Annotated in this window: 94 protein-coding genes and 1 pseudogene (2 of these 95 cut by a window edge); 65 read left to right on the top strand and 30 right to left on the bottom strand. The window is 59.6% G+C overall.

The genetic code is table 11. The features are described 5' to 3' along the window. The 7 genes in view from ACR0AC_RS11580 to ACR0AC_RS11550 are tightly spaced (at most 14 nt apart) and all read left to right on the top strand, a layout consistent with a single transcriptional unit that may run on beyond the window. Positions 1–1,081: the 3' portion of a 4Fe-4S binding protein gene (locus ACR0AC_RS11580; RefSeq protein WP_480873615.1), read on the top strand. 1,043 nt of this gene lie to the left of the window's left edge; the window shows 1,081 of its 2,124 coding nt (coding positions 1,044–2,124); its start codon lies beyond the left edge, outside the window; it ends in the stop codon at positions 1,079–1,081. Between the two features lie 14 nt (positions 1,082–1,095). Further along, positions 1,096–3,003, top strand: coding sequence for a TAT-dependent nitrous-oxide reductase (gene nosZ / locus ACR0AC_RS11575; protein WP_480873493.1), 1,908 nt, complete (start codon positions 1,096–1,098; stop codon positions 3,001–3,003). A 1-nt stretch (position 3,004) separates the two neighbouring features. Next, a complete protein-coding gene (locus ACR0AC_RS11570) occupies positions 3,005–4,261 on the top strand; it encodes a nitrous oxide reductase family maturation protein NosD (protein ID WP_480873491.1) in 1,257 nt (418 codons plus the stop codon). Beyond that, positions 4,251–5,144, top strand: a complete 894-nt coding sequence (locus tag ACR0AC_RS11565) for an ABC transporter ATP-binding protein (RefSeq protein WP_480873489.1) — start codon at positions 4,251–4,253, stop codon at positions 5,142–5,144. The genes ACR0AC_RS11570 and ACR0AC_RS11565 overlap by 11 nt, the downstream gene beginning before the upstream one ends. Continuing rightward, entirely contained in the window at positions 5,141–5,962 is an 822-nt protein-coding gene (locus ACR0AC_RS11560) for an ABC transporter permease (RefSeq protein ID WP_480873487.1), read from the top strand. The genes ACR0AC_RS11565 and ACR0AC_RS11560 overlap by 4 nt, the downstream gene beginning before the upstream one ends. After that, positions 5,959–6,474, top strand: coding sequence for a nitrous oxide reductase accessory protein NosL (locus tag ACR0AC_RS11555; RefSeq protein WP_480873485.1), 516 nt, complete (start codon positions 5,959–5,961; stop codon positions 6,472–6,474). The genes ACR0AC_RS11560 and ACR0AC_RS11555 overlap by 4 nt, the downstream gene beginning before the upstream one ends. Continuing rightward, positions 6,471–7,373 carry an FAD:protein FMN transferase gene (locus tag ACR0AC_RS11550; protein WP_480873484.1) on the top strand — a complete coding sequence of 301 codons (903 nt, stop codon included), beginning with the start codon at positions 6,471–6,473 and terminating at the stop codon, positions 7,371–7,373. Before ACR0AC_RS11555 ends, ACR0AC_RS11550 begins: the two co-directional genes overlap by 4 nt. A gap of 85 nt (positions 7,374–7,458) precedes the next feature. Here the strand turns inward: ACR0AC_RS11550 and ACR0AC_RS11545 are convergent, their stop codons facing one another. Beyond that, a complete protein-coding gene (locus tag ACR0AC_RS11545; protein ID WP_480873482.1) occupies positions 7,459–8,106 on the bottom strand; it encodes a class I SAM-dependent methyltransferase in 648 nt (215 codons plus the stop codon). Between the two features lie 85 nt (positions 8,107–8,191). On the opposite strand from ACR0AC_RS11545, the gene ACR0AC_RS11540 reads away from it, so the two are divergent. Next, a complete protein-coding gene (locus ACR0AC_RS11540) occupies positions 8,192–9,109 on the top strand; it encodes a LysR family transcriptional regulator (protein WP_480873480.1) in 918 nt (305 codons plus the stop codon). A 59-nt stretch (positions 9,110–9,168) separates the two neighbouring features. On the opposite strand, the gene ACR0AC_RS11535 is transcribed toward ACR0AC_RS11540, so the two are convergent. Continuing rightward, entirely contained in the window at positions 9,169–9,924 is a 756-nt protein-coding gene (locus ACR0AC_RS11535) for a sulfotransferase family protein (RefSeq protein WP_480873478.1), read from the bottom strand. A 361-nt stretch (positions 9,925–10,285) separates the two neighbouring features. On the opposite strand from ACR0AC_RS11535, the gene ACR0AC_RS11530 reads away from it, so the two are divergent. Further along, positions 10,286–11,362 (top strand): sulfotransferase family protein, encoded by a 1,077-nt coding sequence (locus ACR0AC_RS11530; protein WP_480873476.1) that lies wholly within the window; start codon positions 10,286–10,288, stop codon positions 11,360–11,362. A gap of 54 nt (positions 11,363–11,416) precedes the next feature. Here the strand turns inward: ACR0AC_RS11530 and ACR0AC_RS11525 are convergent, their stop codons facing one another. Further along, positions 11,417–12,469, bottom strand: coding sequence for a phytanoyl-CoA dioxygenase family protein (locus ACR0AC_RS11525; RefSeq protein ID WP_480873474.1), 1,053 nt, complete (start codon positions 12,467–12,469; stop codon positions 11,417–11,419). Positions 12,470–12,599: 130 nt separating this feature from the next. On the opposite strand from ACR0AC_RS11525, the gene ACR0AC_RS11520 reads away from it, so the two are divergent. From ACR0AC_RS11520 to ACR0AC_RS11510, 3 genes are all read left to right on the top strand, one after another. After that, on the top strand, positions 12,600–15,419 hold the full coding sequence (locus tag ACR0AC_RS11520) for a glycosyltransferase (protein WP_480873472.1): 2,820 nt from the start codon (positions 12,600–12,602) through the stop codon (positions 15,417–15,419). 169 nt (positions 15,420–15,588) lie between these two features. Beyond that, positions 15,589–15,876, top strand: a complete 288-nt coding sequence (locus ACR0AC_RS11515) for a hypothetical protein (RefSeq protein WP_170622490.1) — start codon at positions 15,589–15,591, stop codon at positions 15,874–15,876. Then, complete coding sequence (locus ACR0AC_RS11510) at positions 15,866–16,999, top strand: rhamnan synthesis F family protein (RefSeq protein WP_480873470.1); 1,134 nt, start codon at positions 15,866–15,868, stop codon at positions 16,997–16,999. Before ACR0AC_RS11515 ends, ACR0AC_RS11510 begins: the two co-directional genes overlap by 11 nt. Positions 17,000–17,055: 56 nt before the next feature. On the opposite strand, the gene ACR0AC_RS11505 is transcribed toward ACR0AC_RS11510, so the two are convergent. Then, a complete protein-coding gene (locus ACR0AC_RS11505; RefSeq protein WP_170622492.1) occupies positions 17,056–17,307 on the bottom strand; it encodes an LbetaH domain-containing protein in 252 nt (83 codons plus the stop codon). 692 nt (positions 17,308–17,999) lie between these two features. Here ACR0AC_RS11505 and ACR0AC_RS11500 point away from each other — a divergent pair. Both ACR0AC_RS11500 and ACR0AC_RS11495 read left to right on the top strand, forming a co-directional pair. After that, positions 18,000–19,121: a glycosyltransferase domain-containing protein gene (locus tag ACR0AC_RS11500; protein WP_480873468.1), complete on the top strand. Its 1,122-nt coding sequence runs from the start codon at positions 18,000–18,002 to the stop codon at positions 19,119–19,121. Beyond that, positions 19,118–20,020 (top strand): glycosyltransferase family 2 protein, encoded by a 903-nt coding sequence (locus ACR0AC_RS11495; RefSeq protein ID WP_170630687.1) that lies wholly within the window; start codon positions 19,118–19,120, stop codon positions 20,018–20,020. Before ACR0AC_RS11500 ends, ACR0AC_RS11495 begins: the two co-directional genes overlap by 4 nt. 56 nt (positions 20,021–20,076) lie before the next feature. Here ACR0AC_RS11495 and rfbA read toward each other — a convergent pair whose 3' ends face one another. The 6 genes from rfbA to ehuD all read right to left on the bottom strand — a co-directional run bounded on the left by rfbA (position 20,077) and on the right by ehuD (position 25,081). Beyond that, the gene (rfbA, locus tag ACR0AC_RS11490) at positions 20,077–20,943 is read right to left on the bottom strand and encodes a glucose-1-phosphate thymidylyltransferase RfbA (protein WP_480873465.1); all 867 of its coding nucleotides are present in this window, start codon (positions 20,941–20,943) and stop codon (positions 20,077–20,079) included. A 3-nt stretch (positions 20,944–20,946) separates the two neighbouring features. Then, positions 20,947–21,825 carry a dTDP-4-dehydrorhamnose reductase gene (gene rfbD, locus ACR0AC_RS11485; RefSeq protein ID WP_480873463.1) on the bottom strand — a complete coding sequence of 293 codons (879 nt, stop codon included), beginning with the start codon at positions 21,823–21,825 and terminating at the stop codon, positions 20,947–20,949. Further along, entirely contained in the window at positions 21,822–22,862 is a 1,041-nt protein-coding gene (rfbB, locus tag ACR0AC_RS11480; RefSeq protein ID WP_480873462.1) for a dTDP-glucose 4,6-dehydratase, read from the bottom strand. Before rfbB ends, rfbD begins: the two co-directional genes overlap by 4 nt. Beyond that, positions 22,859–23,428, bottom strand: a complete 570-nt coding sequence (gene rfbC, locus ACR0AC_RS11475) for a dTDP-4-dehydrorhamnose 3,5-epimerase (protein WP_480873460.1) — start codon at positions 23,426–23,428, stop codon at positions 22,859–22,861. The genes rfbB and rfbC overlap by 4 nt, the downstream gene beginning before the upstream one ends. A 202-nt stretch (positions 23,429–23,630) precedes the next feature. Then, positions 23,631–24,449: an ectoine/hydroxyectoine ABC transporter ATP-binding protein EhuA gene (ehuA, locus tag ACR0AC_RS11470; RefSeq protein ID WP_480873458.1), complete on the bottom strand. Its 819-nt coding sequence runs from the start codon at positions 24,447–24,449 to the stop codon at positions 23,631–23,633. A 71-nt stretch (positions 24,450–24,520) separates the two neighbouring features. Further along, positions 24,521–25,081, bottom strand: a complete 561-nt coding sequence (gene ehuD, locus ACR0AC_RS11465) for an ectoine/hydroxyectoine ABC transporter permease subunit EhuD (RefSeq protein WP_480873456.1) — start codon at positions 25,079–25,081, stop codon at positions 24,521–24,523. Between the two features lie 98 nt (positions 25,082–25,179). Between ehuD and ACR0AC_RS11460 the strand changes: the two genes are divergently transcribed. The 3 genes from ACR0AC_RS11460 (at position 25,180) to ACR0AC_RS11450 (ending at position 28,362) form a co-directional block, all read left to right on the top strand. Continuing rightward, positions 25,180–25,572, top strand: a complete 393-nt coding sequence (locus ACR0AC_RS11460) for a hypothetical protein (RefSeq protein ID WP_170622499.1) — start codon at positions 25,180–25,182, stop codon at positions 25,570–25,572. 404 nt (positions 25,573–25,976) lie between these two features. Further along, the gene (locus ACR0AC_RS11455; protein WP_480873454.1) at positions 25,977–27,158 is read left to right on the top strand and encodes an adenylate/guanylate cyclase domain-containing protein; all 1,182 of its coding nucleotides are present in this window, start codon (positions 25,977–25,979) and stop codon (positions 27,156–27,158) included. A 118-nt stretch (positions 27,159–27,276) separates the two neighbouring features. Next, positions 27,277–28,362, top strand: coding sequence for a hypothetical protein (locus ACR0AC_RS11450; RefSeq protein ID WP_480873452.1), 1,086 nt, complete (start codon positions 27,277–27,279; stop codon positions 28,360–28,362). 102 nt (positions 28,363–28,464) lie between these two features. On the opposite strand, the gene ACR0AC_RS11445 is transcribed toward ACR0AC_RS11450, so the two are convergent. Beyond that, entirely contained in the window at positions 28,465–30,468 is a 2,004-nt protein-coding gene (locus ACR0AC_RS11445) for a DEAD/DEAH box helicase (protein WP_480873451.1), read from the bottom strand. Positions 30,469–31,090: 622 nt separating this feature from the next. Here ACR0AC_RS11445 and ACR0AC_RS11440 point away from each other — a divergent pair. After that, positions 31,091–31,441, top strand: a complete 351-nt coding sequence (locus ACR0AC_RS11440) for a DDE-type integrase/transposase/recombinase (protein WP_480873449.1) — start codon at positions 31,091–31,093, stop codon at positions 31,439–31,441. A gap of 113 nt (positions 31,442–31,554) precedes the next feature. Here the strand turns inward: ACR0AC_RS11440 and ACR0AC_RS11435 are convergent, their stop codons facing one another. Continuing rightward, on the bottom strand, positions 31,555–32,238 hold the full coding sequence (locus tag ACR0AC_RS11435; protein ID WP_170622504.1) for a DnaA N-terminal domain-containing protein: 684 nt from the start codon (positions 32,236–32,238) through the stop codon (positions 31,555–31,557). Positions 32,239–32,706: 468 nt separating this feature from the next. On the opposite strand from ACR0AC_RS11435, the gene ACR0AC_RS11430 reads away from it, so the two are divergent. Then, complete coding sequence (locus ACR0AC_RS11430) at positions 32,707–34,014, top strand: AAA family ATPase (protein WP_170622505.1); 1,308 nt, start codon at positions 32,707–32,709, stop codon at positions 34,012–34,014. Further along, positions 34,011–35,117: a ParB N-terminal domain-containing protein gene (locus ACR0AC_RS11425; protein WP_480707849.1), complete on the top strand. Its 1,107-nt coding sequence runs from the start codon at positions 34,011–34,013 to the stop codon at positions 35,115–35,117. Before ACR0AC_RS11430 ends, ACR0AC_RS11425 begins: the two co-directional genes overlap by 4 nt. 65 nt (positions 35,118–35,182) lie before the next feature. Here the strand turns inward: ACR0AC_RS11425 and ACR0AC_RS11420 are convergent, their stop codons facing one another. The 3 genes from ACR0AC_RS11420 to ACR0AC_RS11410 all read right to left on the bottom strand — a co-directional run bounded on the left by ACR0AC_RS11420 (position 35,183) and on the right by ACR0AC_RS11410 (position 38,741). Then, positions 35,183–36,238 (bottom strand): tyrosine-type recombinase/integrase, encoded by a 1,056-nt coding sequence (locus tag ACR0AC_RS11420; RefSeq protein ID WP_480873447.1) that lies wholly within the window; start codon positions 36,236–36,238, stop codon positions 35,183–35,185. A gap of 317 nt (positions 36,239–36,555) precedes the next feature. Next, positions 36,556–38,007, bottom strand: coding sequence for a sensor histidine kinase (locus ACR0AC_RS11415; protein WP_170622507.1), 1,452 nt, complete (start codon positions 38,005–38,007; stop codon positions 36,556–36,558). After that, a complete protein-coding gene (locus tag ACR0AC_RS11410; protein WP_170630660.1) occupies positions 38,004–38,741 on the bottom strand; it encodes a response regulator transcription factor in 738 nt (245 codons plus the stop codon). The genes ACR0AC_RS11415 and ACR0AC_RS11410 overlap by 4 nt, the downstream gene beginning before the upstream one ends. 219 nt (positions 38,742–38,960) lie before the next feature. Here ACR0AC_RS11410 and ACR0AC_RS11405 point away from each other — a divergent pair, with 219 nt between their 5' ends. From ACR0AC_RS11405 to ACR0AC_RS11380, 6 genes are all read left to right on the top strand, one after another. Then, positions 38,961–40,205 (top strand): ABC transporter substrate-binding protein, encoded by a 1,245-nt coding sequence (locus tag ACR0AC_RS11405; RefSeq protein ID WP_480873444.1) that lies wholly within the window; start codon positions 38,961–38,963, stop codon positions 40,203–40,205. Between the two features lie 58 nt (positions 40,206–40,263). After that, a complete protein-coding gene (locus tag ACR0AC_RS11400) occupies positions 40,264–41,136 on the top strand; it encodes a carbohydrate ABC transporter permease (RefSeq protein ID WP_170622510.1) in 873 nt (290 codons plus the stop codon). Then, positions 41,129–42,028 (top strand): carbohydrate ABC transporter permease, encoded by a 900-nt coding sequence (locus ACR0AC_RS11395; RefSeq protein ID WP_480873442.1) that lies wholly within the window; start codon positions 41,129–41,131, stop codon positions 42,026–42,028. The genes ACR0AC_RS11400 and ACR0AC_RS11395 overlap by 8 nt, the downstream gene beginning before the upstream one ends. A 5-nt stretch (positions 42,029–42,033) precedes the next feature. After that, positions 42,034–43,131 (top strand): ABC transporter ATP-binding protein, encoded by a 1,098-nt coding sequence (locus ACR0AC_RS11390; protein ID WP_480873440.1) that lies wholly within the window; start codon positions 42,034–42,036, stop codon positions 43,129–43,131. Between the two features lie 4 nt (positions 43,132–43,135). Further along, on the top strand, positions 43,136–44,053 hold the full coding sequence (locus tag ACR0AC_RS11385; protein ID WP_480873439.1) for a glucokinase: 918 nt from the start codon (positions 43,136–43,138) through the stop codon (positions 44,051–44,053). A gap of 145 nt (positions 44,054–44,198) precedes the next feature. After that, complete coding sequence (locus ACR0AC_RS11380) at positions 44,199–46,226, top strand: adenylate/guanylate cyclase domain-containing protein (protein WP_480873437.1); 2,028 nt, start codon at positions 44,199–44,201, stop codon at positions 46,224–46,226. 2 nt (positions 46,227–46,228) lie between these two features. On the opposite strand, the gene ACR0AC_RS11375 is transcribed toward ACR0AC_RS11380, so the two are convergent. From ACR0AC_RS11375 to ACR0AC_RS11355, 5 genes are read right to left on the bottom strand one after another with little or no spacing between them, the layout of a single operon-like run. After that, a complete protein-coding gene (locus ACR0AC_RS11375) occupies positions 46,229–47,581 on the bottom strand; it encodes a DUF4384 domain-containing protein (protein ID WP_480873436.1) in 1,353 nt (450 codons plus the stop codon). Then, the gene (locus ACR0AC_RS11370) at positions 47,578–47,988 is read right to left on the bottom strand and encodes an ExbD/TolR family protein (protein ID WP_480873434.1); all 411 of its coding nucleotides are present in this window, start codon (positions 47,986–47,988) and stop codon (positions 47,578–47,580) included. Before ACR0AC_RS11370 ends, ACR0AC_RS11375 begins: the two co-directional genes overlap by 4 nt. Next, positions 47,985–48,419, bottom strand: a complete 435-nt coding sequence (locus ACR0AC_RS11365) for an ExbD/TolR family protein (protein ID WP_480873432.1) — start codon at positions 48,417–48,419, stop codon at positions 47,985–47,987. Before ACR0AC_RS11365 ends, ACR0AC_RS11370 begins: the two co-directional genes overlap by 4 nt. Positions 48,420–48,429: 10 nt before the next feature. Beyond that, positions 48,430–49,050 carry a MotA/TolQ/ExbB proton channel family protein gene (locus ACR0AC_RS11360; RefSeq protein ID WP_480873430.1) on the bottom strand — a complete coding sequence of 207 codons (621 nt, stop codon included), beginning with the start codon at positions 49,048–49,050 and terminating at the stop codon, positions 48,430–48,432. A 3-nt stretch (positions 49,051–49,053) separates the two neighbouring features. Next, complete coding sequence (locus tag ACR0AC_RS11355) at positions 49,054–49,470, bottom strand: hypothetical protein (protein WP_480873429.1); 417 nt, start codon at positions 49,468–49,470, stop codon at positions 49,054–49,056. A gap of 360 nt (positions 49,471–49,830) precedes the next feature. Between ACR0AC_RS11355 and tssA the strand changes: the two genes are divergently transcribed. The 22 genes and pseudogenes from tssA (at position 49,831) to ACR0AC_RS11245 (ending at position 79,692) form a co-directional block, all read left to right on the top strand. Continuing rightward, entirely contained in the window at positions 49,831–50,868 is a 1,038-nt protein-coding gene (gene tssA, locus ACR0AC_RS11350; protein ID WP_480873427.1) for a type VI secretion system protein TssA, read from the top strand. Positions 50,869–50,935: 67 nt separating this feature from the next. Then, positions 50,936–51,451 carry a type VI secretion system contractile sheath small subunit gene (tssB, locus tag ACR0AC_RS11345; RefSeq protein WP_039526464.1) on the top strand — a complete coding sequence of 172 codons (516 nt, stop codon included), beginning with the start codon at positions 50,936–50,938 and terminating at the stop codon, positions 51,449–51,451. Positions 51,452–51,454: 3 nt separating this feature from the next. After that, positions 51,455–52,951, top strand: coding sequence for a type VI secretion system contractile sheath large subunit (tssC, locus tag ACR0AC_RS11340; RefSeq protein WP_170622521.1), 1,497 nt, complete (start codon positions 51,455–51,457; stop codon positions 52,949–52,951). Positions 52,952–53,043: 92 nt separating this feature from the next. Then, complete coding sequence (locus ACR0AC_RS11335) at positions 53,044–53,541, top strand: Hcp family type VI secretion system effector (protein WP_170622522.1); 498 nt, start codon at positions 53,044–53,046, stop codon at positions 53,539–53,541. A gap of 82 nt (positions 53,542–53,623) precedes the next feature. Beyond that, entirely contained in the window at positions 53,624–54,445 is an 822-nt protein-coding gene (locus ACR0AC_RS11330; protein WP_170622523.1) for a type VI secretion system accessory protein TagJ, read from the top strand. Next, on the top strand, positions 54,438–54,932 hold the full coding sequence (gene tssE, locus ACR0AC_RS11325; protein WP_170622524.1) for a type VI secretion system baseplate subunit TssE: 495 nt from the start codon (positions 54,438–54,440) through the stop codon (positions 54,930–54,932). Before ACR0AC_RS11330 ends, tssE begins: the two co-directional genes overlap by 8 nt. A 5-nt stretch (positions 54,933–54,937) precedes the next feature. Next, positions 54,938–56,815 (top strand): type VI secretion system baseplate subunit TssF, encoded by a 1,878-nt coding sequence (gene tssF / locus ACR0AC_RS11320; protein ID WP_480707860.1) that lies wholly within the window; start codon positions 54,938–54,940, stop codon positions 56,813–56,815. Next, positions 56,779–57,849, top strand: a complete 1,071-nt coding sequence (gene tssG, locus ACR0AC_RS11315) for a type VI secretion system baseplate subunit TssG (protein ID WP_480873423.1) — start codon at positions 56,779–56,781, stop codon at positions 57,847–57,849. The genes tssF and tssG overlap by 37 nt, the downstream gene beginning before the upstream one ends. A 2-nt stretch (positions 57,850–57,851) precedes the next feature. Continuing rightward, complete coding sequence (gene tssH / locus ACR0AC_RS11310; RefSeq protein ID WP_480873421.1) at positions 57,852–60,569, top strand: type VI secretion system ATPase TssH; 2,718 nt, start codon at positions 57,852–57,854, stop codon at positions 60,567–60,569. Positions 60,570–60,630: 61 nt separating this feature from the next. Next, a complete protein-coding gene (locus ACR0AC_RS11305) occupies positions 60,631–61,848 on the top strand; it encodes a hypothetical protein (protein ID WP_480873419.1) in 1,218 nt (405 codons plus the stop codon). Positions 61,849–61,906: 58 nt separating this feature from the next. Then, a complete protein-coding gene (locus ACR0AC_RS11300) occupies positions 61,907–62,764 on the top strand; it encodes an ion transporter (protein WP_170622529.1) in 858 nt (285 codons plus the stop codon). Continuing rightward, positions 62,757–63,257: pseudogene (gene tssB, locus ACR0AC_RS11295) on the top strand (type VI secretion system contractile sheath small subunit); the annotation flags it as partial. The gene ACR0AC_RS11300 and the pseudogene tssB (ACR0AC_RS11295), both read left to right, overlap by 8 nt. A gap of 1,161 nt (positions 63,258–64,418) precedes the next feature. Further along, positions 64,419–67,208: a type VI secretion system contractile sheath domain-containing protein gene (locus tag ACR0AC_RS11290; RefSeq protein ID WP_480873613.1), complete on the top strand. Its 2,790-nt coding sequence runs from the start codon at positions 64,419–64,421 to the stop codon at positions 67,206–67,208. 34 nt (positions 67,209–67,242) lie between these two features. Then, positions 67,243–69,375 (top strand): type VI secretion system Vgr family protein, encoded by a 2,133-nt coding sequence (locus ACR0AC_RS11285; protein ID WP_480873417.1) that lies wholly within the window; start codon positions 67,243–67,245, stop codon positions 69,373–69,375. Between the two features lie 13 nt (positions 69,376–69,388). Then, positions 69,389–70,000 (top strand): DUF6931 family protein, encoded by a 612-nt coding sequence (locus tag ACR0AC_RS11280; protein WP_170622532.1) that lies wholly within the window; start codon positions 69,389–69,391, stop codon positions 69,998–70,000. Between the two features lie 2 nt (positions 70,001–70,002). Continuing rightward, complete coding sequence (locus ACR0AC_RS11275) at positions 70,003–70,311, top strand: PAAR domain-containing protein (RefSeq protein ID WP_170622533.1); 309 nt, start codon at positions 70,003–70,005, stop codon at positions 70,309–70,311. Between the two features lie 10 nt (positions 70,312–70,321). Further along, positions 70,322–71,788 carry a type VI secretion system-associated FHA domain protein TagH gene (gene tagH / locus ACR0AC_RS11270; RefSeq protein WP_170622534.1) on the top strand — a complete coding sequence of 489 codons (1,467 nt, stop codon included), beginning with the start codon at positions 70,322–70,324 and terminating at the stop codon, positions 71,786–71,788. A 39-nt stretch (positions 71,789–71,827) separates the two neighbouring features. Then, on the top strand, positions 71,828–73,168 hold the full coding sequence (tssK, locus tag ACR0AC_RS11265; RefSeq protein ID WP_170630620.1) for a type VI secretion system baseplate subunit TssK: 1,341 nt from the start codon (positions 71,828–71,830) through the stop codon (positions 73,166–73,168). Between the two features lie 98 nt (positions 73,169–73,266). Beyond that, complete coding sequence (gene icmH / locus ACR0AC_RS11260) at positions 73,267–74,715, top strand: type IVB secretion system protein IcmH/DotU (RefSeq protein ID WP_170622536.1); 1,449 nt, start codon at positions 73,267–73,269, stop codon at positions 74,713–74,715. After that, positions 74,715–78,287: a type VI secretion system membrane subunit TssM gene (gene tssM / locus ACR0AC_RS11255; RefSeq protein WP_480584211.1), complete on the top strand. Its 3,573-nt coding sequence runs from the start codon at positions 74,715–74,717 to the stop codon at positions 78,285–78,287. Before icmH ends, tssM begins: the two co-directional genes overlap by 1 nt. Then, positions 78,287–78,973 (top strand): type VI secretion system-associated protein TagF, encoded by a 687-nt coding sequence (gene tagF, locus ACR0AC_RS11250; RefSeq protein WP_480873414.1) that lies wholly within the window; start codon positions 78,287–78,289, stop codon positions 78,971–78,973. The genes tssM and tagF overlap by 1 nt, the downstream gene beginning before the upstream one ends. Next, positions 78,970–79,692, top strand: a complete 723-nt coding sequence (locus ACR0AC_RS11245) for a PP2C family protein-serine/threonine phosphatase (RefSeq protein WP_480873412.1) — start codon at positions 78,970–78,972, stop codon at positions 79,690–79,692. The genes tagF and ACR0AC_RS11245 overlap by 4 nt, the downstream gene beginning before the upstream one ends. On the opposite strand, the gene ACR0AC_RS11240 is transcribed toward ACR0AC_RS11245, so the two are convergent. From ACR0AC_RS11240 to ACR0AC_RS11230, 3 genes are read right to left on the bottom strand one after another with little or no spacing between them, the layout of a single operon-like run. Beyond that, a complete protein-coding gene (locus ACR0AC_RS11240) occupies positions 79,689–80,924 on the bottom strand; it encodes a hypothetical protein (RefSeq protein WP_170622540.1) in 1,236 nt (411 codons plus the stop codon). The two genes, ACR0AC_RS11245 and ACR0AC_RS11240, sit on opposite strands and share 4 nt — an antisense overlap. A gap of 8 nt (positions 80,925–80,932) precedes the next feature. Continuing rightward, positions 80,933–83,140, bottom strand: coding sequence for a protein kinase domain-containing protein (locus ACR0AC_RS11235; protein WP_480873410.1), 2,208 nt, complete (start codon positions 83,138–83,140; stop codon positions 80,933–80,935). A 36-nt stretch (positions 83,141–83,176) separates the two neighbouring features. Beyond that, positions 83,177–83,752 (bottom strand): OmpA family protein, encoded by a 576-nt coding sequence (locus tag ACR0AC_RS11230; RefSeq protein ID WP_170622542.1) that lies wholly within the window; start codon positions 83,750–83,752, stop codon positions 83,177–83,179. 166 nt (positions 83,753–83,918) lie between these two features. Here ACR0AC_RS11230 and ACR0AC_RS11225 point away from each other — a divergent pair, with 166 nt between their 5' ends. From ACR0AC_RS11225 to ACR0AC_RS11210, 4 genes are all read left to right on the top strand, one after another. Beyond that, positions 83,919–84,758 carry a M15 family metallopeptidase gene (locus tag ACR0AC_RS11225; protein WP_480873408.1) on the top strand — a complete coding sequence of 280 codons (840 nt, stop codon included), beginning with the start codon at positions 83,919–83,921 and terminating at the stop codon, positions 84,756–84,758. A 203-nt stretch (positions 84,759–84,961) separates the two neighbouring features. After that, the gene (locus ACR0AC_RS11220) at positions 84,962–86,677 is read left to right on the top strand and encodes a ShlB/FhaC/HecB family hemolysin secretion/activation protein (RefSeq protein WP_480873406.1); all 1,716 of its coding nucleotides are present in this window, start codon (positions 84,962–84,964) and stop codon (positions 86,675–86,677) included. A 13-nt stretch (positions 86,678–86,690) separates the two neighbouring features. Then, a complete protein-coding gene (locus tag ACR0AC_RS11215) occupies positions 86,691–90,197 on the top strand; it encodes a two-partner secretion domain-containing protein (RefSeq protein WP_480873404.1) in 3,507 nt (1,168 codons plus the stop codon). Between the two features lie 19 nt (positions 90,198–90,216). Continuing rightward, positions 90,217–92,148 (top strand): caspase family protein, encoded by a 1,932-nt coding sequence (locus ACR0AC_RS11210; RefSeq protein ID WP_480584197.1) that lies wholly within the window; start codon positions 90,217–90,219, stop codon positions 92,146–92,148. A 28-nt stretch (positions 92,149–92,176) separates the two neighbouring features. On the opposite strand, the gene ACR0AC_RS11205 is transcribed toward ACR0AC_RS11210, so the two are convergent. After that, positions 92,177–93,232, bottom strand: coding sequence for an OmpA family protein (locus ACR0AC_RS11205; RefSeq protein ID WP_170630601.1), 1,056 nt, complete (start codon positions 93,230–93,232; stop codon positions 92,177–92,179). Between the two features lie 151 nt (positions 93,233–93,383). Between ACR0AC_RS11205 and ACR0AC_RS11200 the strand changes: the two genes are divergently transcribed. Next, the gene (locus tag ACR0AC_RS11200; protein ID WP_480873402.1) at positions 93,384–94,868 is read left to right on the top strand and encodes a caspase family protein; all 1,485 of its coding nucleotides are present in this window, start codon (positions 93,384–93,386) and stop codon (positions 94,866–94,868) included. 277 nt (positions 94,869–95,145) lie between these two features. Here ACR0AC_RS11200 and ACR0AC_RS11195 read toward each other — a convergent pair whose 3' ends face one another. Continuing rightward, positions 95,146–96,288 (bottom strand): mandelate racemase/muconate lactonizing enzyme family protein, encoded by a 1,143-nt coding sequence (locus tag ACR0AC_RS11195; RefSeq protein ID WP_480873400.1) that lies wholly within the window; start codon positions 96,286–96,288, stop codon positions 95,146–95,148. 154 nt (positions 96,289–96,442) lie between these two features. On the opposite strand from ACR0AC_RS11195, the gene ACR0AC_RS11190 reads away from it, so the two are divergent. After that, positions 96,443–97,807, top strand: coding sequence for an FAD-dependent oxidoreductase (locus ACR0AC_RS11190; RefSeq protein ID WP_480873398.1), 1,365 nt, complete (start codon positions 96,443–96,445; stop codon positions 97,805–97,807). A gap of 91 nt (positions 97,808–97,898) precedes the next feature. On the opposite strand, the gene ACR0AC_RS11185 is transcribed toward ACR0AC_RS11190, so the two are convergent. Then, positions 97,899–98,546, bottom strand: a complete 648-nt coding sequence (locus ACR0AC_RS11185; protein ID WP_480873396.1) for a GntR family transcriptional regulator — start codon at positions 98,544–98,546, stop codon at positions 97,899–97,901. An 89-nt stretch (positions 98,547–98,635) separates the two neighbouring features. Beyond that, positions 98,636–99,517, bottom strand: a complete 882-nt coding sequence (locus ACR0AC_RS11180; RefSeq protein ID WP_480873394.1) for a LysR family transcriptional regulator — start codon at positions 99,515–99,517, stop codon at positions 98,636–98,638. A gap of 106 nt (positions 99,518–99,623) precedes the next feature. Here ACR0AC_RS11180 and ACR0AC_RS11175 point away from each other — a divergent pair, with 106 nt between their 5' ends. The 6 genes from ACR0AC_RS11175 to ACR0AC_RS11150 all read left to right on the top strand — a co-directional run bounded on the left by ACR0AC_RS11175 (position 99,624) and on the right by ACR0AC_RS11150 (position 105,630). Then, positions 99,624–100,379, top strand: a complete 756-nt coding sequence (locus ACR0AC_RS11175; RefSeq protein ID WP_480873392.1) for a class II aldolase and adducin N-terminal domain-containing protein — start codon at positions 99,624–99,626, stop codon at positions 100,377–100,379. Positions 100,380–100,383: 4 nt separating this feature from the next. Continuing rightward, complete coding sequence (locus ACR0AC_RS11170) at positions 100,384–101,412, top strand: fatty acid desaturase (RefSeq protein ID WP_480873391.1); 1,029 nt, start codon at positions 100,384–100,386, stop codon at positions 101,410–101,412. Next, positions 101,413–102,261 (top strand): 3-methyl-2-oxobutanoate hydroxymethyltransferase, encoded by an 849-nt coding sequence (locus ACR0AC_RS11165; protein WP_480873390.1) that lies wholly within the window; start codon positions 101,413–101,415, stop codon positions 102,259–102,261. It abuts the gene before it with no gap. Beyond that, positions 102,258–103,559 (top strand): M24 family metallopeptidase, encoded by a 1,302-nt coding sequence (locus ACR0AC_RS11160; protein WP_480873388.1) that lies wholly within the window; start codon positions 102,258–102,260, stop codon positions 103,557–103,559. The genes ACR0AC_RS11165 and ACR0AC_RS11160 overlap by 4 nt, the downstream gene beginning before the upstream one ends. 4 nt (positions 103,560–103,563) lie before the next feature. Continuing rightward, positions 103,564–103,875: a non-heme iron oxygenase ferredoxin subunit gene (locus ACR0AC_RS11155; RefSeq protein WP_170622557.1), complete on the top strand. Its 312-nt coding sequence runs from the start codon at positions 103,564–103,566 to the stop codon at positions 103,873–103,875. An 84-nt stretch (positions 103,876–103,959) separates the two neighbouring features. Continuing rightward, positions 103,960–105,630, top strand: a complete 1,671-nt coding sequence (locus tag ACR0AC_RS11150) for a BCCT family transporter (RefSeq protein ID WP_480873386.1) — start codon at positions 103,960–103,962, stop codon at positions 105,628–105,630. A 123-nt stretch (positions 105,631–105,753) separates the two neighbouring features. Here ACR0AC_RS11150 and ACR0AC_RS11145 read toward each other — a convergent pair whose 3' ends face one another. After that, entirely contained in the window at positions 105,754–106,626 is an 873-nt protein-coding gene (locus ACR0AC_RS11145; RefSeq protein ID WP_480873384.1) for a LysR substrate-binding domain-containing protein, read from the bottom strand. Between the two features lie 100 nt (positions 106,627–106,726). Here ACR0AC_RS11145 and ACR0AC_RS11140 point away from each other — a divergent pair, with 100 nt between their 5' ends. The 3 genes from ACR0AC_RS11140 to ACR0AC_RS11130 all read left to right on the top strand — a co-directional run bounded on the left by ACR0AC_RS11140 (position 106,727) and on the right by ACR0AC_RS11130 (position 110,501). Next, positions 106,727–108,283: a trimethylamine methyltransferase family protein gene (locus ACR0AC_RS11140; protein WP_480873382.1), complete on the top strand. Its 1,557-nt coding sequence runs from the start codon at positions 106,727–106,729 to the stop codon at positions 108,281–108,283. A gap of 12 nt (positions 108,284–108,295) precedes the next feature. Beyond that, the gene (locus tag ACR0AC_RS11135) at positions 108,296–109,387 is read left to right on the top strand and encodes an aminomethyl transferase family protein (RefSeq protein ID WP_480873380.1); all 1,092 of its coding nucleotides are present in this window, start codon (positions 108,296–108,298) and stop codon (positions 109,385–109,387) included. A 109-nt stretch (positions 109,388–109,496) separates the two neighbouring features. After that, complete coding sequence (locus ACR0AC_RS11130) at positions 109,497–110,501, top strand: carbohydrate kinase family protein (RefSeq protein ID WP_480873378.1); 1,005 nt, start codon at positions 109,497–109,499, stop codon at positions 110,499–110,501. A gap of 37 nt (positions 110,502–110,538) precedes the next feature. Here ACR0AC_RS11130 and ACR0AC_RS11125 read toward each other — a convergent pair whose 3' ends face one another. Then, positions 110,539–111,720, bottom strand: coding sequence for an aromatic ring-hydroxylating oxygenase subunit alpha (locus ACR0AC_RS11125; RefSeq protein ID WP_480873376.1), 1,182 nt, complete (start codon positions 111,718–111,720; stop codon positions 110,539–110,541). Between the two features lie 59 nt (positions 111,721–111,779). On the opposite strand from ACR0AC_RS11125, the gene ACR0AC_RS11120 reads away from it, so the two are divergent. Together ACR0AC_RS11120 and ACR0AC_RS11115 are read left to right on the top strand one after the other, a co-directional pair. Then, complete coding sequence (locus tag ACR0AC_RS11120; RefSeq protein ID WP_480873374.1) at positions 111,780–112,403, top strand: cupin domain-containing protein; 624 nt, start codon at positions 111,780–111,782, stop codon at positions 112,401–112,403. Between the two features lie 3 nt (positions 112,404–112,406). Next, complete coding sequence (locus tag ACR0AC_RS11115) at positions 112,407–114,803, top strand: FAD-dependent oxidoreductase (RefSeq protein WP_480873372.1); 2,397 nt, start codon at positions 112,407–112,409, stop codon at positions 114,801–114,803. Between the two features lie 288 nt (positions 114,804–115,091). Here ACR0AC_RS11115 and ACR0AC_RS11110 read toward each other — a convergent pair whose 3' ends face one another. Further along, positions 115,092–115,343, bottom strand: the 3' portion of a protein-coding gene (locus ACR0AC_RS11110) for an MmgE/PrpD family protein (protein WP_480873370.1). It continues 1,092 nt past the right edge of the window; 252 of the gene's 1,344 nt are visible here — the last part of the coding sequence; its start codon lies beyond the right edge, outside the window; the stop codon is at positions 115,092–115,094.

Raw genomic sequence — 115,343 nt, 5'->3', positions numbered from 1 at the left:
CGCGGTTGAAAAGACCTTTCTGACCTTCGATCTGGGCTACAAACTGCCGGAACAGTATCTGCTGCCGGTCGCCACCCCTGTCGTGGTCGATGACGCCACCGGCGAGGCTGCCGCCAAAGCCGCCCTGTGGCAGCGTATCTGGAAGGACCGCACGGTCGAAATCGCGGTTCTGGGCGTCATGCTGCTGGTGCTGACGGCCACCTTCTTCTTCCAGTTCCACGCGACCATGAATGCACGGGTCTTCTACTGGTTCCGCATCGGATACCTGACTATGACCCTGTTCTTCATCGGCTGGTACGCCAATGCACAGCTGAGCGTGGTCAACCTGATGGCGCTGGCAGGCAGCCTGCGCACCGGGTTCAGCTGGGATGCCTTCCTGCTGGATCCGCTGGTCTTTATCCAATGGTTCGCCGTCGCCGCCGCGCTGTTGTTCTGGGGCCGGGGTGCTTATTGCGGCTGGCTCTGCCCGTTCGGCGCGTTGCAGGAACTGACCAACAAGATCGCACGTGCGCTGAAGGTGCCGCAATGGACCCTGCCCTGGGGCCTGAACGAACGCCTGTGGCCTGCGAAATACATGATCTTCCTTGGTCTTTTCGGCCTCAGCTTTGTCTCGATCCCGCTGGCCGAGAAATATGCCGAGATCGAGCCGTTCAAGACCGCGATCATCCTGAAATTCATGCGCGACTGGCCCTTTGTCGTCTTTGCGCTGCTGCTGCTGGGGATCGGGCTGTTCATCGAACGGTTCTACTGCCGCTACCTCTGCCCGCTGGGCGGGGCGCTGGCGATCCCCGCCCGTATCCGCATGTTCGACTGGCTGCGCCGCTATCCCGATTGCGGCAGCCCCTGTCAGACCTGCGCCAACGAATGCCCCGTTCAGGCGATCCACCCCACTGGTGAGATCAATCCGAACGAGTGCGTCACCTGCCTGCATTGTCAGGTGCTCTACCAGTCCGAGGACAAATGTCCCGTCGTTATCCGCCAGTTGAAACGGCGGGCCAAGACAGGGTCGGTCAACCTCAAGACCCCCCTCGGACAACCACCGGCGAACCATCCGAACGCCAAACCGCAATCCGTTTCCTAAAAGGAGGAACGATCATGTCGGAACATGATAAGAAACTGAATATCACACGCCGTGGAATGCTGGGGGCAACCGCCACCGGCGCGGTGATTGCCGGGACCGGTCTGGGCTCAACCCTGATGACCGCGCGCGAGGCAAGTGCTGCTGCGAATGCATATCTGGAACCGGGTGAACTGGACGAATATTACGGCTTCTGGTCCTCGGGCCAGACCGGTGAGCTGCGTATTCTCGGTGTGCCGTCCATGCGCGAACTGATGCGCGTTCCGGTGTTCAACCGCTGCTCGGCCACCGGTTGGGGCCAGACCAATGAATCGCTGAAAATCCTGACCGAGGGCCTGCTGCCCGAAACCAAGGAATATCTGGCCGCAAACGGTAAAGTCACCTATGACAACGGCGACCTGCACCACCCACATATGTCCTTCACCGATGGCACCTATGACGGCCGCTATCTATTCATGAACGACAAGGCCAACACTCGTGTGGCCCGCGTGCGCTGTGACGTGATGAAATGCGACAAGATCATCGAGATCCCGAACGCGCATGACATCCACGGCCTGCGCCCGCAGAAATACCCACGCACCGGCTACATCTTCGCCAACGGCGAGCATGAGGCACCACTGGTCAATGACGGCCAGATCCTCGACGATCCGTCGCAATACGTGAACATCTTCACCGCCATCGACGGCGACACGATGGAAATCGCTTGGCAGGTGATGGTGTCGGGCAACCTCGACAACACCGATTGCGACTATCAGGGCAAATATGCCTTCTCGACGTCCTATAACTCGGAAATGGGCATGAACCTGGCCGAGATGACCGAGAATGAGCTGGACCATGTGGTCGTGTTCAACCTCAAAGGCATCGAAGAGGCTGTGGCCGCCGGGAACTATCAGGAACTGAACGGCGTCAAGGTCGTCGATGGCCGGAAAGAGGCCGGCGGCAACCTGACCCGCTATATCCCGATCCCGAACTCGCCACACGGTGTGAACGCTGCACCCGACAAGAAACACATCATGATCAACGGCAAGCTGTCGCCGACCGTTTCGGTGATTGATGTGGAAAAAGTCGATGCGCTGTTTGCCGACAACGCCGATCCGCGTTCCGCCATCGTGGCCGAACCGCAGCTGGGTCTTGGCCCGCTTCACACCGCGTTCGACGGCAAGGGCAACGCCTACACCACTCTGTTCCTGGACAGCCAGGTGGTGAAATGGGACATCGCCAAGGCCATCGAAGCCTATGCAGGTGCCGATGTTGATCCGATCCTCGACAAGGTGGACGTGCAGTATCAGCCGGGCCACAACTCGACCTCGATGGGTGAGACTGCCGAAGCCGATGGCAAGTGGCTGATTTCGATGAACAAGTTCTCGAAAGACCGCTTCCTGAACGTAGGTCCGCTGAAGCCGGAGAACGAGCAGTTGATCGACATCTCGGGCGACAAGATGAAGGTGGTTCATGACGGCCCGACCTTTGCAGAACCGCATGACTCGATCCTTGTGCACCGGTCCAAGGTGAACCCGGTCAATGTCTGGGATCGCAACGACCCGATGTGGGAAGATGCGCGTAAACAGGCCGAGGCCGATGGTGTCGATCTGGATTACGGCGCGGAAGAGCCGATCCGGGATGGCAACAAGGTCCGCGTCTACATGACTTCGGTCGCGCCCGTGTTCAGCATGGAGAAATTCACCGTCAAGCAGGGCGACGAGGTGACGATCTATGTCACCAATCTGGATGATGTGGACGACGTGACCCACGGGCTGTGCCTGTCGAACTTTGGCATCGCGATGGAGATCGGGCCGCAGGCGACCGCCTCGGTCACGTTCATCGCCGACCGTCCGGGTGTTCACTGGTACTATTGCCAGTGGTTCTGCCACGCGCTGCACATGGAAATGCGCGGCCGGATGTTTGTTGAACCCCGGAGTGCATAAAATGCGTTGGTCCCTGCTCATACCGCTCCTGCTCGGCTCGCCCCTTTGGGCGGCGGACTGGGATGTGCCCAACCGGGCGGGGGCCATCAATGAAATACTGGCGCAGGCGGCGGATGGAGATACCCTCCGCCTGCGCCCCGGTATTTACACTGAAACATTGGTTCTGGACCGGCCCATCACGATTGATGGGCTGGGACAGGCCACCATCGACGGACAAGGCGAAGGTAGCGTCATCACCGTAACCGGGCCGGGCGTGACCGTGCGCGGGCTGACGGTGATCGGGTCCGGCTCGGACCATGACGATATCGACAGCGGTATCCAACTGACCAAGACGGCCCATGCGCCGGTGGTCGAGGACAATGTGCTGCTGGGCAATCTCTACGGCATCGACATCCATGGTGCGAAAGACAGCATCGTGCGCCGCAACCGGATCGAGGGGCGGCAGGACCGCCACATGAACGCGCGCGGCAATGGTGTCTATGTCTGGAACGCACCGGGTGCGCGGGTTGAATCGAATGATATTCGCTATGGCCGCGACGGGATCTTTGTGAACTCGTCCAAGAAGAACACTTTCACCGGCAACCTGTTTCGCGACCTGCGTTTTGCGGTTCACTATATGTATGCCGACAACTCGGTCGTCAGTGACAATGTCTCAATCGGCAACGATCTGGGCTATGCGGTGATGTTTACGACCAATGTGACCGTGGCCAACAATGTCTCGATCGGCGACCGTGAACATGGCGTGATGCTGAACTACGCCAACAAAAGCACCATCACCGGCAATGTGGTGAAAGGTGCGAAAGAGAAATGCACCTTCCTGTATAACTCGAACAAAAACGAATTCACCGACAACTGGTTCCAGGGCTGCGGTATCGGCATCCATTTCACTGCGGGTTCCGAGCGCAATCGCATCCTTGGCAACGCCTTTGTCGGCAACCGGACCCAGGTGAAATACGTCTCGACCAAATGGGTCGAGTGGTCCGAAGACGGGCGCGGCAATTACTGGTCCGATTTCGCCGCCTTTGATGTTGATGGCAATGGCATTGCCGATGCCCCCTATCGCCCCAACGACTCGATGGACCATGTGCTGTGGACCCAACCCGCAGCCAAATTGCTGCTCGGCTCCCCCGCCGTGCAGCTGGTGCGCTGGTCGCAATCGGCCTTCCCGGCGTTGTTGCCGGGCGGCGTGATGGACAGCAACCCATTGATGCAAGCCCCTGAACCCCCAGCAATGAAAAAGGTGCCTCATGACGGATAAGGCCCTGTCAATCGACCATGTTCTCAAGGATCGCGGAAAAACCCGCGTGCTTGACGATATCACCCTGTCCCTTGCCCCCGGTCAGCGCGTTGCGCTGCTGGGCCATAACGGCGCGGGCAAGTCGACACTGATCAAATCCATCCTCGGCCTGACGCCGATCCATGGCGGAGCCATCCGGATCGGAAACGCCACCCCCGGCAGCGCACAGGCGCGGCGGGAAACGGCGTATTTGCCCGAGGCGGTGTCGTTTCATCCGGCGCTGACAGGCCGCGAGCAACTGACCTTGTTCGCACAGCTATCGGGCGCGAAGGCGGATGTGCCGGGCCTGCTGGAACGCGTTGGCCTCAGCGATGCACTGGATCGCCGGATCGGCACCTATTCCAAAGGAATGCGCCAACGTCTGGGTCTGGCACAGGTTCTGCTGGGCCAGCCGAAAGTGGCGCTGCTGGATGAGCCGACTTCCGGCCTTGACCCGATTTCGCGACAGGACCTCTATGCCATTATCGACGAGTTGGCCGCGCAAGGCACCGCCGTCCTGATCGCGTCCCACGCCCTGACCGAGGTCGAGGCCCGAACCGACCGCATAGCGATCATGCGCAAGGGCCGAATGGTGGCCGACGACACACTGAACAACCTGTCGGCGCTGGCCGGTCTGCCGATCCGCCTGAAGGTGCGCGCCAGCACCAACCCGGACGCCTTGGCCGCCGAACTGGGTGGCAATCGGATCAATGGCGCGTCGGTCGAACTGCTCTGCACCCCCGACGACAAGATGAAAGCCCTGCGCCGGATCGCCGGTCTGGGCGACGCGGTAGCGGATGTCGAGATGACCCCGCCCAAGCTGGAAGACCTCTATCGCCATTACGCACAGGAGGATTTGCAATGACCCGCTTCCTCGCCATCACCCGCACCGAAATGCTGATCCTGCGCCGCAATCGCTGGCTGCTGGTCGCCACGCTGATCATGGTGCTGTTTGCGCTGGCACTGACCTTCGCGGGCAGCGCCCCAACCGGCACGCTGGGCGTCGATATGCTGACCGTCTCGGTCGCCTCGATGACCACACTGTCGGTGTATCTTGCGCCGCTGCTGGCGCTGATGATTTCCTTCGACGCCATCGCCGGAGACGTGGACCGCGGCAGCCTGTCGCTGCTGCTGTCCTACCCGGCGGGCCGCGGAGAAATCCTGTTGGGCAAATTCACCGCCCATCTGGCCGCATTGGCCTTTGCCATGACCATCGGCTTTGGCACCGCAGGCGCGGTGGCAGCCTTCTTCGGTGGCGCAGGGCCGGAAAGCCTGATGGCTCTGGCGCGCCTGATCCTTACTTCCATCCTGCTGGGCGCTGTCTTTCTGGCGCTGGGATACCTGCTGTCCGCCCTGGCAAAGGGGGCCACGGCGGCGGCGGGTCTGTCGGCTGGGCTCTGGCTGGTCTTTGTCGTCCTCTATGATCTGGGCCTGTTGGGGGCCGTCGTCATGGACAAGGGCGGCAGCTTCACCCAATCCGTCTTTCCCTGGGTGATGGTAGCCAACCCGGCCGACGCTTTCCGACTGTGGAACATCGCCGCGACCGAGGGCGTCGCCATGGCATCCGGCATGACCGGGGCCGCGCAGGCGTTGCCCGTCTGGGCGGCACCGGCATCTTTGCTGATCTGGCCGGTGATCGCCTTCGCCCTCGCCCGCCTTGCCTTCCGGAGGGTTGAGCCATGAAACGCCTTGCCCTGATCGCCCTGATCGCGCTGACCGCCTGCAAGGAAGAGGTGGCCGAGGCCCCCGACCCGGTCGATCTGACCCCGGACGCGCTGAGCTTTTTCTGCCAGATGAACGTCGCCGAACATGGCGGCCCCAAGGGGCAGATCCATCTGGAAGGCTACCCCACACCGCTGTTCTTTGCCCAGGTACGCGACATGGTGGCCTATCTCAAAAGCCCGGAACGGGACGCCAGAATCACCGCCGTCTATGTCAGCGACATGAGCGTCGCACCCAGCTGGCGGCAACCCGGAATTTCCAACTGGATCGACGCCGAGGGTGCCAGCTTTGTGGTCGGGGCCAACGTCGCCGGCGGCATGGGCGCGCGCGAAGTGGTGCCCTTTGGCGATCCCGCCGCGGCCGAGGGCTTTATTGCAGAATATGGCGGTACTGCGCTCCCGCTGTCTGACATTCCTGACACCGAAGTTCTGGGGCCTGTCGATCTGGACCTCGCGCTGGAGACACCCGCATGACCACCCTGACCCGTCGCCGCTTTCTGACCATCTCAGCCGCTTGCGCCGCGTTTCCGGCAAAGGCTGCGACCGATCGCTTCGCCGAATGGCGCGGCATAGCAATGGGGGCGCAGGCCAGCATGCGCCTGAATGGGCTGGACAAGGCCGACGCCGCCCCCATCTTCGACGCTGTCACCGCCGAAGTCGCCCGGCTTGAAAATATCTTCAGCCTGTACCGCCCTGAGTCGGAGCTGTGCCGTCTGAACAAGGACGGGCGCCTGTCGGCCCCATCGCCCGAGATGCTGCAATTGCTCGGCTTATGTACGGCCCTGCACACTGCGTCCGGCGGCGCATTTGACCCCACCGTTCAACCGCTGTGGGTGGCCTTGGCCAACAACGCAGACGCATCCACGCGCGAGGCTGCTTGGCGGGCGATTGGCTGGCACAAGGTCTCGGTCAATGCGACAGAGATACAATTGCCTTCCCCCGGTCTTTCCGCGCTGACATTGAACGGCGTGGCGCAAGGGGAAGTTACGGATCGCGTGACCAACCTTTTGAAATCATTCGGTCTACGGGATGTTCTGGTCAACATGGGCGAAATCCGCGCCGAGGGGCAACGCGGCGATAGCCGCCCATGGCAAGTCGGGCTGGCGGGTCCGGAAGGTCGCGTGCACCGCCAAATCGGTCTGCAGGACCGCGCCGTAGCAACCTCGGCCCCTTCGACAATGGCGCTGTCCGGGGGGCACGGGCATATCCTGAACCCAACGGGCGAAGGTTTGGTTCACCGCGCCATTTCGGTGTCCGCGCCCAGTGCTGCGCTGGCCGACGGATTATCGACGGCATTGTGCGCGCTTCCCAAAAACATGATCGACCCGGTTCTGTCGCAGTTTCCGGGCGCAAGGCTAGAGATGCAGATTTGATTTGATGGGCTTAACACATCCCTAACAGAACAGCGCCGTGGTCCACCTAGTCGGCTGCGCCTTGAAGTTGAAAGCCGCAACGCAATCAGCGCTTTCGCGCGACGATATAGCGGCTTGGCAATGTTCCGAATTGATCTGCCGTCTCGATTACCTCAAACCCCGCGGCGGCCATCTTTTGTTCAAGGGTCGCCACTGGCAAGAACTCTACAAACGGCGCTTTTCCGACGGCCTGCATCAACGGAATTGCGACGCGTCGGATCATCGCGTATTTGAACCCGCCACCACTTGGCGCGCAGACCGTTTTGGAAACGAAAAGACCGCCGGGTTCTATCAGTGACGAAATATGCTCAAGCGCCGCGTCCAGATCCGGCAGCAGGTGAAGCAGGTTGTGCGCCAGAACCGCGTCATATGTCGCATGGTCCGAGGGATGATCAAGAACCTCGGCCACTTGGAATGTGACGTTTTGCAAGCGTTCGCGTTCAAGCTTTTCCCCGGCGATCTCGATCATTCCCGGTGCCACATCCGTGGCGGTTATGTGGGCGACATGAGGGGCGAGCAACAGCGCCGTCGACCCGGTGCCGCAGCCGATCTCAAGCACGGTGTCATCGGGTTTCAGGTAGGATTTCGTGCGTTCCAGCGTCTTAAGATACCCGTCCATGTTCCGAATTGGATCGGATGCGTATTTTCGGGATATCCTGCTCCAGAATGCGGCATCTGTGGTTCGTGCGGCCATAATGCGTCTCTTTCGTAAATGGGTGTTTTGCGCCTGCTAAACTTAAACACAGATATATGGAATTGCCTCGAATTGCAGAAGTGTTATGCATTATTGCATGAACTGGACGGCGATCAATTTTGATTGGAACCAGGTGCGCTCATTTCTGGCGACGGCTGAAATGGGGTCTTTCTCGGCGGCGGCGCGCGTGCTTGAACAAACCCAACCCACCGTGGGCCGTCAGGTAGCAGCGCTTGAGCATTCCCTTGGCGTCACCCTGTTCGAACGGGTCGGAAAAACGCTGAACCTGACCAGCGCGGGTGAAGAATTGCTGGTGCACGTGCGAGAGATGGCCGATGTGGCAAACCGGATTTCGATAACGGCAACAAGCCAGTCGAAAACCATCGAAGGTCAGGTCAGGATTACCGCCTCGGACGTCATGTCCGCCTACCAGCTTCCGCCTATCCTCAAACAGATACGCAAACTCGCGCCGCGGCTGCAGATCGATGTGGTCGCCGCGAATGACCTGCGCGACATACAGCGACGCGAGGCCGACATTGCGATCCGACATGTACGCCCAACGCAGCCGGACCTGATCGCGAAACTGGTGGCCGAGGCGACAGCGCATTTCTATGCAGCGCCTTCCTACCTGGATCAGGTGGGTCGGCCCAAAACCGAAGCAGAACTTGCCAAGCTGGACTTCGTCGGGTTCGGCGAAGTGCGCACAATGATCGGCTTCCTCAATCCGGCCGGGGTTCCGGTTACCGAAAAGAACTTTCAGATGGGGTCAAAAACCGGTGTTGTGTCCTGGGAACTGGTGCGTCAGGGGCTGGGCGTGAGTGTCATGTCAGACGACGTCGCCGCCATGACGCCCGGAGTTGAACGCGTACTTCCTGATCGGGACCCCTTCACTTTTCCAATCTGGCTGGCCACGCATTCCGAATTGCACACCGCACGACGCATCCGGTTTGTCTTTGACCTGCTTGCCGAGCAACTCGGCGGCAAGGCAGGTAGGAAGGTGTGATTGAAACTATTGACGGTTCTGAGAAACGCGTACGACATCCCTCAAGGACGACGCCGTTTCTAGGCCGTCTTTAGCCAACTTGTTACGTCAAAATGCACAAGGCTTTGCAGGGTCAGAATGTCTTCGCGATAAAAATCCACAAGCCTGTTGTGCAGCCCGGGTGTAAGACGCGGTGGCGCGGGCCAGCCGGACTTTTTGACCTTGTGCGCACTTGTGTGAATCGGATCGGAAAGCGTGTCGGGCGAGATGTCACATGGGATCTTCAGCTCGGAAAAAAGATGCCTGATCGCGGCAGCCGGGTTATCTTTCAGATCATCATAGCGGCAAACTATTATTTCAGGAAACACCGTTTTCCAATGACTTAGGATACGTCCGTACAAACCAATTGACAGCATAATGTGGTCATCTGTCATCAGATCGATTTCAGGTGTGTAGTCCAGCCGACCCTTGTGAATGTGATGCGTGAAGGCCGACCGGTAGCGATCAATTGGATTGCGTAGAATAACCACTGGGCGCACGTCCGGGACAGCACCTTTCATCTGACTGGCAATATCCACAAAGACATTGGGTGCCTGAAAATAATGTGGTGTGCTTTCAAGATAATATGCGGCACCGGGCTTTTCGCAGACGGGAAAATGCGCGCGGTATTCATCAAGCCGCGAAGCGCAGTCGGCCCGCCCCCAGAAATTCACCTCTTTCTTGGCGGACCCGAATATATGCCGTGACGAAGACAGCACTTCATGCATCCAGGTCGAGCCTGACTTTTGAACACCGACTAAAAGAAGGTTTGGCAACCGCGTTGATGAACTTTTCAAAAGAACTCCACTTTTTGCTGAAGGCGAAGGCAGGACGGTTTCACAACTGTTCTACGTCTGCGTTATCTGTAGGCCCAGAGGCAAAAGCAACCAAAGCAACAGGATCAAATTACGTTGTGATACGGCCAGCGCCGTAACATCATCCACCGCTTGATTTGGTTTACCTTTGATGATTAAGGTCAGCCGGTATTTTCGAGACCGATGTGCTCAGATCAGTACCGACCAAAATTCGGAAGCAGTCCCGGACGGCAAAATAACCAAGCATGGCACCCTATTTCCTCAATTCAGGTATCAAGGTAACCCTGTCGGGCCGACGCATCCACCCCAACGAAGCTCAGAATCTCAAGCGAGTTTACTCAGAATGACCGACGCACCGCTTCCTTCACATATTGTACTGGTTCTAGGTATGCATCGCAGCGGCAGTTCCTCTGTGACCAGGGTGCTCAACCTCTTGGGATATGCATTGCCGAAAACACTGATCAAAGGAAATGCATCGAACAGACGCGGACATTGGGAAAGCCAGCCCGTCGCCAGATTGAACGACCGTTATCTGAACGGTGCTGACCTGACATGGGCGGACTGGAGTCCTGGCAAGCTGAAAACGGTCAGCGCGGAAGACCGTCAGAATTTCGAACAAGATATCAGGGCACTGCTCGCCGATGAGTTTCCTGCGGGTCAGCCTGTCGTTCTGAAAGAACCCAGGATTTGCAGGCTGGTGCCTCATTACCGCGCAGCGTTGGAAAATCAGGTTCCAATGACCGCCGTGATAACGGTTCGCAACCCGCTGGAGGTCATCGCGTCTTTGGTCAAGCGCAACGCGCTTTCGGAAACCAATGCTTGTCTGCTTTGGCTGAGATATATGTTGGATGCGGTGTCTGACACGGATGGGATGCAGCGCGCCTTTATTGCATATGAAGACTGTATCTCGGACCCGGTCACAACCCTGACGATGGCGGCAGAACATTCGCAACTTTCCTATCCAAACGATCTGCAGACAGTTGTCCCGGAAATTGATGAATTTCTAAGCACCTCCCTGCGCAACCACACCCGCACGCCCGAAGATGTCATTCACAACGATCTGACCCACGGATGGACCAGCGATGTCTACGAGGCACTGCGGTTGCTTAAACACGACCCGAATGCACCCACAGCGCTGGCGACAATTGCCCGTGTCCGGCAAGAGCTTGATGAAGCATCACCGATGCTGAACTTCATCGTTGGCAATTACGACCGGGAATGCAGCGAGTTGAACCGTCGCGTCGCGTCGTTGACCGCCGCGCTGGACCTGAAGACAGAGCAGGTAAAGCTACTGCGCGAGCAACTGGAACAACCGCTGACGAAAGTGGTTGCATCTTCGATCAAGGTGAATCGACGATCTCTTCGGGATCGGTTACGCAAGATCAGAAAGTCTCTCAAAAAGCGCGTTGGTAAGGCCTAGCGGCCGCTTCGCACCCGTTGACAAGCCGCCCCAATACGCTTCGGAAGATGCCGGTTACCAATACACCGGCGTCTGGTTCGTCGCGCAGTGCGACTTGGAAAAAAACCATGTTTCGATGGCATATCGCGGCTGCGTGTAACCCGGGTCCGACGATGTTGCGTGAAGGTTGAAGTGGTCAAAAAACAGCGCATCACCTGCGCCAAAATATGGTCTGACCGGTTTGATGTCAGGAAAGGTTTCGGCGACCGTTGCGCCTGAGATCGACCAGTTGAAAATCGCGCCATTCGTGCCCGGCTTCAAAACCTTAGTCAGTCGCTTCGGAATCAAATCCATCCCTGGACTTTCAGTGCCTTCGCCGCAATCTGTCAAAGCGACCCAGACATTCAGGCTTTGAATGTTCTTGTTCATGAACGCTCCATCCTGATGCCATTCAGCCTTATGCTTTAGTGGCGTGGCCCGGCGCAGCACGCATTTCTGGTAGGAAACGCATGGCTCGTCCTGAAAGTAACGCTGTAAAATTTCCCGCAACCCGACGCGTTCAAAACTGTCGAACAAATTGTGCGAAACGAGCGGAGACAGAAATGTCTCGATCGAACCACTGTCATTCAGGAATACATGCGCCGTTTCTCTGTCTAACCCGGCTTCCTTGGTCAGAGGCATGAAGTAAGATTTCTGGGTCGTGCTGCGATCGTCAGGCCCACCGTCCTGTGTGGCTTCTGCAAATGCTTTGGCCGAGTCCATGACCTCATCAATGTCTTTTTGGAATCGCAACGCCCGAGCCGGTTCAAAAAAGTTCCTGACGATTATCGCGCCGTAGTGATGCATCGCGCTGATGACAGCATCGCTTGTCAGCTCATGAATATCGACTTCCGGTATTCCATGCGGGCCCAAATCGAACAGGTTTTCGGGCGCCACGGGCCTGCCTCGCATCCACGAGGTGTTCAGATCGGTGTGCACGCTTTTACCTGCCATCACCCTTGAATCGCGCAGGCGCACCAAGTCGCCGATCTGACCGTCCTTGCGAAAAACCCCGGCTGCCTTCGAAACCTTCGCAACCAGCTCATCGTTCAGAACGGCCCCGTGTAAGGGCGATGGTACCTGTGTCATAAATGCGCGATCCCGTGATTCGTGTGGTTGTGTTGGTAAATTTACTCAATTACCACTCTGGGACGCGAGCAGAATTGAGAAAGTTCGGACGATGTCACCGAATACAAAAACACAGCGTCGGATAGATCAGTTGCTTCGGCACATCAGCGCGCTTGAAGAAGAACGTGATAAGCTGAAAGAGCGTGATCGCATCTATCAGGCGACGTTTGACAGGGTTACCGACAGCCTGAAATCCGAACGGCCGAAAGATGACGCCACGAAAGGTGTCTTTACCGGCCTGTCCATCGTTATCGCCTACTACGATATCCCCAGACAAATCGAACGGACCCTGATTTCGTGTTCACCGGACTATCAGGGCGTTTCTGACGGTGACATCGAGGTCATCATCATCGACAACGGCTCGAACGAACCGTTGCCTGCCGATCTTAAAGCCCGGTTTCCATTTGTCAGCCGGATCATCAGGGTGGATGGCCACCCCTCGCCCGTTTTCGGACTGAACCAGGGTATCGAAGCCGCCCGTCATGAGATGATCGCGCTGATGATCGACGGGGCCCATATGCTGTCACCGGGTGTCGTCCGCAATTCCGGCGAAATCTACGAGAGATTCCAAAACCCGGTTATCAACGTACCTCAGTACATTCTGGGGGCTGAATCCCAGAACCTCACTCTGGCATCCGATGCATTTGAACGTGAGACCGAAGATCTGAAAGCGCTTGGCTGGCCCGCGGATGGCTATCGTCTGTTTGAATATGCGGTTTATCCGGGCGAGAACTATCGGCGCAGTTTTGTAGATGCTATCGAAACCAATTGCCTGATTACGACACGCAAAGTGTTTCAGGAAAACGGCGGCTTTGATGAGCGGTACAGCGAGCCCGGCGCGGGGTTCGCAAATCTCGAGATTTTTTCGCGCCTTATCCATGAGCAGGACAACAGCTACATCATTCTTTCAGGCGAAGGCACATTCCATCAGGACCACAGCGGCGTGACGACGCAAAAGTCACCGGAAGACCGCAACGTACTTGTCGCCGAATACAAGAACCGCCACGCAGAAGTCACCGGAAGCCAGGCCATCGTCAATGCGCGCAGCCCTATCTTATACGGCAAAACGCGGCGCATGACGCAGCGTGTACCGACCATCTCAACCGAGTTCGGCAAAGCCAGCAACAAAGTTCTGTCTCAGTTGGCAGACGTCTATATCAGCCGTATCCGCGCGGGCATTACCGAAAAATACGAACCGACCCTGACCGTTGGTCTTGTGCCGGATGAACGAAGGGCGCGGCCCCATCTTGCCCCTTTGGGTCTGCTATCCGAAGCTGCGCGCCGCAACGGCGTTGAAGAAAAGAAGCTGAGTTACCTGAACTGCTTACGACAGGTTCATCGTCATGTACGACCTGAAAGCTATTTCGAGATTGGCGTGGATACAGGGGCAAGCCTGAGCCTTGCCAATTGCCCCAGTGTTGGTGTCGATCCGGCGTTTACTCTGTCAAATCAGATTAAAGCTCCGGCGCGGCTGTATCGGGAAACAAGCGACGATTTCTTTGCCAACACGGACAGGTGCAAGGCACTGTTCCCGCAAGGCATCGATCTTGCCTTCATCGACGGCATGCATCTGGCTGAATATGTGGTGCGCGACTTCATCGAAACCGAGAAATGGATGGGCCGCGACGGCGTTATTCTGATCGACGACGTGCTGCCGGACAAGATCGAGATGCTGGAGCGCGACCGCCGGTTCAACGCCTGGTGCGGCGACGTCTACAAGATCGTCCCGATACTCAGGCGCTACCGGCCGGATTTGTCCGTATCGGTGTTCGAAACCTTTGTCGGGCCGTACCGCAAGGGTCTTGCCGTTGTCTCTGGCCTTGATCCCGACAACACCAAACTCAGGCGCCACTACAAGGAAATCGAGGCGGGGGTTCTGGGAAACACTTATGATGTCGCCTCGATCGAGGCACTGGACAAGGTGATGAAACCCGAACCGATTGCGGGTCTGGGCGCGGCAACCGGCCGACGACCTGTCCGAAATCTGGCGGCGTGTCTGGCGGATGGTCCCGTTGCAGATACTGCGACGGGATCTGAGGTCCCCGCCACCCCGCGCCTGTCGGTCGTAGTGATTGCACATGAGATGGCGCGGGAAATTCCACGCACACTGCGTACGCTGTCCGCCAGAATGCAAAAGGACATCTCGACAGATGATTACGAGATAATCATCGTGGACAACGGTTCCACCGACACGAGCGGATTTGCCAGCTGGGTTGAAACAACCCCCAATGCAAGGGTCATTTCCCTGCCAGCTGGCAATGTCTCCCCATGTCACGCCGTGAACATAGGGCTTGCCGCCGCCAAGGCGGATCAGATCGGCGTGTTCATTGACGGCGCGCGCATGGCATCACCCGGTATGCTGTCTCGCGCTTTGGATCAACTGAACACAGACCCAAACGCAATTGTCGGAACCTTCGGGTTTCATCTGGGGCACGAAGTGCAGGCCGATGCGGTTCAGTCTGGATATGACGCCTCTGCCGAGGATGCCCTTTTGGAAAACTCGGGATGGGAAGACGACGGGTATCGCCTGTTCGATGTTTCGGTATTCGCAAAATCGTCAGGCAAGGGTTGGAAGGTTCTTCCGTCCGAAGCAAATGCTGTCTTTATGCACAAGAAACTTTGGATAGAACTGGATGGGTTCGAGGAGCGCTTCCGCTCACCGGGCGGTGGTCTAGCGAACCTTGATCTGTGGAAACGCGCTTGCGAGAAACCGGGCGTGACGATTCATATGTTGCTGGGTGAAGGGACATTCCACCAGATACATGGTGGTGTTTCGAGCAATGCGCCGGTTTCAAAGCGACCTGCTTTCGACGCGGAATACGAAACGATCCGTAAGGCGCCGTACCGCCGCCCGGACGTTCCTGCCAATTTCGTCGGCTCTGAACGTGAAACGGCAAAACCGGTTTTGTGATCAGTTTTGAGTTCAGATCATGAACCAGCGAGACTATTTAGAGCATCGACGCACTGAAACATATGAGGAACCATACTTGCGCTGAAACAAATGCGCGTTCGACGAGACGAGTGCCTTAAGGCTACGTCGGCATTGCCGAATGGCCCTATAGGATCGATGATAGGTAAGAATGACTAAGCTGACTGAACGCAATAAAAAAGACTCGCTCTGGCAGCGCCATTGGGTTCCGCAGATCAAAAAAGCCGAGAACTGTCCGGCGTTCGACCAGAATTGTATGTCGCATCTTGCGGCTTCTGGACTGCCTGCGGCACATGCTATCCCTGAAAAAGACGGGCTTGTCGTTTGCAGTTTGCGTATCGGCAACATTCCGGTTGTGGACCGCTGGCACCTAATAGCCGTTTCGACGGCCGCAAAGCAGAACTGGCCCGAAACGGGTGCCAATCGCCATGCCAATTAGCCGGAGTGCAAAAATAAGAAGGGAACTTGTTCGGCCCGCCCGGCAACTCAGCCGCCTGATCTATCGATCCGCATCCAGCGTGTATTCGCCGTTTATTTACGACCATACCCAGCGGTCAAAGGTTCGAATCTCACCCGGCGCGGTCGCATTGAAGGATCATGTCTGCATTTATGTAATAGCTCCTTTTTTTGGATTGTGGCCATCAAGACTTGCTGCGTTGGACTACATGCTCGAAGCCGGAGTATCCCCTATCACGGTCTCGAACATGCCATTGTCGGAAAAAGACAAGGCATCCGTTTCCGAACGAAGCGCGATTGTAATTGAACGTCCAAACCACGGTTATGACTTCGGCGCGTATCGTGAGGCGAACCTGTACCTGCGGGATCGGCTGGACAGCTTGACGCGCTTGACGCTTCTGAACGACTCGACCTGGTTTCCGGCTCCGGGATCGCAGAACTGGTTCGCGTCCGTTGAACAAAGCCCGACAGATTTTATCGGTGCGACCTCCAATTTTGGAGGATCTACAATTGTCCCGAGTTCGCTAACGCCGGAGCCCTGGGATTATGGTTCTTTTGCGTCCGGCTACCATCTTCAGTCCTTCGCCGTGTCCTTTTCACCGAACGTGCTGCGCAATCAAAGTTTTTTTGAGTTCTGGAAAAACTACCCATTGGTCAATGACAAAGACCTGACCGTAAAAAGGGGCGAAAAGGGCTTGACGAAATGGGCGCTTGAACAAGGCCTTTCAATGTCAAGCACCTATCCGGTTGAACAGCTTGACAACCTTCTGGCAAATTTACCCTTTGAACGTCTGCAACAGATTTCCGAGAATGTGATCGTCTTGGGTAATCCCAGATTTGAAACGTTAAAGCGTGAAGTCCTGCAAAGCTGCCCCGACGCCGAAACACTTCGATCGTTTCTTCTTGCGGCCGCGAGATGCTTGGGCGTTTCTTACGCATTGCCTGATTTCAACCTAAGAGAAATGCGGTTTCCGTTTCTGAAGAAAACACCCGTCTGGCATCAGCGGGAAGCGTCCGACATTACAATGAGGATCATCAACAGCTTTGGCGACACCTGGGACGTTGCGGAAGAAGCGCAGTATCTAAGGCGAACTCTGTTAAAATAATCTAGCAAGCTACCAACGGCACCTGCCGCGCTCGGTCGAAATCTGTCAGCCCGCCTTCAGGTTTTCGCGGCAGGAATATCCGAGGCGACAACGTCATTGGCCTTTATCCGTGCGCCGTTCCCGATGGTAATGGGGCCGATGATCTTTGCGCCCGTACCAATGCTCACACCCTTTCCAATCGTAGGGCCGACATAATCGCCGTCACGCAAGCCAATCGTTACAAAGGGTCTGATCGTGGCGCGCGCTCCGATATGAGTAATGCCGTCAATGACCACCTGCCCATGCGGCAAAACGATACCAGGGTCCATAACGACAGGGGCACCAATGTGCACCTGAGCAATCAGGATGGAAAGGCGTCGAAGGACGGTCGGTAAGATCGGAACCCCATGTGCGCGCAGTCGCGCGGCAGCCCGAATCAAAACAAGCGCGAGATACCCGTCAGCCTCCCAAATCATTCTTAGAACAACATGGGCGGCTGACCACTTTCTGCAAAGTTCGGCACTGTGCAAAGAGGCCGCGACAGCCTGTGCGTCTGCCAGAATTGCGGGGAAGAATTTGGGGTTCGCCCGACCGCGTTCTCTTAGGAATTCCCTTGGTGTCATATATGTACCCTCCGGCCGAGTAACCCTCACCCGATAATTGTTGATCACGTTTGGTGTTTCCAAGTAATGACCGGATTGCACAAAGACCACCAAAACCGATTGCGTGTCGATTTAGTGACACACGCATGCACACACGCGTGATATGCCTGATGGATCCGCCGGGCAGACCTTGAACTGACGTGCGCACCCACCTAGAAGTTTGGTCGCTCGCGGGGAACAAACAGCAGTAGTGTTGGTGATCCTCAGAGCGACTAAAGCAATACTGCAAAGCGGTTCGCGCATGCCCAAAGAAGTCTTGGATTTACGCGAGCTTTCCGTCGTCCTGCCGCGAAAGGCTGCTGCCTTTGAACGTGGCATCACACCGGTTAGCCTGCTGCGCGGTAAACAAGGGTAGCTGCATGGGATTGGCCAAATCAATCAACCGCCGGATGATGCTGGTCCGCGACGAAGACTTTCGGACGGCGCTCAAAGTGTTGCTTGCAAGGCGCAAGAAACGGCGTCAGTTCGAGCTTGAGAAGTTTGGCCGGTACCTGACCGAAGCGGGCTTGGGTCAGGATGATACAAATGCAGCTGAGTTCTTCGCCGCGTCTGCATCCAGCCACCTCGACCGGGAATGGTACGCGCATGTAAATAGTCTGCCGTCTGCCAAAGATGCCTTGTCGCACTATAAATCGGACGGGGTTAAGTTTGCCCTGGCACCGTTCCGGGAACTGGCGGCTGAAGATGGAAAAACCCTGTCGATGTGGGGCATTGAGTACCTTGTGCGCATGGGATTTCCCTTGGGTGACACCGGAGATCAACCCCTGCGCCCCGATGACCGCCGGGCGTTGGACCCCTTTAGCCTAACGAACAGCAATAAAAAGCGTATTGCTGTTGTAACGGCAATTTTCGGTCAATTTGACTCGCTTGTTCCGATCGATTCGGCTTGGAAAGAAACTGCTGACTTCTTTGTGTTTTCAGATCGGGCATATGATGCAACCGGCGGATGGCAACAGGTACACGCGCCGTTTCACCATGCGGATACCCGCCGCAAGGCCCGGTTCACAAAGCTGAACCTTCCGGCATTTTTCTCCTACTACGAATGGGTGATCTGGATCGACGGCAACATAATGATGTGTCATGGCCCAGAAGATTTTCTGAACTCGCTGGATCCCGAATCCTTCGATTTTGCGACCTTCCGACATCCTGACCGTCAAGGTTTGATGGCCGAGGCCGCAAAATGCGTGCAACTTGCCAAAGACGATCTGCGCACGATGGCGCTTCACCTGAGCCAGAACCAATTCCACCCAGCGTTTCGCGACACTGATCTGTATGAAACTATGGTTATGGTTTTGCGCCCTTCGTCTTCGAAAGTTCGGCAGATGTGCAACAGTTGGTGGCGGATGCTGGCACGCGGCTCGAAACGCGACCAGGTTTCATTGCCTTTGGCCATTGCAGAAACACCCGATTTACGCGTCAAACACTTGCCCGGTGACATGCGGTCATCCGCGTATTTCGCGCGTACGAGGCATCGCGCATGAAAAGAAACAAAACTCCGACACCGACCGAGGTTATTGTCTGCGTCCACAACAGTTTTGACGATGTGCAAGCCTGTATCCAATCTGTTCTCGACACTCTCAGGAACGATGACCGGCTTATCATTGTAGATGATGGATCCGAGACGGAAACGCAGAAACTGTGTGAGGGATTTGCTGCCAGCAATCCCGGCAACTGCCACTTGATCCGTCGACCGCAAGGCAGCGGGTTCTGCAAGGCGGCAAATGCCGGAATGCGGTATTCCACTGCTGACATGATTGTTCTGCTCAACAGCGACACAATTGTAAGCGGTGACTGGCTAAATCGTCTCGATGCCTGCTTAAACTCAAATTGGAAGATTGGATTGGCCGGACCATTGTCCAACGCGGGGGGCTGGCAGTCCATTCCTTTCCTGCCGGGACCAGATGCACGGCCAAACGAAGTCACCTCAAACGGCGAAGTGATCGGTGCCATACATACACTATGCGGCGAATTCGCCGAGCGCTTTGGCTATCCGGTTGTCGAGCAGCTTAATGGATTCTGCCTTGCGATCAGTCGACCGGTGCTGGACGCCATCGGGATGTTCGACGAAGAACGTTTTCCAATGGGCTACGGCGAGGAAAGTGATTTTGTCCTGCGGGCGCAGGATGCCGGTTTTCTGTGCGCTGTATCAATTGACTGCTTTGTTTTCCATTCAAAAACAAAGAGCTACACGTCCGAGCAACGTCTAAAATATAACGACGCAGGCCAAAAAAACCTGAAAGCCCTGCACGGGGAACACCGGATTCGGAATGCGGTGTTAGGCACCCAATATCACCCGACCCTTGTGACGATCCGCAATGAAACCCAATCTTCCTTTGAACAGAATGGTTGGCTAGATGCGGGCAAAGGACAAACCGCTTAAGCGCACGAAATGATTGGTCAAGTACCCGTCTTGGGTGCTCGACCTCGTCTTGCGGCCTAACCCAACAGGGACTTCAGGTATTCGCCATAGGTGGATCTGGCGAACAGCTTTGCGCGTGCCTCCAGTGCGGCGTCATCTACCCAGCCGTTCAGCCAAGCGATTTCGTCCAGGCTGCCGGTCTGCATACCCTGACGGTCTGTAAGGGTTCGCACGAAATTACCTGCATCCAAAAGTGAGCCATGGGTTCCGGTGTCCAACCAGGCAAAACCACGACCCATGGTCGAAACGTTCAGCAGACCGTCATGCAGGTACATTTCCAGCAATGACGTAATTTCCAACTCGCCGCGTTCGGACGGTTCCACCTGACGGGCACGGGCCGGTGCATCGCCGTCCAGAAAGTAAAGCCCCGTCACAGCGTAGTTCGATGGTGGAACTATGGGTTTTTCAACGATACCACGCACCTTGTCACCGTTGAAATCGACGACCCCATATCGCTCGGGATCGGCAACGCGATAGGCGAATACTGTCCCGCCGCTTTCCTGGGCATCCGCCTCTTGCAGCAACTCGGGCAGACCATGACCAAAGAAAATATTGTCGCCGAGGATCATCGCGGACGGCGCACCATCCAGAAAATCCTCGGCCAAAGTATAGGCTTGCGCCAGGCCTTCGGGCGACGGTTGCGTAATCCATGTGAGTGACAAACCATACTGACTGCCATCGCCCAAGAGTCGCTGGAATTGTTCTTGATCCTGTGGCGTGGTGATGATCGCAATCTCGCGGATTTGCGACAGCATCAGAACGCTCAGCGGATAAAAGATCATCGGCTTGTCGTAGATCGGCAGTAACTGCTTTGAAACCGCTGTGGTGATCGGATACAGCCGCGTTCCCGACCCTCCGGCCAGAATGATCCCTTTTCGTTGCATGTCCTATCCTTCTCCGGCGGGGCCGTTTGCCACCTTCATCTCGGATAACACATCCGAAAGGCCTGCTTTCCAGGCAGGTCGTCGAAGTCCGTAAATCTGTTCGATACGCCCGCAGTCCAGACTTGAATTCAAAGGCCTGCGCGCCGGGGTCGGGTATTCCAATGTCGGAATATCAACGATGCTGGTGGCCAGCCCGGCTTGCGCGACGATTTCGCGGGCGAAATCGGCCCAACTGACATCCGGGCCCCCGCTATAGTGAAACAATCCTCCGTCGGCGCGCTGCCCGGATTTGGCAATGGTCAAAAGCGCATCAGCGATATCTGCGGCGGGCGTCGGACCGCCAATCTGATCCGCCACGATTGTCAGCTGATCGCGGGTTTCGGCCAACCGCAGAATGGTTTTGACAAAGTTGTTGCCATGGGCCGAAAACACCCAACTCGTTCGCAGGATGGCGTACCACCCGCCAGCTTGCGAGATCTGGCGTTCGCCGTCCAGCTTGGTCAGGCCATAGACACCCAACGGGCCGGTCGGATCCTGCGTGGACCGGGGAGTATCGGAAGATCCGTCAAAAACATAATCGGTTGAAACATGCAGGAAAGGCAGATCGCGCTGCGCTGCTGCCCGAGCCATTTCTCCCGGTGAGTCCCCGTTGATCAGCCGCGCCTGATCCGCCTCATCCTCGGCCTTGTCGACTGCTGTGTAAGCGGCAGCGTTTATGATCACCGCCGCATCAGTTTGTTCAATGACGGCTGCACAAGCCAGCGGGTCGGTTAAGTCAGCCCGAGATCGATCCAGCGCTTCAACCGAAATTCCATGCGTCCCGGCACGCCTGCGCAACTCTGTGGCGACCTGACCATTGCGACCGAAAACCAGCGCTTTCATCTGACAACCCCAAGCCGCTCGCCCACACCGCTGCGCGTCTTAAGCGCATTCAACCAGGCACCATTGTCCAGATACCACCGAACCGTCTGCTCCAACCCGGTTTCCGGGGTGTAGGATGGACGCCAGTTCAGCTCTTTCCGGACGCGGGTCGGGTCTATGGCATAACGACAGTCATGACCGGGCCGATCAGGAACATAGGTTATCAGATCGGCATAAGGCGCTTGACCCGGCTTCAACCGATCGAGAATGGCACAGAGCATTTTGACCAGTTCAAGGTTGGTCATCTCATTCTCGCCGCCAATGTTATAGCTGCGGCCCAGCTCACCCTTTTTCAGCACCAGCAACAGCGCCTCGGCATGATCTTCGACATGAAGCCAGTCGCGGATATTGTCCCCTGCCCCGTAAATCGGAATAGGCTTGCCCGATAGCGCGTTCAGAATCACGACCGGGATCAGCTTTTCAGGAAACTGGAATGGACCGTAATTGTTCGAACAATTGGTGAAAACCACTGGCAATCCGTAGGTTTCATGCCAGGCGCGAACAAGGTGATCAGACCCTGCCTTCGAAGCCGAATAAGGCGAGTTAGGCCGATAGGGGCTGTCTTCAGTGAAAAGACCTTTCTCACCCAAGGACCCAAAAACCTCATCTGTCGAGACATGGTGAAAGCGGAAGCTTTCTGGTCGGCCGGCATTCACCCAATAATTGCGCGCCGCTTCAAGCAGAACATAGGTTCCGGTGATGTTGGTGTCGATAAAGGCCGCGGGTCCGTCGATTGAACGGTCGACATGGCTTTCGGCTGCCAGATGCATGACTGCGTCTGGTCGATGACGGCTGAGAATTTCGGCCATCGCATCCGCGTCCCGGATGTCGGCGTGCTCAAAAGAGTAACCCTGCGCCCCAGCAACCGACGCGACATTTTCCAAACAGGCTGCATATGTCAGCGCATCCACATTGACGACCGAGTGACTTTCGGAAATAGCGCGCCGGATCACGGCGGAGCCAATGAAACCAGCACCGCCTGTCACCAGAATTTTCATGACGCGCCCTCAATCGAGAACGGAGAGTCGAGATCCCGCAGATTTGGCGCTGCTTTGTCTTTCTCTGACAATTGCGGCGCGGCACCGACCTGCGGCCAGATGATACCAATATCGGAATCGTCCCACCGAATGGACCCTTCCGTTTCCGGCGCATAGGTGTCCGAGCATTTATAGACAATCTCGGTTTCTGACTCCAACGTCATGAAACCATGGGCAAATCCGGCGGGGACCAGCAACATTCGGCCATTCTCAAAGCTAAGCTCTTCGCCGACCCAATGACCAAATGTGGGTGACCCCTTGCGAATGTCTACCGCCACGTCGAACAGATGACCGCGCCCGCATCGCACAAGCTTGGCCTGCGCTTTTGGCGGGGCTTGGAAGTGCAGGCCGCGCACGGTTCCGGCAGCGCTGGACAGCGAGTGGTTGTCCTGCACGAAGACCGTGTCGATTCCACTGGCCGCAAACCTGTCCAGGTTATAGGTCTCTTCAAAAAAGCCCCGATGATCGCCAAACCGACTGGGCGTGATCAGTTTCACATCCGGAATGGCAAGAAGCCTAATCTCCATCGTCCCAGTTGCCTCGTTCAAATAGTGCCGTACCACTGATTTGTGTGGTCATCTCATACCCGTGCGACAACGCAAAGGTTTTTATATGTGTTGGCAGTTGCACTGCGGAGTAACCACGCGTCATTCCGCAACGCCCTACCAAGAGCTTTGCGAGTTTTGGTGTGGCTGGGTTTCAGTAGGATGGCTGCGGTCAGGTGTTCGCTCAGTTCGATTCCAAAACTGCGTTCAGGAATTGTTGCGTGCGTTCCCGTTGTGGGTTTTCGAACAACTCCCCGGGGGTCGCCTGTTCTTCGATTGCGCCGTTGAAGAAGAAACAGACCCTGTCCGAGATGTCCTTGGCGAACCCCATCTGATGCGTGACCATCAGCATGGTCAGGTTATGGGCATCCACCAGTTTGCGGATGACATTGGTCACTTCGCCGATCACCTCGGGGTCCAGCGCAGATGTGACCTCGTCAAACAGCATGACCTTGGGGCGCATCGCAAGGGCGCGGGCGATGGCGACGCGCTGCTGTTGTCCACCCGACAGGCGCGAGGGGTGCTGGTCGCGTTTCTCGGCCATGCCGACCATCTGAAGCAGCTCCATCGACCGCTCCTCGGCCTCTTTCCTTGGCAGGCCCAGAACCTGAACCGGCCCTTCCATGCAGTTCTGCAGGGCGGTCATGTGCGGGAACAGGTTAAAGTGCTGGAAACACATGCCGATCTTGCTGCGAATGCGCCGGATATGAGCCGGGTTGGCGGGCACCAGAACGCCGTCCTTTTCCATATGCGTCAAGGGCTCCCCATCGACATAGATGACCCCGCCATTGATGGTCTCCAGCGTCATCAGCATCCGCAGAACGGTGGTTTTTCCCGATCCTGACGGGCCGATGATCGTCACCATCTCGCCCGCGTCGATATCCAGGTTCAGATTGTCGAGCACCGTCAGAGCGCCATAGCTTTTGCGCACGTTCTGAAACCGGACCATGGGTATGTCGTCACCCTCCAGACGCACGGGGTACTGGCTCATGTCTTCGGTCATTTATCTCATTCCCATTTTACGGCGCACCCATTTTTCGAACTGGGCGATCAGAAACGCGGTCGGCAGCGACGTCAAAAGGAAATCACCCCCACCATGGTATAGGGTTCAAGGTAGCGATAGCTTTGGGCCCCAACCGCATTGGGGGTATGCATCAACTCGGCCACGCCGATCACCGACAGCATCGGCGTGTCCTTGAAAATACCCGCCGGATAATTGCTCATTCCCGATACGGCAGGTGGCAGCGCCTGCGGGATGATGATGCGGCGATAGGTTTGCAGGACCGGCATGTTGATGGCCGTCGCGGCCTCCCACTGGCCTTTGGGCACGCTTTCGATGCCACCGCGATAGACCTCGGACAGGTAGGCCGCATAGTGCAGCCCGATGGCGATCAAACCGGATGTCCAGGGCGACAGATTGATGCCGAATTGCGGGCCCACATAGAAAACAAAGAACACCTGCAACAGCAGCGGGGTCGAGCGGATGAACTCGACAAATTCCCGCACGCACAGGGTCAGGATGCGGTAAGGCGTGCGCTGCGCCAGTGCAAACACAAGCCCCAGCACCACGGCGATGGCATATCCTCCGCCCGCAGCCAGCAGCGTTTTGCCCGTTGCGTCGATGAAACGCGGCAATTTAAATTGATCTTGAAACCAACAATGACAGAGTATTGAGCATGGTTGTCACACCATCGACAGTCTGGCTTCAGGCTCTTGTACGGGGATAGTTGGAAATGGAAGACACTTCAGTTCGTACGTCGGTACTAGATGCGATAGACAGCGAAATAAGGGCTTCTAAAAAGCAGCAGAAGATCTATTGGCTGCTCTCTACAGTACTTCTGCTGGTGGTCATAGTGGCCGGTGCGTTGGCCACGTTCCTGTCCGCCGTCAAAATAGACAACAATATCCTGACGGCGGCATTGGCCTTGTGTACAACGATTTTCGGAACCATCGAGAAGAACTTTGGGCTTGCGCAGAAAGCCTCGGGCTATCGTAAGGTGAAAGCACATTTTCAGAACTTGAAACTGGATATGCTGCAGACAAAGCCAGACGAGCCGGTCCCGGCAGAAGTATTCAAGAAAATCAAAGAGCTCAGGTTGCTGAAGGCGGAACTTACGGATGACTAGGGAACGCCGGAAGCACATTGACCTCATGCGATCTCTTGCTTCCGGAAACAGTGGCCAAACCAGCTGTACGGACATCTAAGCAAAGGTAAAATCTTGTATCCGTCGAATTCACCTGCGGCGGGTCCAAACTGACGTTTCCGGCTTGACGACCAAAACCCCCTATCTGTCTCGGCAAAAAATTGCCGGAGGTGTATCATTCTTTCCATGAACAGCGCTGTCAAAGCTCTGAGGGGGTTTACCTTGTGCAAGGTTCATTTTTCCGACAGGTGAACTCCTCTCACCCAAACTAAAACCTGGTACCGCGCGCCGTTACCTTTTGTTGATACAGCATCGGAAATCTGCCAGCATACTTTTCGGAAAGGACCTAATTCGAAACCAATGAATGTATTTTTTGCGAGTTTAGCGTGTACAAGAATTCAAGGCGATTATTGACAATATTGGCGGCAGATGTCGCCGGATTCACAAAACTCGTTTCTGAGGATGAAGAAGCCACCCTCCATCGCCTTGCAGAGCTTCGCTCGATTATGGATCCGATTATCGAGTCTTACGGAGGCAGGATTGCGAACACGGCTGGCGATAGTGTTCTGGCGTGTTTTGACAATCCCACCGGCGCGGTGGAAGCCGCTATTTCTATTCAAGAACAACACAATGCCAACAACGCTCAGCTTAGAACAAGCGACCGCATGAGGTACCGGATCGGTATCAATATTGGTGAGGTAGTTCAGCAACCCAACGGTGATTTGTTGGGTCACGGAGTGAATGTAGCATCCAGGCTTGAGACGATTTCGGAACCTGGCGGCATCTGCTTGGCTGAAAACGTTATTGAGCAAGTCAAAGGAAGCTTGGACTATCGGTTCACAAAGATCGGGGAGCATTTTGTCAAAAACCTTGATCAACCGCTAAAGGTGTACAAGGTGGGTGAGGCCACCTTGCCAACCTACGAGAAGGCCGCGCGAAGACTTCAGGCATGGGTTCGTGGGCAGTACTTCTTGCCCCTCTTGTTCGCGGTTGTCTTAGTATCTATTGGCTTCTCAGCCTTTGCCCTTCTGTCAAACAAATCCGACGAAGCCAAAAGTTTTGACCCTGAATACCTCGAAGATTTTCTGACCTTAGATCCATCTCCCGAAGAGTTGCTCGAATTTTTTGATTTGGTAACCGTCGGCGAATACGAGGATTCGACTTACTACGTAATCAGAACGTGGGGCGCAGAATTTGAGATTCTTGAAAAGGTTTCCGAAGCCTTGGGTGGACACCTCGTTACCATCACTGACGAAGAAGAAAACGACTTTGTGTATCAACTGACGCTGGAAGATGAGGGGCACTGGGCGTTTGAGGGAAACCTCGCTCTGGGACCATTAATTGGCTTGGTGCAGGACCCCGAAGGCGCAGAGCCTGATGGTGGCTGGGGATGGGCAAATAATGAGCCCATGAATTTCTCCAATTGGAAGCGGGGTAGTCCCGACAACAGCAGCGGCAACCAGGATTTCGGAAATTTTCAAGGCCCTAATGTTCCCAAAACCAGCCCTCTTTGGAACGACACAACAATATGGAAGCGTTCGTTCATAGTTGAGGTTCCCAAACCCTAATTCCGAAATGCGCCAGTCACAGTTTTGCGGAAGTTTCATAATTCAAGCGTGGTGCTTGACTGATTCCAGAACACCTCACTAGCATCAGTGAAAAGTATTCTGGTGGAGTATTGGTGATATGCGGTCTTTTTTCGCTTTATTTTTAATATGTTGTGTTTGTTTTTTTGGCGCAAAACCCGTGATGGCCGATTTCGCAAACGCCCAAAAAAGACTGGAATTCTTCTCCGCGAATAGTTCCTACAGAAATGCCTGGTGCCCGGAACGTAAACCTTCCAAATTCACAACCGCACCAATCACTCAACCCTTCAAAACAGCGTCCGGCAAAGACCGACCTCCCGCTGTTTTCATGAATGAACTCGGCGCAGCAAATTCCCATCTACTCCGTACCGGTTCCAAGGCGGACGCCAACCAGATCGCCGATCAGCTTGCGGCAGCCGCTCAGGCCAGATCATTCGAAAAGCAAGGATTGTACGATGGCGTGAAGATAGACGCAGCCTGGTGGCAAGCGAACATTCTGCTCAACTTGTCGATGGTGCACAGTTCACTAAGCGCAATTCTGGGAAAAAATGACCCGAGAGTTGTCGCAATTGCGGATTGGGGAGATCGACTTGCGGCAAAGGCAGGCTCAGTAGGCGGTTTCGAGCAGATGTACGGTAAAGAAGGCCATGCCGCCCGTGCGGCTGGACTTTTGGCGTGGGGTGCAGAAACAGGTAATCGAAAGGCGTTCAAAAAAGGTGAAAGAGATCTAGCATATCTGGCGCGGCAAATGCGCCCTAACGCCCCTTTGGCCGGTACATTTGACCAAGCTCGCAACAAACGTCCGGCCAAACGGCAACTACATTACACGTTCATCACGTACGGGTACCTCGTGATTGCGATGGATGCATCGCGGCGTGGCGGTGGAAAAGGCTTTCGACATAAGAGCCGTCAGACAGATATCCATGGAGCATTGGTATGGCTTGTTCAGTCATCCGCAGCGCCGAATAACCCAGTTGGCTTAAGCGGTCCCCAAGATACCTTTTTCTGGACTACGCGAAGCGATAGGTACCACAACCTCGCTTGGGCGGAGGCTTATCTTCGTAACTATCCCAACACCCAAGCAGGATTGCTTTTGAAAAGAAAACTCAAAGGTCAACGTTCGCGCGGCGTGTTTGCCGGGTGGTATGGTGGCAACCTGACCTGTTCTCTTGGCCCCGGCAGTTAGGGCCAATCAAATATCGTGAGTGTCGCTTGCTTCCCCTGCCACGCCTGCGGCGTTCTTAGGACATTCGCGTCTCAGAGTGAGTCACGTAGTACCCGAAGCAAATTAGGTCTTTCGCCGTTTCGGAACCGCATCGCCGCCTTTTCCGGCCTTGGCCGCGGCAGCACGTGCGAGGTTCTTTTTGCTGTTTGGCTTCCCCTTCGGCGGCGGTGGGCCTTTTGAGGCGCCCCGGGTCGATTGCGTATCGCCGCCTTTGGGTGCAGCGCCACGGGCTTTGCGGTTTTTTGGTTTTGCCCCCGCCGCCTTGAACAGACCATCCCCGTCGCCTGTCCGAGCGTCGCGGCGTTCGTTTCTGTCAGAATGCTCAGGTTCCGGGCGTCGCTTCTTTGATTTGAAAGGCTCACGACCCTCGGGATCGGGTTTGCGACGATGCGGGGCTGTGGCCTGATCCCGTTTTACCTGATCGGGGCCTTTTTTCGGCCCAAACGGTTTGCCCTTGTGCTTGCGATTGGGTCCGGCCCGACCGGTTGCTGATAAGTCCGGGGCTTGATCCAGACGCACGAGGTCTTTGGTCTTTTCGATCTTCATATCGGGCCCAATGGCCGCCAGAAAACCTGCGACACTGGTCTCGCGGATTTCGACATAGGTCACGTCATCTGCAATCCGAATGGCCCCGATATCGTCTTTGGTCAGATCCCCGGCCTTGCAGATCATTGGCAACATATGACGCGGCGAGGCATTCTGATTGCGCCCCTCGGACAGCGAGAACCAAACGCTTGGGCCAAACGCCGCGCGTGGTTTCGGTGCGGGTTGATCGACCGCCGCCAGCTCTTCCGGTGCGGAATGGCGCAGCTTGTACTGACGCAGATAGGCCGCCGCGATCTGCTCGGGCGTGAACCCCTCAACCAGTTTCCGAACCGAAGGACGTTCGCTTTCCGTGATCTCTGCCAGCCAGTCATCTGAGGCAAGCATCCGGGCCTGATCGCGTTCGTTCACCTCGTCGGCGGACGGGGCCGTTCCCCAATCCGCCGTCAGTTTTGCGAATTTCAGAATGCGTTCCGCCTTTTTCCGCGACGAAGGTTCAACGACCAGCGCGCTGACACCCTTGCGTCCGGCGCGGCCCGTCCGGCCAGAACGGTGCAACAGGGTTTCGTGGCTGTTTGGCAATTCGGCATGGACCACCAGATCAAGGTTCGGCAGGTCGATGCCCCGAGCCGCCACATCCGTTGCAACACAAACCCGCGCGCGCCCGTCGCGCATGGCCTGCAAGGCATTCGACCGCTCGCTCTGGGTCAATTCGCCCGAAAGCGCCACAACCGAAAACCCCCGGTTCGACAGGCGCGCGGTCAGGCGCGCCACCATCGCCCGCGTGTTGCAGAACACGATGGCATTTGGGGCCTCGTAATAGCGCAGCACGTTGATGATCGCGTTTTCGCCATCGCGCGGGGCCACCGTCATGGCGCGATATTCGATATCGGTATGCTGGGTTTGCTCGCTGACCGTACTGACCCGTTCGGCATCGCGCTGATACCGTGTCGCCAGATTGGCAATCGCGCGCGGGACCGTCGCGGAAAACAGCAATGTCTGACGGTCTGCCGGCGTTTCATCCAGAATGAACTCCAGATCCTCACGGAAGCCCAGATCCAGCATTTCGTCAGCTTCATCCAGAACCACGGCGCGGATCGCCGTCAGATCGATCGAGCCCCGCATGATATGGTCGCGCAACCGCCCCGGCGTGGCCACAACGATATGCGCGCCACGAGCCAATGCGCGACGCTCGTCCCGAATATCCATTCCGCCAACGCATGAAGCCAGATATGCACCGGCATCGGCATACAGCCAACCCAGTTCACGCTTGACCTGCAGCGCCAGTTCCCGGGTCGGCGCAACAACCAGGGCCAGAGGTGCCCCCGACACCCCGAACCTGTCACCTTCTTCCAGCAGCCGATGCGCAATCGCCAGACCAAACCCGATGGTTTTGCCCGACCCGGTCTGGGCCGAAACCAGCATATCGCGCCCTTCCAGTTCGGGCCGGGTCACAGCCTGCTGGACCTGGGTCAGAGTATCATAGCCCTTGCGCGCAAGCGCATCTGCAATGGTTTGTTTCACGGTGGTGGTTCTTTGTATCGGCCAGGTGATGTGGCTGCGCGGTATTGCAATCAGCGCATCATCCAAGGGTAAAGACCGCCCCTTAACCGGTGTTATTCCCATTGTATAGATAAGAACCGGGGCAAATCCTCGGAAAAGCGTAAATGCAGGTCAGCCCTGCCGTCACGTATTTGGATGCATAAGGCCAGCCCAATGCCGGCCTTCGTTCAAACATGGTGTGGGGCCAGTCGGCTAAACTTCGGGCAAATCGGCCCGACTTCCCACGCGCAGGAAGTCCGCGAGAATACCGCTTTTATGCATTCATGGCCTCTTGGGTAACTCGCTGCACGATTCCATGTCACAGACTCCATGCTTTTATTATGTGCATAATATAATGTTTTTGAACATTACATATGCGATATAATGAGGCCAAAACATCACCGACGGCTATCGGGATGTGTCGCAAACTATGAGACCCAATTGACGAACATGCGTGATCTGACGTTTGTTCCCGTCGAATAGCTTTTCAAACGGTTTCGGCATGATTTCGTTGAAAGGCTGTCATTTCCCCAAGGATGCAACTTTGCACACTGCGTACTTCTATCTGCGGTACACGGTGTCCTATCGTAACTTCTAAGAGATCATGGCTGAACGCGGCGTGCAGGTGGACCACACTACCCTCAACAGGTGGGTTGTTAAGTACTCACCAATAATCGCGGGGCGCGCGCAATCGAAGAAGCGACCAACACTAAGTTCCTGGCGCATGGGCGGGATCTACGTTCGTGTTCGCGGCAAATGGATGTACCTTTATTGGGCCGTCGACAAAGCTGGAACGGCCCTTGATATCATGTTGCCTGTGCAGAGGAACCGTCCAGTGGCAGCCAGGTTCTTTGTCAAAGCTCTGTCTTCTAATGGAATTCCAGACAAGATCGTCATTTACGAAAGTGGAGCCAAAGCGGCAGGCATTCGGCTATTTGCCAAGATCGCAGGATAGGTGTGTCCAGTAAGTCGCTGGCACTGGCCGCTCCAAAAATTTTTGCCATATCCATGTTTGATAGGGTGGCCCTTCACATACATTTTAAAGCCAAATGTGCCGCTTGGGCGGTGCTATTCTGCTGCCTCGAAGCGCAGGCTACGCACCTCTGGGTCAACGCGGCCGTAGGCAGAGAGCAGACGCCCGGACCACTTCTGTGCTATGTAGTCGGCCATAAACCGAGACGGTGCCATCAGAGTCACCACGCCCCCTGCCCTGTCGGCCTCGGTCAGATGCTGGAACCAGCTGGACCAAAGCTCGGGATCGCGCCCGTGCAAAATGGTCTGAACCTGCGTCCAGACATCCGCGCCGCTCGAATCGGGTGCAGGTGGCTTCACCTTGAATGGCACGATATTGGTGTCACCCTTCGGCTCTTCGGTCATCCGCGCCTGGAAATCGGGGCCGATTGTGGGCCAGACCTCGGAGGTGTCCACCATCACCTGCTTCAGATCAAACTCATAAACTGCAACGCGACCACGGGCTGCCGGACGTTTGACGGTGATCCAGCCCATTGTTTTCAGCTTGGCCATTTCGCGTTTTACGGTCCGTTCGTTCACCGACCAGAGCCGGGCGATCTCTTCCCTGCCAATCGACAGCTCATTGCTGCGCCAGTTATAGCGGGTGGTAATCAGAGCGATAACGCGGAGAATGCTGCGCTGGCGGTGCTTGTCGCCGGATAGGGCGTGCACGGTCAACGCCGAGAGAATGTCATATTTAATAGCGGGCGCATTTCGCCCGACCGGTTTTGCAACCTGCATCCCTATTCTCACCGTTCTATCTGCCTCGGACGGATGACACCGCCTATACCGCGTCGTTTTCCAACGCTTTTCGTCGTGTTGCCCTGATTAGCGTCCAAACCGACGATTCTGTCAAGCGGAGTCTGATTTGAGCGGGAGTTTGATCCAAATCCAAATCCAATTTCAAAAAGAAAATGGGTGAAGTATTGGTGATGGGGGACAGCTTGGGAGTCCCCCTATTTCCTTGTTATGTCCCCCTAAATGGGGTGGTTCTACCGATTTCGTCCCCCTAAATACTGACGCTGGCAACGTTAGCTGGGCGGCGTTGGAGGCAGACGACCCCCGAATCAGTCGGTGGCTGGGAACCCCTTGTTTTCTTACCCGTGGGTACGATTATTCACTCATCATATTTCCTTTTGCGAAATGTGCAATTTAAGCGTAAAAAGAGAAAACGTAGAAAATAGCGTCCCAAAGAACGAGACCTGAGGCATGTACACGCACGAAGACCTTAATGCATTGCGCAACCAGTCCCTCAAGCTGCAGGGCTGGATTCGCCAGCAGACCTTCAGCCCCGAGATGGAAAAGACCCTCCGCCGCTTTTCAAGCTGGGAAGTGTCCGAACTGATCTTTCGCGTCAACCAATCCACTTTTCGCGGTAAGCTGGCCGCCGACCCCTCGCTGCCCGGAGGCGAGGTTGAGCCTGATGGCCGCCAGCGCTGGTTCAGCCTGGAAGAGGTGAATGAGCTGCGCCGCCGGCTCAAGGTGAACCGCAAGTCCCTCATGCCGCCTCGCCCCGCCGGCAAACGCGCCATCCGAGCAGCCGTGGCCAACTTCAAAGGCGGCGCCGGCAAGTCCACTGTTGCCCTGCATTTGGCCCACGCCGCCGCGCTGGATGGCTACCGTGTGCTGGTGGTGGATTTCGACCCGCAGGCAACGCTGAGCCATTCCATGGGTCTGACTGACGTGGCTGAGGATTTCACTGTTTGGGGTATCATGGCCCGCGATCTGATCCGCGAGACCGAGAGGATGAACAACCGCCCCGCTGCTGCCGAATCAGGGACCGCCCTGCCCCACCGCGAGTTGCCGCCATCAATCACCGATATGGGTCTCGGCGATCTGCGCATCTCGGACTTCATCAAGCAGAGCTCGTGGTCGACCATTGATGTCGTGCCCTCCTGCGCTAACGCCGCCTTCGTGGAATTTGCCTCGGCGCAGTATCGGCATCTAAACCCCGAGTGGTCGTTCTTTGCCGCGGTGTCGCGCTATCTGGATCAGATCCCTGACGATGCCTATGACTTGATCTTATTCGATTGCCCGCCTGCGATCGGCTACCAATCTATGAACGCGGTGTTCGCCGCGGATATGCTCTACGTTCCCTCCGGCCCGGGCTATTGGGAATATGACTCGACGACGTCCTTCATCGGCCAGCTGGCCGAGGCGCTGGAAGATCTGGCTTATGGTTTCGATAAGACCTTACCCACGGGTAAGATTGGTCTGCCGAAAACGTTCTGCGAACTGCGCTTTCTGTTGACCCGGTACGAGCCGGGCAATGCGCTGCACCTGGCCATGTTCGACGCGTTCAAGAAGGTGTTCGGCGAACATGTGGCGGAACACCCGGTCGAGATGACACGCGCTGTCGAACAATCTGGCCGCTTCCTCAGTTCGGTCTACGAGATGGACTACCGCGAGATGACGCGCGAGACTTGGCGCCGTGCGCGCTCGACCTTTGACAATGTGTATGAAGAATTCCGGGGCGTGATGCTGTCGGCCTGGGATAAGCTGGAGGATGACGCATGAGCCGTAAACGCAGAATGTTCGACATCGACATGCCGGCCATGGATGACATCCCGGTTGGCAAGGTTCCGGACAAGGTGCTGGAAAAAAGACGCGGGCCGATGGCGACGGCGATCTCGGAAAACGCCGATGCGCTGCGCAATCAGCAATCGACCGAGGATTCCATCCGCGCCGAGAATGACCGTCTGGCGCATGAACTGGTTCGCTTGCGGTCCGAAGGTTTGGTGACCGAGCATGTGGCCTTGGCGGATGTCGTAACCGAAAAACTAACCCGCGACCGCAAGAGCGGTGTCGACCCCGAACTGGAGGAACTGAAAGACTCGATCCGGGATATCGGTCTGTCGAATCCCATTCGTCTCGAACGCCGGTCGGACGGTCGGTTCGACCTGATCCAGGGGATGCGCCGCCTGTCCGCGTATCGGGCTTTGCATGAGGAAACCGGCGACGAGACTTATGCGAAAATCCCGGCGGGCATTTCCGATGCGACCGATCTGAATGACAGCTACCGTCGGATGGTTGATGAGAACCTGATCCGCAAGGATATCTCCTTTGCAGAAATGGGTGCGCTGGCGCGGGCCTTCGCAGACGACCCGGCGAATGATTGCCCAGACGTGGACAAAGCCGTGGCGATTCTGTTCAAGTCCGCCAGCTATACCAAGCGGAGCTACATTAGATCTTTCGCCAGTTTGCTGATGATGCTGGACAAGGTGCTCATTCACCCCAATGAAATTCCCCGTAATCTGGGGGTCGAACTGAAACGCAAACTCGATGCCAATCCGGGATTGATCCGGCAAGTCAGCACGGCGGTGATGAGCGAACCTGATCGCGATGGCCCGCGAGAAGTATCCATTCTTCGAGAATTTGTGGAACCGAAGACCAGCGCGCTGAAAAAACCTATAGCATCCGGGAGCGGTAAAACGCGCCGTGCGAAAACCACATTTCAGGTGTCGGGTAGGGCAGGGGTGGCCAAGTGTTCGGCATCCAGTGGTAGGATTGAGTTGCGCTATGATCTCGACTTTACCCGTGTGGATAGAGCCAAGTTGGAACAGGCCATTGCCACTCTGATTGACGATTTGCAGGAGGATGACAGTCTTACCCATGGGTAAGATTGATACATGTAATTGGTAAGGCGAAGCGCCGGGTCCATAGCCCGGTGTTTTCTTTTTTGTTCCTACCCCAACAAATCCGCCGCCGGATTTTCTGTGATATCGACATCGTCATAGTATTTCTGCGCCTGTGCGAGGGAGCGGTGCAGCGACAGGCGCATGGCGGCCTGGATCGGGGCGCCGTCGAGTGCGGCCTGGGTCAGGAACCCCGAGCGCAACCCGTGCGGCGAGGCGAAGTCCTCAGGCAGCCCGGCCCGTGCCAGTCGATGTTTGACGATCTGCGCAATGGCATCCGGGCTGAGGCGGCGTTTCAGCACCCGGTCAGCCTTGGAGATGGGGCGGAACAATGGACCATCCTCGATCCCGCCAACCTCAATCCAATGCACCAGTGCCTGGGCTGCGCGGCCTTTCAGCAGCAGCCGTGGGGTCTCGTCCTTGGTGGTGGTCTTGGTTTCCAGCAGCGATATCCAGACCACGCCAGTCTTTTCGAACTCCTTTAACGAGAGGTCTTCGCGCATCATAACGGTGAGTTCCGAGCGCCGTCTACCACCAGAAGCCCAACCCAGCATCAAGATGGCGCGGTCGCGGCAATCGCGCCGAGAACCCCGACAGGTGGTGAGCAACTGCTCGAGCACGTCCCGCGTGATCGGGTGCTGCGATTTCGGGGCAGGGGGCCGGGCTGTAGCGCGGCGCGCCTTGGCCCGGGCCTGTTTCACTTGAGGCGCGTCAAACGGGGAGGGGAGGTTCTTCATCCGGTGAAACGCCAGCCAGGACGCGATGCGCCGGTCTAAAGTGGACGGGGCAGGGCAGGCAAGCGACTTGCGCAGACCCCGGTCGATCAGTGCCTCAGCTGCCTGCCGGGCGCGGTCCTCATTCGGTGCGTCTTCAAGATCGCGGGCGTGATCGAGAATGAAGGCTAGGGCTGTGGCCTCAGACTCGGGCCAGTCCAATGCAGCGTTGAACCGGGCAGATTTCCACGCTGTGACATATAGCAGGTCGCGCTCATAGGCCCTGAGCGTATTGGCGGGGGTGCCGCGGATATAGAGATCGGTCAGCGCCTCCTGGTCCGCTTGTGACAGGGCAGGGGAGGCGGCAGGCAAATACGGTGCGGGCGGTGTCATGGCTGCCATTCTGCGCGCATTTCCTCGCAAGATCAATTAGATATGATAAGCGGTACTTATCGGGAGTGACAGAAATCTGTTACCACGCCCAATGTAACGCGCAAAAAGGCTTGATTTTGATTGTAAAGCGGATGGAGGTCTAGAATTTTAGCAAAACCCGAGGATGTGTCGCAAACCCTTAGAATGGCTGTCACGCTATCCTTAATTACTGGTCTGTGCCCCCAATACGCTGCAATCCCATGCTCTGATCGGCTATTACCTTGACGGCTGGGATTACTGGTTCCGCTAAGTCGCGGCGGGCGCGTTCATTCAAAGACCTATTGCCGGGTAATCTGAATCTGCGCGCGCAGGCCCTGATCTCCGGCTTCGAAACTCAAGCCGCCGCCGTGTTGCTCGGCGACGGTTGCCGCGATGGTCAGGCCCAGGCCGAACCCGTCTGACGATCCGGTGTTCGAGCCGCGGCGGAACGGGGCCATCAGCGCCTCGATATCCGAGACCGAGAGATCGGTGCCTTTGTCCTCGACCGTGATCGTCGCGGTGGTGGCGTCGGTTTCCAGTTGCACCTCGGCGCGGCGACCGTATTTCAGCGCGTTGTCGATCAGGTTGGTCAAGGCGCGTTTCAGCGAAATAGGCCGCCCCATCACCAGCATGCGCCGGGTTTCCGGCAGGGATCCATGGCCGCGCCGCGACATGAATACCGACGGTGCGCCCTCGATCTTGACCGGAGCGATTTTTCTGAGCGTCACCGGCAGGTCCATATCCTGATAATCGGCCACGAGGGACTCGACCAAAGCGGTCAGTGAAATCTGCTGCGGCTCTTCGATGCTGAGTTCCGAGCGGGTGTAGGTCAGCACGCTTTCGATCATGCCGGTCATCTGGTCCACATCGGCCTCGAGCTTTTCGCGCAGCTCGTCATCGGCGATCAGCGCGGCGCGCAGGCGAACGCGGGTGGCGGGGGTGCCAAGGTCGTGGCTGACGCCGGACAGAACCGTGGCGCGCTTTTCCAGCTGCATCCGTTCGTCATCCAGATGGGCGTTCACGGCCGAGACGATCTCGCGCAATTCTGCAGGCCCGTCCGCGTCATAGCTGTTTGGCCCGCCCCGGCGTTTGCGGTCGTGCAGAGCGGTGGCGAAACGGGTGAAGCTGTCCGAGACATTGCCGACCGAGGTCAGAATGACCGCCAGCGCCACAATCGCGGCCAGAATGGCGGGCAGGCGCAAATCGGCAGGGGCGGCCTTGCAGCCCCAGACCCCGGTGCCATCGACCCGCTGCCAGGGGCTGCGCCCGAATTGCGCGATCAGGATCGGCTCGCTGCAATAGGTGGCCAGCAGGCGGGTCAGGTTGGCCAGTTTCTCGGGGGGCGTTTGATCGATGCCGGACATTATATCCGACACCGGATAAACCAGCCGGTCGGACATCACCGCCAGCGTCAACTCGCGCCCGGCCAGAGGGGCGGTGTTGTCGGTCAGGATCGACAGGTTGGTAACAAAACTGCGGTCCGACAGGCCCGGCAATTGCTCGAACAGCCCGGCATCGGCCAGCGCTGCGGCCTGGGCGGGCAGGGGGGTGATGGTGATCCCTGGCGGGGGGATCTGACCAATGCGCAGGTCCTCGTACACCGCGAAGCCCGCGACATAGGCGCGGGTCAGGAAGTCCTCCCACGCGCGGGCCGAGGCGAACCACAGCCCCGCCGCCAGCAGGCCCGAGGCAAAGGCCGCCCCGGTCCAGATCCAGCCCAGGCTGCGCAGGCGCGGCGCGCGCGCTGTCATGCGTCCTCTTCCACCGAAACCTCGGCGGCGAAGACATAACCGACCCCGCGTTCAGTGCGCAGCATCTGCGGGTCTTTCGGGTTGGCCTCGATCTTGGACCGCAGCCGCCCGACCAGCATGTCGATGGCGCGGCCCTGCGCCTCGGGCTTGTCGGCGCTGCCGGTGACATCCAGCGCGGCGGCGATCTCATCCCGTGTCAGGGGGATATGCGGATTGGCCAACAGCACCTTGAGCAGCGCGGTTTCCCGTTGCGACAGGGATACCAGATAGCCCTCGGGCGAATGCACCTCATCGCGCTTGCCATCATAGCTCCAGTCGTTGAACCGAAAGCTCTTGGTCCGACGGCGATAGGCCAGCGACGGTGTGCGCCTTGCGCGCTGCATCACGGCGCGGACACGGGCAAGCAGCAATTGGGGGTTGAAGGGCTTGGCGATATAGTCGTCGGCCCCGACCTCATACCCCGCCATGCGTTGATGATCGGCAGACAGGGCCGAGACCAGAATGATCGGCACATCCTGTTCGGCGCGCAGACGGGCGCAGATCTCGACCCCGTTTTCGTCCCCTAGCATCACGTCCAGCAGGATCAGGTCGATCCGGCCCGACGTCAGATGCGAGCGGATTTCGCTTTCGGAACTGGCGGGCAGGGCGATGAACCCGTTCTGATGCATGAACTGGGTCATCATCGACCGCATCTCGGGGTCGTCATCCACCACCAAAAGTCGCGGAATGCTCACGCGGTTTCTCCTCCCGATTTCTGCGCCTCCGACATCATGCATTGTAACGAACGGAAACAGATTCAATGTCAACGTAACACGCTGTAACAAAAGCGGTGAAAATTTGGGCAGTGGCACGCATTCGTCGCGGATTCTGCGTTGCCAGATGATGATCCGGTCGCAGTAATGCAGCCATCGCTGCTTTTCGCAGTCACTGAGTTCTCAGGGAGGAGACACATAATGAATCGTTTTGCATTTGCCACCGTTTCGACACTGGCCATTACGGCCGCGTCGTCTGTTGTGGCCGAGCCGCAGGCCGAAGTTCTGCATTGGTGGACATCGGGTGGTGAGGCCAAATCGGTGGCCGTATTGCAGGAAGAGTTCGCCTCGAACGGCGGTACATGGACCGACATGCCGGTTGCCGGTGGCGGCGGTGACGCGGCGATGACCGCGCTGCGCGCCCGGGTTCTGGCCGGTAACGCACCGACCGCCGTTCAGCTGAAAGGCCCTGCCATTCAGGAATGGTATGAAGAGGGTGTTCTGGCCGACATTTCCAGCGTCGCCGAGGCCGAAGGCTGGGCCGATGTGCTACCCGCCTCGATCGCCGGTCACATGCAGTGCGAAGGCACCTGGTGCGCGGCACCTGTGAACGTGCACCGTGTCGACTGGATTTGGGCTAACGCAGACGTTCTGGCGGCAAACGGCATCGAGATGCCGACCACATGGGATGAATTCAACGCCGCTGCCGACAAGCTGCAGGCCGCTGGTGTGATCCCGCTGGCCCATGGTGGTCAGGCGTGGCAGGACGCGACCGTCTTTGAGACCGTGGTTCTGGGCATTGGCGGGCCCGAGTTCTTCCAGAAAGCTCTGGTTGATCTGGACCCCGACGCGCTGACCTCGGACACGATGGTTCAGGTGTTCGACCAGATGCGCACCCTGCGTGGTTACGTGGACGAGAACTTCTCGGGCCGCGACTGGAACCTTGCCACCGCGATGGTCATGAACGGCGAAGCGGCGTTCCAGATCATGGGCGACTGGGCCAAGGGTGAGTTTCTGGCGGCTGGCAAAAAGCCCGGCGAGGACTTCCTGTGTGCCTCGACCCCCGGTGACGGCTACCTGTACAACGTTGACAGCTTTGCCATGTTCGACGTGGACGGCGATGACAAGAAAGCCGGTCAGGACCTGCTGGCCAAGCTGATCGTTGCGCCGAACTTCCAGAAAGTATTCAACCTGAACAAAGGCTCGATCCCGGCACGCACCGACGTGGCATTGGATGACTTTGACATCTGCGCCAACCTGTCGGCCGAAGACATGGGTTCGACCTCGGACGCAGGTTCGCTGCTGCCGTCTTATGCCCACGGCATGGCGCTGCGCGGGTCGCAGTCCGGTGCGATTACGGATGTTGTGACCGCGCATTTCAACTCGGATATGTCGTCGGCTGACGCAGTTCAGCAACTGGCGACCGCAGTGGCAAACAGCTACTGATCCAAATCGCTCTGCCCCTTATACTGACGGGGCAGAGCACCTTTCCCCGGAGGCTAAAATGTCCGAATGGCTGGAAAACCACCTGCCCAAGGTGGTGCTGGCACCGTCGTTCATTGCCGTATTGATCTTTGTCTACGGCTTTATCGGATGGACGGCTTGGGTGTCACTAACCCGATCGAAACTACTGCCGAAATACGAGATCAACGGCTTCATCCAATATGAACGCCTGTTCGATTCGCCCCGCTGGGATACGGCAATCAACAACCTGTATATCTTTGGCGCGCTGTTCATCGTGATTGCGATGGTGCTGGGCCTGTTGCTGGCCATCCTGCTGGATCAGAAGATCCGCGTCGAAGGGGCGATCCGTACGATCTACCTGTACCCCATGGCGCTGTCGATGATCGTCACCGGCACGGCGTGGAAGTGGATCCTGAACCCCGGTTTGGGGATCGAATCCATGGTGCAAGGCTGGGGTTTCACAAACTTCGAATTCGACTGGCTGGTGAACCCCGATTACGCCATCTACACCATTGTGATGGCCGCGATCTGGCAGAGCTCGGGCTTTGTCATGGCGTTGTTTCTGGCTGGTCTGCGGTCGGTGGATGGTGAGATCATCAAGGCCGCGCAGGTCGATGGTATCCCCACATGGCGCATCTATACGGCGATCATCATCCCGTCGATGGCCCCGATCTTCCTGTCCGCCTTCATCGTTTTGGCTCACCTTGCGATCAAAAGCTTTGACCTTGTCATTGCCCTGACAGGCGGTGGTCCGGGGTACGCGACCGATCTGCCCGCGACCTATATGTACGCCATGGCGTTTTCGCGCGGTGACATCGGTCAGGCGGCCTCGTCCGCGATGATCATGATGCTGGTCGTCTTTGCCATCGTGGTTCCCTATCTTTATTCAGAGCTGAGGGCGAAAAATGACTGATCTGTCGATGCCCCAAACCCAAACCCGCCAACAGAGCGCCTTTGGCAAGATTGCCTTGCGTTGGTTGCTTTACGTCCTGCTGGGCCTGTTTGCGCTGTATTACCTGATGCCGCTGTTCGTGATGTTGACCACGTCGCTGAAAAGCCTTGAGGAAATCCGCACTGGCAGCCTGATTTCGCTGCCGCGAGAGGTGAGCTTCGACGCGTGGAAAACCGCTTGGTCCGGGGCCTGTACCGGTATCCAATGCGAAGGCCTGCGGCCATACTTCTGGAACTCGGTCCTGATCGCGGTGCCAGCGGTGGCCATCTCGACCCTGCTGGGCGCGCTAAACGGTTATGTCGTGGCGCAATGGCGGTTCAAGGGGGCGAATATCATCTTCTCGCTGATGCTGTTTGGCTGCTTCATCCCGTTTCAGGTGGTTCTGCTGCCGATGGCGCGGCTGCTGGGCATGATGGGGATCGCCGGAACCATTCCGGGCCTGATCTTTGTCCACGTGATCTACGGGCTGGGTTTCACCACGCTGTTTTTCCGCAACTACTATGTCACCATCCCGGCCGAGCTGACCAAGGCCGCGCGCGTCGATGGGGCGGGGTTCTTGCGGATTTTCTGGTCGATCTTCCTGCCGCTGTCACTGCCCATCATCGTTGTGACCGTGATCTGGCAGTTCACGCAGATCTGGAACGACTTCCTGTTCGGCGTGTCGTTCAGCCAGGCGGGCACACAGCCCGTGACCGTGGCGCTCAACAACATCGTAAACTCCACCACCGGCGTCAAAGAATACAACGTCGACATGGCCGCCGCGATCATCGCGGGGCTGCCGACGCTGCTCGTCTATGTCGTTGCCGGTAAGTATTTCATCCGCGGCCTGACCGCTGGCTCTGTGAAGGGATAAGACCCATGGCTCCTATTCTCGACATCAACAAACTGTACAAGAATTACGGCGCGACCGAGATTCTGAAGGACATCAACATCTCGATCGATCCGGGTGACTTTCTGGTGCTGGTCGGGCCGTCGGGCTGCGGCAAGTCCACCCTGCTGAACTGTATCGCGGGGTTGGAGGAGATCACCGGCGGCACGCTGTCCATCGGCGGCAATGACATGACCCATGTCAGCCCCAAGGACCGCGATATCGCGATGGTGTTCCAGTCCTATGCGCTGTATCCGACCATGTCGGTGGCCAAGAACATCACCTTTGGCATGAAAGTGCGCGGGGTCGATCAGGCGACGCAGGAGGCCAAACTGAAACAGGTGGCCCAATTGCTGCAGATCGAGCCGCTGCTGAACCGCCGCCCCAGCCAATTGTCGGGCGGTCAGCGTCAGCGGGTGGCGATGGGCCGGGCGCTGGTGCGCGATCCTAAACTGTTCCTGTTTGACGAGCCGCTGTCGAACCTCGACGCCAAGCTGCGGGTCGAGATGCGGACCGAGATCAAGAAGCTGCACCAGACTTTGGATGCCTCCATCGTCTACGTGACCCACGACCAGATCGAGGCGATGACGCTGGCGACCAAGATCGTCGTTCTCAAGGGCGGTGTCGTGCAGCAGATCGGCAGCCCGGCCGAGATCTACAACAACCCGGCCAACCTGTTTGTGGCCGATTTCATGGGCTCGCCCGCGATGAACCTGATCCCGGCGCAGGCGTCGAACAGCGGCTCGGGCACGCAGATCTCGATTGCGCGCGAAACCGGCGAGACGCTGGTTCTGAACGATGCCCGCGATCTGTCGCTGCCGCAGGACGTGATCCTTGGCCTGCGGCCCGAGGACATCGCCGAGGCCGGGTTCCGCGCCGGGGCAGGGGTGCAAGAGGCCGAATGCCTGGTCGATATGGTCGAACCGGCGGGCGCCGATACCTATGTGGTCTCGGAACTGGGCGGCAAGCAGGTCACTGCTCGGCTGCACGCCGAAACCAGCGCCAAGGCCGGAGAGATGCTGAACTTTGCCATCGACATGAGCAAAGTGTCGTATTTCGCAAAAGAAACCGGCGAGCGGCTGAACTGACCCCATGCGACTGGTTGCGGATATTGGCGGCACAAACACGCGGCTGGCCCTGACAGGGGCCGGTTCCGTGTTGATCGAAAACGCCAAGGGCTACAAAAACGCGGACTACGCCAGGTTCGAGGATGTGATTTTGGCGTATTTCGATGAGGTCGGTGCCCGCGACCCCGACCAGATCGTGGTTGCCATGGCCGGGCCGGTCAGCGGCAACAAGGGCCGATTGACCAATCTGGACTGGGTGATTGATGGGGCGGCCTTGTCGTCGCGCTTTTCGGGCGCGCGGGTGCGTGTGATCAATGATTTGACCGCTTTGGGCCACGCGGCCTTTCACCTGAAACCTGCGCAGCTTTTGTCTGTCGTGGAAAATGATCCACTGGGCTCTGAGCAACCACAGGCGCTGGTGGTGGGGATCGGCACCGGTTTCAACGTCAGCCCGGCGGTCGATCTGGGCGACCGGACGGTCTGCCCGCCGGTCGAGGCCGGACATGCGAGCCTCTATAGCTCGGTCAGCGCCGCGCTGGAGGACGTGCAACCGGGCCTGTCCGCAGCCTTTCCCACGGTCGAGACGCTGTTCTCGGGCCGTGGCCGCCGCAAGTTCCTGTCCTTGGTCACAGGGCAGCGCGTTGACAGTGCCACGCCCTATATCGCCAAAACTGGCGAACCCGGAAACGAAGCCTTCGACACGGCGCTAGACGGCTATGCGCATCTGATCGGCGTGTTGCTGCGTGAATTGAAGGTGGCCTACCTGCCCACCGATGGAATCTTTCTGGCCGGGGGCGTTGCGCGCAGCTCGCTTGTGGGCAAACGGGCCGAGATTTGCTGCGCAGCTTTGTTACAGAAAAACGACTATGTATCGCTTTCGCCTTCGGTCTGGATCATCGATGACGATGCGGCGGCGCTAACAGGCTGCGCATCACTGGCCTGAAACCCGGTTTCGTTCAACGTCAAGTAAACAAGTTGGGATATCGGACTCAACCGTCTGGTAACGGCGTGGTGCACCCACTAAGCTCGGCCCGACCTTGCGGCAGAGAGGTTTTGTTCCTGCCGGCAAGGGCCGTTGTGGAGCCAAAATGCGTGTCAGTGTCGGGATCGCCGTATCTATACTTGTTGCCCTGTCGATCGGTGTATCGACCTTTGTCGTGCATTCCCTGTGGTGGACCACGGCACGGGAAAACAGCCGGATGCTGGCGGCCGAGATCAATGGCCAGATCGCCAACACCGTAAAAACCGAACTGGGACTGACCCTCAGATCGGCCGAGGCCGCCTGGGCCGCGGTGCGGACCATCTTTATCCAGAACGTCATCCAGACCCGTCAGGCCGACAAGCGCGAGTTTGTGTTTCTGTCGCAGCTGCAGGCGCAGCCCAATATCTCGTGGATCACCTTCGGCTGGCCCGACGGCAATTTCTTTGCGGCCCATCGTCTGGGCGATAGCGGGCTGGAGATGATCGAGATCGACGAGAATATCCGCGACCGGCAACTGCGCAAGGATCGCTACATCTTCATCCCCGGCGATATCCAGTTCGAGGAACGCAGCTTTACCGAAACCGGATACGACCCACGCGCGCATGCCTGGTACCGCAATTTCATAACCCGTGACACGCCCGACTGGATCGAGGTGCGGGACCTGCCGGACAGCGACAAGACCGTCTATGCCTTTGCCGGTCCAATTGACGTGCGCCGTCAGCGGCAGGGTGTTTTGGCTGTGGCCATCGACACCGATCGGCTTTCGCGCTTTCTGGGCTCGTTGCGCCCGGGAGAGTTCGGCGCGGCCTTTATCCTGAACGCCGATGGCAAGGTGATCGCCATTCCCGATCCCAAGGCGGACGAGGTCACTCCGGCCCGGATGGGTGAGGGGGAGCTGTATGAGGTTGCCAAGATCTCGGGCGAACGGCTGATGGCGGATGCGGAAAACAAGACGCCCGGCCCGGTGACCAAGCGGATCGTTTATGACGACGTGCCTTATGCGGTGGCGCTGACGCCGCTGGGGTTTTACGGCTGGCGGGTTGCTACGGTGATCCCGGAATCGGCTTTCCTGTCGGGGATCGACCGGACGCTGGTCAATCTGGTCTATATCCTGCTTGGGGTCGTGGTTGTGGCCATCGGTCTGGCGATCTGGTTCGTGCGCCACGTGGTGGCGAACCCGCTGTCCCGCGTGGCCGAGGACCTGAGCCGGATCGAACGGTTTGACGTCGAACAGGTCTCGCGCCGCCCCTCGCGCCTGACCGAGTTGGAGAACCTGTCGGCCGCAACGGCCAGCATGGCTGTGGGTCTGTCGGCCTTCCGCAAATACGTGCCGACCGATCTGGTGCGGATGCTGGTGGCCGAAGGGATCAAGACCCAGCCGGGGGGCGAGACCAAACAGATCTCGGTTCTGTTCTGCGATGTGTCGGGCTTTACGGGTCTGACCGAAAAGCACGGCCCCAAGATCGTGGAACTGATGGAGCCGTTTTTCAGCGCGGCCTCCTCCACCATCGAACGGCATGACGGGACCATCGACAAGTTCATCGGCGACGCGGTGATGGCCTTTTGGGGCGCGCCCCGGGCGAACCCGGATCACGCCGAACATGCCTGCCGCGCCGCGCTTGAACTGATCGATGTGGTGGAAAAATCGGGCCTTCAACGCGAAAACGACAATGCGTTGCGCGTGCGGATCGGCTTGAATAGTGGTGAGGCGCTGGTCGGCAATATCGGGTCCGAGCAGCGGTTGAACTACACCGCGATTGGTGACGTTGTGAATGTGGCCAGCCGCCTGGAAGGGGCGAACAAGGGCTACGGAAGCTCGATCATCATCGGTCCCGAGACCCGGCGCGAGGCGGGCGAGTCCATCGTGGTGCGCGAATTGGACACGGTAGAGATCATGGGCCGGTCGAAGGAACTGGTGGTGTTTGAACTGATCGCCATGGCGGACAGTTTCACTGGGCCCCGTGAGTGGATCGACGCGTATGAGACCGGCCTGTCCCACTTCCGCGCCGAACGTTTTGCTGAGGCTATTGCCGCCTTCAAAAAGGCCGACAGCTTGCGCGGGGGTGATCCGGCGTCGGTTATCATGATGAAACGCGCCGCCGCCCAGCAGGCTGATCCTGTGCAGACCGCCTGAGCCTAGCGGGCGGCGGTTGTTATGAAGAAATAGACCCATTCACCTTTGAAATCCGCGTTCTCGGCACGGGCATCGGCAACGCGTTGCCTGAGGAAATCCAGATACGGACCGGCGGGTTCGGCAAGGGGCCGTTCCCCTTCATACAAAGGCACGGATGAGGCGAAGGCCACCGCGATTTCCTGCCCGTAGGGCGGGCCGATGGTAATGAACAGGCCGGGATCGCCCTGTTTCTCGGCTCCGATCTTCAGCGCCGCCTTGGCAGGCGTTCGCGTCAATGGGGCTGAACTGTTGGGGCTGAGATGGATCACCTGACCGGCAGCGTCGAAATAATCGACATAGACATAAGCGTCGTAGTCAGCCCCGGTCAGGTCCAGCACCAGTTGCTGGCCTTGGGTATATATGAACTCGCGTGCATGAACGTCCTCACCCACCAGAAGCGAGTTGGTGATCTGGTCCGTCGATTGCGGCAGGCCGACGGATGCGATCCCGGATAGCGCGCCGCATTGGGGGCGCGGCAGGATCAGCAGATTGTCGGCCACCCGGATGTTTTTACCCATCCGGGCCTGCAAGGCAGACAGGACCGGCGCGCGCAGGCCGTCCTCGGGGATATGGCCGATCAGCTCCAGCGTGTTGGTCTCGGGCTGGAACTGAACCTGCAACCGGGCGCAAGGCACCTGAGACAGCAGCCCGTCGATCCCGTCGCGCAGATCCTGCGCGCTTTGGCCCACATCCTCGGGCCTTGTGAAACTTTGGAACGCGGCGAGGCTGACCGGATCGACCGGGCCATCGCCCGTGGCCGAAAACACGTCGGTGGCCTTGGCCGTTTCCGTTTCGGGGACCGTCTGGGTCAATGCCACGGGCTGCGCCTCGACCGCTGTCGCGCTTTCTGCTTTGGGGGCCGCTAGGGCCACCGCCTGGGTCGGTGCAATCCCGGCCTCAGCCGCGTTCAGCGGCAGGCTGGCGGCAATCAGGGGCGCGGCTGCGACCTCGGCGGTCTCAAGCGGCAGGGGGGCATCCTGAACCGCGGTCAGGGCCTCGGCGCGTGCGGTCTGATCCTCGGCGCTGAGTTCAACGGATGGAGCCGCGATGGCCGTGGCCGAGGATTGCGGGATCGCGCCTTGTTGCAGTTGCGCACCTGTTGCATCTGCGTTCTCGGCTGTGGTGGCCTCGGGTTGCGCCTCAACGGCGGTGCTTTGGGTCACCTGATGCGCTGACAGTTGCATCCGGGTTTCGGGCACGGGTTGTTCTGTGACCGGTTCCGGGTCGACCGAGTGCAGCAGAACCACGCCAGCCACAGCATGCAGCGCCACCGAACACAGCAGGGCCGCGCCCCATATCAGCGGCGCGCGCCTCATCGGATCGGCCCCGGCGGGGTGACGACCAGAACCACATCGCGCGCGCCTAATGCTTCGAATTCCGCGATCAGCGGCAGAACCTCGCGCAAGGCAGCGTCCTGATGGGCGTTGATGCGGATCAGCAGGTCGGGGTTTTTGTCCAATTCCGCCTGAACCTGTTGCAGGGCATCCGCGCTGGTCACTTCGGTGCCGTCCAGCGCGAAGGTTCCGTCGATACTGACCGACAGGGTCAGACCGCCCGCAGGCATATCCGCACCGGTTTGCGCGACGGGGGGTAAGACGTCGAACGGGGCGGTTGCATCCATCCGGCCGATCAGCATGAAGAAGACCAGCAGAAAGAACACTACGTCGATCAGGGCAATGATTGTCTCGGGGCGATTGCGGGGCGCGGGGCGCGTGATCCTCATGGCCGCGCCTCCAGCCGGACAACACGCAGATTGGCGACACCCACCTGCGTGACCACATCCATCACCGAGACCAGCGATTGCAGCCGGGCGCTGCCGGTGGGCAGGATGATCACCTGCGTCGCTGCGTTCTGGGTCAGGCGGTCGCGCAGCAGCAGGGTCAGCGCGTCCGGTTCAAGGGCTTTGCCCTGAAAATGCGGGGCACCATCCGCGCCGATGCGGATCAGCAGAACGCCCGAGGCATCCGGGCCGCTTGTCGCCGAGGCGGGGGCAGGGCGGTCGGATTGCGCCAGCGCCGGGATCATGTCGAGGTTCAGATAGGTCGAGGTCACCATGAAGAAGACCAGCAGAATCAGCATCACGTCGATCATCGGCACCAGTGAGATCACTGGCCGTGATGGTGTGCGTCTGCTCAGGCTGATCTCGCGCGACATCGATGGCCCCTTAATGCGCGCCGCGTTCTTCAAGTACCATCAGGCGACCCACCGCGTTTTCGATGGATTGCGCCCCGGCCTCGGCCCGGCCCGACAGCAGGGATGCCCCGATGGCGGCAGGGATGGCCACCAGCAGCCCGGCGGCGGTGGTCAGCAACGCCTGCCAGATCCCGCCCGCCAGGACCGAGGCATTGGCCGAACCCTGCGCCAGTTCCAGTTCCTGGAACGACTGGATCATGCCAGTCACCGTACCCAGCAGGCCCAGCAGGGGTGAGATCATGGCGATCAGCTCCAGCACCCGTATCCATGTGTTCATCGCCGTGAACTCAAGATTGCCGCGCCGGGTCAGTTCGGCGGTCAGGGCCGGGCCCTTGAAGCCGTCGATCAGCGCCTGCATCGCATAGGCGCAAACCCGGTCTGCCGGGGATTTGCCCGACGCCAAAACCGACTGTGCGCCCTGCCTGTCACCGTTTGACCATTGCACAAGGGCCGCATCGCGCGCCGCTGCGCCGGATCGGACCGGGGCAAGTTGGATGACCTTGAACGCGATCACGGTCAGCGACAGCAATGACAATGCGCCAAGAACGATCAGGATCGGGCCGCCGGTGCCCAGATTTTCAAACCCCAACATGGCTTATTGCGCCAGGCTGGCTGAGGTCTTGCTGTCCAGCGCCAGCAGCGGGAAGCAATCGATGGGCTCGGAATTCTGCGGCGTGCAGGCAGGCAGGTCGTGCAGCAGAACCTCGGAGATGTTGGCGCAGTCGATCTCGGGGATTTCGAACAGTTTCAGAACCGTGCGCTGGACGGGCAGGGGGGCCGCGTCGATGGACAGCAGCCGGTCGATCACGCCATTGCCGTCCAGAATGGCCAGCGACATCTCAAACTCTTCGAAACTGTTGCCGGTCTGGTTGCGGAACAGGAAAAAGGCGCGGCAGCCGCCGGTTTCACCGGGTTCGAACTTGTTCAGCTCGATCGACAGTTTGCCCTCATCCGCGTGCGCGATCACGGGCGACAGCGCCAGCAGGAAGGCGGCGATAATCCCTGGTCTCATGTTTGGTTCCCTGTTCTTATGTGCGACGGCATTGATTTTGAGCCCTGTGGTGACGTCAGGACCCTGTCCGATCATTGCAGCAACAGGGCCAGACCGGGAAGATAAAACTGCGCGGTTCGTGAAAGCTTGAACCGGGCGGCGTTTTGAACACGCCCCGTAGCGCAAGGGCGAATATGTATGTTAAGTTCGACATAACCGGGCCAATGCGGCGGATTAACCACACAGAATGCAGATAAATAGCAAAGTGTTTGCCAGTCTTTAACTCCTGTGAACAAATTCATACACACGGGACCACACGCTGCGCTAAGCGGTGCAAGAGAACAAGAATCGACGAAAAAGTCAGATGCGAACGGGGAAAAAATGGATCTAACGTCTTATCTGGAACCCAGGGGGGATGATGCCCCGAGTGGCGAGAATCTGGAATACGATCCTGCGTTCACAGATCTGGAGATTGCCGCGCAGCCCGGCGAAGAACGTCAGATGGGCGACGAGGTTGTCGCGGCGGAAGAACAGGACTGGGGCGATGTCGAAGGCAAATCGCTGGCGGTCATGGACAAAAGTCACGACCTGCGCGCCGCGGTCTATCTGGCCGAGGCGGTGCTGCACACCAAGGGCTTGCCCGCCTTTGCGACCTCGGTCGGGTATGTGAAATCGCTGCTGGAAGAGTTCTGGGACAGCTGCCACCCCGAACTGGACGAAGATGATGGCGATGCCACGATGCGGATCAATGCGGTGCGCGGGCTGGCCTCGACCGATCGCATCGTGCGGGCGCTGCGCCGCACCGGCCTGACCGAAAGCCGGATGTTTGGCCACATGACCCTGCGCCATCTTGAGGTGGCCGAGGGCAAGATCAACATGCCGCCGGACATGGATGACATTCCCGATGCCACCAGCGTCGCGGCGGCGTTCAAGGATACCGATGATGAGGTTCTGGCGGCCAATGCCGATGCGGTTGCGGGCGCGCTGGACGATGTGGCCGCAATCGATGCGGTCTTTTCCGACAAGACACCCGGCGAAGGCCCCGATCTTGAACCGCTGACCGATGTCCTGAAACACATCAAACAGGCGCTGGCGCGCTATGCCGATGTGGGTGAGGTGGACGAGGATGATGCCGGCGACACCGACGCGGGCGCTGCCCCGGCGGCGGCGCGGGCTGCTGCACCGGGGCCGTCGGGGGGCGGTGCGATCAACTCGCCCGATGATGTCACGATGATGCTGGATCGCATCATGGACTATTATGCACGCTGCGAGCCGTCCAGCCCGCTGCCGGTCCTGCTGGAACGTGCAAAGCGCCTTGTTAATGCCGATTTTCTGACGATTATCGAAGACATGGCGAAGGAAGGTCTGGATGAGGTCCGTCAGATTGGCGGTCTCAAGCAGGACGACGACGATTATTAATCCGGTCCGGCTGCGCCGGTACAGCGGATTGCAAGTAAAAACTGATGGATGAATCGAGGAGCATCAGATGGCTGACAGTTCACAGAAATTTATAGCCCGGAACAGGGCTCCGAGGGTTCAGATCGAATATGATGTTGAACTGTACGGGGCCGAGAAGAAGGTACAGCTGCCTTTTGTCATGGGCGTCATGAGCGATCTGGCGGGCAAGTCCGAGGTCGAACAACCCGCCGTGGCCGACCGCAAGTTTCTGGAGATCGATGTCGACAATTTCGATGACCGGATGAAGTCGATGGCCCCGCGCGCGGCCTTTACCGTGCCGAACACCCTGACGGGTGAGGGCAATCTGGCCGTGGATATCACATTTGAATCGATGGATGATTTCAGCCCGGCGGCCATCGCCGCCAAGGTCGAACCGCTGAAAGAGCTGCTGGATGCGCGCACGCAGTTGTCCAACCTGATGACGTATATGGATGGTAAGACCGGGGCCGAGGATCTGATTTCCAAGATCATGCAGGACCCGAGCCTGCTGAAGACACTGGCAGCCCAGCCCAAACCGGGCGGCGACGCCGCCGAGGAGGAGTAAAAGATGGCCGAAGAAGAAGCCAAGGTAGAAGCCGCCGAAGGCGCGACAGCATTTGGATCCTCGGAATTCGAGGCGCTGCTGACCAAAGAGTTCCGCCCCAAATCGGATCAGGCGAAAACCGCTGTTGAAAGCGCGGTCAAGACGCTGGCCGAACAGGCGCTGGCCAATACCGGCCTGATCTCGGACGACGCTCTGCGCTCGATCGAAGGGATCATCGCCGAGATTGACAAGAAACTGACCGAGCAGGTGAACCTGATCCTGCACCATGCCGATTTCCAGCAGATGGAAAGCGCGTGGCGTGGTCTGCATTATCTGGTGAACAACACCGAAACCGACGAGATGCTGAAAATCCGCGTGATGAACATCTCGAAAAAGGACATGCACAAGACCCTGCGCAAGTTCAAAGGCACCGCGTGGGATCAGTCGCCGATCTTCAAGAAGCTCTACGAAGAGGAATTCGGCCAGTTCGGCGGCGAGCCTTACGGCACTTTGGTCGCGGATTACCATTTCGACCACAGCCCGCAGGATATCGAGCTGCTGGGCGAGATGTCCAAGATCGCAGCCGCGGCCCACGCGCCGCTGATCACCGGCGCCAAGCCCAGCCTGTTCCAGATGGACAGCTGGTCGGAACTGGCCAACCCGCGCGATCTGACCAAGATCTTCCAGACCCCGGAATATGCCGCATGGCGGTCGCTGCGCGACAGTGAAGATGCCAAATATGTCGGTCTGGCGATGCCACGCTTCCTGGGTCGTCTGCCCTATGGTTCGAAAACCGAACCGGTTGAAGAGTTCGCGTTCGAGGAAGACACCACCGGTGCCAACAGCGAAAGCTATAGCTGGGTGAACGCAGCCTATGGCATGGCGGTGAACATCAACCGTTCGTTCAAGGAATACGGCTGGTGCTCGCGCATTCGCGGTGTGGAAAGCGGCGGTACGGTCGAAGGCCTGCCGGCGCATACGTTCCCGACAGACGATGGCGGCGTGGACATGAAGTGCCCGACCGAGATCGCGATCTCGGACCGGCGCGAGGCGGAACTGGCCAAAAACGGCATGATGCCTCTGATCCACCGCAAGAACAGCGATTCGGCGACCTTCATCGGCGCGCAGTCGCTGCACAAACCGGCCGAATATGACGATCCGGACGCAACCGCGAACGCCAACCTGGCCGCGCGCCTGCCTTACCTGTTCGCGACCTGCCGATTCGCGCATTACCTGAAATGCATGGTGCGCGACAAAGTGGGTTCGTTCAAAAGCCGTCAGGACATGGAAACCTGGCTGCAGGACTGGATCAACCAGTATGTGGACTTCAACGCAGATGTCTCGGCCGAAGCGGAAAAAGCCCGCAAGCCGCTGGCCTCGGCCGAGGTCGTCGTAGAGGACGTGGAAGGCAACCCCGGATATTACACATCCAAGTTCTTCCTGCGTCCGCACTATCAGCTTGAAGGTCTGTCGGTCTCGCTACGTCTCGTATCGAAACTTCCGTCAGAAAAAGGCGCATAAAAGTCAAAAATCCTGGCGGGATGTGAATTGTTTCACTGCCGCCAGAATCAGATTTCCGTAAACCGGAACCATAAACCTTAGAGGAAGGCAAAATGGAAAACGTATTCGTAAAAATCGACGGAATCCCCGGTGAAGCACGTGAGAAAGGTCACAAGGACTGGATCGCCTGTAAGACGCTGGCATGGGAAGTTGCCCGCACCTTGGACATGGCCGACCTGGGCACCACCCAGCGTGGCTATGCCAACGCCAACTTCGGCAAAGTCACCATGACAACCGAGCTGAGCAAGGCATCCCCCAAGTTGATGCTGTATGTTGCATCGGGCAAAGCGACCAAAGAGATGACTGTTCATCTGTGCCGGTCGGGCGATGACGACAAGAAAGGCATGGAGCCCTATCTGATCTTCACCCTGCGCCACGCAATCATCGACAGCTACTCGGTCGATGGCGGCGAGGATTCGATCCCGTCGGAAAACTGGACCATCGCTTATCGTGGTATCCAGATTCAGTACAAAGAAGCTGACTTCAACACCGGCAAACTGGGCAGCCCGACCGAGTTCCTGTGGAACCTGGAAACCGGCGACGTCAGCTAAGCCCTGCAAGACCATGGGTCCCGGCGGCGTGGGCTGCCGGGGCCTTTACGCATTTTTACCATCCTGACAGCGCGAGGGTTACATGACGCCGGAAGAGCATCTTAAATCAGGCGATCTGGCGGCCACGCTGGCCACTCTGCAAGACAAGATCCGCGCCAATCCCGCAGATGCCAAGCTGCGGATTTTTCTGTTTCAGCTGCTCTGTGTTATGGGCGACTGGAAGCGCGCGATCACCCAGCTGAAGCTGAGCGCCGAGATGGATGAAGCGGCCACGATGATGGCCAAAACCTATCGCGAGGCGATCATCTGCGAGGTCTATCGCGAAAAGGTGTTTGCGGGGGAAAAGACCCCGATGATTTTTGGCGAGCCGCAGGAATGGCTGGCCCATCTGATCGAAGCGCAGAAGCTGACCGCAGGGGGGCACTTTGATCAGGCCGCCGAGATGCGCGGGCGTGCCTTCGACGCCGCCCCGGCAACCTCGGGCACTGTGAACGGTGAGGCGTTCGAATGGATTGCCGATGCAGACATGCGTCTGGGACCGGTGTTGGAAGTGATCGTGAACGGCCGTTACTTCTGGCTGCCCTTTGCACAGATCGTCCGCTTGGACATCGATCCCCCCAGTGATTTGCGCGACGCGGTCTGGACCGCGTGCACGCTGACCGTCGCCAGCGGCGGCGAGGTCGCGGCACTGATCCCGACGCGCTATGCCGGCACCACCGAACAGGGCGACGATGCGGCGCGTCTGGCACGGGCGACAAGCTGGGCTGATGCCGGCGCGGATACTTTTGTCGGCCTTGGACAGCGATTGTTGGCGACAGATAAATCTGACGTCGCATTGTTGGATATTCGCGAACTGGTACTGGACGTCGCCGTGGAGGCCGAGGAAGCGGCAGGAGATGGCTGAAAAGACACTTGCCGAACGATTGCAGCCTTCGCTTCTGGATCGGCTGACCGATAACGCTCCGGATCAGAAGAAAGAAGGGCGCGATGCACGTGTCATCGATGTTGGCCGTCTGCGAGAGATTATCCAGCGCGATTTGTCCATGTTGCTTAATACCACCGATCAGTCCGATCTGATCGACGAAGATGTTTATCCCTACGCGTCGAAATCCGTGTTGAACTACGGCATTCGCGAAACCTCGGGCGCGTTTTCGACCCTGAGGCAGGCGCAGCGCATCCGGAAATCCATTGCGGATTCGATTGAGGTGTTCGAACCCCGGATCGTGAAAGGTTCGGTCGCGGTTGATCTGCGGTCGGAAAACCGCTCGGGCGAGATGCATGTCGAATTCGACATCCGCGCCGTGATGTGGGCACAGCCGATGCCGCTGGAACTCTATCTGCGCAGCCGGGTCGATGTGACCACCGGCGAAGTCGCGATTGAGCGGAGTTAGACGCCATGGATACGCGACTGCTGAAACATTACGAAACCGAACTGGCCTTTCTGCGGGAAATGGGGGCCGAGTTTGCCAGTGCCTATCCCAAGATCGCCTCGCGGCTGGGCATGGAGGGGATCGAAGTTGTCGATCCCTATGTCGAGCGTCTGCTGGAAGGCAGCGCCTTTCTGGCCGCGCGGGTGCAGTTGGAACTGGAGATGCAGTTCCCGACCTTCACCTCGAACCTGTTGGAGATTGTTTACCCGCACTATCTGGCCCCGACGCCGTCGATGATGATCGCGCAGCTTGAGCCGGACGTGGGCAACGCCGCGCTGAAAGAGGGGTATCCGATTGCCCGGGGGTCCACCCTGCGGGCGCGTCTGGCCGAAGGGGAACAGACGGCCTGTGAGTTTTCGACCGCATCGGACCTGACACTTTGGCCTATCGAGATTTCCGAGGCGGAATATATCGACGGTCGCGGAGAGCTGGTGGCCGCCGGTGTGGCCCGCGACACCGACGCCCGCGCGGGCATCCGGTTGCGGCTGAACCGAACCGATGGCGAGCCGATGGCTGAGCTTGAGATGGACAGCCTTGTGCTGCATCTCGACACGCAAAGCGGCAAACCCTGGGCGCTGCACGAATTGCTGGCCACCCAATGCGTTGGTCTGACCGGGCGTTCCACCGACCGCCGCGCCGACTGGACGACGCGCCTGACCGACGCGGATGTGGTGCCCAAAGGGTTCGAACCGGACGAGGCGCTGTTGCCGACCCCGCGCCAGTCTTTCGACGGCTATCGCCTGTTGCAGGAATATTTCGCCATGCCGGAACGGTTCCTGTTTGTGGAACTGACCGGGCTGAAACCCGCGCTCAGGCAATCGGCGGGGACGGATGTCGATATCTACATCCTGCTGAAAGATGGTATGCGCGACGTGGCCCCTGCGGTCACACCTGCGGCGTTTTCGCTGAATGCGGTGCCTGCCGTGAACCTGTTTCACCGCCGCTGCGACCGTGTGCATATCACCCAGATGGACACCCAGCACCACGTGGTGCCGAACCGGACGGCGGGGTTGGATTACGAGATTTTCTCGATCGAGCGTGTGACCGGTATCCAGTCTGAAGAGGAAGGAGATATTCCTTTCCGACCCTTCTACAGCGACACCGATCTGACGGCGGCGGGCGACAATCACTCGGCCTATTACACCGTCAAACGGCGGATGCGGCAGCGCAATGAAAAAGAGCGTCTGCGCGGGGTGCGAACCTCGTATCTGGGGTCCGAGGTCTACCTGACCTTGGTGGATCGGGCGCAGGCCCCCTATCCCGGATCGCTGGATCAGTTGGCAGTTGAAGCCTTATGTTCGAACCGTGACCTGCCCATGCTGCTGGCGGCGGGCGGCGACGATGTGTTCCACCTGCCCGATGGCGGGCCGGTTAAATCGGTGCGCACCCCGGTTACGCCAACGCGCCCTCATGCAACGTTGGCGCAAGGCGATGCGGCGTGGAAGCTGATCAGCCACCTGAGCCTCAACTACCTGTCCATCGCGGGCGACGGCAAGGAAGGCGGGGCAGGGGCGTTGCGCGAGCTTCTGGGTATTTACGCCCCCCTGGGCAACCGCGTGACGGAAAAGCAGTTGGATGGCGTGGTCTCGGTCACCAGCCGCCCCATTGTGCGCCGCATGAGCGACGAGGTGCTCAGCACCGCCGTGCGGGGTCTGGAAATCACGCTGGGCTTTGACGAAAGCTTTTACGAAGGCACCAGCGTTTACGTGCTGGGCGCGGTGCTCGAAAGGTTCTTCCGCAAATACACCACGATCAACAGTTTCACGGAAACCGTTCTGAAAACCGAACGACGAGGAGAGATTGCCAGATGGCGACCGGCAGCCGGACTGGGCAGGATCATCTGAGCCTGCTTGCCGCGCTTGCGGCCGACCCTGAAAGACATCACGTCTTTCAGGCGTTGCGGGTGATCGAGGCGCATTATGCAGATGCGCCGCGTCTGGGGGAATCGCGCCGCCCGCGCGAGGATCGCGTGCGTTTGGGGCAGGATGTCTCGCTGGCCTTTCCGCCCACCACGCTGACGCGGTTTGAACCGGCGACGGACGCGGCTCCGGGCAAGCTGAACAACCTGTTCTTCGGCTTCTTCGGCCCGCAAGGTCCGATGCCGCTTCATCTGACCGAGTTCGCACGCGACCGGCAGCGCAACCATCGCGACCCGACCTTTGTCGCCTTTGCCGACATGCTGACCCACCGGATGATGAGCTTGCTCTATCGTGCGTGGGCGGCGGCGGAACCGGCACCCAGTTTTGACCGGGGTGATGACCCGTTCGAACAGCGCGTGGCGGCCTTGGCCGGGTTCAAGGGTGCGGATTTCAGCGACCGCGATGCCATGCCCGACATGCTGCGCCGCTTTTTTGCGGGGCATCTGGGATCGGGCACCAAGACGGTCGAGGGTCTGATCGCGATCATTTCCGACTATTTCGGGGTCGAGGCGCATTTGCAGCAGTTCATCGGCTCGTGGCTGGAACTGGAACCGGATGACACATGGCAATTGGGTAGGCCTGCGCGGCTGGGGCAATCGACCAGCATTGGCAACCGGGTCTGGTCGCGCTCGGCCAAGTTCCGCATTCGCATCGGGCCTTTGTCGCTGGAGGATTACAAACGTCTTCTGCCCGGCGGCGTGTCGCAGGAACGGCTGGAATCGATCCTGCGCACCTATGCCGGCGACACGCTGGATTGGGAGGTCAATCTGGTCCTAGCCGGTGACGAGGTGCCGCGTGCCTCTTTGGGCGGAACCACGCAGCTGGGCCATACCAGCTGGATCCGCACCCGCGATGACCCTGACAAGAACCGCCCGGATGCGGATGATCTGATCCTGTATCCCGGTTACGTAACACAAGAATTCGAGGCCGAAGAACTGGCCCACAGCGAGAGGTATTGAAGATGACGGAAATCAGCCGTGTGTCGCTATTCGGCAAGCTGAACAAGCTGGGCTATCAGGCCATCGAAGGGGCCACCGTGTTCTGCAAGATGCGGGGCAATCCGTATGTCGAGATCCAGCATTGGCTGCATCAGATCCTGAATGGTCAGGACAGCGACATTCACCGCATCATTCAGCATTATGATCTGGATCCGGGCAAGATCGCCTCGGAACTGACGCGCAGCCTGGACATGCTGCCGCGTGGGGCGTCCTCGATCTCGGATCTTAGCGATCATCTGATGGACGCGATGGAGCGGGGCTGGGTCTGGGGCTCGCTGCTGTATTCCGACAGCAAGGTGCGCACCGGGTATCTGATTTTGGGCATGCTCAAGACGCCCGCGCTGCGCAACATTCTGGCCAGCATGTCGCCGGAACTGGCGAAGATCGGTGCCGATGATCTGGCCGACAGCTTTGGTGAGGCCACCGATGGCTCGCCCGAGGATACGCTGGGCGCGCAGGACGGCTCTAACGTGGGTGGCGGAGCGGAACCCGGTGAGGCCAGCGGCGCGATGGCCCCCGGCGCGATGGGCAAGGGCGAGGCGCTGGAGCAGTTCTGCACCGACCTGACCGAACAGGCCCGTAACGGTGAGATCGATCCCATCGTGGGTCGTGACGAAGAAATCCGCCAGATCGTCGATGTTCTGATGCGCCGTCGTCAGAACAACCCGATCCTGACCGGTGAGGCGGGTGTTGGTAAAACGGCTGTGGTCGAAGGTTTCGCGCTGCGGATCGCTCGTGGTGACGTGCCGCCCGCGCTGAAAGATGTGCGCCTTTTGGTGTTGGATGTGGGCCTGCTGCAAGCGGGCGCGTCCATGAAGGGCGAGTTCGAAAACCGTCTGCGTCAGGTGATTGATGAGGTTCAGGCCAGCCCGACGCCGATTGTGATGTTTGTTGACGAAACGCACACATTGGTTGGTGCAGGGGGTGCCGCCGGAACCGGCGATGCGGCCAACCTGCTGAAACCAGCGCTGGCGCGGGGCACGCTGCGTACCATCGGCGCGACCACATGGGCCGAGTACAAGAAATACATCGAAAAAGATCCGGCCCTGACCCGACGCTTTCAGGTGGTCCATGTGGAAGAACCCGATATTCCAAAGGCGGTTCTGATGATGCGCGGCATCGCCTCGATGCTGGAAAAACACCACCGGGTGCAGGTGCTGGACGAGGGGATCGAAGCGGCAGTGACGCTGTCTGCACGCTATATCCCGGCGCGTCAATTGCCGGATAAATCGGTCAGCTTGCTGGATACGGCCTGCGCGCGGGTCGCGGTGTCTCAGCACGCGGTTCCGGCCGAGGTCGATGACAGCCAACGGCGGATTGAGGCCTTAACCACCGAGTTGGAGATCATCGAACGGGACGAGACCGCAGGCTATGATGTCGCAGACCGGCGCGAGGCCGTGAATGCCGCGAAAGAGGCGGAAGAGGCGCGGCTGGAAGAACTCAACGGTCGCTGGGAGGCCGAGAAGAAAGTGGTCGAAGAAATCCTCGACCTGCGGGCCAAGCTGCGCGCAGGCGGGCAGGAGGTCGAAGGCACCGGCACCGCCGAAGGCGAGGCCGCGACTGAGGAAGCGCCAGACGCTCAGCCCATCGACCGTGAGGCTCTGTTGGCGGAACTCAAAGCCAAGAATGCCGAACTGGAAGAGGTGCAGGGCGACAGCCCGCTGATCCTGCCCATCGTCGATCATCAGGCGGTGGCCAGCGTGGTTGGCGACTGGACCGGTATCCCGGTTGGTCGCATGGTCAAAGACGAGATCGAGACCATTCTGAACCTGGAAACCCGTTTGGCGCAGCGCGTGATCGGTCAGGATCATGCGATGAAGATGATCGCCAAGCGCGTTCAGACCAGCCGTGCGGGGCTGGACAACCCGAACAAACCCATCGGGGTCTTCATGCTGGCAGGCACCAGCGGTGTCGGTAAAACCGAAACCGCGCTGGCGCTGGCCGAGGTTCTCTATGGCGGTGAGCAGAATGTCATCACCATCAATATGTCCGAGTATCAGGAGGCGCACACGGTCAGCAGCCTGAAAGGGGCCCCTCCGGGCTATGTCGGATATGGCGAGGGCGGCGTGCTGACCGAAGCGGTACGACGCAAGCCATACTCGGTCGTTCTGCTGGATGAGGTCGAAAAGGCCCACCCGGATGTGCACGAGATCTTTTTCCAGGTCTTCGACAAGGGCGTCATGGAGGATGGCGAAGGCCGTGTGATCGACTTCAAGAACACGCTGATCCTGCTGACCTCGAATGTCGGTACCGAGATGATCATGGATATGTGCGCCGACCCGGACCTGATGCCCGATCCCGAAGGCATGGCCAAGGCGCTGCGCGATCCGCTGCTGAAAGTCTTCCCGCCGGCGCTGCTGGGACGTTTGGTGACGATCCCCTATTATCCGCTCAGCCCGGATATACTGGGCGAGATCACCAAGCTGCAGCTGGGCCGAATCAAGAAGCGGGTCGAATCCGCGCATGGCGTGCCGTTCGAATACACCGACGCCGTGGTGGAAGAGATCGTCAACCGCTGTCAGGAGCTGGATAGCGGTGGTCGCATGATCGATGCGATCGTAACCAATACAATGCTGCCGGATATTTCGGCTGAATTCCTAAAAAGAATGATGGAGGGCGAAGAAGTTGCCAAAGTCGTGATCGATGTCACAGACGGCGACTTCACTTATGGGTTTGACTGAGCGGGACCTGAATACAAGGGCAACTGGAACTAGAAAATCCCGATAGCGGAGGAACGCTGAAATGGCCAAGAAAGAAGTTACATCCCACAAATTCTATGTCGTCGATCTGATCCGGTCGAAACCCAAACTGGAATATATCGAAATCCCCAGCTACCGCGTTGACGTCAAATTCGACGTCACCGCCAAGGGTCCGGTCCCGTCGACCACGCTGAAGCGTCTTGAAACGACCGGCATGAAAGAGCTGGAACGCTACGAGAAGGTCATCACGCAAGAGGCGGTCAAGCTCGACAAGAAAGTCGGCGAGCTGATGAAAACGCCGGGTCCGAAAGCTCAGGCCGAAGCCGAGAAGATGATCCAGGCGACCAACCAGATGATCTTGAACGCGCTGAGGTCTGCGGAAGGGGCGGCCAATGTCGCGATCGAAAAGCAGATCAAGGTTGAGGCCAACAAAGACAAGCTGCTGAAAGAGGCACGGGTCAAGACCACGCTGAAAGTGACCGCAGGTGTGATCAAGATCGGCACCGCAATCACGCGGCTGGTGGCGACCTCGGGCGCTGATGTCATGGCCTACAAGACCATCGTCAAGCAGGTGTATGATCTGGGCAAAGAGGTTCAGCAGCAGTTGAAGGGCGAAGAGGCGTTGCGCAAGGATCTGTACAGCGCGATCCAGAAATACATCACGCTGCGCGGTACTTCGATAATGCAGGCGGCGGAACGGCAGGGGATCACCGACACGTCGGGGATTTCGGTCAAAAAGCCGATGGAAGCGATCAAGAAGTTCACCGCCAAGGCCGTTGCCATGGGCGACGAGGTGACCAAGGGCCGCGATCCGAAGGCCATCGCCAAGGACATTATGGATTTTGCGATCAAGGGCTATCAGTCCTACCAGAAGGATTCGGACAAAAAGCGCAAGCTGTACCGAGAGCACACCACCAAGACCCGTCAAAAGGTGGATTCGCTGGGCAAGGCCGCTGACAAGCTGATGAAGGCCGCGAAATCCCAGAAAACGCTGAAGGAAGGCATCAAGCTGGGCGCCGAGTGTATGGCCGTCAAGCGTGAGGCCAGCGCCATGGCCGCCAAGTTGGAAGAACGTCAGAAGTTCCTGGCCGAAATGGAAGCGCTGATGGAAGGCAACGGCCTGAAGGTGGATGACACCGCCATCATCGACAAGCTGAAGAAACTGGACAAAATGACCGTCCTGAAAGAGGCCAAAGAGATGGTGACCTCGGTCAAGGGTGTCATTACTCTGGTTGAAGGCATTAGCGACGTCGTCGGCTAAGACAAAAACACGCGCCGGGTGCAGGATGCTGCGCCCGGTGCCTATGTGACAGGAGGGCGTGTTGGAGACCGGTATCGAGAAGAGCGAAACGCTCCGCGACACCGCGCGCGAATTTGTCGAGCGCAAGGCCGTGACCAACACCATTCTGGGCGTGATCATCTTCAATGCGATCACGCTGGGCCTGTCCACGTCCGCGTCAATCCAATCCAGCATCGGCGATGTTCTTGTGGTGATCGACAAGATCGTGCTGGGCGTTTTCGTGGCCGAGCTGCTGGTCAAGTTTTACGCCTATCGTCTGAGTTTCTTCAAAAACGCATGGAATATCTTCGACCTTGTTGTCGTGACCCTGGGCCTGTTGCCCAACCGCGATGGTCTGTCCGCCCTGCGGGGGCTGCGCGTTATCCGCGCGATGCGCCTGTTGTCGGTCATCCCGCAGATGCGCGCCGTGGTTCAGGCATTGCTGGACGCGCTGCCCGGCATGGGGGCGGTGATCATCATGATCTCGATCGTGTTCTATGTCTTCGCGGTCATGGCGACGCTGATGTATGGCCCCGACTTCCCGGAATGGTTCGGCACGCTGGGCCGCTCGCTCTATTCCCTGTTCCAGATCATGACGCTTGAAAGCTGGTCGATGGGCATCGTGCGCCCGGTGATGGAGACGCATCCGACCGCCTGGATCTTCTTTGTGCCCTTTATCGTCATCACCGCGTTTTCGGTACTGAACCTGTTCATCGGTCTGCTGGTCAACACCATGCAATCGGCGGTCGAGGACGAGTCGGTCGAAGAATTCTCACATCTGCGCGAACTGGTGCGCAGCGAGACGGATATCGTCGATGAGCGCGTTAAGGAACTGCTGGAAGAGGTCCGGGCCCTGCGCCGTGAAGTGGCCGACTTAAAAGGGCAGAACAATGGCTGACAGTTCCCAGAAATTCATCGCGCGCAACCGCGCGCCCCGCGTTCAGATTGAATATGATGTCGAGCTTTACGGAGCCGAGAAAAAGGTTCAGCTGCCCTTTGTCATGGGCGTGATGAGCGACCTGTCCGGCAAATCCACCGTGGAAACGCCGTCGGTGTCGGACCGCAAGTTCCTTGAGATCGATGTTGATAATTTCGACGACCGCATGAAGGCCATGGCCCCGCGGGTCGAATTTGCCGTGCCCAACACGCTGACCGGCGAGGGCAATCTGGCTGTTGATCTGACCTTTGAAAAGATGGCCGATTTCACCCCGGCCCAGATCGCCTCAAAGATCGAGCCGCTGCGCAAGCTGCTTGAGGCGCGCACCCAATTGTCCACGCTGATGGCCTATATGGACGGCAAAACCGGGGCTGAGGCCTTGATCGAAAAGATCCTGGCCGACCCGGCGCTTTTAGGCGCGCTGGCCAACAGCCCGGTGCCCGAGCAGGACAGTCAGGCCACGCTGGATGTCCTGCGCGACGCTGCCCCCGAAGACGCGCCCAAAGATACGTCTGTCGAGGATGCGCTGGCCTCGCTGCCCGAGACGGAAACTGCTGAGGAACAGGATCAGTCCGATGACATCCTGTCAGGACTGGCGGCGGCGGCTCCGGACGATGCGCCCGAGGATAAATCGGTCGCGGACGCCTTGTCCTCGATCCCGGAGGTTGAGGCGTCGGAAGAGGCGGACGGTTCGGCAGATGTTCTGGCCGATTTGGCCGAGGCCGCTCCGACGGACACGCCCGAGGATACCTCGGTCGCAGACGCCCTGTCGTCGATCCCTGAGGTTGAGGCGTCGGAAGAGGCGGACGGTTCAGCAGATGTTCTGGCCGATTTGGCTGAGGCCGCCCCGACGGACACGCCCGAGGATACCTCGGTCGCAGACGCCCTGTCCTCGGTCCCCGAGGTTGAGGTGTCGGAGGAGGAGGACGGTTCGGCGGATGTTCTTGCTGACCTCGCCGATGCCGCACCCGCTGAGCAGGCCGCTGACACGGCGACGGATGACGCCCTGTCGTCCCTGCCCGAGATTGACCTGCCCGAGGATGAGGACTCATCCGGCGATGTTCTGGCCGGTCTGGCCGACGCAGCCCCCGAGGATACTCCCGAAGATCAATCCGTGGACGACGCCCTTTCATCCTTGCCTGAATTGGAGGCGGCAGAGGAAGACGACCAAAGCGACGATATTCTGTCAGAACTGGCGGATGCGGCCCCGGAAGAGGCCGACGCCGGTGCCGAGGTTGAAGACGCGCTGTCCTCGATCCCTGATGCGCCGGAAACGATCGAGGAAGACAACTCGGGTATTCTGTCCGACCTGGCGGATGCCGCGCCTGAGGAAACGGAAGACGACACCGATCTGGATGATTTGCTGGGCGATCTGGCCGACGCCGCGCCTGAAGACGAAGAGGATACGTCAGCCGACGATATCCTTGCGACCGTTCCGGAGGTTGAAGCTGCCGAGGAAGAGGACGATTCGGACGACATTCTGGGTGAACTTGCGGATGCTGCGCCGGAAGACGTGGCTGAAGACGAAACCGATCTGGACGATTTGCTGGGCGATTTGGCCGACGCTGCGCCTGAAGACGAGGAAGGTACATCTGCGGACGACGTCCTTGCGGCAATGCCTGAGGTGGACGCCGAAGATGAGCTGGATGAGTTGGATGACATATTGGGCGATCTCTCCGACGCCGCGCCACAAGAGGATACCGACGACGGTGATACGCTCGACGATGTGCTGGGCGATCTGACCAGCGACACTGAGAGCGAAGAAGAGACTGAGAATGATGAGGGCGATCTGGATCTCGATCTGGATGACTTGCTGAGTGACGATGCTCCGTCCGATGATGACACCGATCCGGCGGAGGATGACGCGGACGATCTGGATCTCGATCTGGACGACCTGCTGAGTGGCGATGCTCCGTCGGGTGATGACGTCGACACGGCGGAGGATGATGCCGACGACCTGGATCTCGATCTGGATGATTTGCTGAGTGACGATGCTCCGTCCGATGATGACGCCGACACGGCGGAGGATGACGCGGACGATCTGGACCTCGATCTGGATGACCTGCTGAGTGACGATGCTCCGTCTGGTGATGACGCCGACACGGCGGAGGATGATGCCGACGATTTGGATCTCGATCTGGACGACCTGCTGAGTGATGATGCTCCGTCCGATGATGATGCCGACACGGCGGAGAATGACGCGGACGACCTGGATCTCGATCTGGACGACTTGCTGAGTGACGATGCACCGTCTGGTGATGACGTCGACACGGCGGAGGATGATGCCGACGACCTGGACCTTGATCTGGACGACCTGCTGAGTGATGATGCTCCGTCCGGTGATGACGCCGACACGGCGGAGGATGACGCGGACGATCTGGACCTCGATCTGGACGATTTGTTCGATGACGATACGCCGTCCGAGGATGATAAAGACTCGACCGAGGGTGATGCTGACGACTTGGACCTCGATCTGGATGATTTGTTCAATGATGACACGCCGGCGGGGGATGACTCCGAAACGGCTGATGATCTGGATCTGGACCTCGACGATCTGCTGAGTGGCGATGATGCGGAAAGCGGGGAGTCGGATGAGGCCGCGCCCGACACGGAAGGAGCCGAGCAATCAGGCGAACCGCAGCTTGCCTTTGGGCGGATGAGCGCGGATCGGCCGGACCCGGAACGTCTCAGGCGTACGCGATTCCGGATTGCCATATTCGGCGATTTCTCGGGCCGTTCGGCGCGGGGGCAGATCGAAACCGGGGACGCGTTGGCCGCGCGCAAACCGATCCTGCTGGACCCCGATACGGTCGAGGATGTGATCGAAAGCTTTGCCACAACGCTGGTGCTGCCGATTGGTAAGGACGGGGCCGGGATCGAGGTCAAGCTGAACGAATTGGACGACCTGCACCCCGATGAGCTTTATGAAAAGGTCGAGTTGTTCGACGGGCTGTCGGGCCTGAAAAGCCAGCTGAGCTCGGGTGCGACGGCAGATCATGCTGCCAAGCAGTTGATTGCCTGGGGTGAGGAATTTGGGCAGGCGGTGGTGCCGCCGCGCAAGACTTCGGGCGGCAATACGGTGCGCGCCGACCTGAAACTCAGCGATTTTCAGAAGCTGATCGGCGATACCTCGGGCGAATTGGCGCAAGCCTCGCCGGTGGATGATCTGCTGAAACGGGTGGTTGGCCCGCATATCCGCAAGCTGCCCAGCCCGGACGTGAGCGCCATGCAGACGGCGGTGGATGAGGCGCTGAGTGCGGCGATGCGGATGGTGCTGCATCACCCGGAATTCCAGTCGGTCGAGGCGCAATGGCGCAGCCTCGATCTGATTGCCCGCAGTGTCGAGGATGACGATACGCTGGATGTGATCCTGTATGATGTGTCCGCCGAGGAAATCGCTGCCGATCTGGCCGCCGAAGAAGATCTGGCCAAGACCGGTCTGGTGCGGTTGCTGACCGAAGAGCCGCTGGACGAAGAAAACGGGCGCGGCGGGTATTCGGCGATGATCGGGCTATATACGTTCGAGGAAACGCCGCCCCATGCCGAGCTGCTGGGCCGGATCGGTCGGGTCGCGGCCCATGTGGATGCACCCTTCCTCAGCGCCATTACCCCGGCCTATCTGGACATCAAGAAAGAGGACCGGCATCCGCTGGTGGTCAAAGCCTGGGATACATTCCGCGCCATGCCCGAGGCGGGGCATGTGGGTCTGGCCTCACCCCGGTTCCTGCTGCGCCGCCCCTATGGCGCCAAGTCCGAGCCGATCTACGAGTTCGATTTCGAGGAATTCACCGAGACCGAGGGCCTGCGCGGCATGCTCTGGGCCAACCCGGCGGTTCTGGTGACGATCCTGCTGGCGCGGTCCTTCAAGCAGAATGGCAAGGCGATGAAACTGGGCTCGGTCATGAGCCTTGGGGGCATGCCCTATCACTTTGTCAACGACCGCTATGGCGATCAGGTGGCGCTGCCTTGCACGGAACGCAATATCACGCTGGACAAACACGAACATTCGGTCCAGCGCGGCTATATGCCGGTGCTGTCGGTCAAGGGTCGCGATGAAATCCGGCTGGGTTCGTTCAACTCGGTGGCCGGGCAGGAAATTCTGGGGCCGTGGACCGGCGTGCCGGTGCCGGAACCCTCGCCCGATGTGCCGCCCGAGCCCGAGGCAGAAGAAACGCCTGATGTGGATGATTTCGATCTGGATCTGGGTGGCGACGACTCGGATGATCTCGATCTGGGCGGCGATGATGCGCTGGATCTTGGGACCGACGATTTTGATCTGGATCTGGGCGATGGTGACTCCAGCGATCTGGACGATTTCCTGTCCGGGTTTGGCGATGACGACGACGATGAAGAAGACGACGAAGAAATGGACCCGGAACTGGCTGCCTTGCTGGCTGATCTGTGACGGCATGGCGAACAAGATGTGGAAGGAACGGTAAATGGCTGAGAGTTTGCAAAGCAAGGAATGGCCGCTTCGGATCACCGGGTCATATACGTATGACGAGGATGAGTTGGTCATCCGCCGCGCCATCGTGACCGAACAGCTGGGCGAGTTGACGGATATTCAGGTCGAGGTGCTTTCGCCTGACAAGTCCATCGCGCTGGACAAGCTGCTGGGCAAGATCATGACCATCCATATGGCTGCCGCAGAAGGGGCCGAGCGCAAGTTTACCGGTACCATCGTGCGGGTCGAGCGCCTGGCGCTGCGGGACGGGTTCGTGCAGCTGCTGGTCGAACTGCGCCCCTGGTTCTGGATGCTGGATCAGACCACTGACAGCCGCATCTTTCAGGAAAAGACTGCCGTGCAGATCATCGAGCAGATCTTTGGCGAATACGGGTTCTCGGACTTCAAGAAAAGCCTCAGCGCGACTTATCAGCCACGCGAATATTGCGTGCAGTATCGCGAGACGGATTTCGACTTTATCTCGCGCCTGATGCAGGAAGAGGGCATCTATTACTACTTCGACTACTCAAAGGCAGAAGACAAGCTTGAGACGCTGGTGCTGTGCGACGATGTCTCGGCCCACAAACCGATTGAAGGGGACTCGTCGGTCGAATACCGCCCGGGTGACGATTACAAGCAGCGCCTGTCGGATTGCGTGTCCGAGTGGGCCAGTTCCCAGCAGATCGTGCCGGGTGTCGTGTCGCTGCGGGATTTCGATTTCAATACACCCAACGCCAAGCTGGAAGTGCGGGCAAATACCAAGACCAAGGCCACGCACAACCATAAAAGCCATGAGCTGTATGACGCGCCGGGGCATTACTACAAGGAAACAAAACTGGGCACGACGCGCGCTCAGGTGCGGATGGAGGCTGAAGATGCCCGGTTCGACCGCCGCCGGGCGCGCGCCTCGGTCCGCGCGATGGAGGTCGGACGGACGTTTACGCTGAAGGAGCATCCTGACAAGGATCAGAACGATGATTACCTGATCACGGGCGCAACTTATTACCTGCAGACCACCGAAGGTTACGGGTTCGAAAAGAACGAAAAGGATCTGGACACCGGTGCGCTGGAATTCCCCGACGATAGCGGCGAGATGTTCATGGTCGAGTTCGACGCTCAGCCGAAATCGGTCAAGTATCGCTCGGCACTGACGACGCCGTGGCCCGAGATCTCGGGTCTGCACACGGCGATTGTCACCGGCAAAAGCGGTGAGGAGATTTGGACCGACAAGCATGGCCGCATCAAGGTGCAGTTCCATTGGGACCGCGAAGGCAAGAAGGACGAAAACACCACCTGCTGGGTCCGCGTTGTGACCCCGTGGTCCGGCAAGAACTGGGGCATGGTCAGCATTCCCCGGATCGGGCAGGAGGTTGTGATTCAGTTTGAAGAAGGCGACCCGGATCGGCCGATCTGCACCGGTATGCTGTATAACGCCGATACGATGCCGCCTTACGCTCTGCCCGCCAATCAAACCCAGTCGGGCATCAAGACGCGGTCTTCGAAAGGCGGTAGCGCCGAGATGTTCAATGAGCTGATGTTCGAGGACAAGAAGGGCGAGGAACTCGTGCGCTTTCAGGCGCAGAAGGATCACGAGAAACTGGTCAAGAACAAGTCCACCATCACGGTCGGCTATGACAAGCTGGATGTGGGCGGCAATGGCGGTGATGGCTGTCTGAGCCAGGTGGTCAAGAAAAACGTGGACGAGACGATCAAGGAAGGCGATCACACCTTCACCATCGAAACCGGCAGCCAGAAAGTCAGTATCAAGACCGACCAGACCGAAACCATCGAAGGGAAGTCCACCCGCACCGTGACGGGCAACCATGCCGAGACGATCAAGCAAGGCAACCTGACGACCGAGGTCAGTCAGGGCGATAAATCCACGACGGTCAAGATGGGGGACATCAAGGTCGATGCCAAAATGGGCAAGATCACCATGACCGCCATGAAGTCGATCGAATTGAAGGTTGGTGGCTCATCGATCAAACTGGACCCGACAAGCATCACGATCCAAAGCACGATGATCAAGGTTCAGGCCAATGCTAAGCTTGATGCGAAAAGCCCGATGACCACGGTAAATGGCGATGCCATGCTGACCCTCAAGGGCGGCCTGACGATGATCAACTAAGGGGGGCCGAGTGATGAGCGATAGATTTACCGGAATGGCCAAGGTGCCTCAGGTCCCTGCTGCGCGGATGCTGGCGGACGCCCATGCGCGGCTGGCCACCAAGCTGGACGCGCCCGCCAGTGCGCCGTTGGACGTGGTGCTGACCGAGCTAGAGGAAAAAGGCGCAGTGGTCGACATATTGCGCCTGCTGGGCGTTGCCTTGCCTGCGCGGGAACGGGTCTGGTGGTCCTGTCTGGCCGCGCGCGACTATATCGGCGAAGCGCCGGACAACAACACACCGGCATTGGCCGCGTCTGAGGAGTGGGTGTTCCGCCCGACGCCCGAGAACCGCGAAAAGGCCGAAGAGACGATCGATCTGGCTGAACCCGATGACGAGACCATCAATTGCGCGATGGGCGTGTTATACTCGGACGGAACGCTGGGCACGGGGGATCTGGCGACCATGCCAGCGCCGCCCGGCGCGGCCGAGATTATGGCATTTGCGATGAATGTTGTTGCAATGGATATGCACGAAGATGACTTTGATGCCTATGTGCAGTTGCTGATTGATCGCGGCGTCGATATTGCTCGGGGTGGGAATGGTAAGCTGGACCGCACGGAAGGCGGTCTGGAGACGAAGGAGTAGACATGGGATTTCCACAAGCCCGCGTCACTGACATGCATTTGTGCACGCTGCCGGCCCCGCCGCCAGCGCCGCCGCCTCCTGCGCCGGTTCCGATGCCGATCATGCCGCCCTGCTGCCCTACGGTTCTGGTGTCCAAACTGCCTGCGGCGCGTATGTCGGATCTGGCCACGCCCGCTTTCCCGCATCCGATTGTCAAAGGGTCTGCAACTGTGCTGATCAGCAAGCTTCCTGCGGCGCGGGTTACAGATAATTGCGCCTGTGGCGGTCTTATCATACCGCCGTGCTGCCCTACCGTACTGGTCGGAGGATGAAGACAAACGCATGACGGTCACGTTGAAATTCCAATCCACCGGCGTTGTGCCGGGCGACGGGCGCCCGGTGTCGATGCAGGGAGGCTCTTTGACCGTCGGGCGTGGCCCGGCCAATGATCTGGTGCTGCCGGACCCTGAACGCACGCTGAGCAAAAGCCATTTCGTGATCGAGGATCACAATGGCAATGTGGTGATCGTCGATCTGTCGACCAATGGTACGTTCCTGAACTACTCGAAAATCCCCTTGGGCCGCACGCCGACGCCGCTGAACAACGGCGATGTGCTGACCGCAGGCGGGTATGAGATGGTGGTCGAGATCGGGGCCGATCTGCCCACGTTCGAGGAGATGATCCCGCAGCCGATGCAACAGGCCGGGGTGTCCCCGGGCCAGTCGCAGAACGCGCCGGACCCGTTGGCCTTGCTGGACGATGCAGGGCCGGGCGGGGATTTTCTGGATGACCTGCTGGGCGGCGATGCCAAGGGACCGGGGCAGATTGCAACGCCCGACCCGATGGACGAGCTGTTGCCGCCGTTGGACGATGATGACCCGTTCTTTGCCAAGCCCAAGGACGTTCACGCGGATATGGGCGCAAGCGATCCGATGCATAACCCGTCGGCCAGCGATGCGTTTTCGGCACCGCAGTCCGGGGGCGGGGCGAACCTGATCCCCGATGACTGGGATGATGACGATCTGTTGTCACCCTCGGGCGGCGCACCGTCGGACCCGTTTGCCGCGCCCGAGCCGCCGCCACCTGCGGCCCCTCCGCCGGAACCCGCGCCTCCGCCACCCGCGAAACCGACGCCCGGCGGTCAGGCTGATATTGCACCACCCACCCCCGCCGCGCCTGCGCCGGAGCCGCCAAAGCCTGAAACACCTGCGCCTGTGGCCGCAGGTGATCAGGCCGCGGCGCGGGCGCTGTTGGAGGCGCTTGAGGTGGACGACCTGCGCATCGACGATGCCGATCTGCCCGCCACCATGGGCCGCATGGGCCGCGTGTTGCGCGCGATGATCACCGGTTTGCGGGAAATCCTGATGACCCGCACTTCGATCAAGTCGGAATTCCGCATCGACCAGACCATGATCAGTGCGGGCGGGAACAACCCGCTGAAATTTTCGATCAGCCCGGAACAGGCCATCGAGGCCTTGGTCAAGCCGCGCGTCAAAGGCTATCTGGCCGCAGAAGAAGCCACCGAACAGGCGCTGAACGACATCAAGGCGCATGAGGTTGCGATGGTCACCGGCATGGAAGCCGCGCTGAAAGGCGTGCTGGCCCGGCTGGACCCCGAGGTGCTGGCGGGAAAAATCGAAGGCTCGGGCAAACTTGGGTCACTTTTCAAGGGTAAGAAGGCCCAGTACTGGGAAGTATATGAAAAGATGTATGCTGAAATCTCGGATCAGGCAGAGAACGATTTTCATGATCTCTTTAGCCGGGAATTCGCGCGCGCATATAAAGAACAGCTGGAAAAGCTGAAATAACGCCCTGATCAGGGCGGCAAGAACAAGGGAGGGCAGCCATTGTCCTGGGACAGCAAGGTGCTTTGGACCGAAGGGTTGTTTCTACAACCCCATCATTTCCAGCAGGCGGATCGGTATACCGAGGCGCTGGTGGCTGGCCTTGCGCGGCGCGTCACGCCCTATGCCTGGGGTGTCAGCGCGCTGGAGATCGACGATGAGGTTCTGAAGGTTGGGCAGTTTGCACTGAAATCCTGCTCGGGGCTTACCCCGGACGGGCAAGTGTTTCGTGTGCCACAAGCCGAAGACCACCCGCCCGCGCTGGAAGTGCCCGAAACGATCAAGGATTGCGTGGTCTACTTGACGGTGCCGCAGCGGCGGCAGGGTGCGTCTGAAGTTGATCTGAGCGGGGCCGAACAATCGGTCAGCCGGTTGCGCCCGGCGGAACAGGAAATCACTGACGTGATGAGCCAGCAGAAAAAGCCGGTGACGCTGGGCATCGGCAAGCTGCGCCTGCAATTTGCGTTGGCGGTGGATGATCTGGCCGACAAGCTGGCCATTCCAATTGCCAAGATCATCGAGGTACGCCCCGATAAGGAAATCATTCTGGATCGCGGCTTTATCCCCTCCGTTCTGGATGTACGCGCGGCACCCGCGCTGGCCGGGTTCATGAACGAATTGGAAGGGATGCTGTCGCACCGGATGCAGGCCCTGGCCGGGAGATTGTCAGAAGGCGGGCCCGCGAAGGGTGCCGCCGAGATTTCGGACTTCCTGCTGCTGATGACCATCAACCGCAACCTGCCGCTGGTGCGCCATTTCGCCAATATCGAGAATGTGCATCCCGAGCACGCCTACCGCGTCTGCGCCTCGCTGGCCGGGGAACTGGCCACCTTCATGAGCACCGAGAAAGAGGCCGTGCAATTCCCGGCCTATCAGCATGACAACCTTACGGAATCCTTCGCGCCGGTGATCCGCACCCTGCGCCAATACCTCAGCTCGGTTCTCGAGCAGACGGCGATTTCGATCCCGCTGGAGCCACGAAAATACGGTATCAGTGTTGGTGTCATTGCCGACCGCAAGCTGATCGGCAATGCGGGCTTCGTGCTGGCGGTCAATGCCGACATCCCCGCCGAAGACGTGCGGCGGCATTTCGCAGGTCAGGCCAAAACCGGCCCGGTCGAGGAAATTCGCCAGCTTGTGAACTCGGCCCTGCCGGGTATCACGCTGCGCCCGCTGCCCGTTGCGCCGCGCCAGATCCCCTACCATTCCGGCGTCGTCTATTTCGAGCTGGACGCGGCCAGCCCCTATTGGGGCAAGATGACAACTTCGGGCGGGATCGCGGTGCATGTCTCGGGCCAGTATCCGGGGCTGCAGATGGAGCTTTGGGCGATCCGCAACCAGTAAGAGTGAACGCGATCACTGGCTGCGCCGAAACAATTTGATAGGGCTTCCCAAGTGGGTCACACTTGTGACGTGGAAGCCTTGAGGAAACAGGTCAAACGATGTCCGACAAAGATCCTTTCGCCGAACCGGACGATACCGACAAGACGGTGATCCGACCCAATCCGGGCGGGCGGCGTCAGGCAGGCGGTGCGCCGCAACAGCCTGCTGCGCCTCAGCAACCGGCGGGGTATCCGGACCCGATGCAGATCCCGCAGCCGTCGCTTGCGCCGGAACCTGCTGCTGCGCCCGCAGGGGCTGGCTATGGCGTGCCCCCGGCACAGCCTCAGCAATCGCGGCCCGCGCCGGGCGGCGGCGAAGAGGTGGCGACCACCGGCATGAACAGGCTGAATGCGTGTGCTGCACCGCTGTTTTCTCTGATCAGCCGCATCCGCAACCGCGCCCAGCATATGGACCCCGACAAGCTGCGCCAAAGCGTCGTGGCCGAGGTGCGGTCGTTTGAAAACGCCGCCCTACAGGCGGGTATCGCGGCCCAGACCGTCAAGGTGGCGCGCTATGCGTTGTGTGCGACGCTGGACGATGTGGTGCTGAACACGCCCTGGGGCGGACAATCCAGTTGGGCCACGCAGTCTCTGGTCGGCACGTTCCACCGCGAAACCGTGGGCGGCGATCGCTTCTATGACCTTCTGGCCCGTCTGGAACAGGATCCGGCCAACAATATCGAGTTGCTGGAATTCGTCTATATGTGCCTGTCGCTGGGGTTCGAGGGGCGGTTGCGCGTCGAACAGGGTGGCTCGGACAAGCATTTGCAAATCCGGCAGGGCCTGGCCCGTATCATCCGCGGCCAGCGCGGTGCGATTGAGCGTGATCTGTCCCCGCATTGGGAAGGGGTCGACAAACCCTATCGCGCGCTCAGCATGTGGAAACCGGTCTGGATCGCCGTCGGCGTCACCGCCTTGCTGTTGATGATCGAGTTTGGCGGGCTGTCCTTCCTGCTGTCGAACAAGACCGAAAACCTGGTGGGTCAGATGTCGGTGATCGATGCAGGTCCGGTGGCTGAATTGCAGCGCCGCGCACCGCCTCCGCCGCCTCCACCCCCGCAGGCGCAGCCGCAGGTCGAGAAGGTGGTGGCCTTCCTGCAGCCCGAGATCGACGAAGGGCTGGTCGAGGTTTTTGAAAAGGGCAACACGCTGATCATCCGCATCAAAGGCTCGGGCATGTTCGGCTCGGGCTCGGACCATTTGCAGGACAAGTTCCGCGAACCGGTGCGTCGGGTGGCTGTGGCCCTGAATGAAGAACCCGGCTCGGTCATTGTGGCGGGGCATTCGGACAATGTGCCGATCCGCTCGTCCCGGTTCCCGTCAAACCTAGCGCTGTCGCTGGCGCGGGCGAAATCAGTGATGAACCAGATGGCGGTTGAGATGGGCAACCCGGACCGCCTGAGCGCCGAAGGCCGGGCCGACAGCGAGCCCATCGCCGATAACTCAACCCGTGAAGGCCGCGCGACCAATCGCCGGATCGAAGTCCTGCTGGTTCAGGAGGAGAACTGATGTATTTCCGCCGAATTCTGAGATACGTGTTCTTGTCGATCTACACCGTGCTGTTCTTCACGGCCACGGTGCTGTCATTCAGCCTGTTCTATTTTGGCCCGCTGATCGGGTCCGACGAGTGGCGTCCGCTGGACGGTACGGGCACGCGCCTGATCTGGTGTGGCGTCATCTATCTGATCTTCCTGATCATCGGGCTGACCATATTCTTTATCCGGCGCAGGCGTGAAAAGAAGCTGACCGAAGAGATCACGGAATCCGTCGCCGATGGCGGCGACATGATCGACAGCGAGATTGCCGAGCTGCGCGGTAAGCTGAAAACCGCGATGGCGGCGCTGCGCAAGTCCAAGAACGGGCGGCGGCATCTGAACGAGTTGCCGTGGTACGTGATGATCGGCCCGCCGGGTGCGGGCAAGACCACGGCCATCGTGAACTCGGGCCTGAACTTCCCGCTGGCCGATGAGCTGGGCAAGACCGCCGTTGGCGGGGTCGGTGGCACGCGTAATTGCGATTGGTGGTTCACGGAAAACGCGGTGCTGATCGACACCGCCGGGCGTTATACCACGCAGGAAAGCGATGCCGAGGTCGACAACGCCGCCTGGATCGGGTTCCTGAATCTGCTGAAAAAGTACCGCAAACGCCAGCCCATAAACGGCGCGATGATTGCGATTTCCCTGTCCGATCTGTCCTTGCAGGACGAGATCACGCAGAAAGAACACGCCAAAGCCGTGCGCCGCCGCCTTGAGGAGTTGCGTGAAAAGCTGGGCGTGCGTTTCCCGGTCTACATCCTGTTCACCAAGGCCGACCTGATCGCAGGCTTTGCCGAATTCCACGACAACTTGGGCAAAGAAGACCGCGAACAGGTCTGGGGCTTTACCCTGCCGCTGGACAAGTCGAAATCCGAGCAATCGCCGGTCGCGGCGTTTGATGACGAGTTTGCCCAGCTTCTGGGCCGTCTGAACGCGCAATCGCTGGAGCGGATGCAGACGGAAACCGACCCGCAGCGCCGCGCGCTGATTGCCGGGTTCCCAATGCAGGTCGCCTCGGTCCGCAAGGTGGCGCATGAGTTCCTGACCGAAGTGTTTCAGGACAGCCGATATCAGCACCGCCATATGCTGCGCGGGGTCTATTTCACCTCTGGCACGCAGGAAGGCACGCCGATTGACCGGCTGATGCTGGGCATGGCGCGCACCTTCGGGATCGGGCGTCAGGCGATCGGGTCCGGGCAGGGCTCGGGCCGATCGTATTTCCTGACCCGTCTGTTCGATCAGGTGATTTTCCGCGAGGCCGGTCTGGTCAGCGCCGATGACAAGGTCGAGCGGCGTTACAAGATCACCAAATGGGCCTCGATGGCGGCGACGGTTGTGGCCGCTGTAACCGTTGGTGCGTTGCTGGTGCGCAGCTTCATGGGCAACTCGGATTTGATTGCCGAGGCGCAGGAGGGCGTGTCCGCCTATCAGGCCGCCGCCGCGACCCTGCCGCCCAGCCCGGTGGGCGATACCGATCTGGTACCGGTGGTGCAGGCGCTGAACACGCTGCGCGATCTGCCCGCCAACCCGACCCTGTCTGACCCAGACCCCGAAACACGCCTGACCTATGGTCTGTATCAGGGTGACGTGATCGGGACGCAGGCGGCGCAGACCTATCGCGCGGCACTGAACCAGCGCTTCCTGCCGCGTCTGCTGCTGCGTCTGGAAGAGCAGATGAGCGCTAATATCAACAACGCGGATGTGCTGTATGAGGCGCTGAAGGTCTATCTGATGTTGGGCCTGCAGGGACCGATGAATCAGGATCTGGTCAAGGAATGGATGAATATCGACTGGACGGTTTCGTTCCCCGGTCCGGCGCGGGAAGAGTTCCGGGCCGATCTGAATGACCATCTGGACGCGTTGCTGAGCCAGCCGATGCGCGAGGTCGCGCTGAACGGCCCGATGGTCGAGCAGATTCAGGGCATCCTGTCCGAATTGCCGCTGGCGCAGCGGGTTTATAACGGCATCATCTCCAGCCCCGCCGCCACCGCGCTGCCCGAATGGCGGATTACCGAGGTTGGCGGCCCTGCCGTGGGCCGGGTTCTGGTGCGCTCCTCTGGCAAGCCGCTGAATGACGGTATTGAAGGCATCTTTACCTATAACGGGTTCAACAACGTCTTCGTGGGCGAGGCCGTTGGTGTTGCCAAACGAGTGCAAAAGGAAAGCTGGGTTCTGGGTCCGCGCGGCGAGGCGGAACAGACCGAACAGGCGCTGGCCGCGCTCAGCCGGGACGTGCTTGACCTGTATTACAACGACTATATCGCGCGCTATGACGCGATGCTGGGCGATATCGATATCGTGCCCATGGAAAGCCTGAGCCACGCGGTCGAAGTGACCAATGTTCTGTCCGGCCCCACCTCGCCGATTGTGAATGTGCTGAATTCGATCTCGGACGAGACCAAGCTGACCGAGACCCGCTCGGTTCTGGGTGACACGGATGCGCTGAGCGAGGGGCTGTCGGACGCCGCCAGCCTGGAGCTGCAATCGGCCACCTCGGTCCAGACGCAGATTCTGCTGGAGGCGCTGGCCAAAACCAGCGGTGCGAGCGTGACCGAGCCTGTGGCGGCCCCCGGTCAATATGTCGAGGATCGCTTTAGCTGGCTGCATGATCTGGTGGATCAGCAAGAGGGCCAGCCCTCGCAGCTTGATCTGCTGATGGGGTCGTTGACGGGTGTGTATCAGGAGTTGAACAAGATGTCGTTCAGCGGCGTCTCGGACGGTCAGACCGGTCAAGCCTTGCAGCAGTTCCAGCAAGAGGCCGCGCGCATTCCCGGCCCGATGGAACGCTGGGCGGTGCAGATCATCGACGGGTCCTCGGGGATCACCTCGGACAGCACACGGTCGTCGATCAACGCGCGCTGGCAGGCCTCGGTTCTGCCGTTCTGCGAGCAGGTGGTGACGGATCGCTATCCGTTCAATCGCCGGTCCGGTGCGGATGTGGCGATGGGCGATTTTGGCAAGCTGTTTGGCCCGCAAGGTCTGATCGACAACTTCTTCAACGAGAATCTGGCCAAGCATGTGGATATGCGCACGCGGCCATGGTCGTGGAAATCGGGTGTGAACGAGGCCGATCTGGGGATCAGTCAGGCCGTTCTGACCCAGTTCCAGAACGCCGCCGAGATCAAAGAGGCGTTCTTTGCCGGTGGTCCGCAGCCGCAGATTCAGTTCCAGATCATGCCCGAGGCGCTGGATCCCAAGGCCAAAGGCGTCAAACTTGAGATTGATGGCCAGTCGCTGGAATTCCGCCATCGCGGCGGGCTGCCCTCGCCCCTGGCGGTGACATGGCCGGGGTCGGTCGGGCTGGCGCGCGTCAGCTTCGAGCCGGAAAAGCGCAATATCGAAAGCGTGTTGTCCAAGGACGGCCCATGGGCGTGGTTTAGGTTGCTGGACGCAGCCGAGGTGCGGCGCACAAACGTGTCGGACCGCAAGAAGGTGATCTTTAACGTCGGCGGTCGGATCGCGATCTTCCAGCTGCAATCGGGCTCGGTGATCAACCCGTTTGCGCTGCCGGCGTTGCAGAACTTCAGCTGTCCAAAGTCGTTCTGATGCCAGCGGACGGGTTCGGCGCATTTGGCAAGATGCCCTCGGTTGGGGATTTCTTCCGGCTTGGGGTCTCACCCGCCTTTGTGCAGCCATGGGACGAATGGATTCAGCGCAGCATGCTGGCGGTGTCGCAGGTGATGGGCGATGCATGGGACGCGCATTACATGTCCGCGCCGATCTGGCGGTTTTGCCTGTCGCCGGGCTTGAGCGGGCCGCAGAAGATGCTGGGTGTGCTGATGCCTTCGGTAGACCGTGTCGGGCGGCGGTTTCCGCTGACGTTGGTGGCGCCGGTCTCGAACGAGGGATCGGCGATCCTGACCCATTTCCGCACGGATCAGACCTTTCGCCAGTTGGAAGACATCGCTTTGGCCGCGCTTGAAGATGACATGACACGCGACAAGCTGGCTGCCAGCCTGGCCGAACTGACAGTGCCGGTGCAGCAACCAACCGCCCCGATCCGCGGGTATGAGAGCACGATGGTTCTGACACGGGGCGAGGCCGCGGACAGCGTGCTGCCCGATCTGGCCGCCGGGTTGATGTCGCAAAGATATCGCACTCCCAGCATTTGGAGCACGGAAATCGGTGGCGTCCCGCGGATGATGGTCTGCGAAGGTTTACCGGCACTGGCAAACATGCAAGGCTTGTTCAACCTTCACGCCGCATTGTGGACCGAGGCAAGACCAATATGAATTCAAGTCACCGCGTTCGGTACAGTGCACGCAGCCATGTCGGTCACAAGCGCAAAGTCAACGAAGATTCAGTGCTGGCCCTGCCCGAGGAAAGCCTTTGGCTGGTGGCCGATGGCATGGGCGGGCACGAGGCCGGTGACTATGCCAGCCGTCTGGTGGCCGACATGGTGGCCTCGATCCAACCCGGTCTGGCCCCGTCGGATCGGTTGGGCGCTTTGCGCGACGCGCTGACCCGCGCCCATGCAGTGATCCGGCAGGAAGCCGCGGCGCGTGGTGGCAGCACCATCGGGACCACGGTGGCCTGTCTGATGCTGGCCAATGGGCATTTCGTCGGGCTTTGGGCCGGTGACAGCCGGATTTACCTGCTGCGCGGGGGCGAGATCCAGATGCTCAGTTCGGATCATTCCGTCGTGGCCGAGCTGGTTCTGGCCGGGCAGATGACCTGGGATGAGGCCGAGCAACACCCGCAATCCAACGCCATCACCCGCGCGGTGGGCGTCGGTGAGGAGCTGGAGCTGGACAAGGTCCGGGGCGAGGTACAGCCGGGCGACCGATTCCTGATCTGCTCGGATGGCCTCAGCAAATACGCGACCTTCGCGATGCTGCAAAAAGCCCTGTCGGAAATGCCGATAGAGACGGTCTCGGACCAGCTTGTGCAGGTGGCCTTGGATGGGGGTGGGGCCGACAATATCACCGTTGTGGTGGTGGATATTCTCTAGAATACGGATGGCAGCGCCGGGATCGGGGGCGGAGAGGGCAGTTGCATCCCCGCGATGCTGTCTTTGATCGCGCCAATGTCGAAATTACAGGCGTTGCATGGCCCCAACGGCAGACCGGGCAGGGATTTTGCCATTTTCGCAAGGGATTGCAGGGTTGGAAGCACAGGCATGGGCGGGGCCTGAACGCTCATGGACATGGCCATGTTCACCGCGCCGCTTTGTGCGGCCTGTGCACCTTGGGTGATGTCGTCGATCTTGGGCAGGGCGTCCAGTTGCATTTGCAGCGCCTGCGCATCCAGCGGTACGGGAATATTCAACCGGGCCACATAGCTGAGCATCGCATTGATCCGGGCCACGCCAGCGGGCGTCAGGGCGTCGGGGCCGAATGCCTCTTGGATTGTCGCCAGGTCCGACAATTGATCCGCCAGCGCCTGCAACTCGTCCAGCGAGATTGGCAGGTTGGGGATTGGCACCGTGGACAGGGCGGCCAACTGGCCCATCAGCGCCTTCATCAGATTCGGGTCCGAGAAGGCCGGCAGGCCCAGATCGCCCGGCGCGGTTGCCGCCGGGGCCAGCAGCGCCAGTTCCTTGGCCAGATTGAGCTTGGGCAGTGGCAGCGCAAAGGGCGGCAGCGTGATCCGGGGCAGCGAGGCGGCAAAGTTCAGCGCCGCCGAGCAGGTCCCACGAGAGCTTCCGGCCTCGCCCAGTTCCATTTCCGATTCAAAGGAATAATCAAGCCCGGCCAGCGCCATAGGGCAGATACCTTGTGCCCGCAGCGCCAAGGTCATCTTGGCGGCCAGCGTGATGTTCTGCATTTGCGGGCCGGGGATCTTGGGCATGGCCTGCGCCTGCGGCATGACATTTGCGGCAAGGCTCAGCACCGCTTGCTGGATTTCGGCCAGCAGGGCGCGCGGGTCCGCCAAGGGGAAACCGGTCGCCGCCAGTTTCATCATCAGCGAAATCGCTCCACCGCCACCGGGCGGAAGGATCGCGGGCAGGGCGATGTTGGGTGCCTTCGCGTTCATCGTCGCCCTGAGGTATATGTCCGGCGTCATCGCGGGCAACATGGCGTTCAGCTTGAGGTCCGCGCGCGCCTGTCCGCTGGCTGTGCCCTGCAGGCCCAGCAGCGATAACAGTTTCATCATCTGCGGCGGCACCGCCTGCACCGACAGGTTGGCCGTTGCGTTCAGACCGGGCAGCGTTGCGGCATTGGATTTGCAGAAACAGGGCATGACGCGGCCTACTGCTCCAAGGTCGTCAGGATGCGGCTGTCCAGAGACAGGATCTGCGTCTCGACATTGCGGTCCTGTTCGCGCAGCGCCTCGGCGTAACCGGCAGCGGACTCGGTGGTTGGGCGCATCGTGTTGAACAGCTGATTGTCGGTGTGCAGCACGATCACCTTGCTTTTGCCCAAGGCGCTGTCATCGACCTGAAAGGCAATACCGCCGTTGTCCTGGCTTTCGGGGATGGAATAGGCCACCCGTACGGACATCGGCCCGGAATCCCCGTCGCGCAACGCGGCAATGGAATTGTCCGGGCGGATGACGTTGGGCAGCAGGTGGAACACATTGCCCGAGACATCCAGCACCGACACCGACAGATAGCCGTCCTGCACATCATCCGGCAGGTCCACGTCGATCACCGGGTTCTGGCCGACGATGAAATCGCCGGTCGGATTGGGGGCGTTGTTCTGCTCGCCGTTGTAGAAGGCGATCGAGATATCGCTGGTCGGGGCCGAGGGCAGGAAGTTCTCGATCAGACACAGTGTCGGGTTCAGCAGCGCCACCCGATCCAGATCGATGGGGCGCGGTCCGGCCAGCGCGGTCAGCGCGGTGTCCAGACCCACAAGACTGTCGCGCGAGGCCAGGGTGCCGCTGACTTCGATGGGTGTTTCCGGGCCATATCCGGCGGTTGGCACGTCGACCAGCGTCAGGGCGCCGCAATCTGCCATGCCTGACAGGATCGGGCGGACCTCCTCGGGGGACAGGAACAGGGATTCCAGTTCGATTTCGGCCGACCCCTGCAACCCGGCAGGCAGACCGGCCGAGTAAAGTTGTTCCAACTGCGCATGCAGTGCCTGATCGGTGGTTTGTCCGGTCAGGCGGGCCTGATTGCCCTCGACCACCAGCCGCCATTCGTCCAGCGGCATGGCGGCGTCGATCACATCGACGACGGCGGTGCCCCAGCTGTCCGAGATGTCGCCCGAGGCCAGCGTCAGATCAACCTCGCCCCCTTCGCCGGTGATCTCGCCGGTCATCGCGTCGCGCACGGTTTCCGATGGCACAAAGCCCACGGCGCGCGGCGGCAGGCCGTCGCGCTTGTCGGCGACCAGAGTATAGGGCGCGGCAACGGGATATTGCGGCCCGGTCAGCCCGTCGAAGACCCCGCCGAAATACCCGCCTGCGCCGACGCCTGCGACGGCAAGCACGCCAAACACCGCGACCAGCCAGCCGCGAGATTTTGTCGGTTCGTCCACCTGTACCGGTTTCGGAGTTGCAACCTCGGCCTTTGGGGTGGAGGCGGGGGCTGGTTTTGGGGCGGGGGTCGGCGCGACCGCCTCGCCGCGCGGTTTGATCACCGTGGCATCGTCCAGATCATCCGTTGCCGGTGCGGGCGCGCTATTGCGGGCCGTGGCCAGGGCGCGCAACACTTCTCCGGCTGTTTGGTACCGATCATCCGGGTTCGGAGCCGTCATCTTGTCGAGGATCGATTTCAACGGCTCGGGCACGCCTTCGGTATCCAAAGGCTCTTTCTTGTTTTCGACCACTTCCAGCAGGTTGCGACCCGCATCGGCCTTCTGGCCGCGGAAATTGGCCAGCAGCAGCGCGCCCAGTGAATAGATGTCGGTGCGCTGGTCGGTCTTGCCCGACAGTTGTTCGGGCGCGGCATAGGCGTATTTCCCGGCGAACTCGCCACCGACGATGGTTTCAGCACCGGGATTGGTGTCTTTGGCGATGCCGAAATCGATGATCACCGCCTGCGCCGGGTCGCCGTCGCGCAGGATGATGTTGTCGGGGCTCAGGTCGCGGTGGACGATATTGCGGGCATGGGCGGCCTCCAGCCCTTCGCACACGCGTTTGCACACGGTCAGAACGTCACCGGCGGGCATCGGAGCTTCGCGAAGCTTCTGGTCCAGACCCGGCCCATCGACATAATCCATCACCAGATAGACATGGCCATCGGCGGTGCGGTTGTTTTCGGAATAGCGGACAACCGCATCGTGGCGGATGTCGCGGATCTCTTCCTCGCGCGTCAGAAGGACAAGATAGTCGTCATTGCTGGAAAACTCGGCCTTCAGCACCTTCAGCGCGGCAAGCCGCCCGGAAATTTCCGAGCGGGCCCGATAGACGTCAGAAGTACCGCCCCGCCCAAGGATGGCTTCGATCCGATAGGTATTGTTCACCAGATCGCCCGGCTGAAACAGGTCGCCTGCGCGGGATTCAGTCATACTGCCCTCAGTCTTGTTAGTCAGGTGGTGTGGCGATCAGCCGAGGGCCTGGAATTCGACGCGACGGTTTTCATCGGCGCGCGGATTGTCCTTGTTCAGCGGTTCCGCCTCACCCACGCCTAGCACTTCGAGGCGTTCATCGGCAATGCCGCAATCGCCGACGAGGAAACGCTTGACCTCTTTGGCGCGCAGCAGCGACAGGTTCTGGTTGTATTCGGCGGAACCGGCGCTGTCGGTGTGGCCGATGATCTGGAAGACGTTGACGTCAACGCCCTTCATCGCCTCGCACAGGGCGGCCAGCTTGGGCTTTTCATCATCGCGCAGCGCGGCCGAGGCAAAGTCGAACCGGACCTGGATATTCACCTGATCTTCGGCGGCAACCGGCTGGTATTCTGTCGGCGCGGCAGCGACGGTGGTATCGGCATCATCCGTTGCTGCGGCGTCGTCGCCGGTCGAGGGCACGATCACCAGCCCGCGTGTCTTTTGCTTGTTGAACGCGTCGGTGATTTCGTCGGCTGTCAGATCATTGGATTGCGCGAGCGCGATCTGCGTGGTGCACAGGGCGGCAAAAGCCGTGGCCCCGATGAATTTCAGCGAAAAAAACGTGGACATATACCTATTCCTTACCTGTTTCACGCAAAGAGTACCCCTGCGCCCGACAACCGACAATGAAGAAAGTCACACTTCTGGCCTTCATTTTGGTGCAATGACGTGACATCCCGACGGGTGGCTTCTAGGTTCGGGTGAGAAGACGGCGGAAATAGGAAAATCCAAAGACATGCGCATCGTTCCAGCGATAATTCTGGGTGTGGCCATCATCCTGGCCCCGATCATCTGGTATGTTTTCCCTTTGATTGTCCCGCTTGAGGAGAATTTCGAAGGCCCCGCCATCGATTCGGGCGCCCGGATCGAGATCGAAATGCTAAGCCAGCAGGTCGAGGATATGCGCGACCAGATCGAACGCCTGTCGCTGGAGCTGTCGCGATCGCAAAACAACTCGGCCGTTGTGCCGCAGGACAATTCGGCCGCTGATGATTACGGGTTTGACCGGTCCAGCCCGAACGACATCATAGACGCTTACGCGCAGGTCGTGCTGATCGCCAACCGCAACAACGTGAACAAGGGGCTGGAGCTGGCAAATTCGTCCTTCCTGCGCGACACGTTCGGCCTGCCGCGCGAGGATCTGACGGATGAGTGCCAGTCGATGACCAACCCGCGACTGGAAGATCTGCTGGTGCTGGAAGAGGTAGGCCCCGTGCGGGTGCGGATGCTGAAACCGGCTGTCGATTCCCTGCGCAATGTGTTCGAGAATATTCAGCGCACGGACCCGGACCTGTATGACCGTATCAACACTGCCGGGTCGCTGTGTGTGCGGCGCATTCGCGGGGCGACCTCATCCGCGTCGGCGCATGCTTACGGTTTGGCGGTCGATCTGAACATCGACGGGGTTCTGGACACGCTGGGCGATGGAAAAACCCAGCTGGGTCTGACCATTTTGGCCGATTTCTTCCGCGATGAAGGCTGGGTCTGGGGGGCTGCCTGGGGGCGCGAGGATTCGATGCATTTTGAGGTCAGCCGCAACAAGATCGAAGAATGGGTTGAGGCCGGGCTGCTCTGAATTCGAAAAAACGATAATAAAATCGGCACATTGTGAAGTCAGACACAGACGGGTGCCGGATAACTGTGTTCAGGTTGTGGGGCAATTTCAACGGTGGCCAGAGAAGTTTGAGTTCAACCTTGCTTTGGTCCCCTGATTGGGATTTGCTATTTGCAGACGACAGCGTGGGGCAGGTCGGAAAATGCGTAAAGGTTACCTTTAATATGATGTGGGTCCGACAGTTTGTGTGTCTGGCAGCCCTTGCTGCGCTATGTGTTTTCGGCGCGGCAGAGACGGCACTGGCACAAAGCGCGTCGAACCTTGCGCCCTCGACATTTCAGCCGCAGAATCAGCGTGGGACCGGGCCGGTTACGGTTGCGCGCGATCCCGGCGCACCGGCGCCCGAAGGGGCCGACCGGCTGTTTGTCACCGTCGGCAGCGTCCGGATTGAAGGGGCCTTGCCGCAGATGGAGGCCGCAAATGCCGGTTTTGTCGAACGGCTGACGGGCAAACGCGTTGCAGTGTCCGAGATTTTTGCCGCCACCAACCAGTTGGAAGGCGCGTATACCAATGCGGGCTTTGTCCTCAGCCGGGTTGTGTTGCCGCAGCAGACCCTGCGCGATGGTGGCACCCTGCGCATCGTGGTGATCGACGGGTTCATCGAACGGATCGACGCCGAGAAAGTGCCCGAACAGGCCCGCGCGCGGGTGGTTGAGATCACCAAGCCGCTGATCGGCAAGCGTGGCATCAAGCTGCAACAGATCGAACGCGCCCTGCTGCTGGCGGGGGATACGTTTGGCATCCGTCTGGCCTCGACCCTGTCGGCGGGCGACGCGCGGGGCGGCACAGTGCTGACACTGGATGGCCAGTTCAAGCAGATCACCGGCTCTTACGGGTTCGACAACACCCTGTCGGATCAGCTTGGCCCGGTGAACCTGAGCCTGGGGCTTGAGGTCAATGGCGCGCTGGAAATGGGCGAGACCTTCTATTTCAACCTCGGCGGCTCTCCGACCCGGTTCTTTTCCAGCGATCCGGAATATCGCATCGCCGCGGCGGGGGCCGTGTTCCCGATCGGCTATGACGGGCTGACCTTCAATGCCGAGGTCACATCCAGCGTGGCGCAGCCGGACTCGGATTTTCTGCCCAATGAAAGCACGTTCCAGCGCCTGTCGTTGCGGCTGTATTACCCGTGGATCCGGACGCGGAAACTGAATGTATCTTCGCAACTGATCTTCGATCGGGTCAGCGATTCACAGGATTTGCTGGTGGGCTCGCTGAACCTGCCGATTTATGACGATGATCTCAGCGTGCTGCGGGCGACGGTGGATGCCAGCTGGAACCAGACCAATGGCGGTTTCCTGACCGCCGGGGCCGTGCTGTCGCGCGGGTTGGATGCCTTTGGGGCCAGTGCCTCGGTCGGGCCGGGCGATACGCCCCTGTCGCGGCAGGGGGCCAGTGCCGAATTTACCAAGCTGGTGCTGTCGGCGCAGTATCAGCGTCCGCTGAACGCAAACTGGTCGGTGAACGTCAATGGCCGCGTCCAGACCAGCTTTGGCGACCCGCTGGTGACCTCGGAACAATTCAGCATTGCCAGCAGCAACGAGCTGTCCACATTTGACGCGGGCGAGCTGCGCGGCGATGATGGTTGGGTGCTGCGCGGTGAGGTTGGCCGTTCGCAACAGGTTCAGGTTGCCGATTTTCCGTTTATTTTCAAGCCATACGTATTTGGCGCATATGGTGAACTTGGGGTGGAACAGCCCACATTTTTTGAGCAAAGCACAACAACGGCTTATTCTTACGGCGTCGGTTTTGACGTGTTTACGATTGAGGATTCGGCCTATCGGTCCGGGTCGGTACGAGTTGAATATGGGAGAGGTGAACGTGATGATCTGGGGGAAGACGGAAACCGCTTCAGCATTGTTGCAAGCCGCCGGTTCTGACGGCGCGACAGCTATGAAACACGGGCTTTTTGCACTGGCCTCGGCCTCGGCCCTGCTGTGGGGCACCACCGCGCTGGCGCAATCGTTGCCCAATGGCGGGACGGTGGCAGCCGGGAATGTGGTCATCACCCAGCCCAACGGCGCTCAACTGAACATCAACCAGAACAGTGGCGCGGCCATCGTGAACTGGAACGGGTTCTCGATTGGCAAGGGTTCGACCGTCAATATCAACCAACCGGGCAAGAACAGCGTGATCCTGAACCGGGTCACGGGCGACACCACCAGTCAGATCCACGGACAACTGAACGCCAACGGTCAGGTGCATCTGGTCAATCCAAACGGTATTTTCATTGGCCCGAACGGGCATGTGAACACGGCTGGGTTTGTAGCCTCGACCCTGAATATCTCGGATGACGATTTCCTGAACGGGCGCTACCGCTACAACGGCAATGGCAACTCGGCTGCGGTTGAGAATGCCGGAACGATCTCGGTCGTACCCGGCGGCTATGCGGCGCTGATTGGGGGCAAAGTGTCCAATTCGGGCCTGATCCGTGTGCCTTTGGGCAAGGTGGGTCTTGGGGCCGGTGAAAAGGTCACTCTGGACGTGTCGGGCGACGGATTCCTGCAGGTTGCGGTGCCGTCGAACAGCGACGATGCCTCGATGGAGGCGCTGGTGTCCAACTCGGGCCGGATCGAGGCGGATGGCGGGATCGTCCACCTCAAGGCAGCAAGCGCGCGCAATGCGGCGCGGCAGGTGATCAACATGTCCGGCGTGATTGAGGCGCGCACGGTCGGCGGTGTGTCCGGGGCGGTGGTGCTGGGCGGCAGCGGCGGCGCGGTTGAGGTCAGCGGTCGCATCGATACCTCGGCCAAGACCCTTGTGGCCAGTTCGCCCCGCCCGGTGGCGCGCGGTCAGGATGGCGGATCGATCACCATCACGGGTGAGGCGATTGCACTGCGTGGTGCGACGCTGAAGGCCAGCGGGTCAGGTAATGGCGAGGGCGGCAACATCCGGGTCGGCGGAAACTATCAGGGCGGCGCTGGATTGCAGACGGCCCATTCGACCTATGTGGATGGCGACACCCGGATCATCTCGGACGGCGGCAACCGCGGCAATGGCGGTGAGATCATCATCTGGTCGGACGTTCTGACCGAGTTCCACGGCAACATCTCGGCCCGTGGCGGGGCGCAGGGCGGCAATGGCGGTTTTGCCGAAGTGTCGGGTAAGCAGGATCTGGTCTATCGCGGGCTTGCCGATCTGCGCGCACCAAAGGGAACGGTCGGACACCTGTTGCTGGACCCGACGAACATCACGGTTCCCGGCACCATCGACGTAGCAACGCTTGAGGCAAACCTTGCGAATGGAGACGTGACGCTGGATACGTCCGGGACGGGCCCGGATGTCGGCAACATCACGATCAACGCTGATATCGACTGGACGTCCGGTTTCGACCTGACGCTGCTTGCAGACAACAACGTCGTCTTGAACGGCGCGATCAACACCAATGGTGGCTTGATCATCGATGCAGTGGGCACGATCACCACCGGGGCAGGAGGCATCGTGAATGTGGGCGCATTCACCTTGCTGAACGGATCGTGGCAGCAGATTTCCAGCACCCTGCCATCCTTCTTTGCCGCCGATTTCACCATCGAATCCGGCGGCACCTTCCTACGGGTTCTTGGCGGGGCAGGGACGGCTGGCAACCCGTACCGGCTGACCGACATTTACGGATTGCAGGGGCTGGTTGGGTCCAGTCAGAACTTTGAGCTGGCAAACAACATCGATGCTTCGGTGACCTCAGGCTGGACGCGAGGGTTTGAGCCGATGGACTTCGACGGCACGCTCGACGGCAACCGATTTGCGATTGATAGCCTGTTCATCGACGATGCATTTGCCTTTGGTGGCATTTTTGGTGATCTGAACGGCACCGTTCGCAACCTGAGCGTTACCAATGCCGATGTCACCTCGGCCGAGGGCGGCATTCTGGCGGGATCAAACAACGGCACGATTTCCGGCGTCATGGTGTCCGGCAGCTATACCAGCACCGATTTTGAGGCAGGTGGCATTGCCGGGTTCAATACCGGGACCATCATCGACAGCTTTTCTACTGCCTCTGTGAGTGTGTTTACAATTGAATCAGACTTTGTTGTTGCGGGCGGTCTTGTCGGAGACAACTCGGGCTCGATCATCCGGTCCAACAGCTCGGGTGCGGTTCTGGGCACAACCGCCGGCGGACATGCTATGGGGGGACTGGTCGGGGTGAACTCGGGCTCGATTACCGATTCTTACTCAACCTCGGATGTATTTGGCGTCAATCTGACAGATGTGCAGACCTTTACAGCGACATTGGGCGGGTTGGTCGGCAGGAATGTCGGCGGAACGATTAACCGCACGTACTCAACCGGTAGTCTTGGTTTTTCAGGAATAAACACCCCGACGTTTGGCGGGTTGGTCGGCAGCAATTCCGGGTCGGTCGGCGCGTCCTTCTGGAACACCCAGACCTCCGGTCAAAGTTCCAGCGCCGGGGGCACGGGCCTGACCACCGCGCAGTTGCAAAATACCCAAAGCTTCTACAACCGTGCCTCGGCGCAGGGTTGGGATTTTGCCAATGTCTGGGCACCGGGCACCGGCAGCACGAACCCGGCGAACTACACCACGTCGCCGGTGGTCTTTGCCATCCCCAACCCGCTGGTCGTGGCGCAGGGGCAAACCGGCAGCGCAACGGCCACCGGTACCGTGGCAGGCGGCCCGTCGGTTTATCGCTTTGGCCCGGCTTCGGACAGTCTGAACACATCGCCGATCTTTGGATCGCCGAATTTCGCCAGCACGTCGCCCGGGACCACGACCTTTACGCTGAACACCTCGTCGCTGACCAGTTCCGGGGGGCAGGTCTATACGGTGGCGGCCTTGCCCGGTACGGCTGTGATCGGGGGCGGAACCACCATCGTCACCATCCCGCCGACGCCGACGATCAAGATCACGCCGACTGTGGACACGACAATTACCGGCGGTGGCAGTGGTGGCACGGTCACAACCACCGTCACCGAGGCTGAAACCGCGCTTGGTACTGTCGACAACGCCTCGCAGGATTTTGACGCCACGCTGTCGGCCTGTGCCTCGCAAGGGGCCGATGTCAGCGCCTATCTGGCCTGTCTGGCCGAGGCGATGGACGACTACGCCTCGGATCTGGATGCGATTGTCAGCGGTCTGCCGCCGGGGCTTGAATCCGTGGGTGACATCATTCGCGGCGCCAGCGCCGGTATTCGCGAAGCCGGCAATGACGCCAACCGCCGTCTGGCACTTGCAACCACCGCCGAAGAGCGCTCGGCGATCCGTCGTGAAGCAGTGCAGGAAGCCCGCCGCCAGATCCGTCAGGCGCAGCGCGAAATTCGCAAGGCGATCACATTGATACGAGCAACCGATCCGGAACTTGTCAGCGTCCAGAACCAGCAGGTAGAGTCGATCGTGGCGGCCGTTGGACAAGCCGAAATCGGCCTGAGCCGCGCCATCGGTCTGTAATCCTTCGGAGGCATAGCCTATGTTCGTGATCCGTCTTTGTGCGGCCTTTCTGGTGACGCTGATCAGTGCCTGCATGGCGCTGGCCGATAAACGCGTGGCCCTTGTGATCGGCAATTCGGACTATGCGTCCGTCAGCCCGCTGGACAACCCGATCAACGATGCCTCGGACCTGACCCTTGCGCTGGAAGGGTTGGGGTTTGACGTGTTTCTGGGGATGGATCTGACACGGGATGAGATGCTGTCGCTGGCGGAATCCTATGGCGCGACAGCGGCGGATTCGGATGTTTCGCTGTTTTTCTATGCCGGGCACGGGTTTCAGGTGGGGGGGCGCAACTATCTGGTTCCGGTCGATGCCAACCTGACCAGCGCGGCGGACATCCCTGAACAGACCGTTGCGATGGAAGAATTCGTTACCCGGATGGAAAGGTCCGACGGTATTCGCCTGGTGTTTCTGGATGCCTGCCGCGACAACCCGTTCGAGGATGCCGGGATCAGCGTCGATAACGGTCTGGCCCGCGTCGGCAGCGCAGCGGATTTCCTGTTCGCCTACGCCACCCAGCCCGACAACGTGGCTTATGACGGCACCGGTCGGAACAGTTTCTTCACCGAGGCTCTGCTGAGCCATATCTATACGCCGGGACAGGATATCTCTGACCTGCTGATCTCGGTCCGCAAGGATGTGCTGACCTCGACGGGCGGGCGGCAGATTCCGTGGGACAACTCGTCGCTGACGCGGCAGTTCCGTTTTGACAACAGCCCCGTAACGGCCTCGGAAGAGACGCTGTTGTGGCAGGTGGCGGCGAACTCGCAGGAACCGTCGCTGATGCAGCTTTATGTCGACCGCTATCCGCAAGGCGCGCATGTGAATGAGGTTGTGGCCTTTCTTGACCGCGCCGGGCAGGCGGGTCCGCAGACCCGCGCGCTGTCGGTTGAGGAAGAGGATGAACAGGCCGAGCGTCTGTGGAAACTGGCCCAACGCAGCCGGATGCGGCCTTTGCTGGAATTCTACCTTGAGCAATACCCCGATGGTGTCCATGTCGATCAGGCGCGACGGTTGATCGCGTCGGTGCCGCGCCCCGAAGACAGCACGCCGGGCGGAATTTGCGAGCGACTGGCGACCCACCCAAGGGACCGCACCGCCAGCATTCCCGGCGTGCCCTTCACCCGGTTGCAGGAAAACGCCCTGACCGCGATTCAGGCATGCAGCGCCGCCGCCGCACAATCGCCGGAGTTGTCGCATTACGTCGCCTTGCTGGCGCGGGCCACGATTGCCGCCGGGGATGTTGACCGGGCCGTGACCCTGTATAAGCAGGCCGCGGATGAGGGCGACTTGCGGGCCATGGTCTCGCTGGCGCAACTGCATGAAAGCGGCACCGGCGTGCCGCAGGACATGACCCGCGCGCTGGACCTGTATGAACAGGCCGCCGCCGGGGGCAGTTTCGATGCGATGATCAATCTGGCCGTCACCCTGTTCGAAGGCCAGATCGTGCCCAAGGACGAGGCGCGCGCCATTGCCCTGTTGCAACAGGCCGCTGACGGAGGTTCGGCCAAGGCCACTTTCAATCTGGGCGTTTTGGCGCAAGATGGGGCGGCGGGCGTACCTGCGCAAGCGCTTGGTTATTTCCAGAAGGCGGCACAGAACGGCGAGTATCAGGGTTATCTGGCCGCCGCCATTCTGCTGGACGAAGGGCGCGGCATCCCGCGCGATCCGCAGGAGGCCGCGCGTATGCTGCTGCGCGGTGCGGCCGAGGATAACGGCGCGATCCTCGATCAGCTCTCGCTCGCCTCGGACCAGTGGTCACGCGACACGCTGATGGAGGTGCAGAAATTCTTGCAGACCGCTGGTTACTACAACAGCACCATTGACGGTGTACCGGGGCCGAACTTTGTCGAGGCTCTGCGCCAATGGCGCAGTGGCGGGTTCGACCCGGTCATTCTGGCCGCGAACTAGACGCCAAGCCCCGCCCGGCAGGGTGGGATCAGTTCACCGGAACAAACTCGATCCGGCGGTTGCGGCGTTTGCCCTCTGCCGTGTCATTCGAGACCACGGGACGGGTTTCGCCATAGCCCACTGTCACCAGACGTTCGGGCGCAATGCCTTTTTCGACAAGGTAGGTGTTCACCGCACGGGCGCGACGCTCGCTGAGGGCCAGGTTGTCCGCATCCGATCCGTCACTGTCCGTATGACCGCCGATTTCGATCTTCAGCTCGGGGCAGCGATCCACGATGTCATAGAGATTGGTCAACAGCGGGATCGAGTCAGTTTTCAGCCGCGCACTGCCCGAATTGAAATAGATATTGCCGGTGCGCGACAGGATTTCCATCCGGCCCTCACAGGCGGTGCGGTCCAGATCGCCCTTGGTTTCCAGCGCGGCCGCACCCGGCGTGGCCGACACAAGTTCCAGTTGCGGCGGTGTACCCGCCTTGGCGCGGTCGAAGACAAAGCCGAAGCTGACAAAACCAAAGGGCAGGATATCGACGCCAGCAGCCTCTTGCAGCTTGCCACGGCCTTCTTCCAGATTGAAATCGGGCAGGGCGATGGCAATCGGCGTCGTGTTCGCCACTGCCACCCGGTCATTATCGACCAGAGTGATCGCCACCTGCGCCACGCTGTCCTTGGTCACGCCATGCAGGGTCAGCCGATAGGGCAGATCGATGATCTTGTGGCGGGACTGATGCAGATCGACCAGTTGTTCGGGCGGCAATTGGGCGGTGATCACGGCCTCGGGGAAGTTGAAGGTCTCGAAAAACAGAAACCGCATCCGCACGTTGCGCAGGTCGATCTTGGTATCGACACTGTCCATCTGCACCCGGATATCTGCCGCCCCGTCCGGGCCGATCACACCCGACAATGTGGCAAACCCGGAATTTTCGGCGACCGAGTTCTTTTTCACTGACAGGAATTGCAGTTCCGAGGCTGCGGCATCCAGTTTCCAGCCATGTTCGAACGGATCCACGTTTTGTGCCCACGCGGATTGTGCGATCAGCACCCCGGCTATCGCAGAAACGAGTCGCATCAGGGTTGAATGCGGCATGTGTGAACCTCTTCCTATTCTTGATACCTTTTTCGGGATATGGCAGGGCGTGGCCATAAGAAAGCCCAAAAAGGTTTGTAAGGGATTTCCGGGTTGAATGATGCCCAGGGATCACGGGCGAAGGCCGAAGATTAGGATCAAGGAACCAGACGTGCTTGGACTGTGCAGAATACTGATTGCGATCTTCGCGATGACGTGGGCGGCAACGGCCATGGCCGAGCCGCGCATTGCGCTGGTGGTCGGCAATTCCGCTTATGGTTCGGTCTCTGCGCTGGACAACCCGGTCAATGACGCGCGTCTGATGGCCGAAAAGCTGGAAGGGCTGGGGTTCGAGGTCCGGCATCTGTCCGACAGCAATCAGATCGATATGAAGCGCGCCATTTCCCAGTTCGGGCGCGATCTGCGGCGCGGTGGTGAGGATGCGGTCGGTCTGTTTTATTACGCAGGCCATGGCGTGCAGTCCTTCGGGTCGAACTATCTGCTGCCGGTGGATGTGTCGCTGGACGACCCGGCGGATCTGGACCTGATGGCCGTCGAGGCGCGCTCGGTCCTGCATCAGATGGCCTCGGCCAACAACAAGACAAACATCGTGATTCTGGACGCTTGCCGGAATAACCCGTTCGAAGATCTGGCCGATATGGACGACAATGGTCTGGCCGAGATGAAGGCGCCCACCGGCACCTTTCTGGCCTATGCGACCGATCCCGGTGGCGTTGCGCTGGATGGTGAGACCGGTAACAGTCCCTTTACCCTGAGCCTGGCCAAACATATCGAAACGCCCGGCATGGCGATTGAGCAGCTGTTCAAGAAGGTCCGGGTCGAGGTTCTGGACCAGACGCGCGGCTTGCAGACGCCGTGGGATACCTCGTCCCTGACGCAGGATTTCGCGTTTTCGCTGGAGACTGAAACCCGGATCGTTCAATCTCAGCAAAGCGAAGAGGAACAGTGGCAGCAGGCCGTGAACTCGCGCGATCCGGTGCAGATCATGCTGTTCATGCGCAGCTTTCCCGAAAGCGTCCACGCCGACAAGGCCAGCGATCTGTTGCAGGTTGTTCTGGCCGAATCCTTCGGCACCGCCCTGACGCCCCCAACCCCCGAGGCGGAGCCCGAAGTGGCCGATGCCAATGAAACCGACCGTCTGATGTTCGAACTGGCACAGGTGGACGATTCGATTCATTCCTACGAGGTTTACCTGCACAGCTTCCCGGACGGCGCGTTTTCGGATCAGGCCATCGAACGGCTGGCGGCGCTGCAGTTGCAGGGCGAGACAATGACTCGCAAGGCCGAGCCCAACGTGAAGGCCCCCGATACCCAGACCACCGGCACCATCGACGCCTCGGCTGCGGTGACGATGCAGTCGGTCCTGACCTTCGGAAACTCGCATGTGCGCGGCAAAACGATTGAAGAGCTGGTCGCAGGCTCACCGCAATTCCCACCTATCGAGGGGCTGCCGGATGAACTGTGGAAGAACCAGAACTGTTCGAACTGTCACCAATGGACCGCTGACGCGCTGTGCGAACAGGCGCAGACCTATGTCAAACGTCCGGCAGCAGGCAACGTGGCCAAACAGCATCCGTTCGGCGGCGGGTTGAAGGTCAATCTGCGCCGTTGGGCAATTGACGGGTGCCAGGGCTGAGCGTCCTTGGATTGCGCCCTAAAAACACCATTTGCAAATCCTGAGCAAATTAGTCGTATAACCCACGGCTCAGTCAGATCTTTCGGAATCACGCCCGGCCTTTACGAACTCAGCCCGCCTATCAGCCCGTGCGCGAAAGGAGCGCTCTATGACGCTTGCATCCTTCGCCCCGACGGATGGCCGTCTGGACGCGACTGGCCGCTTGCCGCTAGATGGTTTTTGAGACCGGCTTGCCGCAATGGGTTTCGCAGCAAGCCAACGTCTGGGTTGCTAACGCTCAGCTATGGACCTCGATCTTGCAGATCGACATCTCTTCGACCTCATCCCAGTCGATTTCAAGACCCAGCCCGGCACCGCCCGAGGCGTTGATGTAGCCGTCAGCGTCAACCTCGATCCGGCCAAGCGCGTCGACCTGAAAGTCGGCATAGGGCACCGGCATTTCGAAATAGTCGCAATTGTCGTAGGCCAGCATCAGGTGCAAGTTCGCCGCCATCGACAGGGCGCAGCCCCAGCTTTGGAACTCGACGTTGAAATTGTTGGCCTCGGCCAGCGCCATGACCTTGCGCGACGGCGTGATGCCGCCCGCGGTGGTGGCGTCGATGCGCACTCCGTCCCAGCAATCATGCCGCATGGCGTGGGCGATGTTCGGCAGGTCCACGATGGTGTTGCCGCCCGGCAGGATCGGCAGTTCGGTGCGGCGGCGCAGCTCGCGATAGCCGTCCAGATCGTGATCGGGGAAGGGCGCTTCGAGCCAGACATAGCCCATTTCATGCATCGCGCGGGCCACTTTCAGCGCGCCCTTGTGGCTGTAATAGGCGTCGGCGTCGAACATGAAATCCAGCCCCTTGTCGCCATGGGCGGCATGGACGGCGCGCATCATGTCGATATCGGCGTTGGGCTCGCATTTGTAGTGGAACTTGAAGGCGCCAAAGCCCTGTTCGCGCAGCTCGTCAATCAGATCGACATAAGGCTCCGGCCCGTCGAAAACCTGGGTCGAGGCATAGGCCTTAACCCGATCGCGCGCGCCGCCGAGGAACATATACAGCGGCATGTCCGCCCGTTTCGCGGCCAGATCCCACATGGCGATGTCCAGCCCGGCGATCGAGGTGTTGGGGATCGACAGGCGGCGCAGCTGCATCCATTTCCAGATATCCTCGCGGCGCAGCGCTGCACGGCCCAGCAGCCCTTTGAGCAGCGGGCGCATCCCTTCGGCCACGGCGCGGTCGAAATCATGTTCGGTGCAGGAAAACACACCGCCCGCACCCTCATACCCGTCCGAGGTGGTGATTCTGGCGATTGTATTGGTCGTCAGCAGTGCGGGTATGGTCGGCGACCATGAGAATTTGGGGATTCCGGTCTTGACCACATAGACCTGGATTCTTTCGATCTTACCAAAACGATCTTCTGTCATTTCAGCCATTTGCGCGCCCTCGGATGCGGGGGTTGAGGTTGAATTGCGTTCCTACGCTCTACTCAACTATGTCAAAGACTATTGACGATCAATAGATATATCAGTTAATGCGCCAAAAATCGATCACCGCCCAAATGGCAGTCAGTTGTAGAGGAGACCGCAGATGGCCAGCTTTGAATCGCAGTGGCAGAGCACCTATAAGGACAGCGCGGACAGCACTCTTCCCGTGTTCGCCGATGTCGATGTTGTTGTCGTCGGCGGTGGGGCCGCCGGTGTTGCGGCGGCTGAAACGCTGGGGCGCAAGGGGCGCTCGGTTCTGGTGATCGAACGCTATGGGTTCTGTGGCGGCGAGGCCGTGGCAGGCCTGTCCGGTACGATTTGCGGCATGTTCCTGTCGACCGAAAACGAAAAGGCCGCGCCCGAGCAGGTGGTCTTTGGCTGGGCCGAGAAATTCCGCGCCGCGCTGGAAAGCCGCAATGGCGTCAGCGGGCCGCAACGCTATGGCAAGACCTTCACCGTCACCCACGACCCGCTGGTCTGGCGCGAGGTTGCCGACGGTTTCCTGCGCGAGGCGGGCGTTCAGATCCTGTATCATTCGCAGGTCGTCGGCGTGCTGATGGAGGGCGACGCGTTTGGCGGCGTCATTGTGAACTCGAAGTCCGGGCTGGCGCAGGTGCGGGCCAAGCGGATCATCGACGCGTCGGGGGATGGTGACGTGATCCACCGTGCCGGTTTTGCCACCACCAAGGGCAACAACGGCGCAATCCAGAACCCGACCATGATCTTCCGCATGGGCGGCATCGACGTGGATCGGTTCTGTGATTACTGGGGCGAGGATACGATCAGCCCGCAAAAGGTGATCGACAAGCTGATCGCCGCCGACAACGAAGGTTCGCGCCTGCCGCGCAAGAAGATCTGGATTTTCCCGACCACCCGCCCGGGCGAGCTGATGGTGAACGCCACCCGCATTCTGGGCTTTGACGGGCGCGATCTGGATGTGACCAACCCGGTTGACCATTCCGAGGGCGAGTTGGTCGCCCGCCTGCAGGTGCGCGAATACGCGAACTTCCTGCGTCAGCACATTCCGGGCTGCGAAGAGGGCTATGTCAACGACACCGGGGTCGAGATCGGCATCCGCCAGACCCGTACCGTGACCGGCATCGCCACCCTGACCAATGACGCTGTGCTGGGCCGGGGCAAATCGCCCGACGCCATCGCCGCCTCACCCTGGCCGATCGAGCTGCATTCCGGCACCAAGCCCAAGGTCGAGTGGCTGTTCGATGACACCTACGAAATCCCCTATGGCACGCTGGTGCCGGTGCAGGGCGAAAACATCATCGTCGCGGGCCGCTGCCTGTCGGCCGAGCATGAGGCGCTAGCCTCGGCCCGTGTGACCGCGCAGTGCTTTGGCTATGGCCACGCTGCCGCGCTGGCGACCGATCTGTCGATCAACGAAGGTATCGCCATCCGCGACATCAAGGGTGCCGATATCCGCACCCTTCTGAACCAAGAGGGCGCGCGCCTGTAACCGCGCCTTCGGTGCCGTCCCGGTATGCGCTTTGGGGCCGTCGTTTGGCTCCGAAGCATTCCGGACGGCGGCTGACCAAGGCGTCCCGGGATCAGCCCATGGCAGGGCGCAGGTCGATGGTCGCCCTGGCAAATTCTTCAAGGTAATCGATCAGCGCATGGGATGCAGCGCAGGCTGCCGTCCGGTCGCCAGAGCTGACGGCGCGCAATATCGCGGCGTGCAGACCGGCGGCCTTCTGATAATCGTCAAAGGTCGCGTTGAAGAACCAAAACCGTCGCGACAGGCCCTGAACCGGGCGCATTGCGCGGATCAGATAGGGGTTCTCGGCTGCATCCGTCAGCGCCTCATGCGCCGTGCGCAGGGTTTTCAGAAAATCGGTCCGGTTTTCCACATTCTGCGCCATGCGGGGCAGGTCGTCGGCCAGAGCGGCCAGTTCCTTGCGCTGATGGTCCGAGGCATTGTCACAGGCGGATTCGACACAGATTGCCTCGACCGCGCGGCGGACCTTCAGCAGTTTGAGCTGATCGCCCGCGCTGATCTGCGGAACCTGAATGCCGCGGCGCGACTGAACCTCGAGCATACCTTCATGTGCCAGCTTCTGCAGCGCCTCGCGGACCGGAGTGCGCCCAAGGTTCAACATCTCGCCCAATTCGCGTTCGGTATACAGGCCGCCGGGGGTCAGCTGGCCGATAACCACCATCGCCTCCAGCGCTTCATACGCCTTTTCCGTATCTGTCACACCAAACTCCGATCAATTCATATATCAGGGTCAGCCCTTATTATGCCAAGCCGTCCTCTTCTGCCAGTTCAGAGTCCAAAGGCGTGCAGTCATGGCTTTTCGGTTTCCTCGCGCAGCCAGTTCAGGAACGTCTCGCGCGCTGGGGTCATTGCATGCGGGGACGGAGGGAACAGGTAATACCCTTCGACCTGTTTGACCGACGCCTCGAAAGGCCGGACCAAATGCTCCTTTGCCAGCAGATCGGACACCAATGTGTCATGGGCCATTGCCATCCCGGCATTGTTGAGCGCCGCCGTGATCGAAATCACGTAGGTCGAGGCCAGATTGACATTTCCGGATCTGCTGAACGGGATGTTGCTGGCCTTGCTCCAGGCATCCCATGTTCCGGTTGTTCCGGCACAATCGAACAGAACCGCCGTATTCAGGTCTATGTTCCCGCCTTGATAGCCGGGTGTGCAGACCGGAAAGAAATTGTCGGTGGACAAGCGTTCGGCGGACTCGAGCATTTCCTCGGGCCGTCCAAACCGGATTTCCATCGCCGCCTGTGATGCGTGACGCTCGGGGTCCCAGATCGGGGTCACAATATCGAGAACAAGCCATGGATAGCGCGCATAAAGCCGGTGCAAGCGCGGGGTCAGCCAGAAGACGGAAAACGCCATGTTGCACTGCACGCGCACGATCTCGCCGCTGGGAGAGCCGGTAAAGGCACGGGTCCCGCTGGCGATCAGGGCAAAGGCTTCGCGGATGCTGGGCAGATAGTTCGCGCCATCCTCGGTCAGCTCTAACACTCTGGTTTTGCGGATAAATAAGTCCCGGCCCAGATAAGCTTCGAGGTTTCGCACATGCTGGCTGACCGCTGATTGCGTCAGCCCAAGTTCATTGGCCGCGCGGGTGAAGTTCAGATGACGAGCGCTTTCTTCAAAGGCGCGCAGCCATGTCAGCGGGGGAAGGCCCGAGGCCGGGTCGATCATTCGCGATCACTCCATTAATTTTTCTAATAGTATAGCCAAAGATTCATCATTTGTCACCAAAGCCCATCCTGAGGCATCTCTTTTTGAATTCAGGAGGAGAGGGCCAATGCTGCAAACCGCGCATAGCGAAAACCTATCACACTGGGCGGAACGGGCGGATCTGGCGGCAACGTTCCGCTGGACGGCGCGGCTGAACATGCATGAGGCGGTCGCCAATCATTTTTCCCTGGCGGTCAATGAGGACGGAACCCGGTTCCTGATGAACCCCAACCAGATGCATTTCAGCCGCATCCGGGCGTCGGACCTGTTGTTGCTGGATGCGAACGACCCCGAAACGCTGGACCGTCCCGGCGCGCCGGACCCGACGGCGTGGGGGCTGCACGGTTCGGTCCATCGCGGTTGCCCGCATCACCGCTGTCTGATGCATGTGCATTCGATCTATTCCACCGTTCTGGCCTGTCTGGCCGACAGCACCCTGCCGCCGATCGACCAGAACACCGCGACCTTCTTCAACCGCTATGTGGTCGATGAGCATTTCGGCGGGCTGGCTTTCGACGACGAAGGCGCGCGCTGTGCCGCCGCCCTGCAGGACCCGAAAAAGAAGGTCATGATCATGGGCAACCATGGCGTTCTGGTCATGGGCGACAGCGTCGCGGACACGTTCAACCGTCTCTATTACTTCGAGCGCGCCGCCGAGACCTATATCCGCGCGCTGCAATGCAATGTGCCGCTGCGCGTCCTGTCGGACGAGATCGCCGAGAAGACCGCGCAGGAACTGGAAGACTACCCCGGTCAGGCAGAACGCCATCTGGCCGAACTGAAAGCCATTCTGGACCACGAAAACGACGACTACGCGAGCTGAGATCATGCCAGACTACGTCCCAACGAATGCGGCTTCTTCCGGCGTCAAGCTGGACAAGAAGACCCTGAAATCCATCGCTGCCCGGTCTGATCGTCCGGGCCTGATCTATCTGGCCAAATGGGCGGTGGCCCTTGGCCTGACCGGCGTGCTGGTCTGGTTCAGCCTCGGTACGCTCTGGGTCTGGCCCGCCATGTTTGTGCATGGCATCGTGCTGACCGTGCCCGCCTATTCCTTTAGCCACGAAGCGGCGCATGGCACCGCCTTCCGCACCCGCTGGCTGAACGAGACCGTTCTGTGGGTCACATCGCTGCTGTACATGGAAGAGCCGCTGCACCGGCGTTACACCCACACCAACCACCACACGCATACATGGCATGTGGGCAAAGACAGCCAGATGCCGTTTGACACGCCGATGGGCTTTGGCGGCTGGATGACCGAGATCACCGGCTTTGGCCTGCTGCGCTTTCACATGCAGGTGTTCTGGCATCTGGCCATCGGTCACTACACCGACACCATGAAAATGGTGACGCCCGAGAACGAGTTCGCGAAGATGACCCGCAACGCGCGGATCATGCTGGCGATCTATGCGCTGATCGCAATCGCGCCCTTCGTTGGCATCTGGTGGCCCATCTGGTTCATCGTGATCCCGCGCATCATGGGTGCACCCGTCATGCTGCTGTTCACCCTGATCCAGCATGTGGAATTGCAGGAAAACTCGCCCTCGATCCTGGACAGCACCCGGTCGTTCCGGGGGCACTGGCTGGCCAACTTCCTCTACATGAACATGAACAACCACGTCGAACATCACCTCTATCCGCAGGTGCCGTTCCACGCCCTGCCGAAACTGGCCGAGGCGGTGCAGGATCAACTGCCCGAACCCGACCCTGGGTTCCTGCGCACCAATTGGGAGGTCTTCGTGGTCACGCTGCGCCGTTCGCTGGGCCTGTCGACCAAGGCGGGTTCCATCCGGCAGGCCCCTCATATGATCACCAGCGGCGGGCCGATCGAGCGTGTCGCGGAAAGGACAATGTAAATGAAGCGCATCTACGATTTCAGTCGTAACCCTGCGGTCCGCAACTATACGGTTGCGGACCTCAAGGCACTCAAGGGGTCGGGCAAAAAACTGTCGATGGCAAACCCGGCGGACCGGGACCAGATCACCGCCTGTGTCGAGGCGGGGATTGACCTGTTCGTGGTCGGCACCGATCAGATGGAAGACGTGCGCGAACTGGCCCCGGCGCATTTCACCGGCGCGGGCTCAAGCTGGGCGCAGTTCGGATCAGACGATGAGATCGTCGCCCACGCCTATGAGGCGATGCGGCACGGGGCGGATATGTACTATACCCTGCGGTCCTTCGACGTGATGGAGCGTATGGCCAGCGACGGCATCCCGGTGCAAAGCCATATCGGCCTGATCCCCACCTTCAGCCACCATTGCGGCGGCCTGCGCGCCTTTGGCCGCAAAGCGGATGAGGCGATACAGGTCTGGAACACGCTGAAACGCATGGAAGATGTCGGCGTCTTCGCGGTCGAGGTCGAATGTCTGGCCGAAGAAGTGCTGGAAGCGGTGAACGACAAAACCTCGGTCGTCACCTTCTCGCTGGGCTCCGGCATGGCGGGCGACGCGATCTTTTCCTTTGTGGCGGATATCTGTGGCGAGGCCAGCGAAGAGGACAAGCCGCCGAAACACGCCTATGCCTTTGGACAGGTGGGCCGTCTGCACAAGCAGATCCACGAAGAACGCGTGGCCGCCTTGGGTGAATACCACCGCGAAGTCACGGCGGGCAACTTCCCCTATCCGCAAACCAACATCTCAATGCATGCGGGCGAGAAAGAGAAATTCCTCGAAGCCCTCGAAAAATGGACGCCGACCCATCAATGAACGACGCCACCGACTATAGCCAGGCCTTCGCCGCCAAGCCCCAGCCGCTGACGCTTGAACAAGCCGCCTGGATCACCCCCCCGATGCAGGCCGTCGATACCGAAGGGATGATCGACGTGCCCCGGATGCGCCGGTATCGCCAGAACCGGCTGCGCGAACAGATCAGGGCGCAAGGCCTTGATGCGATCATTCTGGTCGAGCCGCTGTCGATCCGCTACGCCACCGGCGTGCGCAATTGTACCCTGTTCCAGATGCATATTCAGGCCGGGTATCTGTTCATGCCCGCCGAGGGGCCGGTGGTGTATTTCGACTCGGAACCGGGTCGGAATACAGGCAGCACGCTGGAGACCATCGACGAGATCCGGGACGATCTGCTGCCGCTTTCCTATATGTTCGCAGGTCCGCGCCATGACGAATGGACGCGCAAATGGGCCGATCAGATGGATGATCTGATCCAGAAACATTGCGGCCCGGGCAAACGGAAAATCTCCATCGAACGCGCCGGTTTCCATGCCGAGCAGGCGCTGGTCGACAAGGGCCACACTGTGTCGGATGTTGCCCCGGTTCTGGCCCATGCCCGCAAGATCAAATCGCCCGAGGAAATTCTGGCGATGAACCTGACCATTGCGGTGGCCGAGGATGGCATGACCCGGATGCGCGACAACCTGCGTAACGGCGTGACGGAGCAGGAACTGTGGGCACATATGTGGTCGGCCCTGATCGAGGGTGGCGGTGAATGGCTGGATTACCGCCTGCTGGCCTCGGGCGAGCGGACGAACCCGTGGCAGCAAGAGGCATCATCGCGCATGATCCGCGCCGGTGATCTGGTGGTGTTCGATTGCGGCATGGTCGGGCCGTTCAGCTATGGCGCCGATATTTCACGCGCCTTCCGCTGCGGGCCGGGTCGGTCGTCTGACTATCAGAAAAGCCTGTATACCATGGCCCATACCGAGGTGATGGAAAACACCAAGCTGGTTCAAAGCGGTGCGGCCTATTCCGACATCGCGCTGAACCGCCACCTGCCGCCTGCGGGCTTTGGCGATCAGCCTTACCCCTGCATGATGCACGGGCTGGGCATGGCCGATGAATGGCCGGTGATCCTGCATTCCCCCGACCACCCGGAATTTTATGACGGCGAGCTTGAGCCCGGCATGGTGATCTGTGTCGAAAGCTATATCGGCGAGGTTGGCGGGGTCGAGGGTGTGAAACTCGAAGACATGGTGCTGGTCACGGAAAGCGGACCCATAACCCTGTCGCGTTACCCCTTTGAAGAAGAACTGATGACGAAAGAGGTCTAGGCACATGAGCGACTGGATTGAAGCCTGCAGCACGGATGACATCGACGAGGAAGACCTGATCCGCTGGGATCACGGCGGTCAGACCTATGCGATCTACAACACCGAAAAAGGCTTTTTTGCCACCGATGGCCACTGCACCCACGAAGAACAGCATCTTGAGGACGGTCTGGTCATCGACTGCGTGATCGAGTGCCCGCTGCATGGCGGACGTTTCGACATCTGCACCGGCAAGGCGCTGTCCGCGCCCTGTACCGAGGACCTGAAAACCTATCCCGTCAAAATCGAAAACGGTCACGTTTTTGTGCAGCTCGGATGACGCGCGCGGCTGATGACCTGTCGCTTCCATGCGGCGGGCCCATCAGCCAGCAACTAAGAAAACTAAGTCTACAGGAGGAGAAACATGAAACCACCCCTAATGGATCTGCCCATTAAGGTCGCAGATAGCGGCTTTTATCGAGGGTTTACAAAGGACGTAACCGTCTCGGCCAAATTGATCGTGGGCATCATTATCATCTGGGCTGTGGCCTTCCCTGATAATGCTGCCGCCTTTCTTGGCGGGATAAACTCGTTCATTCTGTCCACGTTCAACTACTGGTACGTCTACGCCATGGCGTTCTACGTGCTGACCTGTCTGGCGCTGGCGGTCTGGCCCGCATCCGGGCGGCTGAAACTGGGCCTGGACGATGACAAGCCCGAGTTCTCGAACTTCTCATGGTTTTCGATGATGTTCGGTGCCGGGATCGGCATCGGGATGCTGACCTTTGCGACAGCCGAGCCCATCTATCACTTCAAGTCCAACCCCTCGACCATCATGGGTCTGACCGAAGGCGAAACGCTGGGCAACGTGCGTGACGCCTATATCTGGTCGTTCACCCATTGGGGCGTGGCGGCTTGGGCCTCTTACGCGGTTGTCGGCCTGTCGCTGGGCTATTTCTCGTACCGTCGCGGCCTGCCGCTGACCATCCGTTCGGGTCTGACCCCGATCTTTGGCAAGGCGCTGTCCGGTCCGCTGGGCCACCTGGTTGACGTTGTGGCGGTTGTCGCAACCATTCTGGGTATGGCGCAAACGCTGGGCTTTGGCGTCGATCAGTTCGTGTCCGGCCTGTACCGGATCGGCTTTGGCGAATGGCTTTATACCGTTGATGCCGAAGGAACGCGCACCGTGTCCAAGGCGGCGATCATCTTCTCGCTGTTCGTGATCATGGGCGCCTCGACCCTGTCGGCGCTGTCCGGTGTGGGAAAAGGCATCAAGTGGCTGTCGAACCTGAACATGGGCCTCAGCTTCTTCCTGTTGGCCTTCTTCCTGATCTTCGGCTCGACCTTCTTTGGTCTGCAGGCGCTGGTTGTCGGGATTTTCGACTATATCACCAACTTGCCATGGATCCTGTTCAACGTCTGGAGCAGCGATGGCGTCGAAGGCTCGGTGGCCGATCAGCTGGCCAGCTGGCAGGGTGGCTGGAACATCTTCTACTGGGCGTGGTGGATCGCATTCGCGCCGTTTGTGGGCCTGTTCCTTGCCCGCGTTTCGCGCGGTCGTACCGTGCGTGAATACGTGATCGGCGCGATGTTCATCCCCGGCCTGATGTGCTTTGTCTGGTTCTCGATGGTTGGCGGCACCGCCATTGATCTGGAACTGAACGGCGATGCCAACCGCGCCATTCTGGATGCCGGTCAGGCGGATCAGCTGTTCGCCATGCTGGGCGTGATGCTGAGCGAGGGTATGGCCTGGGTCATGTCCCTGGTCGTCATGGTCCTGCTGCTGACCTATCTGGTCACTACGGCGGACTCGGGCGTTCTGATCATCAACACGATCAACGCAGCCGGTGACGAAGGCCCGAAAGCCCGCCCGCACATCCTGTTCTGGGGTGTTGCCATGGCGCTGGTTGTCGGCGGTCTGATCATCGCGGGCGGCTTGTCGGCGATCCAGACGGCCATGGTGATCGGAGCACTTCCGTTCAGCCTTGTGATGGTTCTGATGGGCATCTCGGTCCTGAAGGCGATCTACAAGGATGGCAAACGCCAGGCCGCAGGTGTGAAAAGCACCGTAAACGACGAAGTTGCCGCCGAATAACGCGGCATAAAGATATGGGCCGCCGGTTTCGGCGGCCCATTTTTCCCGGTTAAAGGGCGGCAATAGTCCGAACCTTTGGTGCCAGAGAATGGCCTTCTCATCCCAGCCAGTGCAAACGCCCCCTCAGGTCTGACCCTGCAACCAATCGGAAAACAGCCGGGCGGTTTCGGTTTCAACAACGTGATGCGGTCTGAACAGGAAATAGCCGTAGTCGGACAGCACAATATCTGACAGCCGGGCCAATCTGCCAGTGCCCAGTTCGTCGCTGACAAGATCATCCATCAAGGCGATGCCCTGACCGTCGATCACAGCCTGCGCCCGCACGTTCGGGTCCGGCACAATCAACGCGTCCCGCCTGGTTTGCAGGGGCAGGCCCGCCAGGGTCAACCACTCGGACCAGGCGTTGCTGTCGTCGCGATCCCGCAGCAGCGTCAAACGCGAGATTGCGTTCCCGATGCCCAATTGTGCGACCAGTTGCGCGGCTTCCGCATTGCCAACTGGGAACGATCGGATGGGCATGAATGGCGTGACCACGCCGTCCTGCCAGTTTCCGTTGCCCCAGCGAATGGCCAGATCGACATCCTGCAACTCGTGCCCCGAGAACTGCACCATGGGTTGAATTCGCAGCTGGACGTCCTGATGGCTTTGCATGAAGGACATCAGCCGGGGCGACAGCCAGCGTGCCGCGAAATAGGTCGAAACGCCAACAGTCAGGGTTTTCGATGTTGTGCCCTTGAGGGCAAGCAATCCGGCCTCGATCCCCTCGTAATGCGTCTGGCAGGCGGCCAGGACCTTTAGCCCTTCGCCGGTCAAAGCCACCCCGCGCGGCGTGCGCCGAAACAAGGCCATGCCCAGATCACCTTCCAGCGTTTTGATCTGATAGCTGATGGCCCCCTTGGTCATGTTGAGCGCCTCGGCGGCGTCAGAGAAACTCGGGTAGCGGGCAATTTCGACAAACTGCCTGAGAAGATCGTGATGGCGGAACAGGGTGCGCATAGTTTTTCGTACAAAATTCTTGAACGCATGGGAAAGAAAAACTCGATTTTCAAAGCCTGATCGCCATGCATAGCTGGTTCTGTTCCTACTGGTCGGAGGGATGACGTTGGGCAGGTTGAACGCATCGGGTTTGTCAGGCGATCGCGGCAGGATGCGTCGCGGGCGTTTGTCGCGCCATAACACGCCGCCCGAGGTTCAGCCGTTTCAGGGACGCAAGATTCCGCCATACGCATTGCTGAACGAAGCCGCGCTTGCCCGGATCGAGGATCAGGCGGACTGGATTCTGGACAGGATCGGGGTCGAGTTTCGCGGCGACCAGACGGCGCTGACCTACTTCTCCGAGGCGGGTGCCCGTGTCGAAGGTGAGCGGGTGCGGTTCAAGCCGGGTCATGCGCGCGCGCTGTGTGCCACCGCCCCCGAAGAATTCCTGCTACATGGCCGCGACCCAAAGCACACCGTCACATTGGGCGGTGACAATGTGGTGCTGATGCCCGGCTATGGCTCACCCTTTGTCAGCGATCTGGCGAGCGGTCGGCGTTATGCCACGCTGCAGGATTTCCGGAACTTCGTGAAGCTTGCCTATCGCTCTCAGGCTTTGCACCATTCCGGCGGGACAGTGGTCGAGCCGACGGATGTGCCGGTCAACAAGCGTCATCTGGACATGATGCTGGCGCATCTGACCCTTTCGACCAAACCGTTCATGGGATCGGTCACCGCACCAGAGCGCGCCAAAGACAGTATCGAAATGGCGCGGCTGGTCTTTGGGCGCGACATGATGGATCGCCATGCGGTGATGCAGGCCAATATCAACGTGAATTCGCCGTTGATCTATGATCACACCATGTCCGGCGCGTTGCGCGTCTATGCCGAGGCGAACCAGTGCGTCTGTGTTTCACCAGCGATCTTCGCCGGAGCCATGGGGCCGCTTTCCCCCGCGGCTGTGGCGGCGCAGACTTTGGCCGAGGCGATGGTGGGGATTGCGCTGGCGCAGCTTGTCCGGCCCGGTTGCCCGGTGGTGTTCGGCTCGTTTCACTCGACAATGAACCTGCGCAGCGGCGCGCTGACCTTCGGGTCGCCCGAGGCCAACATGACCACCATGGCGCTTGGCCAGCTGGGCCGCAGGCTTGGCGTGCCCGTGCGGTCCGGCGGCGGTCAGATCACGGCCTCAAACGCACCGGACGGGCAGGCGATGCAGGACAGCGTTGGCGCGATGTGGGCGACGCTGTTGTCGGGGGCGCATCAGGTCTGGCACGCGGCGGGCTGGCTCGAAGGTGGGCTGGTGATGTCCTATGAGAAATTCATCATGGATCTCGACCACTGCGGCGCGATGCTGAAACTGTTGCAGGGGTTTGATACCGATGACGAGGCGTTTGGCCGCGATGCCTATTTCGAGACCGGGCCGGGCGAAAACTTCCTGTCGACCAGTCACACGCTGCGCCACTACACCTCGGCCAATTACGAGCCGCAGATCGCGGATGCGGGCCCATATGAGACCTGGGTCGAGAACGGAGCGTTGACCGCGGATCAGCGCGCCTCGGCCCGCTGGCGGCAGATGCTGGACGACTACGAACACCCTGAAATGAAACCCGGTAGTCGCGCCGCGCTTGCGGCGTTCGTTTCCGAACGCAAGGCGGCAATGCCGGATGAATGGCATTAGAAAGGACCGAAAATGACCGAAGAGCTCAGCCGAACATCTGCCCTGGCATCCCGACACAGGGCGCTTGGGTCGGGGTTGGAGGACTGGAACGGCATGGGCACCGCCTGGACCTATGACACCGACCCCAATGATGAACATGACGCGGTACGGGAACGGGCAGGCATGTTTGACATGTCGCCGTTGAAAAAGGTCTTTGTGCGCGGCCCCGATGCGCAAGCGGCGCTGGATCATCTGACTACACGCGATCTATCGAAACTTGCACCGGGCAAGGCAGCCTATCTGTGCGTGCTGACCGATCAGGGCGGGATCGCGGACGATGCGATCGTGTCGAACAATGGCGGGGACGAATGGATGATCGTGCATGGCTCGGGCGACACGATGGCCTTGCTTGCGGCGTCGGCCAAGGGGCGCGACGTCGAGGTCGAGTTTACCGACGATCTGCATGATCTGTCGGTGCAGGGTCCGGCCGCGCTGGAGATTCTGAACGCCCATACGGATATTGACCTGACCGGGCTTGCCTATTTCGAACACGCCACCGCAAATCTGTTTGGCCATCCCTGCCGGATCTCGCGCACCGGATATTCCGGCGAACGCGGGTACGAGGTTTTTGCGGATGGCGCAGTGATTGGGGACATCTGGGACAAACTGGTCGATGCCGGCGTGATGCCCTGTTCCTTCACTGCGCTGGACAAGGTTCGGATCGAGGCCGGTCTGCTGTTTTACGGCTACGACATGACCGAAGAAAACACGCCGTGGGAAGTTGGGTTGGGGTTTACGATCAGCACAACCAAGGGCGACTTCCGGGGCAAGGCGGCCGTGTTGGCGGCCAGGGGGAACGAAAAGGTCTGCAATGTTTGCCTCGATATCGACCACCCGGACATGGTTGCAGGCGGTGAAACACTGTCTCTGAACGGCGAGGATGTGGGTGTAATCAACAGCCCGTGTTTCTCGCATCGGATGGGAAAATCACTTGCGTTGGGGCATGTCAGGCCGGGCCTTGCGGTTGGCACCAAACTCGAAGTGACGGGCGACGGTTTGAAGACATCGGCCTTGCTGGTGTCCGGCCCGGTCTATGATCCCGACAAGACCCGAACCCATGGTTAGAACCGCCATCCAACAACGGCATCAGGCGATAGAAGCCACTTGAAAAGCATGATCTGGGCAAAGATCGGGTAATGTTGCCGTCAGAACCCGGTTCCATCAGGTGGTTTTCATGCCCAAACACGTCCAAAAGAAGGTTGAAAGACAAGGCGTTGCCTGTGCGGGCAATTGGATCCTGGACACGGTTCACACAATTTCGCATTGGCCCGAGAAATCGGACCTTGCGCGCATTGAAACGCAGCATGTGGGCCTTGGAGGCGGTCCGGCAAATGTCGCGTTGGGTTTGAAGGCGATGAAGGTGTCTTACCCGATTTGGCCAATCGGTCTCATAGGCGCCGGAGCGTTGGGAGACGAAGTCCTGCGCCTGTGCAAAGAGGCTGGGTTGCCCTTGGACGGGTTGCAGCGAACGGCGCAAGCGGCCACGTCCCAGACCCACGTGATGAACGTTCCGGGCGATAGTCGGACCTTCTTTCACTATCCGGGAACCAACAGCCATCTGGATGCATCCGCGATCAATATCGAGCATCTGTCAGAGTCTGGCGTCAAGCTGCTGTATCTTGGCTACCTGACCTTGCTTGATCAGTTGGACGTCGTTTTGCCCGGTGGCGAAACCGTTGCGGCACAGGTTTTGTCACAGGCTCGCGCAAAGGGCATTCAAACCTGCGTTGACCTCGTGTCGTTCAAGTCGGACAGGTTCAGGGATGTGGTCGAAGCCACGCTGCCCGCGATTGATGTTCTGTTTGCCAATGAGCAAGAGGCCGAGCACGCAACCGGAGTGGCTGTGGCCGGTTCCGCCGATGCGATGATGCAGGCTGCCCGCGCTTTGAAGGCGGGCGGTGTGAAAAAGGCCGTTGTTCTGCATTCTCCGGAGCAGGTCGTTTGGTGTGGCAATGACGCAGAGTATTCGATTGAACCGGACCCCATCCCTGTGAACCAGATCATCAGCCCGGTCGGCGCGGGGGATGCCTTTGCCGCCGGTGTCATTCACGGTCTGCACGAGGATTGGCCCATTCAAAGCAGCCTTAGGTTCGGGATGCGCGCGGCGGTGGCGTGCCTGTCAGGCTATACGGCAACCGAAGGTATGACCGATCTTGTTGCACCGACAAAGCCGCCATAAGGGCGACAATTGCGTTTTGCCCGGCAGCGACCGCGGCTCAGGTCAAAATCCGCTCGACCACCCGGCGGCCAAAATCATGGGTTGGTCCTTCCCAATGCGGGCTGAGGCGTCCTCCGTCATAAGCCGGGGACAGACGGCCCTGTTGCAACAGTTCCAGCATGCCCAGATCTTCGCGGTTCAGATCGTCCCACATCTGCATCAGTTCGGCCCGCGCCTCGGCATGGTCGTCCGAGGTGGCGGCATCGCCGATCAGAAAGACATGCAGTTCTTCGCGGGTTTTGTTCGGGGCAATCGGATAGCTGACCAGCACGGTGAATTGATCGGGGAAGACTTCGGCGGCGAAATGCGGGAAGCACAGGAACCAGAGGCCCCGTTTGGCATCCTGCTCCGACAGGCCGGGATAATGGGGCAGGCGGTCGCCTCGGCCTTCGCCCAGTTCCGGGAAGATATAGTCGTTATAGAACACATGCCGGTCCCATTCGCCGGACCAGCGCACGTTCATGGGCGCGAATTTCAGCAGCTTGGGATGTACCGAAAAGACGTGATAGCCCTCCATGTAGTTTTCATAGACCAGCTTCCAGTTGGCCTCGACCTCAAAATCGATCTTGCCGGCCCAGCGGATCGACGTGAAATCATATCCCGGCGTCCGTTCAAGCATCGGTGCCAGCCACTCCTGCAGCGGTTCAGCATCGCCCGAGACGTTGACGAAGATGCAACCGTTCCAGACCTCGGACCGCACCGGCACCAGATCCAGCTTGTCGCCGCCACCATCCTTGAACCGGTCGGTCACGTCAGGTCCGCTGAAATGCGGCCGCGCCCGCAGCTTGCCGTTCAGCCCGTAAACCCATGCGTGATAGGGGCAGGTCAGGGTTGACCTTTTACAAGGTTCCGTCACCAGTTTCAGCCCGCGATGGCGGCAGACATTGTGCAGCGCCCGAATTTCCCCATCCTGATCGCGCAGAATGATCAGCGGGGCACCTCCGATTTCCAACGGTTTCATGTCGCCGGGTTCGGGCAATTCGGCCGCCGCACCCGCAAACACCCAGGACCGGCGAAAACAGTGCTCTTTCTCAAGCGCCAGCCATTCGTCAGACCAATAGGCGGCATTGGGCAGCCCGCTGGCCTCTTCGATCGGGGCAAAGGTTTGGGCAAAGCCTTCGGGGCCAAGCAGCTCCTTGACCTTTTGCAAAACTGGCGTGTCCGGGAATTGTCCGTCCATCTGCTGCTCCATTCAGAAAATTCTTGCGGGCTTAGGAAAATTATGCACGGTAAATTTTCATGAACGTCAAGAAAAATCATCAAACAAGTTCTCGAGACTCGCTTGGCAAACTGGGCGAAGACCTGCGCGCATTGCGCAAGGCGCAGAAGATGACGTTGAACGATCTGGCCGAGGTGTCGGGGCGATCGGTGTCTTTCCTGTCCAAGATTGAACGCGGTCTGGCACGCCCTTCGGTTACTGCGCTGCAGGAAATTGCCGAGGCGCTTGGCGTTCCGGTGGGCTGGTTTTTCGAAACCGACACGCCCACCCCCGCCGAGGAACGCCCCTATATCGTGCGCGCTGACCGGCGGCGAAAGCTGACATACTCGGGCCTGTCGGGCACGGATTACATGGGGTTCGAAGACCATCTTTTGTCGGCCAGTCTGGACCGGCAACTGGCGATGGGCATTTCCACCTACGAACCCGGCGGCAGTACCGGCGATGACCTTTATACCCACGAAGGCGAAGAGGCCGGGATGGTTCTGCGAGGCGAGATCGAACTGACGCTGGACGATCAGGTGTTTCACCTGAAAACCGGCGACAGTTTCGGCTTTTCCGCCGACATTCCACACAGGTATCGCAATCCCGGCAGGGTCGAGGCCCAGATCGTCTGGGCCAACACGCCGGTCACACTGAAAAGATAGGCAATGACGGAACACGCGCGCGTAGTTGTGATCGGCGGCGGCAATATGGGTGCGGGTGTGCTGTATCACCTGGCCCATATGGGCTGGACCGATTGTATCCTGATCGAGAAATCCGAACTGACCAGCGGCGCGACCTGGCACGCCGCCGGTCTGGTCAGCCGCATGGTCGGCGGGCAGGCGCTGGGGTCGATCCATGACTATGGCGTGGACCTGTACAAGCGGATCGAGCGTGAAACCGAGGTTGGCGTCAGTTGGCACAATTGCGGCTCGTTGCGAGTGGCAACCAGCCCCGCGCATATGGACTGGATCAACCACATCCGCGACGCGGTGCTGGCGCGCGGGCAAGAGGCTCATATCATCGACGCGACCGAGGTGGCGCGGCTGAACCCGCTATATGACGTCGAGGCGGCGGGTGTTCTGGGCGCGATCCACACGCCGGATGACGGACATGTTGATCCCTCGGGCACCTGTCAGGCTATGGCCAAGGGTGCACGGCAGTTGGGGGCGCAGGTGCGGCGCAATTGCCGGGTAACAGGCCTGATGCAGCTTCCCTCGGGCGAATGGCAGGTCGAGACCGAGCAGGGCACGATCATCGCCCAGCATGTGGTCAATGCTGCGGGGTATCACGCCCGGCAGGTGGGGGCGATGGTCGGGCTGGACCTGCCGATCACCACCATGCTGCACCACTACGTCGTGACCGACGAGGTGCCCGAATTTACATCGATGACGCATGAGATCCCCGTCACGCGTGACGACTATTTCTGCGGCTATACACGGCGCGAACAGGGGTCCGCCCTGATCGGTCTCTATGACAAGCAGGACCCGCAATCGGTCTGGCCCGATGGCTGCCCCTGGGACAGTGAGAACGAGCTGTTTGAGCCCAACTGGGACGGTATCACCCCGTGGCTGGAAAACTGTTTCGAACGTATGCCCGCCCTGATGAATCGCGGGATCAAGCGGGTGGTGAATGGCGGTATCACCTATACGCCTGACGGCGCGATGTTGCTTGGCCCTGCGCCGGGGTTGCGGAATTTCTGGCTGGCGTGTGGGGCTACCGTGGGCATTGCCTGGGGGCCGGGGGCAGGGCGCGCGCTGGCCGAATGGATGATCGAAGGCAGCGCGGGTATTTCGACCCGTGCCTTTGATCCGCGCCGGTTCGGCATCTGGGCGGACGCCGACTATGCCCGCCAGCGCGCGACCGAGGATTACACGCTGCGCCAAGCCATGCCCTATCCGCAGCACCAGCGCCAAACCTGCCGCGACGTGAAACGATCCGGCGCCCATGACCGCAGCGCCGCACTTGGGGCCACGTTCGAAGAGGCAGGAGGTTGGGAACGCCCCCGCCTTTACGCGCCCGAGCCAATGGGCTGGCGACGCACCAGCAGCTTTCAGCAAACCGCTGCGGAATGCCATGCGGTCCGCAACCATGTGGGCCTTGCGGATCTTTCGGCCTTTGCCAAATTCCGGATCGAAGGGCCGGGGGCCGAAGCGTGGCTGAACGCGGTCTGCGCCAACAGGATGCCGCGCGTGGGGCGGACCTGTCTGACACTGCTTCTGAACCGTAAGGGCACAATCGAAGGCGAGGCCACCATCGCCCGCACGGGGCCAGACAGTTTCTATTTTGTCACCGGCGCGCCCTCGGAACGGCGGGTCTGGGATTGGCTGACCCTGCATTGCGGTGTGCCGATGGAGGGCGTGACAATCCGGAACGAGACCGATGCAATCGGTCTCCTGTGCCTCGCCGGTCCCAAAGCGCGTGAGGTTCTGGAAACCGTCACCCCGGACGATGTCAGCAACAAGGCCCTGCCGTGGCTTTCGACCAAACAGATCACCATCGCAGGTATTTCCGTTCACGCCCTGCGGCTCAGCTTTACCGGAGAGCTGGCCTATGAGCTTCACGCCCCCAACGATCAATTGGGTGCGTTGTGGGATGTGCTGTGGAACGCTGGGCAGGCCCACGGCTTGGCCCCGTTCGGAACCCGCGCGCTGGACAGTCTGCGGATCGAGAAATTCTATCGCGGCGGCCACGAACTGGCCAACGATGCCAGTCACAAGGATGTCTGTCAGGAACGGTTTGCGGCCACCGACAAGGATTTCGTGGGCCGCTCGGCCATGCTGGCCCGCCAACCGCAAAGCCGCATCGCCCTGCTGGCGCTTCAGGGTGAAACCACCGATGCGCTGATCGGCGAAGCGGTGTTTCTGAACGGTGAACGGGTCGGCTCGATCACCTCGGCGGCCTATGGGCACAGCGTTGATCAATCTTTGGCCATTGCCTTCCTGAAAGATCACGCACGCGCCGCCGGGACGTTGGTGCATGTCTCGCTTCTCGGGCGATTGATCGACGCGACCGTCCTGTCCGAGGCCCCATGGGACAGGAGCAACGCCAGAGCAAAAGCCTGAAGCTATGTCTGCGACCTCTTACCTGAACGCGCGTGCGAATTGATCGGTCAGTGGTTTTGTCAGGTAACTTAAAGGCGTGCGGTTTTCTGTGATCAGGTAGACCTCGGCCTGCATGCCGGACAACAAGGACAGGTTGGCGTTGTTCAGTTCCTTGACAGAGTCACGCGTCAGGCTGACCCAGACCGGGTAGTGCGGCTCTTGCTCTAGCGACGGTGCGATAACCGATATTCAGAGAGGCCGTCGCCTGGTTTGGTTCAAAGGCGTTGCGGGACGGTGAAAGACTGTGGTTCAGACAGGCAGGCAACAGAGCTCAAGAAGCCGAGCAAAACGGACGCTGTCCAGACTGTCGAATTGCAACGCCAGCTCTGCCATTTCATCGGCGCGGTCCGATCCAAGGACGGGGTCGGCGAGCAGGTGGAATTTCTCGTGAATTTCCGCGTCGCTTAGCGGCATGTCTGCATCACCGCGGGGGGTGCGGGGTGCATCGGCGATCTGGCGGCCATCGCGCAGAATAAGCGTCACCTGAGCCCAGCGTTTGTC

The sequence above is a fragment of the Ruegeria sp. H7 genome (assembly GCF_056532945.1).
The sequence above is the reverse complement of the archived record's forward strand: the minus strand, read 5'-3'. Positions and strand labels throughout refer to the sequence as shown.

Excerpts from the sequence above, each read along its gene's own strand:
- ACR0AC_RS11400 (WP_170622510.1), top strand. The coding sequence starts at position 40,264 with ATGTCCGAATGGCTGGAAAACCACCTGCCCAAGGTGGTGCTGGCACCG.
- ACR0AC_RS11430 (WP_170622505.1), top strand. The coding sequence starts at position 32,707 with ATGTACACGCACGAAGACCTTAATGCATTGCGCAACCAGTCCCTCAAG.
- ACR0AC_RS11450 (WP_480873452.1), top strand. The coding sequence starts at position 27,277 with ATGCGGTCTTTTTTCGCTTTATTTTTAATATGTTGTGTTTGTTTTTTT.
- ACR0AC_RS11120 (WP_480873374.1), top strand. The coding sequence starts at position 111,780 with ATGAACGTCAAGAAAAATCATCAAACAAGTTCTCGAGACTCGCTTGGC.
- nosZ (WP_480873493.1), top strand. The coding sequence starts at position 1,096 with ATGTCGGAACATGATAAGAAACTGAATATCACACGCCGTGGAATGCTG.
- ACR0AC_RS11155 (WP_170622557.1), top strand. The coding sequence starts at position 103,564 with ATGAGCGACTGGATTGAAGCCTGCAGCACGGATGACATCGACGAGGAA.
- ACR0AC_RS11240 (WP_170622540.1), bottom strand. The coding sequence starts at position 80,924 with ATGCCCTGTTTCTGCAAATCCAATGCCGCAACGCTGCCCGGTCTGAAC.
- ACR0AC_RS11555 (WP_480873485.1), top strand. The coding sequence starts at position 5,959 with ATGAAACGCCTTGCCCTGATCGCCCTGATCGCGCTGACCGCCTGCAAG.
- ACR0AC_RS11290 (WP_480873613.1), top strand. The coding sequence starts at position 64,419 with ATGCCTGAGGTGGACGCCGAAGATGAGCTGGATGAGTTGGATGACATA.
- tssC (WP_170622521.1), top strand. The coding sequence starts at position 51,455 with ATGGCCGAAGAAGAAGCCAAGGTAGAAGCCGCCGAAGGCGCGACAGCA.
- ACR0AC_RS11515 (WP_170622490.1), top strand. The coding sequence starts at position 15,589 with ATGACTAAGCTGACTGAACGCAATAAAAAAGACTCGCTCTGGCAGCGC.
- ACR0AC_RS11415 (WP_170622507.1), bottom strand. The coding sequence starts at position 38,007 with ATGACAGCGCGCGCGCCGCGCCTGCGCAGCCTGGGCTGGATCTGGACC.
- ACR0AC_RS11510 (WP_480873470.1), top strand. The coding sequence starts at position 15,866 with ATGCCAATTAGCCGGAGTGCAAAAATAAGAAGGGAACTTGTTCGGCCC.
- ACR0AC_RS11135 (WP_480873380.1), top strand. The coding sequence starts at position 108,296 with ATGACCGAAGAGCTCAGCCGAACATCTGCCCTGGCATCCCGACACAGG.
- tssE (WP_170622524.1), top strand. The coding sequence starts at position 54,438 with ATGGCTGAAAAGACACTTGCCGAACGATTGCAGCCTTCGCTTCTGGAT.
- ACR0AC_RS11170 (WP_480873391.1), top strand. The coding sequence starts at position 100,384 with ATGCCAGACTACGTCCCAACGAATGCGGCTTCTTCCGGCGTCAAGCTG.
- tssG (WP_480873423.1), top strand. The coding sequence starts at position 56,779 with ATGGCGACCGGCAGCCGGACTGGGCAGGATCATCTGAGCCTGCTTGCC.
- ACR0AC_RS11245 (WP_480873412.1), top strand. The coding sequence starts at position 78,970 with ATGAATTCAAGTCACCGCGTTCGGTACAGTGCACGCAGCCATGTCGGT.
- rfbD (WP_480873463.1), bottom strand. The coding sequence starts at position 21,825 with ATGAAAGCGCTGGTTTTCGGTCGCAATGGTCAGGTCGCCACAGAGTTG.
- ACR0AC_RS11230 (WP_170622542.1), bottom strand. The coding sequence starts at position 83,752 with ATGTCCACGTTTTTTTCGCTGAAATTCATCGGGGCCACGGCTTTTGCC.
- ACR0AC_RS11130 (WP_480873378.1), top strand. The coding sequence starts at position 109,497 with ATGCCCAAACACGTCCAAAAGAAGGTTGAAAGACAAGGCGTTGCCTGT.
- ACR0AC_RS11115 (WP_480873372.1), top strand. The coding sequence starts at position 112,407 with ATGACGGAACACGCGCGCGTAGTTGTGATCGGCGGCGGCAATATGGGT.
- ACR0AC_RS11530 (WP_480873476.1), top strand. The coding sequence starts at position 10,286 with ATGACCGACGCACCGCTTCCTTCACATATTGTACTGGTTCTAGGTATG.
- ACR0AC_RS11550 (WP_480873484.1), top strand. The coding sequence starts at position 6,471 with ATGACCACCCTGACCCGTCGCCGCTTTCTGACCATCTCAGCCGCTTGC.
- ACR0AC_RS11355 (WP_480873429.1), bottom strand. The coding sequence starts at position 49,470 with ATGAGACCAGGGATTATCGCCGCCTTCCTGCTGGCGCTGTCGCCCGTG.
- ACR0AC_RS11360 (WP_480873430.1), bottom strand. The coding sequence starts at position 49,050 with ATGTTGGGGTTTGAAAATCTGGGCACCGGCGGCCCGATCCTGATCGTT.
- ACR0AC_RS11425 (WP_480707849.1), top strand. The coding sequence starts at position 34,011 with ATGAGCCGTAAACGCAGAATGTTCGACATCGACATGCCGGCCATGGAT.
- tssB (WP_039526464.1), top strand. The coding sequence starts at position 50,936 with ATGGCTGACAGTTCACAGAAATTTATAGCCCGGAACAGGGCTCCGAGG.
- ACR0AC_RS11180 (WP_480873394.1), bottom strand. The coding sequence starts at position 99,517 with ATGATCGACCCGGCCTCGGGCCTTCCCCCGCTGACATGGCTGCGCGCC.
- tssF (WP_480707860.1), top strand. The coding sequence starts at position 54,938 with ATGGATACGCGACTGCTGAAACATTACGAAACCGAACTGGCCTTTCTG.
- ACR0AC_RS11225 (WP_480873408.1), top strand. The coding sequence starts at position 83,919 with ATGCGCATCGTTCCAGCGATAATTCTGGGTGTGGCCATCATCCTGGCC.
- ACR0AC_RS11150 (WP_480873386.1), top strand. The coding sequence starts at position 103,960 with ATGAAACCACCCCTAATGGATCTGCCCATTAAGGTCGCAGATAGCGGC.
- rfbB (WP_480873462.1), bottom strand. The coding sequence starts at position 22,862 with ATGAAAATTCTGGTGACAGGCGGTGCTGGTTTCATTGGCTCCGCCGTG.
- ACR0AC_RS11165 (WP_480873390.1), top strand. The coding sequence starts at position 101,413 with ATGAAGCGCATCTACGATTTCAGTCGTAACCCTGCGGTCCGCAACTAT.
- ACR0AC_RS11365 (WP_480873432.1), bottom strand. The coding sequence starts at position 48,419 with ATGTCGCGCGAGATCAGCCTGAGCAGACGCACACCATCACGGCCAGTG.
- ACR0AC_RS11335 (WP_170622522.1), top strand. The coding sequence starts at position 53,044 with ATGGAAAACGTATTCGTAAAAATCGACGGAATCCCCGGTGAAGCACGT.
- ACR0AC_RS11330 (WP_170622523.1), top strand. The coding sequence starts at position 53,624 with ATGACGCCGGAAGAGCATCTTAAATCAGGCGATCTGGCGGCCACGCTG.
- ACR0AC_RS11460 (WP_170622499.1), top strand. The coding sequence starts at position 25,180 with ATGGAAGACACTTCAGTTCGTACGTCGGTACTAGATGCGATAGACAGC.
- ACR0AC_RS11380 (WP_480873437.1), top strand. The coding sequence starts at position 44,199 with ATGCGTGTCAGTGTCGGGATCGCCGTATCTATACTTGTTGCCCTGTCG.
- tssH (WP_480873421.1), top strand. The coding sequence starts at position 57,852 with ATGACGGAAATCAGCCGTGTGTCGCTATTCGGCAAGCTGAACAAGCTG.
- ACR0AC_RS11570 (WP_480873491.1), top strand. The coding sequence starts at position 3,005 with ATGCGTTGGTCCCTGCTCATACCGCTCCTGCTCGGCTCGCCCCTTTGG.
- ACR0AC_RS11125 (WP_480873376.1), bottom strand. The coding sequence starts at position 111,720 with ATGGACGGACAATTCCCGGACACGCCAGTTTTGCAAAAGGTCAAGGAG.
- ACR0AC_RS11495 (WP_170630687.1), top strand. The coding sequence starts at position 19,118 with ATGAAAAGAAACAAAACTCCGACACCGACCGAGGTTATTGTCTGCGTC.
- ACR0AC_RS11220 (WP_480873406.1), top strand. The coding sequence starts at position 84,962 with ATGATGTGGGTCCGACAGTTTGTGTGTCTGGCAGCCCTTGCTGCGCTA.
- ehuA (WP_480873458.1), bottom strand. The coding sequence starts at position 24,449 with ATGACCGAAGACATGAGCCAGTACCCCGTGCGTCTGGAGGGTGACGAC.
- ACR0AC_RS11275 (WP_170622533.1), top strand. The coding sequence starts at position 70,003 with ATGGGATTTCCACAAGCCCGCGTCACTGACATGCATTTGTGCACGCTG.
- ACR0AC_RS11545 (WP_480873482.1), bottom strand. The coding sequence starts at position 8,106 with ATGGCCGCACGAACCACAGATGCCGCATTCTGGAGCAGGATATCCCGA.
- ACR0AC_RS11565 (WP_480873489.1), top strand. The coding sequence starts at position 4,251 with ATGACGGATAAGGCCCTGTCAATCGACCATGTTCTCAAGGATCGCGGA.
- ACR0AC_RS11210 (WP_480584197.1), top strand. The coding sequence starts at position 90,217 with ATGTTCGTGATCCGTCTTTGTGCGGCCTTTCTGGTGACGCTGATCAGT.
- tssM (WP_480584211.1), top strand. The coding sequence starts at position 74,715 with ATGTATTTCCGCCGAATTCTGAGATACGTGTTCTTGTCGATCTACACC.
- ACR0AC_RS11235 (WP_480873410.1), bottom strand. The coding sequence starts at position 83,140 with ATGACTGAATCCCGCGCAGGCGACCTGTTTCAGCCGGGCGATCTGGTG.
- ACR0AC_RS11420 (WP_480873447.1), bottom strand. The coding sequence starts at position 36,238 with ATGACACCGCCCGCACCGTATTTGCCTGCCGCCTCCCCTGCCCTGTCA.
- rfbA (WP_480873465.1), bottom strand. The coding sequence starts at position 20,943 with ATGCAACGAAAAGGGATCATTCTGGCCGGAGGGTCGGGAACGCGGCTG.
- ACR0AC_RS11440 (WP_480873449.1), top strand. The coding sequence starts at position 31,091 with ATGGCTGAACGCGGCGTGCAGGTGGACCACACTACCCTCAACAGGTGG.
- ACR0AC_RS11395 (WP_480873442.1), top strand. The coding sequence starts at position 41,129 with ATGACTGATCTGTCGATGCCCCAAACCCAAACCCGCCAACAGAGCGCC.
- tagF (WP_480873414.1), top strand. The coding sequence starts at position 78,287 with ATGCCAGCGGACGGGTTCGGCGCATTTGGCAAGATGCCCTCGGTTGGG.
- ACR0AC_RS11370 (WP_480873434.1), bottom strand. The coding sequence starts at position 47,988 with ATGAGGATCACGCGCCCCGCGCCCCGCAATCGCCCCGAGACAATCATT.
- tagH (WP_170622534.1), top strand. The coding sequence starts at position 70,322 with ATGACGGTCACGTTGAAATTCCAATCCACCGGCGTTGTGCCGGGCGAC.
- tssA (WP_480873427.1), top strand. The coding sequence starts at position 49,831 with ATGGATCTAACGTCTTATCTGGAACCCAGGGGGGATGATGCCCCGAGT.
- ACR0AC_RS11385 (WP_480873439.1), top strand. The coding sequence starts at position 43,136 with ATGCGACTGGTTGCGGATATTGGCGGCACAAACACGCGGCTGGCCCTG.
- ACR0AC_RS11205 (WP_170630601.1), bottom strand. The coding sequence starts at position 93,232 with ATGCCGCATTCAACCCTGATGCGACTCGTTTCTGCGATAGCCGGGGTG.
- ACR0AC_RS11375 (WP_480873436.1), bottom strand. The coding sequence starts at position 47,581 with ATGAGGCGCGCGCCGCTGATATGGGGCGCGGCCCTGCTGTGTTCGGTG.
- ACR0AC_RS11500 (WP_480873468.1), top strand. The coding sequence starts at position 18,000 with ATGGGATTGGCCAAATCAATCAACCGCCGGATGATGCTGGTCCGCGAC.
- ACR0AC_RS11160 (WP_480873388.1), top strand. The coding sequence starts at position 102,258 with ATGAACGACGCCACCGACTATAGCCAGGCCTTCGCCGCCAAGCCCCAG.
- ACR0AC_RS11145 (WP_480873384.1), bottom strand. The coding sequence starts at position 106,626 with ATGCGCACCCTGTTCCGCCATCACGATCTTCTCAGGCAGTTTGTCGAA.
- rfbC (WP_480873460.1), bottom strand. The coding sequence starts at position 23,428 with ATGGAGATTAGGCTTCTTGCCATTCCGGATGTGAAACTGATCACGCCC.
- ACR0AC_RS11175 (WP_480873392.1), top strand. The coding sequence starts at position 99,624 with ATGCTGCAAACCGCGCATAGCGAAAACCTATCACACTGGGCGGAACGG.
- ACR0AC_RS11140 (WP_480873382.1), top strand. The coding sequence starts at position 106,727 with ATGACGTTGGGCAGGTTGAACGCATCGGGTTTGTCAGGCGATCGCGGC.
- ACR0AC_RS11280 (WP_170622532.1), top strand. The coding sequence starts at position 69,389 with ATGAGCGATAGATTTACCGGAATGGCCAAGGTGCCTCAGGTCCCTGCT.
- ACR0AC_RS11195 (WP_480873400.1), bottom strand. The coding sequence starts at position 96,288 with ATGGCTGAAATGACAGAAGATCGTTTTGGTAAGATCGAAAGAATCCAG.
- ACR0AC_RS11215 (WP_480873404.1), top strand. The coding sequence starts at position 86,691 with ATGAAACACGGGCTTTTTGCACTGGCCTCGGCCTCGGCCCTGCTGTGG.
- ACR0AC_RS11390 (WP_480873440.1), top strand. The coding sequence starts at position 42,034 with ATGGCTCCTATTCTCGACATCAACAAACTGTACAAGAATTACGGCGCG.
- ACR0AC_RS11190 (WP_480873398.1), top strand. The coding sequence starts at position 96,443 with ATGGCCAGCTTTGAATCGCAGTGGCAGAGCACCTATAAGGACAGCGCG.
- ACR0AC_RS11305 (WP_480873419.1), top strand. The coding sequence starts at position 60,631 with ATGGCCAAGAAAGAAGTTACATCCCACAAATTCTATGTCGTCGATCTG.
- ACR0AC_RS11435 (WP_170622504.1), bottom strand. The coding sequence starts at position 32,238 with ATGCAGGTTGCAAAACCGGTCGGGCGAAATGCGCCCGCTATTAAATAT.
- ACR0AC_RS11505 (WP_170622492.1), bottom strand. The coding sequence starts at position 17,307 with ATGGACCCTGGTATCGTTTTGCCGCATGGGCAGGTGGTCATTGACGGC.
- icmH (WP_170622536.1), top strand. The coding sequence starts at position 73,267 with ATGTCCGACAAAGATCCTTTCGCCGAACCGGACGATACCGACAAGACG.
- ACR0AC_RS11540 (WP_480873480.1), top strand. The coding sequence starts at position 8,192 with ATGCATTATTGCATGAACTGGACGGCGATCAATTTTGATTGGAACCAG.
- ACR0AC_RS11560 (WP_480873487.1), top strand. The coding sequence starts at position 5,141 with ATGACCCGCTTCCTCGCCATCACCCGCACCGAAATGCTGATCCTGCGC.
- ACR0AC_RS11525 (WP_480873474.1), bottom strand. The coding sequence starts at position 12,469 with ATGACACAGGTACCATCGCCCTTACACGGGGCCGTTCTGAACGATGAG.
- ACR0AC_RS11405 (WP_480873444.1), top strand. The coding sequence starts at position 38,961 with ATGAATCGTTTTGCATTTGCCACCGTTTCGACACTGGCCATTACGGCC.
- ACR0AC_RS11285 (WP_480873417.1), top strand. The coding sequence starts at position 67,243 with ATGGCTGAGAGTTTGCAAAGCAAGGAATGGCCGCTTCGGATCACCGGG.